At 75.5% G+C, this 115,343-nt stretch carries 71 protein-coding genes (2 of these 71 cut by a window edge); 40 read left to right on the forward strand and 31 right to left on the reverse strand.

What is annotated here, in order from left to right:
• From ACIP4P_RS04000 to ACIP4P_RS04010, 3 genes are all read left to right on the forward strand, one after another.
• On the forward strand, positions 1-1,769 hold the 3' portion of the coding sequence (locus ACIP4P_RS04000) for a BTAD domain-containing putative transcriptional regulator (protein ID WP_400914504.1). The gene continues 622 nt to the left of window position 1, outside the view; only the last 1,769 of its 2,391 coding nucleotides appear in the window; the start codon falls outside the window, past its left edge; it ends in the stop codon at positions 1,767-1,769.
• A 298-nt stretch (positions 1,770-2,067) separates the two neighbouring features.
• Positions 2,068-3,888, forward strand: a complete 1,821-nt coding sequence (locus ACIP4P_RS04005; protein WP_400914506.1) for a hypothetical protein — start codon at positions 2,068-2,070, stop codon at positions 3,886-3,888.
• A gap of 303 nt (positions 3,889-4,191) precedes the next feature.
• Positions 4,192-5,277, forward strand: coding sequence for a peptidoglycan-binding protein (locus ACIP4P_RS04010; RefSeq protein WP_400914508.1), 1,086 nt, complete (start codon positions 4,192-4,194; stop codon positions 5,275-5,277).
• An 81-nt stretch (positions 5,278-5,358) separates the two neighbouring features.
• On the opposite strand, the gene ACIP4P_RS04015 is transcribed toward ACIP4P_RS04010, so the two are convergent.
• A complete protein-coding gene (locus tag ACIP4P_RS04015; RefSeq protein ID WP_400914510.1) occupies positions 5,359-6,438 on the reverse strand; it encodes a hypothetical protein in 1,080 nt (359 codons plus the stop codon).
• Entirely contained in the window at positions 6,435-6,704 is a 270-nt protein-coding gene (locus ACIP4P_RS04020) for a hypothetical protein (protein WP_400914512.1), read from the reverse strand. Before ACIP4P_RS04020 ends, ACIP4P_RS04015 begins: the two co-directional genes overlap by 4 nt.
• A 152-nt stretch (positions 6,705-6,856) precedes the next feature.
• Here ACIP4P_RS04020 and ACIP4P_RS04025 point away from each other — a divergent pair, with 152 nt between their 5' ends.
• Positions 6,857-7,453: a hypothetical protein gene (locus ACIP4P_RS04025; protein WP_400914515.1), complete on the forward strand. Its 597-nt coding sequence runs from the start codon at positions 6,857-6,859 to the stop codon at positions 7,451-7,453.
• Between the two features lie 58 nt (positions 7,454-7,511).
• Here the strand turns inward: ACIP4P_RS04025 and ACIP4P_RS04030 are convergent, their stop codons facing one another.
• Positions 7,512-10,280, reverse strand: coding sequence for a BTAD domain-containing putative transcriptional regulator (locus tag ACIP4P_RS04030; RefSeq protein WP_400914517.1), 2,769 nt, complete (start codon positions 10,278-10,280; stop codon positions 7,512-7,514).
• A 175-nt stretch (positions 10,281-10,455) separates the two neighbouring features.
• Between ACIP4P_RS04030 and ACIP4P_RS04035 the strand changes: the two genes are divergently transcribed.
• Positions 10,456-10,818 carry a DUF1304 domain-containing protein gene (locus ACIP4P_RS04035; RefSeq protein ID WP_400914519.1) on the forward strand — a complete coding sequence of 121 codons (363 nt, stop codon included), beginning with the start codon at positions 10,456-10,458 and terminating at the stop codon, positions 10,816-10,818.
• Entirely contained in the window at positions 10,815-11,444 is a 630-nt protein-coding gene (locus tag ACIP4P_RS04040; protein WP_400914521.1) for a TetR/AcrR family transcriptional regulator, read from the forward strand. The genes ACIP4P_RS04035 and ACIP4P_RS04040 overlap by 4 nt, the downstream gene beginning before the upstream one ends.
• A 162-nt stretch (positions 11,445-11,606) precedes the next feature.
• Here the strand turns inward: ACIP4P_RS04040 and ACIP4P_RS04045 are convergent, their stop codons facing one another.
• From ACIP4P_RS04045 to ACIP4P_RS04065, 5 genes are all read right to left on the reverse strand, one after another.
• Positions 11,607-12,167 carry a thiamine pyrophosphate-dependent enzyme gene (locus ACIP4P_RS04045; protein ID WP_400914523.1) on the reverse strand — a complete coding sequence of 187 codons (561 nt, stop codon included), beginning with the start codon at positions 12,165-12,167 and terminating at the stop codon, positions 11,607-11,609.
• Positions 12,164-12,691, reverse strand: a complete 528-nt coding sequence (locus ACIP4P_RS04050) for a thiamine pyrophosphate-binding protein (protein ID WP_400914525.1) — start codon at positions 12,689-12,691, stop codon at positions 12,164-12,166. Before ACIP4P_RS04050 ends, ACIP4P_RS04045 begins: the two co-directional genes overlap by 4 nt.
• 86 nt (positions 12,692-12,777) lie before the next feature.
• On the reverse strand, positions 12,778-12,993 hold the full coding sequence (locus ACIP4P_RS04055; RefSeq protein ID WP_400914527.1) for an MbtH family protein: 216 nt from the start codon (positions 12,991-12,993) through the stop codon (positions 12,778-12,780).
• Positions 12,994-13,074: 81 nt separating this feature from the next.
• Positions 13,075-29,259 (reverse strand): amino acid adenylation domain-containing protein, encoded by a 16,185-nt coding sequence (locus ACIP4P_RS04060; protein ID WP_400914528.1) that lies wholly within the window; start codon positions 29,257-29,259, stop codon positions 13,075-13,077.
• Between the two features lie 5 nt (positions 29,260-29,264).
• Complete coding sequence (locus tag ACIP4P_RS04065; RefSeq protein ID WP_400914531.1) at positions 29,265-47,786, reverse strand: non-ribosomal peptide synthase/polyketide synthase; 18,522 nt, start codon at positions 47,784-47,786, stop codon at positions 29,265-29,267.
• 433 nt (positions 47,787-48,219) lie between these two features.
• Here ACIP4P_RS04065 and hppD point away from each other — a divergent pair, with 433 nt between their 5' ends.
• The 3 genes from hppD (at position 48,220) to ACIP4P_RS04080 (ending at position 51,794) form a co-directional block, all read left to right on the forward strand.
• The gene (gene hppD / locus ACIP4P_RS04070) at positions 48,220-49,338 is read left to right on the forward strand and encodes a 4-hydroxyphenylpyruvate dioxygenase (RefSeq protein WP_400914533.1); all 1,119 of its coding nucleotides are present in this window, start codon (positions 48,220-48,222) and stop codon (positions 49,336-49,338) included.
• A 5-nt stretch (positions 49,339-49,343) separates the two neighbouring features.
• The gene (locus ACIP4P_RS04075) at positions 49,344-50,483 is read left to right on the forward strand and encodes an alpha-hydroxy acid oxidase (protein WP_400914535.1); all 1,140 of its coding nucleotides are present in this window, start codon (positions 49,344-49,346) and stop codon (positions 50,481-50,483) included.
• Positions 50,484-50,567: 84 nt separating this feature from the next.
• Complete coding sequence (locus ACIP4P_RS04080) at positions 50,568-51,794, forward strand: PLP-dependent aminotransferase family protein (RefSeq protein WP_400915333.1); 1,227 nt, start codon at positions 50,568-50,570, stop codon at positions 51,792-51,794.
• 18 nt (positions 51,795-51,812) lie between these two features.
• Here the strand turns inward: ACIP4P_RS04080 and ACIP4P_RS04085 are convergent, their stop codons facing one another.
• The 7 genes from ACIP4P_RS04085 to ACIP4P_RS04115 form a co-directional block, all read right to left on the reverse strand.
• The gene (locus tag ACIP4P_RS04085; protein WP_400914536.1) at positions 51,813-52,661 is read right to left on the reverse strand and encodes an alpha/beta fold hydrolase; all 849 of its coding nucleotides are present in this window, start codon (positions 52,659-52,661) and stop codon (positions 51,813-51,815) included.
• Positions 52,662-52,708: 47 nt separating this feature from the next.
• Entirely contained in the window at positions 52,709-53,848 is a 1,140-nt protein-coding gene (locus ACIP4P_RS04090) for a glycosyltransferase family 1 protein (protein WP_350516679.1), read from the reverse strand.
• 68 nt (positions 53,849-53,916) lie between these two features.
• Positions 53,917-55,023, reverse strand: coding sequence for an acyl-CoA desaturase (locus tag ACIP4P_RS04095; RefSeq protein WP_400914538.1), 1,107 nt, complete (start codon positions 55,021-55,023; stop codon positions 53,917-53,919).
• Between the two features lie 238 nt (positions 55,024-55,261).
• Positions 55,262-57,913 (reverse strand): TIM-barrel domain-containing protein, encoded by a 2,652-nt coding sequence (locus tag ACIP4P_RS04100; protein ID WP_400914540.1) that lies wholly within the window; start codon positions 57,911-57,913, stop codon positions 55,262-55,264.
• Positions 57,914-57,993: 80 nt separating this feature from the next.
• Positions 57,994-58,809 (reverse strand): carbohydrate ABC transporter permease, encoded by an 816-nt coding sequence (locus tag ACIP4P_RS04105; RefSeq protein WP_400914542.1) that lies wholly within the window; start codon positions 58,807-58,809, stop codon positions 57,994-57,996.
• A 2-nt stretch (positions 58,810-58,811) separates the two neighbouring features.
• Positions 58,812-59,714 carry a carbohydrate ABC transporter permease gene (locus tag ACIP4P_RS04110; RefSeq protein ID WP_400914544.1) on the reverse strand — a complete coding sequence of 301 codons (903 nt, stop codon included), beginning with the start codon at positions 59,712-59,714 and terminating at the stop codon, positions 58,812-58,814.
• A gap of 86 nt (positions 59,715-59,800) precedes the next feature.
• Complete coding sequence (locus ACIP4P_RS04115) at positions 59,801-61,075, reverse strand: extracellular solute-binding protein (RefSeq protein WP_400914545.1); 1,275 nt, start codon at positions 61,073-61,075, stop codon at positions 59,801-59,803.
• Between the two features lie 300 nt (positions 61,076-61,375).
• Here ACIP4P_RS04115 and ACIP4P_RS04120 point away from each other — a divergent pair, with 300 nt between their 5' ends.
• The 8 genes from ACIP4P_RS04120 to ACIP4P_RS04155 all read left to right on the forward strand — a co-directional run bounded on the left by ACIP4P_RS04120 (position 61,376) and on the right by ACIP4P_RS04155 (position 73,611).
• Complete coding sequence (locus ACIP4P_RS04120) at positions 61,376-61,798, forward strand: CU044_2847 family protein (RefSeq protein ID WP_400914547.1); 423 nt, start codon at positions 61,376-61,378, stop codon at positions 61,796-61,798.
• The gene (locus ACIP4P_RS04125; protein ID WP_400914550.1) at positions 61,795-62,814 is read left to right on the forward strand and encodes a trypsin-like peptidase domain-containing protein; all 1,020 of its coding nucleotides are present in this window, start codon (positions 61,795-61,797) and stop codon (positions 62,812-62,814) included. Before ACIP4P_RS04120 ends, ACIP4P_RS04125 begins: the two co-directional genes overlap by 4 nt.
• Positions 62,815-62,818: 4 nt before the next feature.
• The gene (locus ACIP4P_RS04130) at positions 62,819-64,324 is read left to right on the forward strand and encodes a hypothetical protein (protein WP_400914551.1); all 1,506 of its coding nucleotides are present in this window, start codon (positions 62,819-62,821) and stop codon (positions 64,322-64,324) included.
• 98 nt (positions 64,325-64,422) lie between these two features.
• A complete protein-coding gene (locus ACIP4P_RS04135; protein ID WP_400914553.1) occupies positions 64,423-65,550 on the forward strand; it encodes an AAA family ATPase in 1,128 nt (375 codons plus the stop codon).
• A gap of 11 nt (positions 65,551-65,561) precedes the next feature.
• The gene (locus ACIP4P_RS04140; protein ID WP_400914554.1) at positions 65,562-71,582 is read left to right on the forward strand and encodes an SAV_2336 N-terminal domain-related protein; all 6,021 of its coding nucleotides are present in this window, start codon (positions 65,562-65,564) and stop codon (positions 71,580-71,582) included.
• A gap of 95 nt (positions 71,583-71,677) precedes the next feature.
• A complete protein-coding gene (locus ACIP4P_RS04145) occupies positions 71,678-72,778 on the forward strand; it encodes a hypothetical protein (protein WP_400914556.1) in 1,101 nt (366 codons plus the stop codon).
• 126 nt (positions 72,779-72,904) lie between these two features.
• A complete protein-coding gene (locus tag ACIP4P_RS04150) occupies positions 72,905-73,315 on the forward strand; it encodes a hypothetical protein (protein ID WP_400914558.1) in 411 nt (136 codons plus the stop codon).
• Positions 73,312-73,611: a DUF3027 domain-containing protein gene (locus ACIP4P_RS04155; RefSeq protein WP_400914561.1), complete on the forward strand. Its 300-nt coding sequence runs from the start codon at positions 73,312-73,314 to the stop codon at positions 73,609-73,611. The genes ACIP4P_RS04150 and ACIP4P_RS04155 overlap by 4 nt, the downstream gene beginning before the upstream one ends.
• 21 nt (positions 73,612-73,632) lie before the next feature.
• On the opposite strand, the gene ACIP4P_RS04160 is transcribed toward ACIP4P_RS04155, so the two are convergent.
• From ACIP4P_RS04160 to ACIP4P_RS04185, 6 genes are all read right to left on the reverse strand, one after another.
• Positions 73,633-74,463, reverse strand: coding sequence for a 2OG-Fe(II) oxygenase family protein (locus ACIP4P_RS04160; protein ID WP_400914564.1), 831 nt, complete (start codon positions 74,461-74,463; stop codon positions 73,633-73,635).
• Between the two features lie 186 nt (positions 74,464-74,649).
• Entirely contained in the window at positions 74,650-75,558 is a 909-nt protein-coding gene (locus ACIP4P_RS04165; protein ID WP_400914566.1) for an SAM-dependent methyltransferase, read from the reverse strand.
• Complete coding sequence (locus ACIP4P_RS04170) at positions 75,555-76,163, reverse strand: cysteine hydrolase family protein (protein WP_400915335.1); 609 nt, start codon at positions 76,161-76,163, stop codon at positions 75,555-75,557. The genes ACIP4P_RS04165 and ACIP4P_RS04170 overlap by 4 nt, the downstream gene beginning before the upstream one ends.
• Positions 76,164-76,564: 401 nt before the next feature.
• Positions 76,565-77,320 carry an FAD:protein FMN transferase gene (locus ACIP4P_RS04175; RefSeq protein WP_400915337.1) on the reverse strand — a complete coding sequence of 252 codons (756 nt, stop codon included), beginning with the start codon at positions 77,318-77,320 and terminating at the stop codon, positions 76,565-76,567.
• Positions 77,321-77,352: 32 nt separating this feature from the next.
• Positions 77,353-77,868: an FMN-binding protein gene (locus tag ACIP4P_RS04180; RefSeq protein WP_400914569.1), complete on the reverse strand. Its 516-nt coding sequence runs from the start codon at positions 77,866-77,868 to the stop codon at positions 77,353-77,355.
• A 57-nt stretch (positions 77,869-77,925) separates the two neighbouring features.
• Complete coding sequence (locus tag ACIP4P_RS04185; RefSeq protein WP_400914571.1) at positions 77,926-79,293, reverse strand: ferric reductase-like transmembrane domain-containing protein; 1,368 nt, start codon at positions 79,291-79,293, stop codon at positions 77,926-77,928.
• A gap of 256 nt (positions 79,294-79,549) precedes the next feature.
• On the opposite strand from ACIP4P_RS04185, the gene ACIP4P_RS04190 reads away from it, so the two are divergent.
• Entirely contained in the window at positions 79,550-80,290 is a 741-nt protein-coding gene (locus tag ACIP4P_RS04190) for a response regulator transcription factor (RefSeq protein WP_400914573.1), read from the forward strand.
• Positions 80,287-81,828, forward strand: coding sequence for a sensor histidine kinase (locus tag ACIP4P_RS04195; RefSeq protein ID WP_400914575.1), 1,542 nt, complete (start codon positions 80,287-80,289; stop codon positions 81,826-81,828). Before ACIP4P_RS04190 ends, ACIP4P_RS04195 begins: the two co-directional genes overlap by 4 nt.
• Here ACIP4P_RS04195 and ACIP4P_RS04200 read toward each other — a convergent pair.
• On the reverse strand, positions 81,731-82,816 hold the full coding sequence (locus tag ACIP4P_RS04200) for a GlxA family transcriptional regulator (RefSeq protein ID WP_400914577.1): 1,086 nt from the start codon (positions 82,814-82,816) through the stop codon (positions 81,731-81,733). The genes ACIP4P_RS04195 and ACIP4P_RS04200 overlap by 98 nt on opposite strands.
• 226 nt (positions 82,817-83,042) lie before the next feature.
• On the opposite strand from ACIP4P_RS04200, the gene ACIP4P_RS04205 reads away from it, so the two are divergent.
• The 3 genes from ACIP4P_RS04205 (at position 83,043) to ACIP4P_RS04215 (ending at position 86,136) form a co-directional block, all read left to right on the forward strand.
• Complete coding sequence (locus ACIP4P_RS04205) at positions 83,043-83,633, forward strand: isochorismatase family protein (RefSeq protein ID WP_400914580.1); 591 nt, start codon at positions 83,043-83,045, stop codon at positions 83,631-83,633.
• Between the two features lie 160 nt (positions 83,634-83,793).
• Positions 83,794-84,771, forward strand: coding sequence for a hypothetical protein (locus ACIP4P_RS04210; RefSeq protein ID WP_400914582.1), 978 nt, complete (start codon positions 83,794-83,796; stop codon positions 84,769-84,771).
• Positions 84,772-84,900: 129 nt separating this feature from the next.
• A complete protein-coding gene (locus tag ACIP4P_RS04215; protein WP_400914584.1) occupies positions 84,901-86,136 on the forward strand; it encodes a (5-formylfuran-3-yl)methyl phosphate synthase in 1,236 nt (411 codons plus the stop codon).
• Between the two features lie 25 nt (positions 86,137-86,161).
• Here the strand turns inward: ACIP4P_RS04215 and ACIP4P_RS04220 are convergent, their stop codons facing one another.
• The gene (locus ACIP4P_RS04220; RefSeq protein ID WP_400914587.1) at positions 86,162-86,869 is read right to left on the reverse strand and encodes an alpha/beta hydrolase; all 708 of its coding nucleotides are present in this window, start codon (positions 86,867-86,869) and stop codon (positions 86,162-86,164) included.
• 310 nt (positions 86,870-87,179) lie between these two features.
• Between ACIP4P_RS04220 and ACIP4P_RS04225 the strand changes: the two genes are divergently transcribed.
• Complete coding sequence (locus ACIP4P_RS04225) at positions 87,180-87,986, forward strand: hypothetical protein (RefSeq protein WP_400914590.1); 807 nt, start codon at positions 87,180-87,182, stop codon at positions 87,984-87,986.
• 43 nt (positions 87,987-88,029) lie between these two features.
• On the opposite strand, the gene ACIP4P_RS04230 is transcribed toward ACIP4P_RS04225, so the two are convergent.
• Positions 88,030-88,383: a DUF6401 family natural product biosynthesis protein gene (locus tag ACIP4P_RS04230; protein ID WP_350516663.1), complete on the reverse strand. Its 354-nt coding sequence runs from the start codon at positions 88,381-88,383 to the stop codon at positions 88,030-88,032.
• A gap of 142 nt (positions 88,384-88,525) precedes the next feature.
• On the opposite strand from ACIP4P_RS04230, the gene ACIP4P_RS04235 reads away from it, so the two are divergent.
• The 5 genes from ACIP4P_RS04235 to ACIP4P_RS04255 all read left to right on the forward strand — a co-directional run bounded on the left by ACIP4P_RS04235 (position 88,526) and on the right by ACIP4P_RS04255 (position 92,938).
• The gene (locus ACIP4P_RS04235) at positions 88,526-89,452 is read left to right on the forward strand and encodes an LLM class F420-dependent oxidoreductase (protein ID WP_400914593.1); all 927 of its coding nucleotides are present in this window, start codon (positions 88,526-88,528) and stop codon (positions 89,450-89,452) included.
• A 133-nt stretch (positions 89,453-89,585) separates the two neighbouring features.
• Positions 89,586-90,299 (forward strand): AAA family ATPase, encoded by a 714-nt coding sequence (locus ACIP4P_RS04240; RefSeq protein ID WP_400914595.1) that lies wholly within the window; start codon positions 89,586-89,588, stop codon positions 90,297-90,299.
• Between the two features lie 108 nt (positions 90,300-90,407).
• A complete protein-coding gene (locus ACIP4P_RS04245) occupies positions 90,408-91,376 on the forward strand; it encodes a zinc metalloprotease (protein WP_400914598.1) in 969 nt (322 codons plus the stop codon).
• Positions 91,377-91,544: 168 nt separating this feature from the next.
• A complete protein-coding gene (locus ACIP4P_RS04250; RefSeq protein ID WP_400914600.1) occupies positions 91,545-92,033 on the forward strand; it encodes a universal stress protein in 489 nt (162 codons plus the stop codon).
• A 50-nt stretch (positions 92,034-92,083) separates the two neighbouring features.
• The gene (locus tag ACIP4P_RS04255) at positions 92,084-92,938 is read left to right on the forward strand and encodes a DNA-formamidopyrimidine glycosylase family protein (protein WP_400914603.1); all 855 of its coding nucleotides are present in this window, start codon (positions 92,084-92,086) and stop codon (positions 92,936-92,938) included.
• On the opposite strand, the gene ACIP4P_RS04260 is transcribed toward ACIP4P_RS04255, so the two are convergent.
• From ACIP4P_RS04260 to ACIP4P_RS04275, 4 genes are all read right to left on the reverse strand, one after another.
• Positions 92,886-93,521, reverse strand: a complete 636-nt coding sequence (locus ACIP4P_RS04260) for a uridine kinase (RefSeq protein WP_400914606.1) — start codon at positions 93,519-93,521, stop codon at positions 92,886-92,888. The genes ACIP4P_RS04255 and ACIP4P_RS04260 overlap by 53 nt on opposite strands.
• Before the next feature lie 50 nt (positions 93,522-93,571).
• Positions 93,572-94,879, reverse strand: coding sequence for a PQQ-binding-like beta-propeller repeat protein (locus ACIP4P_RS04265; RefSeq protein WP_400914608.1), 1,308 nt, complete (start codon positions 94,877-94,879; stop codon positions 93,572-93,574).
• A 135-nt stretch (positions 94,880-95,014) separates the two neighbouring features.
• Entirely contained in the window at positions 95,015-96,226 is a 1,212-nt protein-coding gene (locus ACIP4P_RS04270; protein ID WP_400914610.1) for an MFS transporter, read from the reverse strand.
• Positions 96,223-97,692 (reverse strand): amidase, encoded by a 1,470-nt coding sequence (locus ACIP4P_RS04275; RefSeq protein WP_400914612.1) that lies wholly within the window; start codon positions 97,690-97,692, stop codon positions 96,223-96,225. The genes ACIP4P_RS04270 and ACIP4P_RS04275 overlap by 4 nt, the downstream gene beginning before the upstream one ends.
• Before the next feature lie 185 nt (positions 97,693-97,877).
• Between ACIP4P_RS04275 and ACIP4P_RS04280 the strand changes: the two genes are divergently transcribed.
• The 9 genes from ACIP4P_RS04280 (at position 97,878) to ACIP4P_RS04320 (ending at position 109,014) form a co-directional block, all read left to right on the forward strand.
• Positions 97,878-100,436, forward strand: coding sequence for a SpoIIE family protein phosphatase (locus ACIP4P_RS04280; RefSeq protein ID WP_400914614.1), 2,559 nt, complete (start codon positions 97,878-97,880; stop codon positions 100,434-100,436).
• A gap of 119 nt (positions 100,437-100,555) precedes the next feature.
• Positions 100,556-102,223, forward strand: a complete 1,668-nt coding sequence (locus ACIP4P_RS04285) for a sensor histidine kinase (RefSeq protein WP_400914616.1) — start codon at positions 100,556-100,558, stop codon at positions 102,221-102,223.
• 122 nt (positions 102,224-102,345) lie between these two features.
• Positions 102,346-103,014 carry a response regulator gene (locus ACIP4P_RS04290; protein ID WP_400915339.1) on the forward strand — a complete coding sequence of 223 codons (669 nt, stop codon included), beginning with the start codon at positions 102,346-102,348 and terminating at the stop codon, positions 103,012-103,014.
• 555 nt (positions 103,015-103,569) lie between these two features.
• A complete protein-coding gene (locus ACIP4P_RS04295; RefSeq protein WP_400914618.1) occupies positions 103,570-104,352 on the forward strand; it encodes a transglycosylase family protein in 783 nt (260 codons plus the stop codon).
• A 201-nt stretch (positions 104,353-104,553) separates the two neighbouring features.
• Positions 104,554-105,258 (forward strand): class I SAM-dependent methyltransferase, encoded by a 705-nt coding sequence (locus ACIP4P_RS04300; RefSeq protein WP_400914620.1) that lies wholly within the window; start codon positions 104,554-104,556, stop codon positions 105,256-105,258.
• A 167-nt stretch (positions 105,259-105,425) separates the two neighbouring features.
• Positions 105,426-106,181, forward strand: coding sequence for an SDR family NAD(P)-dependent oxidoreductase (locus ACIP4P_RS04305; protein WP_400914623.1), 756 nt, complete (start codon positions 105,426-105,428; stop codon positions 106,179-106,181).
• A 103-nt stretch (positions 106,182-106,284) separates the two neighbouring features.
• Positions 106,285-106,875: a TIGR03086 family metal-binding protein gene (locus ACIP4P_RS04310; RefSeq protein ID WP_400914625.1), complete on the forward strand. Its 591-nt coding sequence runs from the start codon at positions 106,285-106,287 to the stop codon at positions 106,873-106,875.
• Positions 106,876-106,938: 63 nt separating this feature from the next.
• A complete protein-coding gene (locus tag ACIP4P_RS04315) occupies positions 106,939-108,204 on the forward strand; it encodes an alpha/beta hydrolase family protein (protein WP_400914627.1) in 1,266 nt (421 codons plus the stop codon).
• Between the two features lie 198 nt (positions 108,205-108,402).
• Positions 108,403-109,014 carry a hypothetical protein gene (locus ACIP4P_RS04320; protein WP_400914630.1) on the forward strand — a complete coding sequence of 204 codons (612 nt, stop codon included), beginning with the start codon at positions 108,403-108,405 and terminating at the stop codon, positions 109,012-109,014.
• Positions 109,015-109,141: 127 nt separating this feature from the next.
• Here the strand turns inward: ACIP4P_RS04320 and ACIP4P_RS04325 are convergent, their stop codons facing one another.
• Positions 109,142-109,714 carry a helix-turn-helix domain-containing protein gene (locus tag ACIP4P_RS04325; RefSeq protein WP_400914633.1) on the reverse strand — a complete coding sequence of 191 codons (573 nt, stop codon included), beginning with the start codon at positions 109,712-109,714 and terminating at the stop codon, positions 109,142-109,144.
• Positions 109,715-109,979: 265 nt separating this feature from the next.
• Here ACIP4P_RS04325 and ACIP4P_RS04330 point away from each other — a divergent pair, with 265 nt between their 5' ends.
• Positions 109,980-110,378 carry a hypothetical protein gene (locus ACIP4P_RS04330; protein ID WP_400914635.1) on the forward strand — a complete coding sequence of 133 codons (399 nt, stop codon included), beginning with the start codon at positions 109,980-109,982 and terminating at the stop codon, positions 110,376-110,378.
• Between the two features lie 55 nt (positions 110,379-110,433).
• Here ACIP4P_RS04330 and ACIP4P_RS04335 read toward each other — a convergent pair whose 3' ends face one another.
• Together ACIP4P_RS04335 and ACIP4P_RS04340 are read right to left on the reverse strand one after the other, a co-directional pair.
• Entirely contained in the window at positions 110,434-110,898 is a 465-nt protein-coding gene (locus tag ACIP4P_RS04335) for a (2Fe-2S)-binding protein (RefSeq protein ID WP_400914638.1), read from the reverse strand.
• Positions 110,899-110,927: 29 nt separating this feature from the next.
• Positions 110,928-113,480 carry a molybdopterin cofactor-binding domain-containing protein gene (locus ACIP4P_RS04340; protein ID WP_400914640.1) on the reverse strand — a complete coding sequence of 851 codons (2,553 nt, stop codon included), beginning with the start codon at positions 113,478-113,480 and terminating at the stop codon, positions 110,928-110,930.
• A 243-nt stretch (positions 113,481-113,723) separates the two neighbouring features.
• On the opposite strand from ACIP4P_RS04340, the gene ACIP4P_RS04345 reads away from it, so the two are divergent.
• On the forward strand, positions 113,724-115,034 hold the full coding sequence (locus ACIP4P_RS04345) for an MFS transporter (protein WP_400914642.1): 1,311 nt from the start codon (positions 113,724-113,726) through the stop codon (positions 115,032-115,034).
• Between the two features lie 95 nt (positions 115,035-115,129).
• Positions 115,130-115,343 carry the beginning of a Mut7-C RNAse domain-containing protein gene (locus ACIP4P_RS04350; protein ID WP_400914644.1) on the forward strand. Its footprint extends 587 nt past the window's final position, so the window shows 214 of its 801 coding nt (coding positions 1-214); its start codon is at positions 115,130-115,132; its stop codon lies beyond the right edge, outside the window.

A 115,343-nucleotide genomic window follows, 5' to 3' on the forward strand; every position in this document is an offset into this window, starting at 1 on the left:
GCGCCGCCCACGACCGCGCCCAGGCCCGGCTGGCCGCCCACGGCCTGACGCCCGGCCACCTGCTGCGCCGGGCCGGCCAGGCCGCCGACCCGCCGGCGGCGTCGGGCGGGGGTGTCGTCGAGCGTCTTGAGCGCACCGACCCTTCCGACCGTTCCGACCGCACCGAGCGGGCCGACCGTTCCGAGCGGGCCGCCGGACCCGCCGACGCGCTGCCCCGGCCGGGCACCGCCCTGGTCGGGCGGGCCGCCGAACTGCGCCGCCTGGACGAGGCCGCCTGCCGCGCCGACGGGCGGCCCGTCCTGGTCACCGGGGTCGCCGGGGCCGGAAAGAGCAGCCTCGTCCTGCACTGGGCCCACGCCCGGGCCGACCGCTTCCCCGACGGCCGGATCCACCTCGACCTGCGCGGCTTCGGCGAGGAGGAACCCCTCACCGCCGGCGCCGCCCTCACCCTCCTGCTCACCCGCCTGGGCGTGCCCGCCGCCGAGGTGCCCGAGGACCCGGCCCGGGCCGGCGCCCTGTTCCGGCGGCTGACCGAAGGGCGGCAGCTGCTGCTCGTCCTGGACGGCGCCCGCTCCGCCGAGCAGGTCGAACCCCTGCTGCCCGGCGCCCCCGAACCGGTCGTCGTGGTCACCAGCCGCTCCCGGCTGACCGACCTCGTCGTCCGCGAGGCCGCCATCCCGCTGCCGGTCGGCGGCCTCTCCGAGGAGGAGGCCGTCGACCTGCTCGGCCGGATCGCCGGACCCGAACGGATCACCGCCGAGCCCGCCGCCGCCCGCCGCCTCGCCGCCCTCTGCGACCGGCTGCCGCTCGCCCTGCGGGTGGCCGGTGCCCGGCTCGCCTCCCGGCCGGCCTGGAGCCTCGGCGACCTCGTGCACGAGATGTCCGACCGGACCACCGGGCTCTCCGCCCTCGCCACCGGCGGCACCCTCGGCATCGCGGCCGCCCTCGGCCGGACCGTCCGCGCCCTGCCCGACGAGGCCCGCCGCCTCTTCACCCTCTCCGGGCTGCACCCCGGCGGGACCCTGGACAGCGCGGCCGCCGCCGCCCTGGCCGGCGTCCCCCGCGCCCGCGCCCGCGAACTCCTCGCCGAACTCGACGCGGCCCACCTGGTCCAGGAATCCTCCCCCGGCCGCTTCCGCGGCGACCGGCTGGCCGGCCTCTACGCCGCCGAGCTCGCCGCCGAACTCCCCACCCAGGAGCGGGCCGAGGCCACCCGCCGCCTGCTCGACCACGCCGTCGACGAGGCCACCGCGGCGCTGGAACGCCTCACCGCCGTCGTCCCGACCCGGTGCCTCTCGGCCCGCGCCTTCGAAACCGCCCAGCAGGCACTGGAGTTGGCCCGGAGCCTGGTCGACGGCCTGGCCCTGCAGATGGCCGGCCGGGCGGCCGCGGGGAGCGGTCCGGAAGGCCTGCTCGACCGGCTGAGCCGCACCCTCGCCGAGGCCTGCCGCGGCCCGGGCACCGGTGCGGAGGGGGCGGAGCCGCCCCACGACCACCCGCAGGAGAACGCGACGCACCGCCCGGCCCACCCGGAGCACCCGGTCCACGGGCACGCGCACGGTGAGCAGGGCCGCGGTCCCGCGGACCACGACGGGCCGGAGTGCGGGGAGGCCGATCTGATGGACCGGTTGCTCGCCGACCTGCTACGGAGCACACCCGTGGTGAGATGGGCGGAACGGCCCCCGGGGGCCCGGGCGGTGGACGCACGGGTGCCGGGCCAGCGGCTCCCGGGCCCGCGGGCGGAGGGGGCGGCTGCGCCGGGCCGGTGAGCGGGCACCGGGTGGAGCGGTCGGGCGGTGGGGTGGCGGTCCGCCCGGCCGTGTGCCGTTCCGCCGAGGAACCGTTCCGCGGAGGAACCGTTCCGTCGCTGAACCGTTCCGCTGAGGAACCGTTTCGCTCGACGGTGAACCGGGCGGGGGCGGTGGGCCGTATCCCCCGGCGAGAAATCCCCGCGGGCGGCGGTGGGTCCGGACGGACCGGGTGTCGGCCGGTGTCCGCGGGGGTGTGTCGAACCGGACCCCGAGCAGCCGGTCCCGGTCCCCGTTCCAGCTCAGGAGAGCCCCTGCCATGCCCAGACACCGGCTCAGCCGCCGCCGTCGGATCGCCGCCGCAGCCACCGCGATCGCGGCCGGCGGCGTCCTGATCGTCGCGCAGAACGACGCCCCGGCCGCCGCCACCGACCCGGTCGGCCTCAACGCCGCCTACGAGTACCTGGGTTGGGGTGACGCCCAGGATCCGGTCGCGGTGATGAAGGCGACCGGGCTCAAGCAGTTCACCCTCGCCTTCCTGCTCGCCGGGCAGGGCTGCGACCCGCTCTGGGACGGCCAGCGGCCGCTGACCGGCAAGGACGACGAGGCGAAGATCAAGGCGATCCGCGCGGCCGGCGGCGACGTGGTCGCCTCCTTCGGCGGGTGGGACGGCGCCAAGCTCGGCGAGAAGTGCGCCGACTCCACCCAACTCGCCGCCGCCTACCAGAAGGTGATCGACGCCTACCAGCTGAAGGCGATCGACATCGACATCGAGTCCACCGAGCTGGAGAGCGCCGACGCCCGGCAGCGGGTGGTCGAGGCGCTCGGCGCGGTGAAGGCGAAGAACCCGGGCCTGCGGGTCTACCTGACCTTCAGCAGCGAGCTGAACGGCCCGGACGCCTCCGGTGCCGACCTGATCGCCCGGGCGGCCAAGGCCAAGCTGGAGGTGGACGGTTGGGTGGTGATGCCGTTCGACTTCGACAGCCACCCCGGCACCATGGTCGACGCCACCGTCTCCGCCCTCACCGGCCTCCAGCAGGCCCTGGTCAAGGCCTACGGCTACGACGCGGACACCGCCTGGCGGCACACCGGCCTGTCGTCCATGAGCGGGCGCTCCGACAGCAAGGACGAGGTGGTGACCCCGGCGGACTTCGGCGCCATGCGGGACTTCGCCGCCACCCACCACCTCGCCCGCTTCACCTACTGGGCCGTCAACCGGGACCGCTCCTGCGCCGGGGCGTTCACCGCGGAGAGCTCCTCGGCCTGTGGCGGGATCCAGCAGGACCCGTACGCGTTCACCAAGATCGTGGCCGGCTACCACGTCGACTCCGCGCCCACGGGGCCGGTCGGCGGCTCCACCTGCCCGGGCCCGAAGCCCCCGACCGGCGTCACCACCACCGCGAAGCCCGCGGACGACGGCGAGTCGCCCGTGCCGGGCGCCTCGCCCTCCCCGGGGGCCACCCGCCTCCAGGCCCGGCGCGCCGCGACCAGGGTCCCGGCCACGCCCGGCGAGTCCGCCGACCCGACGGACGACGCCTCCGACGCCCCCTCGGAGAGCCCGAAGGCGGACCGGCCCAAGCACGGGGACGCCAAGCCCACCGAGGCGCACACCACCCGGACCCGTACGGCCCCCGCGCCGGACCCGGCGACGCCCGCCGCGGACTGCACCTCGCCCGCTGCCCCGGCGCCCGCCCCGTCCACGCCGAGCGGCCCGGGCACGGGCACCGGTACCGCCCAGCCGAGCCAGGCCCCGAGCCAGGCCCCGAGCCAGGCCCCGAGTCAGGTCCCGAGTCAGGTCCCGAGCCATGCCCCGACCCAGGTCCCGACCGGCGGCTGGACGCCCCCGCCCACCGGCACCGCCGACGCCCCCGAGCCGACCGACGAGACCACCACGGTGATCCCGGCCCCGGCCGACACCCAGGCGTCCGCACGAACGACCTCCGCCGCACCCGCCGTCGCCGCCGCCCCGGCGGCCACCTCCGAGGCGGCCGACACCCGTACCGGCCAGGCGCTGGCGCACACCGGCGGCGGTGACGCGACCGGCGTGCTGATGGAGGGGGCGGGCGCCCTGCTGCTGCTCGGCGGCGGCTTCGGCATGGTCGGCACCCGCCGTCGCCGGGAGGCCGAGCGGGCCCAGTGACGGCCGCGCCGTCCCAGGAGCATCCCTGGGACGGCCCGGGGACGGCCCGGGGACGGGAGGTGGTCGGCCGGGCAGGCTCAACCGGTCGGGGTCGGGGCGGAGTTCGCGGACGGGCCCCGGCCCCGGGAAGGACGGGTTCCGGCCCGACGGGGTCTCACACTCGGGCGGACGGGTGTCCCACCGTGCAGGCAGGCGCCGTGAGACGCCGTCCGGCGGCGGATGGGACGGCAGAGGTCTCCCGTCCGGGCGGTGGAGTGGGGCACAGTTCTGCCGACGAACCATCACGCCCTTGGAGATCCCGCTATGAAGACCCTCCTCCCCGCCCGGCGTCGGCTGTCGCTGGGCCTGGCCCTGGCCGCCGCGGTGACCGGCGTCGGCGCGTACACCGCCTCGACCGCCTCCGCCGCGACCGCGCCGACCCCGATACCGCTCACCTCCCCGTCCTGCCCGGCCACCATCCAGCAGGGGGAGGCCGACGGTTGCGTCACCCAGCTCCAGGCGGAGCTCAACCTGACCGGCGCGACCCTCACCGTGGACGGGCAGTTCGGTCCGGCCACCGGCACCGCCGTGCGCACCTTCCAGACCGCGCACCACCTGACCGCGGACGGCCTCGTCGGCCCGGCCACCAAGACGGCGCTCGACGCGGCGGCGGCCGCCGCCTCCGGCACGGTGGACCTGCGCACCCAGTGCGGCACCCTGCGGACCGGCGCCACCGGCCAGTGCGTCTCGACCCTGCAGACCCTGCTGAACACCTTCAACGCGGGCCGCCTCGTCGTGGACGGGCAGTTCGGTCAGGCCACCGACACCGCCGTGCGCAACTTCCAGGCCGCGCACGGCCTGACCATCGACGGCATCGTCGGAACGGGCGTCAAGACCGCCCTCTACGGCAGCACCCCGACCCCGCTGCCCAGCGGCCCGATCAACTCCACCAAGGTGCTGAACGCGGCCAAGTCCTACCTGGGCCTCCCGTACGTGTGGGGCGGCGGCCACTCGCTGCGCGGTGAAGGCCCCGGCCCGTCGCTGGGCACCTGCGACGGCTACACCGGCTCGATCCAGCCCTGCCCGGCCGACACCACCGTCGGCTTCGACTGTTCGGGCTTCGTCCGCGCGGCCTTCTGGTTCGGCGCCGGCATCGACCTCGCCAACGGCGGCGACACCACCGAGCAGACCCTGGACAAGCACCTCACCCGGATCACCGAGGCCCAGCGCCAGCCCGGCGACGTGGAGTACTTCGGCACGGACGCGCACAACACCGTGCACGTCGTCCTCTACGCCGGCACGGACTCGGTCACCGGCGCGGACATGATGTACGAGGCCAAGGAGACGGGCACCAACGTGCACTACGTCCCCCTGCGCACCGGCGGCTACTGGTACCACGTCACGGCCTGACCGTACGGACACCGGCGCGGGTGACGGCAGCGGCCGTCACCCGCGCCGGTGTCCGTGTCCGGACCTCGCGGGACAGAACACCTAGCCCTGGCAGGTGACCCGGACGGCCGCCGCGGCGAGGTGGGCGTGGGTGGGCTGGCCGGAGCCGGTCCAGTCCTGGCCCCGGTTGTGGAGGCGGACGGCGAGCGGGCCGCCCTGGGGGCGGAAGGTGCCGGCGTCCACCCAGCCGCCGCGCCGGCCGACCTGGTCGACGTCGAAGGCGCCCAGGTCGGCGCCGGACGGGCCGGCCACGGTGTAGTGGGCGGGGGCGCCGCCGACCTGCTGGACGGACGAGGAGTCCGGCACGTAGACGGCGACCGCGCAGCTCGCCGAACCGGGGCCGACGTCGAAGGTCCACAGCGCGGAGGTGCTGTTGTCGTCCTTGGCGCGGTCGCCGGACATCGGCACCGCGTCGTACTGGCCGCTGCACGAATCGCCGCCGTGGCCGCCGCTGTTGACGGTCACCCAGCCGTCCACGCCCTGGCGGAACGCGCCGATCTGCTGGTAGCGCCCGCCCGGGCCGGAGCAGCCGGGGCCGGCCACCGCCCGGAAGCCGACCGCGGGCGGCGGGGCCGGGGCGGGGGCCGGCGGGGCCGTCGCGGTGGGTGCGGCGGGGGCGGGCGGGGCCGGGGCGGCCGAGGGGGTGGCCGGGGCGGCGCTGGAGCGGGAGGGCGCCGCCGTGGGCGAGGGGGTGGTGCTCGGGCTCTCGGTCGCGGTGGCGGAGGGGCTCTCGGACGGGGTCGGGGAGGCGGAGGCGGACGCGTCGGTCGGGGAGGCGGTCGGCGGGTGCGCCCGGCCGTGGGTGCCGTAGGGCGAGCGGCCGGTGGGCGCCGCGGCGGCGGCCGGGTCGCCGGTGCCGCCGGCGTCCGGCTTCAGGAACGGCGCGATCAGCAGCAGCACGGCGCCGACGGCCATCGATCCGGCCATCGCCACCCGCCGGCCGTCCCAGCGGGACCGGTCGCCCAGGGCGCGCAGGCCTCCGGACAGCCGGGCGGTGACCACGTCGACGGCCGCGCGCAGCCGTTCGGCGGCGGTGGGGCGGGGTGGTTCCGGCTCCTCCTCGGTGACCCAGGGCAGTTGCAGGCCGGGGCCCCGGACGGGCTCCTCCGAGTACTCGGTCATCGGGGGCCTCCGGCGAGGGCGGTGACGGTGTCGGGGACGGACGGGTCGGCCAGCGGAGCCCGTACCCCCGTGCGGGTCGGCCCGGACTGCTGCCGGGCCGGGGTGTCGGCCGCGGCGGGCCCGGCGAAGGCGCCGACCGGGTGCGGCCGGGCGGGCGCGGACGGGGTCGCCGGGACGTGAACCGCCAGGAGTGCCGTCGCGGCGAGGCCGACGGCCGCCGCGCCGCAGACCAGGTGCGCCCGCCGCGGTGATTCGGTACTGGTCACGTGCTCTCTCCCCGGGTGACGGTGTTCGGCAGGTTGCACGGCTCGCGGGTGCCGCCCGGTTCAGCGCGACTCGAACCCGAAGGGGGTCGGCGTCCGTGGTACCGGTCGAGGCCGGGCGACTTTCCGGCGAGGACGGACGCGGGAGGACAGCGATGGCCTGGTACCAGGGGCCGAGCCGGATCACGGTGACGGCGGTGGAGGGCGAGTGGCCGCAGCGGGCGGTGGTGACCGTCCGGGGAGCCGCGCCGGTGGAGATCGCGGCGGAGGTCGGCGCGGTGCACCTGGTGGAGGCCGACAGCTGGCAGCTGGCGCTGGAACACCGCGTCGGCACCGAGTGGTGCCCCAACATCCGTGCCGTGCAGGGGCGTTGGCAGGAGATCCGGGGTGTGCAGACCCAGCTGGTGCACAGCCGCAACCGTGATCGGGCGGGCGACCGCCGGGACCGCAACGTGGTGCTGCGGATCGAGCGGGTGGAGCCGGACGGCGGCGGCCCCGCGGCCGCGCCCGGGCTCCCGGCCGCCCGCCGTACCGCGACGGCGGGGGCGGGGTCGGTGCCGGGGGCGTCCGGTACGGTCCGGACGGCCGGGACGTCCGGGACGGCCGGCCTGCGGACCACCACCTCGACCGCCGGCTCGGACTTCCCGCAGCCGGCCGCCCCGGCCCGTCCGGCGACCTCGGCCGGCGCGGCCGCCCCGACGGCTCCGGCGGGTGCCCGGACGGCCGCCACCAGCGGCTCCTGGCGTCCCTGACCGGCCTCACCGCCCCGCCGCCGCACGGCCGTACGGGCCGCTACGGGCCGCTACGGGCTTATGGCCCGCACTGCGCCAGCCGGGCCCGCACCCGCTCCACCTGGCAGGTCGCCCGCCCCTGCTCGGCGGCGAGTTCGAGCGCCCGCTCCCAGTGCGTGCGGGCCTCGGCCCGGCGGCCCTGCTCGTACCGCACCTGGCCCATGACGTCGGCGAAGTCGAACTCGGCGTGGGCGTTGCCCTGGGCCCGGCCGACCTCCAGGGCGCGGTGGATCTGGGCCACCGCCTCCTCGGGGCGGCCGAGCGCGTTCAGCACCTGGGCGTGGGTCTTGGTCGAGATCACCAAGTACGGGTCGGACTCCCGGTCCGCCAGCAGGGCGAGCGACTCGGTGATCGGTGCGAGCGCCTCGGCCGCCCGATCGGCCCGCAGCAGGGCGTCGGCCAGGTTGTTGAGCGCCTGGGAGAGCGACCGCCGGTCGCCGGCCTCCCGGGCCTCGGCGACGGTCTCGACGATCCCGGGCAGGGCGGCCTCGGGGTCGCCGTCGTCGTCCAGGAAGCTGGTCCGCATGCTCAGGTAGCGGTGCCGCAGGACCGGCCGGCTCTCCGGGTCGGCGACCGCGACGGCGCGCGCGGACTGCTCCAGGGCCTCCCGTCGGCGGCCCAGCCAGCCCAGCGACATGCTGTGGTTGGAGTACAGGTGCGGCCAGTCGCCCTCCGTGCCGGCGGCCTCCACGGCCTCCAGCGCGGTCCGGGCCGACTCCTCCCAGGCCCGGAACAGGCCCGCGTCCAGGTACAGGTAGCCGGCGTTCTCGACCAGCCGGCAGGCGTGTTCGGGCCGACCCCAGCGGCAGGCCAGGGTGACCAGGCCGCGGACGGCGGGCTCCTCGGCCCGGAACCAGCCGAGCGCCTCCGCCGCCGTCGCGAACTCCGGTGTGCCGCCGGTGGGTCGACCGGACGGGCAGTGGTGCCGGGCGTCCGGCCGGGCCAGCACCAGGCCGGCCGCCGTCGCGGCGAGGTAGTGGTCGGACAGCCGGGCCAGGGCGGCGCCCCGGGCCTCGGCCGGCAGCTCCTCGGCGGCCTGGCGGGCGTACAGCCGGACCAGGTCGTGGCGCTCGAACCGGCCCGGGGTGCTCTCCGCGACCAGGTGTGCCCGGTGCAGCAGCCGCAGCGCCGCGGCCGCCGCCCGCCGGTCGGTGCCCGCCAGCGCGGCCGCCGCCCCGGTGTCGATCTGCTGGCCGGGGTGGATGCCGAGCAGCCGGAACAGCCAGGCGGCCGGTCCGGGCAGGCTGCGGACCGTCAGCTCCAGCGCCGCCGCGACGCTCAGCGTGCCCTGGGTGGCCAGCGCGGCCAGCCGGGACTGCTCGTCCGCCAGTTCCTCGGCCAGGGTGGCGACCCGCCAGTGCGGCCGGGTGGCCAGCCGGGAGCCGGCGATCCGCAGCGCCAGCGGCAGCCCCTCGCACAGCTCGACCACCCGCTGCGCCGCCTCCGGTTCGGCCGTCAGCCGGGGCAGGCCGGCGACCCCGGCCAGCACGCCGAAGGCGTCCTCGGCCGGGAGCGAGGCGAGCGGCAGGGTGCGCGCGCCCTCCTCGGCGACCAGCTCGGTGAGCCGGTGCCGGCTGGTCACCAGGACCAGGCAGCCGGGCTCGTCCGGCAGCAGCGGGCGCACCTGCGCGGCGTCGCGGGCGTTCTCCAGCAGGATCAGCACCCGGCGCCCGGTGAGCAGCCGTCGGCAGGCGGCCGCCGCCTCCTCGGGGTCGGCCGGGATGGTGCCCTCCTCGGCGCCGAGCGCCCGCAGCAGTTCCGCCAACGCCTCCTCGGGGCGCAGCGGTTCGGTCTCGTCGAACCCCCGGAGGTTGACGGCGACCCGCCCGTCCGGGAAGGCCGGGCCGAGCCGGTGCGACCAGCGCAGCACCAGGGCGGTCTTGCCGACCCCGGCCGGGCCGGTGACCAGCAGCAGCCGGGTGGCCGCAGCGCTCTGAACGGCGCCGAACTGCTCGTCCAGCCAGGCCAGTTCGGCCTCCCGTCCGATGAACCGGCCGGGCGCGCGGGGCAGCCGGGCGGGGGCCGGTACGGGCTCCGGCACGGGCGCCCCGGCGGCGGTGGACCGGACCTGCGCCAGCGCCTCGCGCAGCGCCGGGCCGGGGTCGATGCCGGTCTCCTCGGCCAGCCGGTGGCGGGCCCGCTCGTACACGGCGAGGGCCTCGGCGGGGCGGCCCTCCTGGTGGAGGCAGAGCACGGTGAGGCGGATCAGCGACTCGCGCAGCGGGTGGTCGGCGAGCGCGGCGGTGAGCTCCGCGGTCACCGAGCGGCCCCGGCCGGTGCGCAGCGAGCGCTCGGCGAGCTGCTCCAGCGCCTCGGTCCGCAGGGTCTCCAGGCGCCCTGCGGCGCTCTCGCGCAGCGCCTCCGAGCCGCAGTCCGTGAGGGCCGGGCCGCGCCGGAGCGCGAGCGCCTCGCGCAGCAGCGGTACGGCGGTGTCGTCCCCGGCCCGGTCGGCGGCGGCCGCGCGGGCCCGACCGAGCAGCAGGTCGAGCCGGTGGGCGTCGATCAGCTCCGGGTCGGCGTGCAGCACGTAGCCGGGGGCGCGGGTCTCCAGCCGCAGCCCGCCGTCCAGCAGGGTGCGCAGCCGGGCGATGTGGCCCTGGAGCGCGGCCCGGGCGGTGGAGGGCGGGGCGTGGTCCCAGGCGAGGTCGAGCAGCCGCTCGACGGACACGACCCGGTTGGCCTCCAGGGCGAGCGTGGCCAGCACCGCGCGCCGCCGGGAGCCCCCGACGTGGACGGGCACGCCCTGGTCGGTGCGTAGTTCCAACGGTCCCAGCAGGAGTATCCGCACGCCGCACCCGTGTCCTCAGTCCGTCCCCGGCCCCCTGGCCTGCACCTTAGCCGGGCCGGAGGCGCGGTGGACGGCCGGGGCGGGGATCGCCGGGCGCCCGCGGGGGGACTTCCTGGACAGGTGTCCGGCTATGATGGACACCTGTCCAGGAAGTCCGGAGTCTCGGGAGCTGATGATGCGTACGGCGGCGGATCTGCTGGTCGGCCTGGTGGCCGTCCTGCACGGGTACTTCCTGGTGCTGGAGATGTTCCTGTGGGAGCGGCGGCCGGGCCGGGAGCTGTCCGGCTTCGACGCGGCGCTGGCCCGGACCACCGCGCCGCTGGCCGCCAACCAGGGCCTCTACAACGGCTTCCTGGCCGCCGGGCTGCTCTGGGGGCTGCTCGCCGGCGGCACGACCGGGCACCAGGCGCAGCTGTTCTTCCTGGTCTGCGTGGTGGTGGCCGGGCTGTACGGCGGCGCCACCGCTAACCGCCGGATCCTGGTCGCCCAGGCACTGCCCGGCGCGGCCGCCCTCGGCGCCGTCCTGCTCGCCGGATGAGCCCGTCCCAGGACCCCCGGGGGACGACGGCCCCGAGCACGGACCCGAGCACGAAACCGAGCACGGAACCGAGGACGGACCCGAGGGCGGAGCGCACCCGGGCCGCCCTGCGGCGGGCGCTGCTGGCGGAGTGCGCCGAGCGGCCGCTGGCGGAGGTCAACGTCGCCGCGCTGGTGCGCCGGGCCGGGGTGGGCCGGGCCACCTTCTACGTGCACTACCCGGACCTGGAGGCGCTCGCGGTGGACGCCTGCGCCGACCTCGTCCGCGCCGCGGTGGACGCCCTGCACGCCTGGCGGGGCGTGCCCGACCCGGACGTCCCGCCGCCCGCCCTGACGGAGTTCTTCGCCGCGCTCCTGCCGCACGCCGCGCTCCACCGCGCGCTGCTGACCCCGGGCGGCGGCGGGCCGCTCGGGGTGCGGCTCGGCCGCGAACTGCGCGAGCGCAGCCGCACCGAGCGGGCCCTGGCCGGGGCGCCGGAACCGGACCTGGTGGCGGCCGCGGTCGCCGGCGCCTTCACCGGTGTGCTCGCCGACTGGCTGCACGGACGGGTCGACACCTCCCCGGAGCGGATCGCCGACCGGGTCTGGCGCCTGCTGATCTCCCTGCACCGCACGCCGGGGCTTTAGGGCGTGTCTGACAATTCGCGTCGGATCAGCGCGCGGCGTCGGGGTGCGTGCATCGCAAGGCGGAGGAGGGAGTCCATGCGGAGCATCGGCGACCGACAACGCGGCGAGGTGCGTGCCCCGGCGTCGCGCGCCCGGCGGGAATTGTCAGACACGCCCTAACCGTCAGACGGTTGTCACGTGCCGGGTGAACGTCCGCCAGTGCTCGTCGAGTTCGAGGTCGATGCGCGGCGGCACCCGCTCGTCCGGGTCGGTCAGGACGACCTGGACCAGGGTCGGGCCCGGCCGTTCCAGCGCCTCCCGCAGCAGCGCGGCCAGCTCCTCCGGCTGCTCCGTCCGGGCGACCGAGGGGTAGCCGCAGGCGCGGGCCCAGGCGGTGAAGTCGGTGGCCGCGGCGGGGCTCCGCTGCCCGCCGGTGGAGGCGTAGGAGGCGTCGTCGAGCACCACGTGGACCAGCGGCAGCCCGGGCAGCGCGCCCGCGGTGACCAGCGTGGTCGGGTTCATCAGCAGGCTGCCGTCCCCGTCCACCGCCACCGCGGTACGGCCGGTGGCCAGGGCGATCCCGGTGGCGACGGAGGCGGCCAGGCCCATCGAGCCGGTCATGTAGAAGTGGCCGGGCCGGTCGGCCAGGTGCCTGGCGATCCGGCAGGCGTAGCCGGTGGTGAAGACGGTCGGCCGGTCGCTGGTGGCGTCGAGGACGACGCGGATCGCGGTGGTCTTGTTCACGCCTGCCATCCGAAGAGCGAGGGGGTGACGAGGAGGGCGGCCGGGCGGCGCTCCTGGGCGACCAGCCGGTGGGCCCAGCGGACCTGGTGGCCCGGGCGGTCGGGGTCGATCCGGACGGCGGGGACGCCGAGGCCGTCGAGCAGCGGCTCGGTGAGGCGGCCCATGACCAGGTTCTCCGCGGTCGGGTCCGGGTCCACCCCGCGCAGGCTGACGACCAGCAGCATCGGGACGCGGTACGGGACGGTCAGCGAGGCGAGCGCGTTGACGGACTGGCCGAGGCCGGAGTTCTGCATCAGGACGACCGGGAGCCGGCCGGCCGCCGCGGCCCCGGCGGCGATGCCGACGGCGGCGTCCTCGCGCGGCACGGTGAGCAGTCCGGCGTCGCGCTCCAGGGCGGCGTAGAAGGGTTCGAGGATGCCGCACGGGGTGCCGAAGAAGGGGCCGAAGCCCTCGGCGGTGAGGAGTCCGGCCAGTTCGGCGGCGAGGTCGGTACCGGCGGAGGCCGGGGCGGGGTGGAGCGGCATGGAGCGGGCCGTTCGGTCGAGGGAGTGGAGGAGGGGAGGGCGCGGGGCCCGGGTGTGGCGGACCGGGCCCCGCGGTCGAGGGGCGGTCAGCCGGCCTCGGCCATGGCCCGGACCAGGCCGGCCGGGCGCATGTCGGTCCAGTGGGCCTCGACGTGGTCGAGGCAGGACTGCCGGGTGTCCGGGCCGTGGACGGTGGTCCAGCCGGCCGGGACCTCGGCGAAGGCGGGCCACAGGGAGTGCTGGTTCTCGTCGTTGACCAGCACCAGGTAGGTGCCGTCCGCGTCCTCGAACGGGTTCGCCATGGGGAGGGTGTCCTTTCCGGGACTTCAGGTGTTTCCGGGACTTCCCGGACTTCCGGTACGTCCGGTGCTTCCGGGTGGGGGTCAGGCGCGCCGCAGGGCGGCGGACACCACGCGGCCGATGGCGGACAGGGCCGCGGGCCGGGTCATGTCGTGGTGGGTGCACGCGACGGCGGTGTCGACCACTCGCCCGGTGCAGTGGGCGCGCCACACCTCGGCGGTCGGCGCGGTCTCGGACCGACCATGATCGGCGGTGAAGAACAGCAGGTCACCGTCGAACGACGCCGGGGTGAACTTGTCCAGCAGGTTCGTGCTGCGGAGGAACGTGTCGACCACGGCCGCGACCTCTTCGCCGGTCGCCGGCCCGGGCGTGCCGGCCAGCGCGGCCACCTGGTCCGGGGTCAGCGGGCCGGGCGCGGCCGGGCCGTTCAGCGCGCGCAGCAGCTCGGCGAGCAGCTCCTGCCGCAGCTCGGGGGTGTCCGGCCGGGCGACCTCGGTGCCGGGGTAGCAGTCCAGGACGGCGAGCAGCTCGACCCGTTCGCCGGCCGCCTGGAGCCGGGTCGCCATGGCGTGCGCGACCGCGCCGCCGAAGGACCAGCCCAGCAGGTGGTACGGGCCGCTCGGCTGGACGGTGCGGATCCGCGCGACGTACTCGGCGGCCATCTCCTCGACGCTGTCCGGCAGGCCGTCCCGCTCCCGCAGCCCGCGGGCCTGGAGGGCGTACAGCGGGCGGTCCCCGTCCAGGTGCGCGGCCAGCCCGCGGAAGGACCAGCCGAGGCCGAAGCCCGGGTGGACGCAGAACAGCGGCGGCAGCGCGCCGCCGGTGCGCAGCGGGAGCAGCACCTCGAACGGGTCGGCGGCGCCGTCCTCGCCCAGCCTGGCGGCCAGTGCGGCGGGCGTCGGCGCCTCGAACAGGTCGCGCAGGCCCGCCCGGTGGCCGAGCGCGTGCAGCCGCCCGGCCAGCCGGGTGGCGAGCAGCGAATCGCCGCCGAGGTCGAAGAAGTCCTCCTCGACGCCGACCGAGGGCAGCCCCAGGACCTGCGCGAACAGCTCGCACAGCGCCCGCTCGACGCCGTCCTCCGGTTCGCGGCCGGCCGGGCGGTGGTCGGTCCCGGGCGCGGGCAGCGCGCGCCGGTCCACCTTGCCGTTGGGGGTCAGCGGCAGCGCGTCCAGGAGTACCAGGGTGCTCGGGACGAGGTACTCGGGCAGGTCGTCGGCGAGCTGCTTGCGCAGCACCCCGGGGTCGGGCCGTTCGTCCCCGGCGGGCACCAGGTAGCCGACCAGTCGGCGGTCGCCGGGGCGGTCCTCGCGGACCACCGCCGCCGCCCGGCCGACCGCCGGGTGGGCGGTCAACGCGGCCTCCACCTCGCCGAGTTCGATCCGGAAGCCGCGCAGCTTCACCTGGTCGTCGGCGCGGCCGGCGAACTGCAGGGTGCCCCGGGCGTCCCAGCGGGCGAGGTCGCCGGTGCGGTACATCCGGGCGCCGGGCGGACCGTACGGGTCGGCGGTGAAGCGCTCGGCGGTGAGCTCCGGGCGGGCCAGGTAGCCGCGGGCCAGGCCGGTGCCCGCCACGTACAGCTCGCCCACCGTGCCGGGCGGCACCGGGCGCAGCGCGGCGTCCAGGACGTACACCCGGGTGTTGTCCAGCGGTCGGCCGATCGGCAGCGCGGCGGCCGGGTCGGCGACCGGGCCGAGCGGGGCGCAGCTCGCGAAGGTGGTGGTCTCGGTCGGGCCGTAGCCGATCACCACCCGGGTGCCCGGGCAGGCCCGCTGGACGGCGGCCACCGCGGCCGGTGACACCACGTCACCGCCGGCCAGCACCTCGCGCACCCCGCGCAGGGCCTCCGGCCGCTCCTCGGCGATCAGGGCGAACAGGCCGGCCGTCGCCCACAGCGCGGTGACCCGGTGCGCGGCCAGTACGGCAGCCAGTTCGGCCGGGGTCCGGGCCTGCGGCGGTGCCACCACGACCGTGCCGCCGGACAGCAGCGGCACCCACAGCTCGTAGGTGGCGGCGTCGAAGGCGGGGGAGGAGTGCAGCAGCACCCGGCGGTGCGCGCCGCCCGCCCAGCGGCGGTCGGCGGCCAGCTCGGCGACGTTGCGGTGGGTGACCGCGACGCCCTTGGGGCGGCCGGTCGAGCCCGAGGTGTACATCACGTAGGCGAGGCCGTCGGGCGAGGCCGGCGGGGGCACGGCGGCGGCCGGGCCGGCCGGGTCGCCCGGCACCTCGTCCGCGAGCACCGTCGGCAGGCCGAGCAGGTCGGCCTCGGCGCCCAGGGCGCGGTCGGTGAGCACCACGGCGGCGCCGGTGTCGGCCAGGATCAGCCGGCGGTGCGCCAGCGGGTACCGGGCGTCCAGCGGCACGTAGCAGCCGCCCGCCTTGACGACGGCGAGGACGGCCACCACCAGGTCGGCCGAGCGCTCCATGAGCACGGCGACGGCGGACTCGGCGCCGACGCCCAGGGCGCGCAGCCGCGCGGCGAGCCGGTCGGCCCGCTGGTCCAGCTCCCGGTAGCTCAGCTCGGCCGTGTCGGAGACCACGGCGGCCGCGTACGGGGTGTGGGCGGCCTGGGCGGCGAACAGCTCCGGCAGGGTGCCCGCCGGGGTGGCGGCGGCGGTGTCGTTCCACTCGGTGAGGACGGTCCGGGCGGTCTCCCCGTCCAGCAGGGCCAGCCGGCCGACCGGCCGGGCCGGGTCCTCGGCGACGGCCGCGAGCACCGTGCGCAGTCCGCTGACGATGCGCTCGGCGGTGGCCCGGTCGACCAGCGCCGGCCGGTGGTCCACCCGCAGCCCGAGCCGCTCGCCGGGCAGCACGGCGACCGTGACCGGGTAGTGGGTCCCGTCCAGGCCGTCCGCACCGGTGATCCGCAGGCCCCCGCCGGGGGCGTCGGCGAGCGCCGCCGGGTCCACCGGGTAGTTCTCGAACACATAGGCGGTGTCGAAGAGTTCGCCCACGCCGGTGAGCCGCTGCAGCTCGGCGAGGCCGAGGTGCTGATGCGCCAGCAGTGCCGACTGCTCGGCCTGGAGCCGGGCCAGCAGGCCGGCCAGCGGCTCGGCCGGGTCCAGCCGGACCCGCACCGGCAGGGTGTTGATCAGCAGGCCCACCAGCCGTTCCACGCCGGGCAGTTCGGCCGGGCGGCCGGAGACCACCGAACCGAACACCACGTCGGTACGGCCGGTCAGCTGGGCCAGCACCAGGCCCCAGGCCGCCTGGACCACGGTGTTGACGGTCACGCCCAGGCGGCGCGCGGCCGCCTCGACGGCCGCGGTGAGGTCCCGCGGCAGCCGGTCGAGCAGCCGCGCGGGCTGCTCGTCCCGGGCTGCGCGCGAGTCCTTCGCCGGGTGCGAGACCTTCGCCGCGTGCGGGTCCTTCGCCGGGCGCGCTGCGGGAGCGGCCAGCCGGGTCGGCTCCGTCACCCCGGCCAGCGCCGTCCGCCAGGCGGACCGCGCGGCCTCCCGGTCTTGCCCGGCCAGCCAGCCGAGGTAGTCCCGCATCGGGGTCGGCCGGGGCAGCCGGGCCGCCGCGCCCGCCCGGTACAGCTCGGCCAGCTCGCCGATCAGCACGCCGATCGACCAGCCGTCCCAGAGCAGATGGTGGTTGGTCAGCACCAGCACGTGCCGCTCGGCGGCCAGCCGGACCAGCGCCAGCCGCAGCAGCGGCGGGGCCGCAGGGTCGAACCGGCGGGTCCGCTCCCCGGTGCGCAGCAGCTCCAGCCCGGCGGCCTGGCGGTCCGCCGGAAGGGCGCTCAAGTCGGCCTCCTGCCAGGGGAGTTCGACCTCGCGCGGGATCACCTGGAGCAGTCGGCCGTCGGCCGCCTGGCGGAAGCCCGCCCGCAGCTGGGGGTGCCGCTCCAGCAGGGTGGCGGCGGCCCGGCGCAGCGCCGCCGGATCCAGCGGGCCGGCCAGGTCGAGCGCCAGCTGCGCGGTGTAGACGTCCGGGCCGCTCTCGTCGTAGCGGGCGTGGAAGTACAGGCCCTCCTGGAGCGGTGCCGGCGGCAGCACGTCGGCCAGCGGCTCGACGGCGAGCCGGTCCAGCTCGGGCTGGGTCAGTCCGGCCAGCGGCACGTCGGACGGGGTGAGCGCGCCCGCGCCCGGCCGCGCCGCGTACGCCACCAGCTCGCGCAGCGCCTCGAACCAGAGCCCGGCCAGTTCGCGGACCCGCTGCTCGGCGAGCACCCCGCCGGCCCAGGACCAGGCGGCGACCAGGGTCGGGCCGTCCGGCCGGTCCTCGGTGCGGGCGTTGAGGGTCAGCGCCTGGGCGAGCGGTGCCTCGGGGGCGAGGCCGCCGTGCTCGGTGCCCACCGGCAGCGCGGACCAGTCGGCCGGCTCGGCGTCGCCCGATCCGCCGAAGCGGCCCAGGTAGTTGAACCCGACCTGGGGGACGGGGAGTTCGGCGAGCACCGCGGCCGTGGCGGGGTTGAGGTGACGCAGCAGGCCGTGGCCCAGTCCGTGGTCCGGGGCGGAGCGCAGCTGCTCCTTGACGGCCTTGACGGCGGCGCCGAGGTCCGCGCCGGGGTCCGCGCCGCTGCCCGGGTCGAGCCGGACGGGGTGGGAGGTGGTGAACCAGCCGACGGTCCGGGTGAGATCGGTCCCGGCGGTGAACTCCCGTCGGCCGTGGCCCTCCAGCTCCACCAGCAGGCCGCCGTCCCGCCCGCGCCAGCGCCGGACGGCGACGGCGAGGGCGGTCAGCAGGACGTCGTTGACGTCAGCGTGCAGCAGGGCGGGGGTGGTGGACAGCAGGGGGAGGGTGGCCTCGGCGGGCAGCGCGAGGTCGAACCGGCCGGCCGTCCCGAGGGTGTCCTGCGCCGGGTCGAGCGGGCGGCTGCCGAGCAGGGCGTCCGGTTCGGCCAGCACGCCTTGCCAGTAGGGGAGTTCGGTGCTGCGCCGGGTGGCCTCCTGGGTGAGGAGGTGGGCCCAGGTGCGGAAGGAGGTGCCGGTGGGCTGGAGTTCGCGGCCGTGCCAGGCGGCGGCCAAGTCGGGGAGCAGGATGCGCCAGGAGACGCCGTCCACGACCAGGTGGTGGATCATCACCAGCAGTCGGCCGGGGGCCTGCGGTCCGGCGTCGAACCAGACCGCCTGCACCATCTGGCCCGTCGCCGGGTCCAGCCGGTCCTGGGCGGCGAGCGCCTCGCGGCGGAGCAGCTCGGGCTGGTCGTCGACCCGGGCGTCGACCCAGGTGTGCCGGGGCTCGGTGGAGCCGGGCGGCGGGACGTCCAGCGTCCAGGTGCCGTCCTCGGTGGTGACCAGACGGGCGCGCAGGGCGTCGTGGTGGTCGAGCAGGGTGCGCAGGGCGGCGGTGAGCCGGTCGGGTTCGGTGTCGGACGGCAGCTGCACCAGCATGGCCTGCTGGAAGCCGTCGACCGGGCCGCCGTGCTCGCGCAGCCAGTGCATGATCGGGGTCGCGGGCAGCTCCCCGGTGCCCTCGTCCGCCGGGGTCGGCTCGGCCGACTCGGTGGCGGCCAGGGCGAGTTCGGCGACGGTCTGGCGGGTGAAGACGTCCCGGGCGGTGAGGACCAGCCCGGCGGCGCGGGCGCGGGCGACCAGCTGGATGGAGCTGATGGAGTCGCCGCCGAGCTCGAAGAAGCCGTCGTCGACGCCGACCCGCTCCAGCCCGAGCAGCTCGGCGAACAGCCCGGCGAGCAGCTCCTCGCGCCGGTTGCCGGGCGCCCGCCCGGTCACGGCGGCCGCGAAGTCCGGGGCGGGCAGGGCGCGGCGGTCCAGCTTGCCGTTCGGGGTCAGCGGGAGGGCGGCCAGGACGACCACCGCGGCCGGGACCAGGTGCTGGGGCAGCCGCTCGGCCAGCCGGGCCCGGGCGGCGGCGGGGTCGACCGGGCCGCCTGCGCAGTCTGAGCCGTCCGCGCTGTCTGCGCAGTGCGCGCGGTCCCCGGCCGGGACGACGTAGCCGATCAGCCGGTCCTCGCGGACCACCGCCGCCGCCTGGCCGACCGCCGGATGGGCGGTCAACGCGGCCTCCACCTCGCCGAGTTCGATCCGGAAGCCGCGCAGCTTCACCTGGTCGTCGGCGCGGCCCAGGAACACCAGCTCGCCGTCGGCCGTCCAGCGCACCAGGTCGCCGGTGCGGTACATCCGGGAACCGGCCGGGCCGTACGGGTCGGCGAGGAAGCGCTCGGCGGTCAGGCCGGGCCGGTCGAGGTAGCCGCGGGCCAGGCCGTCGCCGGCCAGGTACAGCTCGCCGGGCACGCCGGCCGGCACCGGCCGCAGCCGGGCGTCCAGGACGTACACCCGGGTGTTGCGGATCGGCCGGCCGATCGGCGGGGTGCCGGCGCCGGAGAGCGGCTCGCTCATGGTGGCGCAGACGGTCGCCTCGGTCGGGCCGTAGGCGTTGACCATCCGGCGGCCGGCCGACCAGCGCTCGGCGAGCGCCGCCGGGCAGGCCTCACCGGCGGTGACCAGGGTGGTCACCGAGGGGAGGTCGGCCGGGGACAGCACCGCCAGCGCGGCCGGGGGCAGCGTGACGTGGCTGATCCGCTGTTCGGCGGCCAGCTCGATGAGCGGGGCGCCGGGGGTCAGCCGCTCCTGCGGGGCGAGGACGGCGGTCGCGCCGGCGAGCAGGGCCATCGCCAGCTCGGAGACCGCCGCGTCGAAGCTGGTGGAGGCGAACTGCAGCACCCGGCTGCCCGGCTCCACCGCGAACCGCTCGATCTGGGCGCCGGCCAGGCCGGCCAGGCCGTGGTGCGGCACCACGACGCCCTTGGGGCGGCCGGTCGAGCCCGAGGTGTAGATCACGTAGGCCGGGTGGTCCGGGCGCAGCGGCGCCTGCCGCTCACCGTCGGTCAGGTCGTGCTCGGGCAGGGCGGTGAGGTCCAGGGCGTCCAGGTCGACGCTGCGGACGGTGTGCTCCGGCAGCGCGGTGGCGCCGTCGGTCAGCAGCAGCACCGGGGCCGCGTCCGCCAGCAGGTAGGAGATCCGCTCGGCCGGGTACGCCGGGTCCACCGGGACGTACGCCGCACCGGACTTGAGCACGGCGAGCAGCGCCACCGGGAAGCGCTCGGAGCGCGGCAGCGCGATGGCGACCCGCCGCTCCGGCCCGGCGCCGAGCGCGACCAGCCGCCGGGCCAGCCGGTTGGCGGCCGCGTTCAGCTCGGCGTAGGTCAGCTCGCGGCCCTCGCAGGCGAGCGCGACGGACCCGGGGGTGCGGGCGGCCTGCGCCTCGAACAGCGCCGGCAGGGTGGCCGGGGTGACCGGGACGGCGGTGGCGTTCCACTCCGTCAGCAGCCGTCCGCGCTCCGCGTCGGTCAGCAGCTCGACCGCGCCGACCGGGGCGTCCGGGGCCGCGGTGACGGTGTCCAGCAGCCGGCGGAAGCGCTCGGCGAGCAACTCCACGGTGGCCCGGTCGAACAGGTCGACGGCGTACTCGAAGCTGCCGGCCAGCCCGGCCGGGGAACCGTCCTCGGCGGTGCGCTCGCCCAGGCTGAGCGAGAGGTCGAAGCGGGCGGCCACCGCGCCGGTCGCCACCGCCTCGGCGGTCAGGCCGGGCAGGTCGAGCCGGGGTTCGGCGTTGCTCTGCCAGGCGATCATGGTCTGGGCCAGCGGGTGCCGGCCCATCGAGCGGCTCGGGTTGACCGCCTCGACCACCTGCTCGAACGGCACGTCCTGGTGGGCGTACGCGCCGAGCGTCGACTCCCGTACCCGGCCGAGGAGTTCGGTGAAGCTGGGGTCGCCGGAGAGGTCGGTGCGCAGCACCAGGGTGTTGACGAAGAAGCCGACCAGCTCGTCCAGGGCCTGGTCGGTGCGACCGGCGATCGGGGTGCCGAGCGGGACGTCGGTGCCCGCGCCGAGCCGGGAGAGCAGGGCGGCGAAGGCGGCCTGGACGACCATGAAGGCGGTCGCGCCGTGGGCGGCGGCCAGGTCGGTGACGGCGCGGTGCAGGGCGGCGTCGACGGCGAACTCGATCCGCTCGCCGCGGTGGCTCGCCACCGCAGGACGCGGCCGGTCGGCCGGCAGCTCCAGCTCCTCCGGGGCACCGGCCAGGGCCGTGCGCCAGTGGTCGAGCTGGCGTTGCGTGAGGTCGCCGTCGGAGAGCAGCTCGCGCTGCCACAGGGTGTAGTCGGCGTACTGGACGGGCAGCGGCGCCCAGGCCGGGGCCGCGCCGTCCAGCCGCGCGGCGTAGGCGGTGGACAGGTCGCGGGCCAGCGGGCCCATCGACCAGCCATCGGCCGCGATGTGGTGCACGGTCAGCAGCAGCACGTGCTGCCGGGGGTGCGGCAGGGTGAACAGGGTCGCGCGCAGCGGCAGGTCGGCGGCCAGGTCGAAGCCGCGCCCGGCCGCCTCGGCGAGCAGGGCGGGGAGGCGGTCCTCGGTGGCCTCGATCTCGATCAGCTCGGCGGTGGCCGCGCCGACCAGCTGGTACGGGGTGCCGTCGGCGGCCTGCGGGAAGACGGTGCGCAGCGACTCGTGCCGCTCCAGCACATCGCCGAGTGCCCGGCGCAGCGCGGTGCGGTCCAGCGGGCCGGTGAGGCGCACGGCCATCGGGATGTTGTAGGCCGCGCTCGCGCCTTCGAGGGCGCCGAGGAACCAGAGCCGCTGCTGGGCGGGGGAGAGCGGCATCGGCTCGGGCCGCTGCGCCGGGCGCAGCGCGGGCCGGGCCGGGCGGTGGTCGTGGGCGAGGTCGTCGGCCAGCCGGGCGGCGAGGGCGGCCACGGTGGGGGCCTCGAACAGGGCGCGGACGCCGAGGTCGGCGCCGAGCACCGCGCGGATCCGGCTGACCAGCCGGGTGGCCAGCAGGGAGTGGCCGCCGAGGGCGAAGAAGTCGCCGTCGACGCCGACCTCGTCGAGGCCCAGCACCTCGGCGAACAGGCCGCACAGCACGGTCTCCCGCTCGGTGCGCGGGGCGCGCCCGACCGGTCCGGCCGACTGCTCGGGGGCGGGCAGGGCGCGGCGGTCCAGCTTGCCGTTGCCGGTGAGCGGCAGGGCGGGCAGCGAGACCAGCGCGGCCGGGACCATGTAGCCGGGCAGCGCGGCGGCGAGGTGCTCGCGCAGGGTGGAGTCGTCGGCGCCCTCGGCCGGCACCAGGTAGCCCACCAGGCGCTTGTCACCCGGGCGGTCCTCGCGGACCACCACGGCTGCCTGGCGGACGGCCGGGTGGCCCAGCAGGGCGGCCTCGATCTCGCCGAGCTCGATCCGGAAGCCGCGGATCTTCACCTGCTCGTCGGCCCGGCCGAGGTACTCCAGGCCGCCGTCGGCGGTGCGCCGGACCACGTCGCCGGAGCGGTACATCCGGGTGCCGGGGGCGCCGAAGGGGTCGGCGAGGAAGCGCTCGGCGGTCAGGCCGGGGCGGCCGCGGTAGCCGCGGGCCAGGCCCGGGCCGGCCAGGTACAGCTCGCCGGGGACGCCGGTGGGCACCGGGCGCAGGCCGCCGTCCAGGACGTACAGGTCGAGGTCCGGCAGGGCGCGGCCGATCGCGCTGGCGGTGGCGGTGGCGTCGGCCGGGGTGAGCGGGTGGTGGGTGGCGTGCACGGTGGTCTCGGTGATGCCGTACATGTTCACCAGGCGCGGCCCGTCGGCCGGGTGCTCCCGGTACCAGGCGGCCAGCCGGCCCGGGTCGAGCGCCTCGCCGCCGAACACCACGGTGCGCAGCGCGGCGATCGCGCCGGTGGCGAACTCGGCTTCGGCGTCCAGCAGTTGGTAGAAGGCGGACGGGGTCTGGTTGAGCACCGTGACCCGCTCCCGGCGCAGCAGCGCCAGGAACTCGCCGGGCGAGCGGCTGACCAGGTGCGGCACGACCACCAGCCGGCCGCCGTACAGCAGCGGGCCCCACAGCTCCCAGACCGAGAAGTCGAAGGCGTAGGAGTGGAACAGCGCCCAGACGTCCTCCGGACCGAAGCCGAACAGGCCTTCGGTGGTGCGGAACAGGCGGACCGCGCTGCGGTGCGACACGGCGACGCCCTTGGGGCGGCCGGTCGAGCCGGAGGTGTAGATGACGTACGCCGGGTGGTCGGCGAGCAGCGGGGAGCGGCGCTCGGCGTCGGTCAGGTCGGCGCCCGACCCGGAGGTGGGGGCGTCCTCGACCAGCAGGATGGGCGCCTCGCTCCGCGGCAGCCGGGCGGCGGTGGCCCGGTCGGTGAGCAGCAGTGCCGGGGCGGCGTCGGCCAGGATGAACGCGGCGCGCTCGGCGGGCGAGTCCGGGTCGACCGGGACGTAGGCGGCGCCGGTCTTCAGCACGGCGAGGACCGCTACCACCAGCTCGACGGAGCGCGGCAGCGCCAGGGCGACGGCCCGCTCGGGGCCCGCGCCGCGGGAGACCAGCTCGCGGGCCAGCCGGTTGGCGGCGGCGTTCAGCTCGCCGTACGTCAGTTCCCGGCCCTCGCAGCCGAGCGCGACGGCGGCCGGGGTGCGGGCGGCCTGGGCCTCGAACAGCCCCGGCAGGGTGGCCGGGTCGGGTGCGGTCGCCGGGCGGGCCGGCGGGAGGGCGGCGGCGCGCTCCTCGGCCGAGAGCAGGTCGAGCCGGCCGGTCGGCAGGTCGGCGTCGGTGACGAAGGCGGTCAGGGCGCGCTCCAGCCGGGCCAGCACCTGTTCGGCGCCGGACCGGTCGAGGACGTCGGGCCGGTAGGCGAGCCGCAGGTCGAGCCGGGTGCCGGGGATCACGACCAGGGTGAGCGGGTAGTGGGTGGCGTCCTGGATGGCCCCGGAGGTGATCCGCAGGCCGTCGGCGGGGGCGGCGAGGGCGTCCGCGTCCACCGGGTAGTTCTCGAACGCCAGGGCGGTGTCGAAGAGTTCGCCGGTGCCGGCCCAGCGCTGGACCTCGGCGAGGCCGGCGTGCTGGTGCGCGAGCAGGGCGGACTGCTCGTCCTGGAGCCGGGCCGCCAGGCGGGCCAGCGGTTCGGCGGGGTGGGTGCGCACCCGGACCGGCAGGGTGTTGATCAGCAGGCCGACCATCCGCTCCACGCCGGGCAGTTCGGCCGGGCGGCCGGAGACCACGGCGCCGAAGACGACGTCCTCGCGGCCGGTCCGGTGGGCCAGTACCAGCCCCCAGGCGGCCTGGACGGCGGTGTTGACGGTGACGCCGAGGCGGCGGGCGGCGGCGGTGAGCCGCGCGGTCAGCTCCTCGGGGAGCAGACTCTGCACCCGCTCGGGCAGCAGGGCGGCGCCGCGCTTACCGGGGGCGGCCAGCAGGGTGGCCTCGTCGAGGTCGCCGAGCGCGGCCCGCCAGGCGTCCCGGGCGGCGTCGCGGTCCTGGGCGGCGGCCCAGGACAGGTAGTCGCGCAGCGCCGCGACCCGGGGGAGCGGCGCGTCGGCGCCGGCCCGGTAGAGCGCGAAGAGTTCCTGGATCAGGACGCCGACGGACCAGCCGTCCCACAGGATGTGATGGTTCGTCAGGATCAGGACGTGGCGGTCCGCGGCCAGCCGCACCAGGGTGACCCGGAGCAGCGGCGGCGCGCCGAGGTCGAAGCGGTGGGCGCGCTCCTCGGTGCGCAGCCGCTCCAGCTCGGCCTGCTGTGCGGCCTCGCCCAGATCGCTCAAGTCGAGATCGGTCCAGGGCAGTTCGACCTCGGAGGGGATCACCTGCACCGCCCGGCCGTCGGCCAGGGTGCGCATCGCGGCGCGCAGCTGCGGGTGGCGGTCGAAGAGCTCCGCGAACGCGGCGCGCAGCCGGGCGGTCTCCAGGGGCCCGTCCAGGCCGAGCGCCAGCACGGTGGTGTAGACGTCCAGACCCTCGGTGTCGTAGCGGGCGTGGAAGTACAGGCCCTCCTGGAGCGGGGTCAGCGGGAGCACGTCCGCGAGCGGCTCGACGGCCAGCAGGTCCAGGTCGGCCTGGCCGACGGCGGCGAGCGGGACGTCGGACGGGGTGAGCCCGCCCGCGCCGGGCTGCCGGGCGTGCGCGGTCAGGGCGACCAGTGCGTCGAACCAGGCCTGGCCCAGCTCGCGCACCTCGCCCTCGGTGAGCGCACCGGCCGCCCAGGTCCAGGCGGCGGTCAGCCGGGGGCCGCTGGAGCCGTCGGTGGTCCAGGCGTTGACGGCCAGGGTGTGCGCGGGCGTGCCCGACTCGGCCGGGTCGGCGGTGAGTTCGGGCGCCGGCGCCCAGTCGGTGCCGCCGGAGCGGCCCGCGGCGATCCGGCCCAGGTAGTTGAACCCGAGCTGGGGGGCGGGGAGTCCGGCGAGCGCCGGGCCGGCCTCCGGGGAGAGGTGGCGCAGCAGACCGTAGCCGAGGCCGCGGTCCGGCAGCGCTCGCAGCTGCTCCTTGACGGCCTTCAGGGCGGCGCCGGGGTCGGTGGTGCCGGGGTCGAGGCGGACCGGGAAGGCGCTGGTGAACCAGCCGACCGTGCGGGACAGGTCGACGCCGTCGGTGAACTCCTCGCGGCCGTGGCCCTCCAGCTCGATCAGCACCGCTCCGGTGCGCTCGCGGATCCGCTGGACGGCCAGCGCGAGGCCGGTCAGCAGGACGTCGTTGACCTCGGCGTGGAAGCGCGCCGGGACGGTGGTGAGCAGCGGCGCGGTCAGCTCGGCGGGCAGGGTCAGTTCGACCCGGCCGCCGGCGGCGGGCTGCGCCGGCTGCGCGAAGAGCGGCTCGGTCGGGGCCAGCACGCCCTGCCAGAAGGGGAGTTCGGCGCCACGGCGGCCGGCCTCGGCGGTCAGCAGCCGGGCCCAGCCGCGCAGCGAGGTGGCGACCGGCTGGAGCTCGCCGCCCTGCCAGGCGGCGGCCAGGTCGGGCAGCAGGACGCGCCAGGAGACGCCGTCCACCACCAGGTGGTTGGCCGTCACCAGCAGTCGGCCGGGGGCGTCCGGTCCGGCGTCGAACCAGACCACCTGGAGCATCAGTCCGGCGCGCGGGGCCAGCCGGCCCCGGGCGGCCCGGGCCTGGGCGGCGACGGCGGCCCGCAGTTCCTCGGGCCCGGCGCCGGCCGTGTCGACCCGGGTGACGCAGCCCGAGGCCTTCACCTCGCCGGGCGGCGGCACGTGCAGCGTCCAGGTGCCGTCCGCAGCGGTGACCAGGCGGGCGCGCAGGGCGTCGTGGTGGTCCAGCACGGTCTGGACGGCGGCGGTGAGCCGGTCGAGGCCGAGGCCGGCCGGGACCTGCAGCAGCATCGCCTGGTGGAATCCGTCGACCTCGCCGCCGCGCTCGCGCAGCGCGTGCACGATCGGCAGGGCGGGGACCTCGCCGAGCGCGGCCTCGCCGTCGGCGGCGACGGCGTCCTCGGTGCCGCGGGCGGCCTCGGCCAGCGCGGCGACGGTCTGCCGGGTGAAGACGTCCCGGGCGGTGAGGACGAGTCCGGCCTTGCGGGCCCGGGCGACGAGCTGGATCGAGGTGATGGAGTCGCCGCCGAGCTCGAAGAAGCCGTCGTCGATGCCGACCTCGTCGCGGCCGAGGACCTGGGCGAACAGCTCGGCGAGCAGCTCCTCGCGGGCGGTGCGCGCGGTGCGGCCGGGCTCGGTGGGGCCGAACTCCGGGGCGGGCAGGGCGCGGCGGTCGACCTTGTCGTTGGGGGTGAGCGGGAGGGTGTCGAGGAGGACGAGGGCGCTGGGGACCATGTACTCGGGCAGCGTCCCGGCGAGGTGGGCGCGCAGCTCGGCGGCGTCCACGGCGGCGCCGGGGGCGGGGACGGCGTAGCCGACGAGCTGCTTGTTGCCGGGCCGGTCCTCGCGGACCACCACGACGGCACGGGCCACCGCCGGGTGGGCGGCGAGCACGGCCTCGATGCCGGTGGGTTCGATCCGGAAGCCGCGGATCTTGACCTGTTCGTCGGCCCGGCCGACGAACGCGAGCACGCCGTCCGGGAGGCGGCGGACCAGGTCGCCGGTGCGGTACATCCGGGTGCCGGGCGGGCCGTACGGGTCGGCGGTGAAGCGTTCGGCGGTGAGGGCGGGGCGGCCGAGGTAGCCGCGGGCGGTGCCGATGCCGGCGAGGTAGAGCTCGCCGGTGACGCCGGCCGGCACGGGGCGCAGCGCCGAGTCGAGGACGTAGCCCTGGGTGTTGTCGAGCGGACGGCCGATCGGCATCGCGCCGGGTTCGGTGCCGTCGACGGTGTGGGTGGTGCCCAGCATGGTGACCTCGGTCGGTCCGTAGCCGATCACCACCGAGGTCTCCGGGCTGACGGAGCGCACCCGGGCGACGGCGGTCGGGGAGACCACGTCGCCGCCGGTGAGGATCTCGCGTACGCCGCGGAAGCACTCCGGGCGCTCCTCGCCGAGCAGCCCGAACAGGCCAGCGGTGACGAACACACCGGTGACGGCGTACTCCTGGAGCAGGCGCTCCATCTCCGCCGCGCCGAGGACGCCGTCGGGGGCGACGACCAGCCGGCCGCCGGCGAGCAGCGGGACCCACAGCTCGGCGGTGGAGGCGTCGAAGGAGTAGGGGGCGTGGAGCAGGACGCGGCGGTAGGCGTCGGAGCGGAAGCGGCGGTCGGTGGCCAGGGCGACGACGCCCTCGTGGGTGGCGGCGACGCCCTTGGGGCGGCCGGTGGAGCCGGAGGTGTACATCACGTAGGCGAGCCGGTCCCCGGCGGCGGGCACCGCGAGGTCGCCCGGGTCGCCGTCGGTGTCCGCTTCGGCGTCCGTGGCGGCGTCGGCCCGCAGGACGGGCAGCTTGCCGTGCTCGTCCAACCCGCCCGCCTCCTCGGCGAGTCCGGCGTCGGTGAGGATCACGGCGGCGGCGGTCTCGGCGAGGATGAGCCGGCGGTGGGCGAGCGGGTAGCGGGCGTCCAGCGGGACGTAGAAGCCGCCGGCCTTGACCACGGCGAGGATCGCCGTGACCAGGTCGGGGGAGCGGCGCAGCAGCAGGGCGACGCCGGTCTCCGGGCCGACGCCGTGCGCGACCAGCCGGCGGGCCAGCCGGTTGGCGCGGGCGTTCAGCTCCCCGTAGGTCAGCTCGCCGCCGTCGAACTGCAGGGCGACGGCCTGCGGGTCGGCGGCCACCCGGGCCTGGAACAGCTCGGCCAGCGTGCGGCCGGGCAGCTCGGCGGCGGTGTCGTTGCAGGCGGTCAGCTGCTGCCGGCGCTCCTCGGCGTCCAGCAGCCGCAGCCGGCCCACCGGCTGGTCCGGGTCGGCGGTGAACTGGGCCAGCAGCTCGGCGAGTCGGGCGAGCAGGCGGTGCGCGGCGGGCTCGTCGAAGAGGTCCGGGCGGTGGTCCAGGCGCAGGCTGAGCCGCGCGCCCGGGACGACCGCGAGGTTCAGCGCGTAGTGGGTGGCCTCCCGGCTGTCCGCGGCGGTGACGGTGACGGCGGAGCCGGTCATCGCGAGCGACTCGGCGTCCAGCGGGTAGTTCTCGAACACCACGTTGGTGTCGAAGAGTTCGCCCAGGCCGGACCAGCGCTGCACCTCGGCCAGGCCGACGTGCTGGTGCGGCAGCAGGGCGGACTGCTCGTCCTGGAGCCGGCGGACCAGCTCGGCGACCGGCTCGGCGGGGTGGGTGCGCACCCGCACGGGCAGGGTGTTGATGAACAGGCCGACCATCCGCTCCACGCCGGGCAGTTCGGCCGGGCGGCCGGAGACCGTCGCGCCGAAGACCACGTCGTCGCGGCCGGTCAGCTGGGCGACCAGCAGGCCCCAGCCGGCCTGCACCACGGTGTTGACGGTGACGCCGAGACGGCGGGCCAGCGCGCCCAGCCCGGCGGTCGCCTCCTCGGTCAGCTCCCGCTCGATCCGCCCGGGCAGCACGGCCGCGCGCTCGCCCTCGGTGGGCGCCACCAGGCCGGGCTCCTCCAGCCCGGCCAGCGCCTGCCGCCAGGCCGCCTCGGCAGCGGGCCGGTCCTGGGCGGCGGCCCAGGCCAGGTAGCTCTTGTACGGGGCGACCCGGGGCAGTCCGGTGGCGTCCCCGCCGCGCTGGTAGAGGGTGAACAGCTCGCCCATCAGCAGGGCGTTGGACCAGCCGTCCCACAGGATGTGGTGGTGGTTGAGAACCAGCACGTGCCGGTCCGCGCCCAGCCGCAGGAGCAGGAAGCGCAGCAGCGGGGGCTTGGCCAGGTCGAAGCGGCGCTCGCGGTCCTCGACCCGCAGCCGCTCCACCTCGGCGGCCTGTCGCTCGGCCGGCAGGTGGCTCAGGTCCACCTCCGTCCAGGGCAGCTTCACCTGGCGCGGCACGACCTGCACGGCCTTGCCCGAATCGGCCTGGCGGAAGGCCGCCTTGAGGTGGGGGTGGCGCTCCAGCAGGGCCAGGCCGGCCGTCCGGAGGGCGGCCGGGTCCAGCGGGCCGGTCAGTTGCAGGGTGAGCTGCGAGGAGTAGACGTCGACACCCTCGGTGTCGTACTGGGAGTGGAAGAACAGGCCTTCCTGGAGCCGCGAGAGCGGGAGGATGTCCTGGATACGTGCGTTGGCCATGGTGCTTACAGGTCCCAATCCGCGAACTCGTCTTCGAACAGGTCGATCTCGTCCTGGCTCAGCTCGACCAGGGAGACGTCCGAGGTGCTCAGCCCTCCGACGCCGTCTTCACCGGCGTGCCGCACCAGGGCGGTCAGCGCCTCGAACCACAACTCGCCGATCCGGCGCACCCGGTGCTCGGTGAGCACCCCGGTGGCCCAGGACCAGGCGGCGACGAAGTGGGGGCCGTCGGCGCGGTCCTCGGTTCGCGCGTTGACGGTGGCGGTGTGTGCCAGCGGGGCCGCGTCGTCGGCGCCGCCGAACATCGCGCCCAGTTCGGGCGCGGGGCCCCAGTCGGCCGGTTCGCCGGGATCCGAGGTGGCGAAGCGGCCCAGGTAGTTGAACCCGAGCTGGGGGGAGGGCAGTTCGGCCAGGGACGGGCCGGTCTCCGGGTTGAGGTGGCGCAGCAGCCCGTAGCCGAGGCCGTGGTCCCGGACGGTGCGCAGCTGGTCCTTGACCGCCTTCAGGGCACGGCCGAGGGCCGGGCCGGATTCCGCGATCGCGGCCGGGTCCGGCGTGCCCGGGTCCAGTCGGACCGGGTGGGCGACGGTGAACCAGCCGGCCGTCCGGGAGAGGTCGACGCCCTCGGTGAACTCCTCGCGGCCGTGCGCCTCCAGCTCGATCAGGACGCTGCCGGAGTCCTCGCGGGCCTGCTGGACGGCCAGGGCGAGGCCGGTCAGCAGGACGTCGTTGACCTCGGCGTGGAACTGCGCGGGGAGGCTGGTCAGCAGCGGCTCGGTCAGCTCGGGCGGGAGGGTCAGCTCCAGGTGGCCGACGGTGGCCCGGGTGTCCTGGTGCGGGTCGAGCGGGCGGGATCCGAGCAGGGGGTCGGGGCCGTCCTGGACGCCTTGCCAGTAGGGGAGTTCGTCGGTGCGTCGGGTGGCTTCCCGGGTGAGGAGGTGGGCCCAGGTGCGGAAGGAGGTGCCGGTGGGCTGGAGTTCGCGGCGGTGCCAGGCGGCGGCCAGGTCGGGGAGCAGGATGCGCCAGGAGACGCCGTCCACGACCAGGTGGTGGATCATCACCAGCAGTCGGCCGGGGGCCTGCGGGCCGGCGTCGAACCAGACCAGCTGCACCATCTCGCCCTCGGCGGGGGCCAGTCGGGCCTGCGCGGCCCGGGCCTGCTCCTCGAAGCGGGCCCGCAACTGCGTGTCGGAGAGGCCGGCGGCGTCGACCCGGGCGACCCGGGGCTCGGTGGCGCCGGGCGGCGGGACGTCCAACGTCCAGGTGCCGTCCGCGCCGGTGACCAGGCGGGCGCGCAGGGCGTCGTGGTGGTCGAGCAGGGTGCGCAGGGCGGTGGTGAGGCGGTCGAGGCCGAGCGCGGCCGGGACCTGGAGCAGCATCGCCTGGTGGAAGCCGTCGACCGGGCCGCCGCGCTCGCGCAGCCAGTGCATGATCGGGGTGGCCGGGAGTGCGCCGCTGCCCTCGTCCTCGGCGGTGGCGGTGTTCTCGGACTCCTGCGCGATCAGGGCGAGTTCGGCGACGGTCTGGCGGGTGAAGACGTCCCGGGCGGTGAACACCAGCCCGGCCGCGCGGGCCCGGGAGACCAGCTGGATGGAGCTGATGGAGTCGCCGCCCAGCTCGAAGAAGCCGTCGTCGACGCCGACCCGCTCCAGGCCGAGCAGCTCGGCGAACAGGGCGGCGAGCAGTTCCTCCCGCTCGCTGCCCGGTGCCCGCTCGGTCACCGCCGCCGTGAAGTCCGGGGCGGGCAGGGCCCGGCGGTCCAGCTTGCCGCTCGCGGTGAGCGGCAGGGCGTCCAGCTCGACCAGGGCGGACGGGACCATGTAGTCGGGCAGCGCGGCCGCCAGGTGCTTGCGGACCAGCGCCTGGTCGATCTCCCCGTTGCGGGTGACCAGGTAGCCCACGATGCGCTTGTCGCCGGGGCGGTCCTCGCGGACGATCACGGCGGCGTGGGCGACGTCCGGGTGCGCGGCCAACTGGGCCTCGATCTCACCGAGTTCGATCCGGAAGCCGCGGATCTTGACCTGGTCGTCGGCACGCCCGACGAAGACCAGGGCGCCGTCGGCCGTCCAGCGGACCACGTCCCCGGTGCGGTACATCCGGGAACCCACCGGGCCGTACGGGTCGGCGGTGAAGCGCTCGGCGGTCAGCCCGGGGCGGTTCAGGTAGCCGCGGGCCAGCTGGACGCCCGCCAGGTAGAGCTCGCCGGGCACCCCGGGGGCGACCGGCCGCAGCGAGCCGTCCAGGACGTACACCCGGGTGTTGGCCACCGGCCGTCCGATCGGCACCGCGACGCCGTCCGCGCCGGGCTCGCACCGCCACGCGGTGACCTCGACGGAGGCCTCGGTCGGGCCGTAGAGGTTGTGCAGCGGCACGCCCGGCAGGACGCCGAAGAAACGGTCCCGCAGGTCGGCGGGCAGGGCCTCGCCGGAGCAGAACACCCCGCGCAGGCCGGTGCATCCGGCGGCGCCCGGCTCCTGCACGAACGCCTGGAGCATGGACGGCACGAAGTGGGTGATCGTGATGCGCTCGCGGCGGATCAGGTCGGCCAGGTAGGCCGGGTCCTTGTGCCCGCCCGGCCTGGCGACCACCAGGGTGCCGCCGTTGAGCAGCGGCCAGAAGAACTCCCACACGGAGACGTCGAAGCCGAACGGCGTCTTCTGCAGCACCCGGTCGCCGGGGCGCATCACATGGTCGGTCTGCATCCAGTGCAGCCGGTTGACCACACCCCGGTGCGGGACGGCGACGCCCTTGGGGCGGCCGGTCGACCCGGAGGTGTAGATCACGTACGCCGGGTGGTCCGGGCGGGCCCGGGTCGCGGGGTCGGTGTCCGGGTACCCGTCGAACGCGGCCCGGTCCAGGGCGATGACCGGCACCCCGACACCGCCCGGCAGCACGCCGGCGGTCGCGGTGGTGGTGAGCACCAGGGCGGGGGCGCCGTCCTCCAGGACGTAGCCGATCCGCTCGGCCGGGTACTCCGGGTCCACCGGCAGGTAGGCGCCGCCGGACTTGAGCACGGCGAGCAGTGCGACCACCATCTCGACCGAGCGCTCCAGCACCAGCGCCACCGTCCGCTCCGGACCGGCGCCGTGCTCGACCAGCAGGTGGGCCAGCCGGTTCGCCCGGGCGTTCAGCTCGGCGTAGGTCAGCTCGACGCCCTCGAAGACCAGCGCAGGGGAATCGGGGGTGGCGGCGGCCTGCGCCTCGAACAGCGCGGACATCGTGGTGGCCGGCACCTCGGCGGCGGTGTCGTTCCAGTCGACCAGGATGCGGCGGTGCTCCGCGGCGTCCAGGACGTCGACCGCCCCGACCCGCAGCGACGGGTCGGCGACCACCGCCGCCAGCACCCGGGTGAGCCGCTCCGCCATCGCCTCGGCCGTCGACCGGTCGAACAGGTCGGTGGCGTACTCCAGTTCACCGCGCAGCCCGGCCGGGCCGCGGTCCGCCGTGAACTGCTCGGTGAGGAACAGCGAGAGGTCGAACTTGGCCGAACCACCCGCCAACGGAAGGGAGGCGGCGCTCAGCCCGGGCAGGGCGAGCTCGGCCTCGGCGTTGTTGCGCAGCGCCAGCATCACCTGGAAGAGCGGGTGCCGGGCCAGCGAGCGCACCGGGCTGAGCGCGTCCACCAGCTGCTCGAAGGGCACGTCCTGGTGGGCGTAGGCGCCGAGGTCGGACTCCCGTACCCGGTCCAGGAGTTCGGTGAAGGTCGGGTCGCCGGAGAGGTCGGTGCGCAGCACCAGGGTGTTGACGAAGAAGCCGACCAGCTCGTCCAGCGCCTGGTCCGTCCGGCCGGCGATCGGCGTCCCGAGCGGGATGTCCGTGCCCGCCCCGAGCCGGGAGAGCAGGGTGGCCAGACCGGCCTGGAGGGTCATGAAGAGGGTGACCCCGTGGGCGCGGGAGAGCTCGGCCAGGCCGCGGTGCACCTCCGCCGGGACGGTGAAGGCGACCGTGCCGCCCCGGTGGCTCGCCTCCAGCGGGCGCGGCCGGTCGAAGGGCAGCTCCAGCTCCTCCGGCAGCCCGGCCAGGGCCTGACGCCAGTAGGTGAGTTGACGATCCGTCAGATCCCCCGAGAGCAGCTCGTGCTGCCAGAGCGCGTAGTCGGCGTACTGGACCGGCAGTTCGGCCCACCGGGGCGCCTCGCCCGCGGCCCGCGCGGTGTACGCGAGGGAGACGTCCCGGGCCAGCGGGGCGAGCGACCAGCCGTCGCCCGCGATGTGGTGCAGGGTGAGCAGGATCGCGTGCTCCTCCTCGGCGAGGGTGAACAGCGCGGCGCGCAGGGGCGGTTCGGCGGCGAGGTCGAAGGGGCGGGCGGCCTCGGCGGCGAGCAGCCCGGGGAGGGTGGACTCGCTCGCGGGGGTGACGGGCAGGTGCGCCGTCACCCGGTCGAGGATCCGCTGGTACGGCAGTCCGTCCGGGCCCTCGGTGAACACCGTGCGCAGCGCCTCGTGCCGGGCGGTCACGTCACCGACGGCGGCCGTCAGTGCGGCGGTGTCCAGCGGGCCGGACAGCCGGACGGCCATCGGCAGGTGGTAGGCGGCCCCGCCGTCGCCGAGCCGGTCGAGCAGCCAGAGCCGGCGCTGGGCGTGGGAGGCGGGCAGCTCCGCGGGCCGCTCGCCCGCGATCAGGGCCGGCCGGGCGGTGGCGGCCCGGTCGAGGCGGGCGGCGAGGCCCGCGACGGTGGGCGCCTCGAAGAGGTCCCGGAGGGCGAGTTCGGCGCCGAGCAGGACGCGGACCCGGCTGACCAGGCGGGTGGCGAGCAGCGAGTGCCCGCCGAGGGCGAAGAAGTCGTCCTCGGCCGAGACCTCGGCGACCCCGAGCACCTCCTCGAAGAGCGCGCAGAGCACCTCCTCGCGGAAGGTGCGCGGCGCCCGTCCGGCGGTGGCGGCGGCCGACCAGTCCGGCGCGGGCAGCGCGCGGCGGTCGAGCTTGCCGTTGCCGGTGGTCGGCAGGGCGTCCAGCAGCACCAGGGCGGCCGGGACCAGGTACTCGGGCAGGCCGGCGGCGAGTGCGCGGCGCAGCGCCGCCGGGTCGGGCCGGGTGCCGTCGGCGGGCACCAGGTAGCCCACCAGGCGCTTGTCACCGGGCCGGTCCTCGCGGACCACGACGGCGGCCCGGCGCACCTCGGGCAGGCGGCCCAACGCGGCCTCCACCTCGCCGAGTTCGATCCGGAAGCCGCGGATCTTCACCTGGTCGTCGGAGCGGCCGAGGAAGGCCAGTTCGCCGTCGGCCGTCCAGCGGGCCAGGTCGCCGGTGCGGTACATCCTCGCGCCGGGGGCGCCGTACGGGTCGGCGGTGAAGCGCTCGGCGGTCAGGCCGGGCCGGTCGAGGTAGCCGCGGGCCAGGCCGGCGCCGGCGATGTACAGCTCGCCGGGCACGCCGGCCGGCACCGGGCGCAGCCGGCCGTCCAGCACGTACAGCCGGGCGCCCGCGATCGGACGGCCCAACGGGACCGGGCCGGGCGGGAGTTCGGTGCCGGCGGCGAGGCGCTTCTCGGTGCAGTGCACGGTCGCCTCGGTCGGGCCGTAGTGCTGCACCACCTCGGCCCGCGGGTGCCGGGCCCGCCAGGTGGCCAGCGCCTCGGCGGTGAGCGCCTCGCCGCCGAGCAGCAGCTGCCCGGTCGGGGAGAAGCCGGCCGGGAGGTCCTCCAGCATCGGCAGGTGGCTGGGGGTGCACTTCATGAAGGTGGTGGGGTGCGCGGTGGCGGCGCGCAGGGTGGCCGGGTCGTGCTCCAGTGCGGCGAGGTGCACGGTGCCGCCGGTGGTGAGCGGGGTGTAGAGGCCGACCACGGTCAGGTCGAAGGAGACCGGCGAGTGCACCAGCGCGGTGCCCTGCGCGGCGGCGTACGAAGAACCGCTCCAGCGCAGGTAGTTGACCAGCGAGCGATGCTCGACCACGACGCCCTTGGGGCGGCCGGTGGAGCCGGAGGTGTGGATGACGTACACCGGGTGGTTCGGCAGCAGCGGGGCGGTGCGGTCGGCGTCGGTGAGGTCGGCGGCGGGCAGCTCGGCCAGCTGGTCCAGGGTGGTGTCCTCGTCCAGCAGCAGGGTGGGGACGCCCGCCCCGGCCGGGGCGAGGGCGGCCGTCGCCCGGTCGGTGAGCAGCAGCACGGGCGCCGCGTCGTCCAGCAGGTAGCCGAGCCGCTCGGCCGGGTGGTTCGGGTCCAGCGGCTGGTAGGCGCCGCCGGCCTTGGCGACCGCGAGCAGCGCCGTCACCAGGTCGGGGGTGCGGGGCAGCAGCAGGGCGACGATCCGCTCCGGGCCGACGCCGTGGGCGGTGAGCAGCCGGGCCAGCCGGTTGGCGCGGGCGTTGAGCTCGGCGTAGCTCAGCTCCCGGCCGGCCGCGACCAGCGCGAGGGCGTCCGGGGTGCGGGCGGCCTGCCGCTCGAACAGTTCGGCCAGGGTCCCGCCGGGGGCGGAGGCCGGGGCGCCGGTGCTCCACTCGGTGAGGATGCGGGAGCGTTCGGCGTCGTCCAGCAGGTCGACCTCGCCGATCCGGCGGCCGGGCTCGGCGGCCACGGCGGTCAGCAGGCGCAGCCAGCGCTCGGCGAGCCGCTCGGCGGTGGTGCGGTCGAACAGGTCGACGGCGAACTCCAGTGCGCCCGTCAGGCCCTGTCCGCCGGGGCGTTCGGCCAGTCGCAGCGACAGGTCGAACTTGGCGTCCGGGGCGCCCATGGGCTCCACCGTGCCCCGCGCGCCCGGCAGTTCGAGCACCGCCTCGGTGGTGTTCTGCAGGGTCAGCATGGTCTGGAACAGCGGGTGGCGGGCGAGCGAGCGGGTCGGGTTGAGGGCGTCGACCAGCTGCTCGAAGGGGACGTCCTGGTGCTGGTGGGCGGTGAGGTCGGTGTCCCGGACGCGGTGCAGCAGCTCGCTGAAGGTGGGGTCGCCGCTGGTGTCGGTGCGCAGGACGAGGGTGTTGACGAAGAAGCCGACCAGGTCGTCCAGGGCCTCGTCGGTGCGCCCGGCGACGGGGGTGCCGAGCGGGATGTCCTCGCCGGCGCCGAGCCGGGTGAGCAGGGCGGCCAGCGCGGCCTGGAGCACCATGAACAGGGTGACGCCGTGCGAGCGGGACAGCTCGGCCAGGGCGCCGTGCAGCTCGGCCGGGACGACCAGCGGGACGGCGTCGCCCCGGTGGCCGGCCACGGCCGGGCGCGGTCGGTCGGTGGGCAGGGCCAGTTCCTCCGGCAGGCCGGCCAGGGCCTCCCGCCAGTGGGCGAGCTGGCGCTCGGCGGTGCCGTCCGCGAGCAGGGCGCGCTGCCAGAGCGCGTAGTCCGCGTACTGGACCGGGAGTTCGGGCCACTGCGGGGTGGTGCCGGCCAGCCGGGCGGTGTACGCGGCGGAGACGTCGCGGGCCAGCGGGGCCATCGACCAGCCGTCCGCCGCGATGTGGTGGACCGTCAGGAGCAGCACGTGCTCCTCCGGGGCGAGGGTGAACAGTGCGGCGCGCAGCGGGAGTTCGGCGGCCAGGTCGAATGGGCGGGCGGCCTCGGCGGCCAGCAGTCCGGGCAGGTCCGCCTCGGTCGCCGGGGCGACGGCCAGCTGGACGGCCGGCTCGGGGCGGACGAGCTGCAGCGGCTCGCCGTCCGGACCCTCGGTGAAGACGGTGCGCAGCGCCTCGTGCCGGTCGACGACGTCCCGCAGGGCCGCGTCCAGGGCGCGGGCGTCCAGCCCGCCGTGCAGGCGGACGGCCAGCGGCAGGTGGTAGGCGGTGCCCGCGGTGCCCAGCCGGTCCAGCAGCCAGAGTCGGCGCTGGGCGTAGGAGACCGGGAGGTGCTCCGGCCGCTCGCCGGCGACCAGGGCCGGCCGGGCGGTGGCGGCCCGGTCGAGGCGGGTGGCGAGGCCCGCGACGGTGGGCGCCTCGAAGAGGTCCCGGATCTCCAGCTCGGCGCCGAGCACGGCGCGGACCCGGCTGACCAGGCGGGTGGCGAGCAGGGAGTGCCCGCCGAGGGCGAAGAAGTCGTCGTCCACGGAGACCGCGGTACGGCCCAGCACCTCGGCGAACACGGCGCAGAGCAGTTCCTCGCGCTCGGTGCGCGGGGCGCGGCCGACCGGGCCGGCGCTCACGGCGGGGGCGGGCAGGGCGCGGCGGTCGAGCTTGCCGTTGGGCGTCAGCGGCATGGCGTCCAGCACCACCAGGGCGCTCGGCACCATATGGGCGGGCACCAGCCCGATCAGGTGATCGCGCAGCTCGCGCACCAGGGCGGAGCGGTCCCGGGCACCGGCCGGGACGTTGGTGAAGGAGGCGGTCGGGGCGGTCGGGGCGGACCCGGTCGGCTCGGGGCCGACGCCGGGCGCCGAGAACACCACCTCCACCGCGCCCGGGTCGACGGCCGACCACTCGACGGCGACCCGGTAGCCCAGCCGCTCGCCGAGCGGGTGGAAGTCCTCCGGGTCGGGGGCGGCGGCCGGGTCGGGGGCGGTGGCGGCGGCCGCGCGGGCCTCCGCCACGGTGCCGCCGCCGTCCAGGATCCGCAGCGCGGCCAGCTCGGCCGCGATCCGGCCGTTCGGGACGTGGGTCAGCCGCAGTCGCTCCGGCCGCTCCTCGTCCAACACCCGGACCGCCTCGGCGAGTTCGCCGGTCCAGCGGTGCCGCAGGGCGGGCCCGGCCGGGTCCTGGGCGAGCGGGCGGCGGCGCAGCACCGCGTCGTAGCGGTAGCGGCTCAGCTCGTTGTGGTGGCGGCCGCGCCGCAGCAGCACCTCGGCGCCGCCGAGCTCCGGCAGCTCACGGGCCAGGGCCGCGAACAGCGCGGGGTCGACCAGCAGCTCCTCCTCACCGGCGACGGCCTGCCCGGCCTCGCGCAGCAGGGCCGCCGGGTCGGCGTCCGCCGCCGCCCGGCCGAGCCGGATCGCGGTCTGGAAGCTCCGCTGGAGCCGCAGGTTGCGCAGGTCGCCGAGGAACACCGCGCCGCCGGGGGCGACCAGGTCCAGCGCCCGGCGGACCACGTCCACCAGGTACTCGGCGCTCGGGAAGTACTGCGCGACGGAGTTGACCACGACGGTGTCGAAGGACCCGGCGGGCAGACCGGCCAGGTCGTGCGCGGGCCGGGCCGACAGCTCGACCCGCCCGGTCAGCTCCGGCACCCCGGCGACCTTGGCGCGCAGCGCGTCGATCGCCGCGCCGGAGACGTCGGCGCCGTGGTAGGCCTCCACCCGCGGCGCGAGCTGGGCCAGCAGCAGCCCGCTGCCGACGCCCAGCTCCAGCACCCGGCGCGGGGCCAGTCCGAGGATCCGGGCGACGGTGGTGTCCCGCCACTCGGCCATCTCCTCGGCCGGGATGGCCCGGCCGTCGTAGCTGCTCTTCCACAGGTCGAAGTCGGCGCCCAGGGCGCGCTCGGCGCTCTGCCGGTACTCGGCGTCGAACACCGTCTGCCAGCCGCCGACCTGCTCGGCCTCCCGGCCGGGGTCGCGGTCGGCGGCCTCGGCGGCGGGCACCACGTAGCCGACCAGCCGGACGTCGCCGGGGTGGTCCTCCCGGGCCAGCACGGCGCTCTGGGCGACGCCGGGGTGGCGCAGCAGCGCGGCCTCGATCTCGCCGGGCTCGATCCGGTGGCCGCGGATCTTGACCTGGGCGTCGGCGCGGCCGAGGAAGACCAGCTCGCCGCCGTCGCTCCAGCGGGCGCGGTCGCCGGTGCGGTACATCCGGGCGCCGTCCGGGCCGTACGGGTCGGCGGTGAAGCGCTCGGCGGTCAGCGCCGGGCGGTCGTGGTAGCCGCGGGCCAGGCCGTCGCCGGCGAGCCACAGCTCCCCGGCGACGCCGGGCGGGACCGGCCGCAGGCGCTCGTCGAGCACGTACACCCGGGTGTTGGCGATCGGGCGTCCGATCGTCGGGGCGGCGTCCGGGGTGACGGGCGAGGTGGTGGACCAGATGGTGGTCTCGGTCGGCCCGTACAGGTTGGTGACGTCGCCGATCCGGCACAGCTCCCCGGCCAGCGGCGCGGGCAGCGCCTCGCCGCCCACCAGCACGCGCAGCGGCGGGAGTTCGGCGGCGTGCTCGGCCAGCGCCCGCCACAGCGAGGGCGTGGCCTGGACGACGGTCGCGCCGGAGTCCGCCAGCAGGGCGGCCAGCGCGCCGGGGTCGCGCACGGTGGAGCGGGGCACCAGCTCCACCCGGGCGCCGGAGACCAGCGGCAGGTACAGCTCCAGGGCGGCGATGTCGAAGGAGACGGTGGTGACGGCGGCCCAGCGGTCCTCGGCGGTGAGCGGGAAGCGCTCGGCCATGTCGGCCAGGAAGTTGGCCAGGTTGGCGTGCGAGAGCACCACGCCCTTGGGCCTTCCGGTGGAGCCGGAGGTGTAGATGACGTACGCGGGGTGCGCGGGCAGCGGCGCGGCGAGCGCGACCTCGGCGCCGGGCTCCTCCTGCGGTGCGTCCAACAAGAGTACCGGGCAGGGGAGTTCGGCCGGCAGCCGGTCGGCGGTGTCGGCGGTGGCCAGCACCAGCACCGGGGCGGAGTCCGCCAGCACGTAGGCGATCCGCTCCGCGGGGTACTCCGGGTCCACCGGGACGTACGCCGCACCGGACTTGAGCACCGCGAGCAGCGCCACCACCAGCTCGGCGGTGCGCGGCAGCGCCAGCGCGACCCGGCGCTCCGGCCCGGCGCCGCGGGCGGCCAGCAGCCGGGCCAGCCGCTCGGCGCGGGCGTCCAGCTCGGCGTACGTCAGCTCCACGCCCTCGCAGCCGAGCGCGACGGCCTGCGGGGTGCGGGCGGTCTGCGCCGCGAACAGCTCCGGCAGCAGGGCCGGCGGGATGCTCCGGGCGGTGGCGTTCCACGCGGTCAGCACGGTCGAGCGCTCGGCGTCGGTGAGCAGCGCGGCCGCGCCGATCGGCTGCTCCGGGGCCTCCACCAGGGCGGCCAGCAGCCGCACCCAGCGGGTGACCAGGGTCTCCACGGTGCCGCGCTCGTACAGGTCGGTGGCGTACTCGACGGAGCCCCGGATGCCGTCCGGCCGGCCGTCCGGGCCGGTGTGCTCGGACAGGTTGAGGAACAGGTCGAACATCGCGGTGTCGGCGGCGACCGGCTCGATCCGGCTCGCCAGGCCCGGCAGGTCCAGCACGGCCCGGGTGTTGTTCTGCAGCGCCAGCATGATCTGGAACAGCGGGTGGCGGGCCAGCGAGCGGGTCGGGTTGAGGGCGTCGACCAGCTGCTCGAACGGCACGTCCTGGTGCTGCTGGGCGGCCAGGTCGGTGTCCCGGACCCGGCGCAGCAGCTCGGCGAAGCTGGGGTCGCCGCTGGTGTCGGTGCGCAGGACGAGGGTGTTGACGAAGAAGCCGACCAGGTCGTCCAGGGCCTCGTCGGTGCGCCCGGCGACGGGGGTGCCGAGCGGGATGTCCTCGCCGGCGCCGAGCCGGGTGAGCAGGGCGGCCAGCGCGGCCTGGAGCACCATGAACACGGTCACCCCGTGCTGCCGGGCCACCTCCGCCAGGCGGGCGTGGACGGCCGCCGGGATCTCCACGGCGGCCAGCTCGCCCCGGTGGCCGGCGACGGCCGGGCGCGGTCGGTCGGTCGGCAGCGCCAGCTCCTCGGGCAGGCCCTGGAGCGCGGTGCGCCAGTGCGCCAGCTGCCGGCCGAGCAGGCTGTCGGGGTCCTCCTCGCGGCCCAGCAGCTCCCGTTGCCAGAGCGCGAAGTCGGCGTACTGCACCGGGAGTTCGTCCCACTGCGGGGCCAGTCCGGCCCGTCGGGCGGCGTACGCGGCGGAGACGTCGGCGGCCAGCGGGGCCAGCGACCACCCGTCGCCGGATATGTGGTGGAGCGTCAGCTGCAGGACGTGCTCCTCCGCGGCGAGCGCGAACAGCGCGGCGCGCAGCGGGAGTTCGGCGGCCAAGTCGAACGGCCGGGCGGCCTCGGCGCGCAGTGCGGCGGCCAGCCCGTCCTCGGTGGCCGGGCGCACCGGCAGCGGTACGGCGGCCGCGGCCCGCACCACCTGGTACGGCAGGCCGTCCGGGCCCTCGGTGAACACCGTGCGCAGGGACTCGTGCCGGGCGGAGACGTCGCCGAGCGCGGCCGCGAGCGCGGCGGTGTCCAGTGGGCCGGAGAGCCGGACGGCCAGCGGCATGTGGTAGGCGCCGCCCGCGCCGAGGCCGTTGAGGAACCAGAGCCGGCGCTGCGCCGAGGAGACCGGCACCGCCTCGGGCCGCTCGGCCCGCAGCAGCGGCCGTCGGGCCCCCTCGGCCCGCTCCAGCCGCTCGGCCAGCGCGGCGACGGTCGGCGCCTCGAACAGGTCGCGGACCGGCAGCTCCACCCCGAGCACGGTGCGGACCCGGCTGACCAGGCGGGTGGCCAGCAGGGAGTGCCCGCCGAGGGCGAAGAAGTCGTCGTCCACCGACACCTCGGGGGCGCCCAGCAGCTCGGCGAACAGCGCCACCAGCCGGGCCTCGCGCGCGGTGCGCGGCGCCCGCCCGGCCGGCTCCGCGGTCAGGGCGGGGGCGGGCAGGGCCCGGCGGTCCAGCTTGCCGTTGGCCGTGACCGGCAGGGCGGCCAGCTCCACCAGGGCGGACGGGACCATGTAGTCGGGCAGCACCGCCGCGAGGTGCCTGCGGACGCCCGCGAGGTCGACGTCCCCGGCGGCGACCAGGTAGCCGACGATGCGCTTGTCGCCGGGGCGGTCCTCGCGGACGACCACGGCGGCGTGGTCGATGTCCGGGTGGGCCGCCAACTGGGCCTCGATCTCGCCGAGTTCGATCCGGAAGCCGCGGATCTTGACCTGGTCGTCGGCGCGGCCGGCGAAGACCAGGGCGCCGTCGGCGGTCCAGCGGGCGATGTCACCGGTGCGGTACATCCGGGAACCCACCGGGCCGTACGGGTCGGCGGTGAAGCGATCGGCGGTCAGGCCGGGGCGGCCCAGGTAGCCGCGGGCCAGCTGGACGCCGGCCAGGTAGAGCTCGCCGGGCACCCCGGGGGCGACCGGCCGGAGCCGGCCGTCGAGCACGTACACCCGGGTGTTCCAGACCGGACGGCCGATCGGCACGCCGGGGCCGCTCGCGGGGGCGGCGCAGTCCCAGGCGGTGACGTCGACGGAGGCCTCCGTCGGGCCGTACAGGTTGTGCAGCGGCACGCCCGGCAGGACGCCGAGGAACCGGTCGCGCAGCTCGGCGGGCAGGGCCTCGCCGGAGCAGAGCACCGCGCGCAGGCCGGTGCACCCGGCCGCGCCCGGCTCCTGGACGAAGGCCTGAAGCATGGACGGCACGAAGTGGGTGACGGTGATCCGCTCGCGGCGGATCAACTCGGCCAGGTGGGCCGGGTCCTGGTGCCCGCCGGGCTTGGCGACCACCAGTGCGGCGCCCTCCAGCAGCGGCCAGAAGAACTCCCAGACGGAGACGTCGAAGCCGAACGGCGTCTTCTGCAGGACGCGGTCCCCGGCGCCGATCCGGTAGGCGTGCTGCATCCAGGCCAGCCGGTTGACGATGCCCCGGTGCGGGACGGCGACGCCCTTGGGGCGGCCGGTGGAGCCGGAGGTGAAGATCACGTAGGCCGGGTTCAGCGGGTGCGGGGCGGCCGGGCGCGGACCGGCCGGGTCGGCGGCGAGCCGCGCCAGGACGGCGGGGTCGTCCAGCGGCACGACCTCGGTGGCGGTGTCCGGCAGCGCGGCACGGGTGGCCGCGGTGGCGAGCACCAGGGCGGGCGCGCCGTCCGTCAGCAGCGCGCCGATCCGCTCGGCCGGCAGGTGCGGGTCGACCGGCAGGTAGGCCGCGCCGGACTTCACCACCGCCAGCAGGGCGACCACCAGCTCGACCGAGCGCTCCAGCACCACCGCGACGGTGCGCTCCGGACCGGCGCCGTGGGCGGCCAGCAGCCGGGCCAGGCGGTCGGCCCGGTCGTCGAGTTCGGCGTACGTCAGCTCGGTGCCCTCGAAGACCAGGGCGGTCGCGCCGGGGGTGCGGGCGGCCTGGGCCTCGAACAGCTCCGGCAGGGTGCGGTCGGGGACCTCGGCGGCGGTGTCGTTCCAGCGGTCGAGGACGTGCTCGCGCTCCTCCTCGGTCAGGATCTCCACCGCGCCGATCCGCCGCCCGGGGTCGGCGGTCACCGCGTCGATCAGCCGGGCCCAGCGGGCCGACAACTGCTCGACGGTCGCCCGGTCGAACACCTCCTCGGCGTACTCGACGGTGCCCTCGATGCCACCGAAACCGGCTTCGTCGGAGGTGAGTTCGGTCAGGCTCAGGGCCAGGTCGAACTTGGCCGCCGGGGCGCCGGTCGGCTCCACCCGGGCGTGCAGGCCCGGCAGGTCGAGGGCGGCCGCGGCGTTGTTCTGCAGGGTCAGCATGACCTGGAACAGCGGGTGCCGGGCGGTCGACCGGGCCGGGTTGAGCACGTCCACCAGCTGCTCGAACGGGACGTCCTGGTGGGCGAAGGCCGAGAGGTCCGACTCCCGGACCCGGCCCAGGAGTTCGCGGAAGCTCGGGTCGCCGGAGACGTCGGTGCGCAGCACCAGGGTGTTGACGAAGAAGCCGACCAGCTCCTCCAGTGCGGCGTCGGCGCGCCCGGCCACCGGGGTGCCGAGCGGGATGTCCTCGCCCGCGCCCAGGCGGCTGAGCAGGGCGGCCAGCGAGGCCTGGAGCGCCATGAAGACGGTCGCCCCCTCGGCCCGGGCCAGCTCGGCGAGCCGGCGGTGGGTGGCGGCGGACACCGTGACGGGCACGGTGGAGCCGCGGTGGCCCGCCACGGCGGGCCGGGGGCGGTCGGTCGGCAGCTCCAGCTCGGTCGGCAGACCGGCCAGGGCCTCGCGCCAGTGGTCGAGCCCGCGCTCGGCCGCCGCGCCGTCGAGCAGCTCGCGCTGCCAGAGCGCGTAGTCGGCGTACTGGACGGGCAGTTCGGTCCACCGCGGCGCGGTGCCGGCGCGGCGGGCGGTGTAGGCCGTGGAGAGGTCGCGGGCGAGCGGCGCCATCGAAGCACCGTCGGCGGCGATGTGATGGACCGTCAGCTGAAGCACGTGCTCGTCTGCGGCGATCCTGAACAGGACCGCGCGCAGCGGGAGTTCGGCGGTGAGGTCGAAGGCGGGCGCCGCATGCGCGGCCATCGCCCCGGCGAGCTGCGGCTCGGTGACGTCCACGACCGGGCAGTCGACCGCCGCTCGCGCGACCTCCAGCACCCGCTGCCGGGGGTCACCCGCGGCGTTCTCGGTGAAGACCGTGCGCAGCGCCTCGTGCCGCGCCACGACGTCGCCGAGGGCGGCCGTCAGGGCGTCGGAGTCGAGCGGGCCGGAGAGCCGGACCGCCAGCGGCAGGTGGTAGGCGGCGCCGGCGGTGCCCATCCGCTCCAGGAACCACAGGCGCTGCTGGGCGTAGGACAGCGGGAGTTCGGCGGGCCGCTCGGCGGCGGCGAGTGAAGGTCGGGCAGGGGTGACCACGCCGGCGCCGATCCGCTCGGCGAAGGCGGCGACGGTCGGGGCCTCGAACAGGTCGCGCAGCTGCGGCTCGACGTCGAGCGCGGCCCGTACCCGGCCGAGCAGCCGGGTGGCCAGCAGCGAGTGCCCGCCGAGCGCGAAGAAGTCGTCCTCGATTCCGACCGCGGGCAGGCCGAGCACCTCGGCGAAGGCGGCGCAGAGCAGTTCCTCGCGCTCGTCGCGCGGGGCGCGGGCATCGTCGGAGGCGGTGAACTCGGGTGCGGGCAGCGCGAGTCGGTCGATCTTGCCGCTCGGGGTGAGCGGCAGGGCGGGCAGCGCGACCAGGGCGCTCGGCACCATGTACTCGGGCAGGGTGCCGCGCAGGTGGCGCCGCAGCTCCTCCCGGTCGTCGGCGGGTGCGGAGGCGGCCGCGGACTCGTCGAGGACGACGTAGCCGACCAGCCGCTGGTCGCCCGGCCGGTCCTCGCGCACCACCACGACGGCCCGGCGCACCGCCGGGTGCCCGGTCAGCGCGGCCTCCACCTCGCCGGGTTCGACCCGGTTGCCGCGCACCTTGACCTGGGCGTCGGCCCGGCCGAGCAGGTCGATCGAGCCGGCCGGGTTCCAGCGCGCCAGGTCGCCGGTGCGGTACATCCGGCTGCCCGGCAGGCCGTACGGGTCCGCGAGGAAACGTTCCGCCGTCAGCCCGGCCCGGCGCAGGTAGCCGCGGACCGGGGCGGCGCCGCCCACGTACAGCTCGCCGACCGCTCCGGCCGGGACCGGCCGCAGCGCGGCGTCCAGCACGTACGCGGTGGTGTTGTCGAAGGGCAGGCCGATCGGCTGGCGCCCGGCGTCGCAGTCGCCGGAGACGGAGTCGCCGCAGATCTCGGAGGAGCCGTAGAAGTTGACCAGCCGGGCGTCCGGCAGCACGGCGGCGAAGCGGGCCGCCAGGTACGGCGGGATGCTCTCGCCGGTGGTGATCCACAGCCCGCAGAGCGCCAGTTCGGCCGGGTCGGCGGTGTCCAGCATCGCCGCCAGCAGGCTGGGGACCACGATGATCCGGCCGACCCGGTGCTCGGCGATCAGCCCGGCCAGTGCCAGCGGGTCCTTGGCCTGCTCGCCGTCGGCGAGGACCAGGCCCTCGCCGTGCAGCAGTGCGCCCAGCAGCTCGCTGGAGCCGTCCACGAAGCTCAGCGAGCTCTTGGCCAGCAGCGGGCGGCCGGGGAGGTACGGGTGGCGGCGGGCGATCGCGCCCAGGTGGTTGACCTCGGCGGCGTGCACCCCGACCACGCCCTTCGGGCGGCCGGTGGAGCCGGAGGTGTAGACGACGTAGGCCGGGTGCTCGGGCAGGAGCGGGCGCAGCCGGTCGGCGTCCGTCAGATCCGAGCCGTCGGTCAGGTCGGCGCGGTCGTGATCGGAGCCGTCGGTCAGGTCGGAGCCGTCGTGATCGGAGCCGTCCGCGTGGGTCGTCGCGGGAAGCAGCAGCACCGGGGCGTCGCAGCCCGCCAGGACGGCCGCGGTCTCCTCGGCGGCGAGCGCCAGCACCGGCCGGGCGTCGGCCAGCATGTACCCGATCCGCTCGGCGGGCCAGGTCGGGTCGACCGGCAGGTAGGCCGCGCCCGTCTTCAGCACGGCGAGCAGCGCCACCACCAGCTCGACCGAGCGCGGCAGCGCCAGCGCGACCAGGTCCTCGGCGCCGACGCCACGCTCGACCAGCGTCCGGGCGAGCCGGTTGGCCCGGGCGTTGAGCTCGGCGAAGTCCACCCGCTCGCCCCGGCAGACGACCGCGGTGGCCTCCGGCGTCCGGGCGGCGCGCCGCTGGAACAGCTCGGTCAGGGTGGTCCGTTCGACGGGCGCCGCATCGCCGGTGCCGGCCGCGAGCAGCCGCGCGTCCTCGGCGGGCTCCAGCAGGGCGATCCGGCCGACCGGCTGGTCGGCCCCGCTCGCGGCGAGGCGGTCGAGCAGCCGCAGGAAGCGCTCGGCGTGCCCGGCCAGCTCCCGCTCCTCGTACAGCGCGGGGTTGGCGTCGACGACCAGCCGCATGCCCCGGCCGGCCTGCCGGTCGTAGACCACGAAGGCGAGGTCCTCGACCGGGCCGTTGCCCAGGTTGTGGAAGGTCGCGGGGTGGCCGCCGAAGGAGAGGTCGTAGTCGAAGGACATGATGTTGACCGTCGCGCCGGCCAACTGCCCGGTGCCGCCGAGGAGTCCGAGCTCCCGGCGGAGCTCCTCGTAGCGGTAGCGCTGGTGGCGCAGCGCCTCGCGGGCGGTGGCGCTGGTGTGGCGCAGCAGCTCGCCGACCGTCCGGCCGGGGTCCGCCGACAGGCGCAGCGGCAGCACGTTGGTGAGCATGCCGGGAACGGCGCGGGCGGTGCGGCCGACCCGGGCGGTCACCGGCAGCCCGAGGACGACCTCCGGCGCGCCGGTGAGCCGGCCGGTGTACAGCGCGGCCGCCGCCAGCAGGACCACCGAGCGGCTGACCCCGAGCCGGCGGGCGCCGGCCCGCAGCGCGTCGGCGTGGGCGGGGGAGAGCTCGATGCCGTGCCGCAGGTGGGTGTGGGCGGCGGGGGCGGTGCGGCCCGCCAGGGTGGCCGGCTCGGGGCGGTCGGCCAGCCGCTCCAGCCAGTACCGGCGGTCGGCCTCGTACGTCGCCGAGGCGCGGTACTCGGCCTCCTGCTCGACCAGGTGGCGGAAGCCCGGCAGCGCCCCCTCGGCGGCGGGCTCGCGGCCCTCGGCCAGCGCCGAGTAGACCTCGGCGACCCGGGCCGCGATCAGCGGGCCGGTGAAGCCGTCGACCAGGGCGTGGTGGGCCCGCTGGTACCAGAACCAGCGGTCCTCGGCGGCCCGGAACAGCAGCTGGGTGAAGCCGCGCCCCCGCGAGGGGTCGAGCGGACGGGCCAGGTCGGCCCGCATCCGGTCGAGCGCGGCCGCCCACGGGTCGGACTCCCCGCTCACGTCCACCAGCGGCAGCGGCCAGTCCCCGTCCTCGACCACCCGCTGGACCGTCACGCCGTCGACGACGGCGAACCGCAGCCGGAACGCCTCGCACTCCCGCACGGTCCGGCGCACCGCCCGCTCGAACACCGCCGGGTCGATCGCGCCGTGGATCTCCGTGCACTCGGAGACCTGGTAGGCGGGGGAGGCGGGGTCGAGCTGCTGGGCGAACCACAGGCCGGACTGCCCGGCGAGCAGCGGCCAACTGGTGGGGGAGACGTCCGACATCGTTGAGGGCTCCGTTGGTCGGCGTGGATTCGTACGGGGTGCTGCGGTGGTGCTGCGGGGGTGCGCGGCGGCGGGCGGAGGGCCCGGCGCGGGGGCGCGGGAGGGCGACGGGGGCACGCTGAGGGGTGCCCACGGGCGTGCCGGAACCGGGTGACGGCCGGTCACGCCCCGTGGCCTCGATCAATGTAGTCGCAGGTCAGGCGGCCGTCGGTGGCTCCGAACGTCGCCCAGGTGAAGATCAGGGAAACCTTGACCGAATCACCAGCGCATCGACCTGGTTTCTGGTAAGGGCGCTACCGGCCAAGTTCATCCATGGGTACGAAAGTTGGCCGCGAAACGGTTCATCCGGAACGGAGCGGACCGTTCAGGGACCCCCGCTACTGTCCGGATCCGGCACCCCAACGGACCCTCAGAGCGAGCAGAGGACATCAGCATGAGCTCCTTGCCCACCGCCGTCTTTCCCGCGGACCTCGGCCTCGACCACGTCGAACTCCACGTCGCCGACGTGGACGCCGCCGCCGCCGACCTGTGCGGGCGCTTCGGCTTCACCGTCGTCGGCACCACCGGACCGGCCGCCGACGGCCTGCGCGGCCTGGCCCTCGCCCAGGGCCGGATCAGCCTCGCGCTGACCGCGGCCACTGCGGACGACCACCCCGCCACCGCCTACGTGCTGGCCCACGGCGACGGCGTCGCCGGCATCGCGCTGCGCACCGCCGACGCGGCCGCGGCCTTCGCCGAGGCGGTGCGCCGCGGCGGCCGCCCGATCGCCGAACCGCGCGTCCTGGACGGTGAGTTCCGTACAGTGGTGGCGACCGTCGGCGGCTTCGGCGACGTCGTCCACACCTTCGTCCAGCGCGACCCGGCCGACCCCGGCACGCTCCCGCCCGGCTTCGTCCCGGCCCCGTCCGTGGGCGAACCGGCCGCCGTAGGCGAGTCGGCCGACGCCCCCGGCCTGCTGGAGCTCGACCACTTCGCCGTCTGCGTCCCCGGCGGCGAACTGGACGCCACCATCGCGTACTACCGGGACGTCCTCGGCTTCGAGCAGACCTTCGAGGAGCGGATCGAGGTCGGCACCCAGGCGATGAACTCCCAGGTCGTGCAGAGCGCCGACCGCGGCGTCACCTTCACGGTCATAGAGCCCGACACCACCGCCGACCCCGGCCAGATCGACATGTTCCTCAAGCGGCACGGCGGCGCCGGCGTCCAGCACCTCGCCTTCGCCAGCGCCGACGCCGTCCGCTCCGTCCGCGCCCTCGCGGAGCGCGGCGTGCACTTCCTCAGCACCCCCGGCGCCTACTACGACGCGCTCGCCGACCGGGTCGCCCCGCGCACCCACACGGTGGCCGAACTGCGCGAGCTGAGCCTGCTGATCGACGAGGACCACGGCGGCCAGCTGTTCCAGATCTTCACCCGCTCCGGCCACGAACGCCGCACCCTGTTCTTCGAGGTCATCGAGCGGATCGGCGCCGAGACCTTCGGCAGCTCCAACATCAAGGCGCTGTACGAGGCCGTCGAGGTCGAGCGCCTCCGGCAGGACGGCGGGCAGGAGTGACCACCGTGGCCGAAGCGCGTACCGCCCCCGCGCCGCCCGCCCTCGCCCACCAGCTCACCGTCGCCGAGGTCGAGGCCGCCGCCGCCGGCCTGCTGCCGCCCGGCGCCCGGGACTTCATCGCCGGCGGCAGCGGCGCCGAGACCAGCCTGGCCGCCAACCGCGCCGCACTGGACGAGGTCTTCCTGGTGCCGCGGGTCCTGCGGGACGTCTCCGCCCGCACCACCGCCACCTCCCTGCTCGGCACCCTGGCCGCCGCGCCGCTCGCCGTCGCCCCCGTCGCCTACCACCGACTCGCCCACCCGGACGGCGAGTTGGCCGCCGCCCGGGCCGCCGCCGAGGCGGGCGTGCCGTTCACCGCCGCCACCCTCAGCAGCTACCCGATCGAGCGGATCACCGCGACCGGCGCCACCACCTGGTTCCAGCTGTACTGGCTGCGCGACCGCGCCCAGCGCCTCGACCTGGTCCGCCGCGCCGAGGCGGCCGGCTGCACCGCCCTGGTGCTCACCGTCGACGTGCCCTGGATGGGCCGCCGGCTGCGCGACATCCGCAACGGCTTCGCCCTCCCGCCCGAGGTCACCGCCGCCAACCTCACCGAGGCCGCCGGCTCCGCCGCCCACCGGGCCACCCCCGGCTCCGCCGTCGCCGTCCACACCTCGCTCGCCTTCGCCTCCACCCTCACCTGGGCCGACGTCGAGGAACTGCGCGGCCTCACCCGGCTGCCGCTGGTCCTCAAGGGCATCCTCGACCCCGAGGACGCCGCCCTCGCCGTCCGCTGCGGAGCGGACGCCGTGATCGTCTCCAACCACGGCGGCCGCCAGCTGGACGGCGCCGTCCCCGCCGTCCAACTGCTCGGCGAGATCCGCGCCGCCGTCGGCGACAGCGACTGCCAGGTCTTCGTCGACGGCGGCATCCGCAGCGGACTCGACGTGCTGCGCTGCCTCGCCCTCGGCGCCGACGCCGCCCTGGTCGGCCGCCCGGTCCTGTGGGGCCTGGCCGCCGCGGGCCGGGCCGGCGCGGCCCGCGTCCTCGACCTGCTGACCGACGAGTTCGAGGACGCCCTCGGCCTGGCCGGCTGCGCCGCACCCGCCGAGGCCCGTACCCTGCGCACCGTCCTCCGGCCCGGCCACACCCCCCGACCCCGCTGACAGGAGACCGCGTTGACCAGCACCACCACCCGACTGGAACTCTCCGCCCTGCACTCCTCGCTGGCCGACCCGGCCCTGGAGTCGATGAACTTCCTCAACGAGATCGCCGGCCGCTACCCCGAGGCGATCGCCCTGGCGGCCGGCCGGCCCAGCGAGGAGTTCTTCGAGATCGCCGCCGTCCACCGCTATCTGCACCGCTACGAGCGCCACCTCACCGAGGAGTTGGGGCTGACCGCCGAGCAGGCCGGCCGCGCCTTCTTCCAGTACGGCCGCACCAAGGGCGTCATCCACGAGCTGGTCGCCCGCAACCTCGCCGCCGACGAGGGCATCACTGCCGACCCGGAGTCGGTCGTGGTCACGGTCGGCTGCCAGGAGGCGATGTTCCTGGTCCTGCGCGCGCTGCGCACCGACGAGCGCGACGTCGTGCTCGCCGTCGCCCCGACCTACGTCGGTCTCACCGGCGCGGCCCGGCTGGTCGACCTGCCGGTGCGCACCGTCCGCAGCGGCCCCACCGGGATCGACCTCGACGACCTCGCCGAGGTGATCCGCCGGGCCCGCGCCGAGGGCCTGCGCCCGCGCGCCTGCTACCTGCTGCCCGACCACGCCAACCCCTCCGGCCTCAGCCTCGACCTGGCCACCCGGCACGCCCTGCTCGACCTGGCCGAACGCGAGGACCTGCTGCTCCTGGAGGACAACCCGTACGGCCTGTTCACGGCCGGCGGCGAGCGGCTGCCCACCCTCAAGGCGCTGGACACCCGCCGCCGGGTCGTCTACCTGGGCTCGTACGCCAAGACCGGCCTGCCGGGCGCCCGGATCGGCTTCGTGGTCGCCGACCAGGAGGTGGTGCACCCCGACGGCGGCACCGGCCTGTTCGCCGACGAACTCGCCAAGCTCAAGAGCATGGTGACGGTCAACACCTCGCCGATCGCCCAGGCCGTGATCGCCGGCAAGCTGCTGGAGCACGGCGGCAGTCTGGTCCGCGCCAACGAGCGGGAGACCGCCCGCTACCGGGAGAACCTCCGCTGCCTGCTCGACGCCCTCGCCGGGCACTTCCCGGCCGACGGCCCGGTGCGCTGGAACACCCCGGAGGGCGGCTTCTTCCTGGTCGTCACCCTGCCCTTCGAGGCCGACGACGACCTGCTCACCGTGTCGGCCCGGGACCACGGCGTGCTCTGGACCCCGATGCGGCACTTTCACGACGCCCCGGAGGCGGCGAACCAACTCCGACTCTCCGTCAGTGTGGTGACACAGGATCAAATCTGTGAGGGCGTCCGCCGGTTGGCCGCACTGATCGCCGACCGCCTGGCCTGACGGGGCCTCGTGAGCGGCTCAGCCCGCCTCGGCGATCAGGGCGCGGAGCGCGCCGGCGACCGGGGCGGGCCGCTCCTGCATGGCGACGTGGCCGGTGTCCGGGAGGGTGAGGAGACGGGCGTCGCGGAAGGCCGCGTAGGCGCGGGCGGCGAGCCGGAACGGGACGAGGCGGTCCTCCCGGCCGTAGACCAGCAGGGTCGGGGCGGTGATCCGGCCGGCCTGCTGCCAGGGGGAGGAGACGCCCCGGTGCAGGGAGGCGCGGACCACCGCGCGCATGCCCTCGGGCAGCATCCGCGGTGCGTGCGGGAGCGCGCTGCGGCGCAGGCGCTCGCGGGCCTCGGCCGCGCGCTGGTCGGGGCGGACCCGGCCGGGGTCGGCGTAGATCAGCCGGTAGAGGTCGTCGAGTTGGCGCTCCGGGCTGCGGCCGGCCAGCAGCCGGCCGTACAGTCGCGGGGCGCCCGGCAGGGCGAGCAGGGCCGCCCGCGCGGCCTGCGGCGGCGGAAGGGCCGGCAGGACGGGGGCGAGCAGGGTCAGCGAGGCGACCAACTCGGGCCGGTGGGCGGCGAGATGGAGTGCGGTCAGGCCGCCGAGGGAGTTGCCGACCAGGTGGACCCTGCCGGGCCCGGCGCGGTCGAGGTGGGCGGCGACGGCGGCGGCCTGGCCCTCGACGGTGACGACGCCCCCGGCCGGGGGCGCGGACCGGCCGTAGCCGGGGAGGTCCAGGGCCAGGCAGTGCACCGAGCCGCGCAGCAGGTCGATCAGGGCGGCCCAGTTGTGGGTCCAGCCGCCGAGTCCGTGCAGGAACACGGCGGTCCCGGCGCCGGGCGCGGTGCTGGGGGTGTAGTCGGCGGCGAGCGGCTGGTGCACGGGGGTGGGTCCTCAGGGGTCGTCGAGTGGTCGGAGGAGTGCGGGGCTCAGCGCCGCAGCGGTCCGGCGGTCTCCGCGATGGCGAGGCGGTAGTGCCCGATCAGCCGGTCGCCGACGGCGTCCCAGCCGCGCTCGGACACGGCGGCGCGGCCCGCCCGGCCGAGGTCCGCCCGTAGGTCGGGGTCCCGGGCGAGCCGTTCGACGGCCGTGCGGAACTCCTCCCCGGCGCCGGGCGGCACCAGGAAGCCGGTGCGCCCCGGGCGGACCAGGTCCAGCGGCCCGCCGGCCGCCGGGGCGACCACCGGCAGGCCGCTGGCCATCGCCTCCTGGACGGTCTGGCCGAAGGTCTCGTACGGCCCGGTGTGCGCGAACACGTCGAACGAGGCGTACAGCCGGGCGAGTTCGTGCCCGGTGCGGCGGCCCAGGAACACCGCGTCCGGCAGTGCGGCCTCCAGCGGGGCGCGGCACGGGCCGTCACCGACGACCACCAGCCGGACACCCGGCAGCCGGGACGCCGGCGCCAGCCGGTCGACCTGCTTCTCCGCCGCCAGCCGTCCGACGTAGCCGACCAGCACCTCCCCGCGCGGGGCGAGCCGGCGGCGCAGGGCGTCGTCCCGGTGGCGCGGGTGGAACCGCTCCCGGTCGACGCCGCGCGGCCACAGGTGCAGCCGGGGGACGCCGTGGGCGGCCAGTGCGCCCAGCGAGGCCTGGGAGGGTGCCAGCGTCCGGGCGGCCGCGGTGTGGATCCGCCGCAGGATCCGCCAGGCCGCCCGGGGGCCGGCCCCGCCGAGGAACGGCAGGTAGGTGCGGGCGTAGGCGGCCATGTCCGTCTGGAACACCGCCACGGCCGGGATCCCGGCCCGCCGGGCCGCCGCCGCGCCGGCCGCCCCGAGCGCGAACGGCCCGGCCAGGTGGACGACCTGGGGGCGGTGGCGGTCGATCGCGGCGGCCAACCGCCCGCCGGGCAGGGCGATCCGCACCTCCGGGTAGCCGGGCAGCGGCACCGACCGGACCCGGAGCACCTGGTAGCCGTCCACCTGCTCGGGTCCGCGCCGGGCGCGGGTCGCCGGGGTGACCACCAGTACGGAGTGGCCGCGGGCGGTCAGGTGCTCGGCGGTCCGCAGCACGGAGTGGGCGACGCCGTTGAGCTGCGGGGGGAAGGACTCGGTGACGATCAGGACGCGCAGTCGGCCGCCGGGCGCAGCCGGGGCCGGGCCCGCCGCGGGGCGGACCGTCGCCCCGGACAGCAGCCGGCTCACCGGGCGCTCCCGCGGTCGGCCCGCGCCCCGGGCACGGAAGGCACCGGAGGCACGCAGGGTGCGGTCGCGCCCGGGGGCGAGTCGACGGAGCGCCCGACCTCCCGCAGGTCGCGCAGGATCTCCCGGAAGGAGTCGACCAGCCCGGCCTCGCCGTACGCCAGCCCCACCTCGGCGCAGTAGCCGCGCACGATCCGCGCGGCGGGCCGCAGCGCCGCGATCGGCATGGCCGGGAAGAGGTGGTGCTCGATCTGGTACCCGAGGCCGCCGAACAGGAAGTGGGTGAACCGCCCGGCGCGCAGGTTGCGGGAGGGCAGCACCTGGCGCCGGAGGTAGTCCGCGGGCGGCTCGTCCGGGCCGGTCATCGGCATGCCCTTGTGGTTGGGCGCGAAGATGCAGCCCAGGTAGACGCCGAGCACGGCGCCGCACAGCACGGCGAAGGCCAGCGCCTGGAGCGGGGTGAGCACGACCAGCAGCAGGCCCGCCGCGAGGAGGTAGTGCAGTGCGGCGAGGCTCCGTTCCAGCACCGGGTGGCGGAGCCGGCCCCGGACCAGGGTCACGGTGGTGGCGACGACCAGGCCGAGCGCCTGGAGGGAGAGCAGCGGGAAGAACAGCTCCGCCTGGTACTTGGCGACGGTCCTGCGCAACCCCCGTGTGCGCCGGGCCTGTTCGGCGGTGCGGACGAAGAGGATGGCGTTCGCGGCCGGATCGCGGCCCTCCCGGTTGGGGTGGGCGTGGTGGCGGTTGTGGTCGCTGACCCACCAGCCGTAACTCATCCCGACCACCAGGTTGCCGAGCAGGATGCCCGCCAGATCGGTGCTCCGGCGCCCGGAGAACACCGCGTGGTGCGCGATGTCGTGCCCGAGCAGCGCCAACTGGCCCAGGACCAGGGCGAGTACGGGGGCCAGGCCGAGCTGCCACCAGGTGGCGCCGAGGGCGGTGAACCCGGTCAGGACCAGCGCGAGGGCGAGCAGCAGGGCGCCGGCCCGGCAGCCGTAGTACAGCGGGCGCCTGCGGAGCAGTCCGGCCTCGGTGACGCGTCGGCGCAGCTCGGCGAAGTCGCCGTGCCGGGTGGTGCCGGCGGTCGGGGTGTCCTGAAGGGTCATGCCACCATCCCGGTCTCGGGTCGCTCCGGCCGGTCGTGGCCGTCATGCCGTCCGGCCCAGGGCCACGTGGTGTGGTCCTGGGCCGGACGGCCTCAGCCTTTCGTGTGCGCTCGGTGGTTGTCCCGGTGCGGTCCCGTGTCGTGGTCGGATGGGCACGATCGGGCGGGTGGCGGCCCGGTTTGCTCCGTCAGGGGTACGACGGCCGATCGTGTTTGCGAGGCCCGGCGGGCCCGGACGGTCAGTGGATCAGGTGGAGGCTGAAGGCGTCGTCGGTGGAGAAGGACGGCGTCTTCACGTGCGTCACGCCGGTCGCCTCGTCGTGGTACCAGCCGGAGTCGGCGGAGTCGAGGGCGGCGGCCGAGTCCAGCTCGGGCAGCGGGCCGCCCCGGGTGACCACCAGGCGCGGGGCGGGCTCGCCGTGCACGCTGAACCGGTACGCCCGGGCGTCCGGCTTGCCGGTGTAACTTCCCTCGCTGGAACCGACCTTGACGGTGGTGACCGGGCCGTGGGCGTGGACGTCCACCTGCTGGGTGGCCGAGGCGCCGGTCGCGTACTGCCGGGTGGTGCCGTCGTCCTCGTACAGGGTGTAGGAGCTGTCGCCCTGCGGGTAGAGGTCGTAGTCCAGTTCGCCGCGGTCCCGGTTCTGCCAGGACAGGGTGCCCTGCGGCCACATCGGGACGATCGCGCCGCCCTTGACGAACACCGGCAGGGTGTCCAGCGGGGCGGAGTAGTCGTTGATGGTGGTGGGGCCCTGGTAGGTGCGGCCGGTCCAGTAGTCGGTCCAGGTGCCCTCGGGCAGGTGGATGCCGTTGCGCACCGAGGTGTCGGAGTAGACCGGGGCGACCAGGAAGTCCGGGCCGGCCAGGAACTCGTATTTGGCGTCCGGGCCGAGGGCGGCCGGGTCGTCCGGGTACTCCAGGGCGAGCGGGCGCACCGCGCCGATGCCGGTGCGGGTGGCCTCGGCGGAGAGGGTGTACATGTACGGGAGCAGCCGCTCCTTCAGCTGGAGGTACTTGCGGTTGATCGAGGTGTACGGCTCGCCGTCCAGCCAGGGCTGCTGGTCGCGCTGCTGCTTGCCGGTCATGTCCTTGGCCCAGCCGTCCATGGTCATGATGGTCGGCAGGAAGGCCTTCCACTGCAGGTCGCGGGTGTACATCTTCGGGTCGCGGCGGAAGATCGAGCCGACGTCGCCGGTGTCGTAGGCGATGCCCGACATGGTGGCGCCGGCGTAGGTGGGGATCTGCCAGCGGATGTAGTCCCAGGAGAGGCTCTGGTCGCCGCTCCAGAGCACCCCGCAGCGCTGGGCGCCGGCCCAGGAGACCGGCAGCCAGACGAAGCCGCGGGCGTCGCTGTTGTCCTCGATGCCGGCCTTGGCCTGGTCGCAGGCGTTGAGGGCGAAGTCGTAGCCGTTGCCGACCCAGGCCACGTCCAGTTTGCGCACCCGGACCCCGGCCTTGACCTCCTCGGCCTGGTTGGGCAGGCCGTTCTGGGTCCACAGGCCGAGCTGGGCGTGGTCCTTGCGCAGGCCCTCGCCGGTCTGCGGCAGGTTCTCGTAGCCGCAGCCGTAGCCGTCGTTGACCAGCATCCAGCCGAGCGGCATCCCGTTCTGCTGGTAGCCGTCGGCGACCTTGAGCGCGTCGGTGGTGTGGCGTTCGCCGCGGTTGGCGTTGTGCAGGTAGCAGTCGGAGTCGCCGGGTTCCAGGCCGTAGACCGGCGGCATGAAGGGCTTGCCGACCAGGGCGGTGTACTGGCCGATCACCGACTTGACGTCGCCGGTGAAGTAGTAGGCGTCCAGGCGCCGTTCCTGCTGTCCGGTGCGCACCGGCGAGCCGAAGTCGTAGATCCCGGGGGCGAAGGTGTTGCGGAAGACGCCGTAGCCGGCGGTGGAGACGTAGAACGGCTGGGAGTTGTTGTAGCCGCCCTCGTTCCAGTTGGTGCTGTTGGCGACGTGGACGGTCCGGTCGCGGTGCGAGAAGCTGCCGTTCTGTTCGCCGCCGCCGAAGAACTGCTCGTCGGCGCCGCGCACCAGGCTCTGCCGCAGACCGCCGGTGGACCAGCGCAGCGGGGCGTCCTCCTGCCAGATCGCGGTGCGGTTGTCGGCCTGGTAGAGGCCGAACCGCAGCGGGTGCTTGTACACCCGCAGCACGACGTGCCCGGAGCGGATGCCGTAGTAGTCGCCGGCGTCGAACGAGCCGGTGCGGGACTGGAGTTCGGGCTGCTTGCGGATGATGGTGCTGCCCGCCGGGTCGGTCAGCACGCCGTCCGGGGCGGCGCGCAGCCGCAGCTGGTCGTCGGCGAGGAAGTCGACCTTGGCCTTGAGGGGGCCGGCGGCGATGTCGTAGCTGCCCCGGCCGCCGGAGAAGGAGGTGAGGTCGCCCGCGTCGGCGGTCTTCGGCAGGTAGGCGTGCAGGGTGACGGAGGCGCCGTGCACGTCGTACGGGACGACCAGGACGTGGTAGGTGCCGGAGGCCTTGGGGATCACCGTGGCCTCGGGGTCGGCGGTGCCCGCGCTCTCGGCGACCTCCTTGCCGTTCGCGTCGTAGACGTAGAGGTCGAAGTCGTCGGTCTGGTGCGGCCATTGGACGGAGATCGGGACGCCGCCCTCGGGGTTGTCGTCCCAGTAGCCGGACGGGACGTTCACGGTGAGGTCGAAGCGGCCGCAGACCGCGCCGTCCGGGTCCTGCGCGGCGGCCGGGCAGGAGGTGGGGCCGCCCAGGGTGCCCTTGGCGTAGGTGGGGCTCTGCCAGCTGACGTCCTGGTGGGCGCCGTCCAGGACGGCGACGGCGGGGGTGGCGGCGCGGGCCGGCAGGGCCGGTCCGGCCAGTGCGGCGAGGCTGGTGAGGGCCGCCGCGAGGGCGGCCCTGCGGAGCTGGGGTCGGAGCAGGCGCACGGGGGGTTCTCCTGTCGACTCGAAGGCTCGATCTGCTGCTGTGTGCGTGTCTGCGGGGCTCGATCCGCGGGTGCGGACGGCTACTTGACCGATCCGGCGGTCAGCCCGGAGACCACGTGCCGTTCGATCAGGGCGAACAGCACCACGACCGGCACGATCGCGACGACCGAGCCGGCGAACAGGTAGTTCCACTGGACGGTGTAGTTGCCGATGAAGCTGTTGATGCCGACGGTGAGCGGCTGGCTGCCCGGGTCGGTGGACAGCGTCAGGCCCATCACGAACTCGTTCCAGGCCGAGATGAAGGTGAAGATCACCGCGGTGACCACGCCCGGCAGGGCCAGCGGCAGCACGACCCGCCGCAGCACCCCGAGCCGGCCGAGGCCGTCGAGCAGGGCGGCCTCCTCCAGCTCCACCGGGATCGAGGAGATGTACGCGGTGAGGATCCAGACCGCGAAGGCCAGGTTGAAGGCGGCGTTGCAGAGGATCAGCGTCCAGACCGAGTTGAGCATGCCCAGCTGGTAGAACTCGCGGTACAGGCCCACCAGCAGCGAGGTCGGCTGGAACATCTGGGTGACCAGGACCAGCAGCAGGAACAGCCGCCGGCCCCGGTAGCGGAACCGGGCGGTGTAGTAGGCGGCGGGCAGCGCGACCAGCAGCGCCAGCACGGTGGCGCCGCCGGCCACCAGCAGGGTGACCCGCAGGTTGGCGCCGAGGGTCGAGTCCTGCCAGACGCCGATGAGGTTGGACCAGGCGAAGTGCCGGGGCAGGTACGTCGCGTCGCGCAGCTCGTCGGCCGGGCGCAGCGCGGTGACCACCATCTCCAGGTAGGGGAACAGGAAGACCGCCGCCAGCAGCCAGGCCGCCCCCGCGAGGGCCAGGCCCCGTGTCCTGCGCATCGTCAACTCTCCTCCCCGTTCCAGCGGCTGACCTTGAGGAAGACCAGCACCATCAGCACCACGAGGGCGAAGTTGACCACCGACATCGCCGCGGACTCCCCGATGTCGGTGGCCTTCAGCTGGTACATGAACACCGTGCTGGTGGCCGTGGAGCTGTCCGGGCCGCCCCGGGTCATGCCCCAGATCACCGGGAAGGAGTTGAAGACGTTGATCAGGTTGATCACCACGCCGACCAGGAAGGCCGGGCGCAGCAGCGGCAGGGTGATCCGCCGGTAGGCCTGCCAGGCCGAGGCGCCGTCCACCCGGGCCGCCTCGTACACCTCGGCGGGCACGGTCTGCAGGCCGGCCAGCAGGGTGTAGGTGGTGAACGGGAGCGAGACGAACACCGCGACGAACACCATCCACGGCCAGGCCGTCGACGGGTCGCCGAGCCAGTCCCGCGGGCCGTCGACCAGCCCGAGGTCGGTGAGCAGGGTGTTGAGCACGCCCGCCGTCCGGTCCAGCATCCAGCGGAAGCCGATCGCGGTCATCAGGACGGAGGCCGCCCAGGGGGCGATCAGCGCCCAGCGGGCGTAGCGGCGGCCCGGGAACCGCTGGTCGAACAGCTGGGCCAGGGCGAGCGAGAGCAGCATGGTCAGGCCGACCACGGCGAGCGTCCAGACCACCGTGGCGAGCAGCACGTGCCCGAGGTCGCTCTCGCCGAACAGCTTGCGGTACTTGTCCAGCCCGGCCGAGCCGCGGACGAAGCCGCTGGTGCTGATCCGCAGGAACGAGGTGCGGACCATCTCGTACACCGGCCACAGCACCACGGCCACGATCAGCAGCACGGCCGGGGCGATCCACGGCAGCGGGCCCAGCCGGCGGGCCGGCCGACGGGCGTTGCGCACGGGGGAGTTGAGGGTCACGGCGTCGCCTTTCGCAGTCCGGTCCGGTTCCGCAGTCCGGTCAGGTGTCGCAGTCCGGTCGGGTTTCGGCAGTCCGGTCGGGCCCGTCACCTGTTCGCGACGGCGTCCTGGGCCTTCTTCTGCAGATCGCCGAGCACCTTGGCCGGGTCGCCCGACACGGCGCCGCCGATCGACTTCTTGATCTCCGCGGACACCGCGTCCCAGCTGGTGTCGCCGAGCGGGTAGAACACGGCGTGCGGCAGCAGGGCGAAGAACGGTTCGAGGTCCTTGTGCTTGCCCCCGGTGGTGAGTTCGTCCAGTACGCTCCTGGTGACCGGCATCAGGTTGTACGTCTCGTCGAAGGTCAGCTGGTTGGCCTTGGAGTACGCGAAGTCGAGGAACTTCCTGATCTGCTCCTGGTGGCCGTTCTTCTTGAACGCCATCATCCAGTCCGCCACCCCGAGGGTGGAGGTCAGCGGGCCGTTCCGGCCGGGGATCGGCGCCACCCCGTAGTCGACCTTGCCGGTCTGCGCCATCTGGATCAGCGAGGGGTGCCCGTTGAGCATCGCCGCCTTGCCGGCCGCGAAGTCGGCGAACGCGGTCTTGCGGTCGGTGCTGGCCGGGTTGGCGTAGGTGAGCCCGGGGTCGACCAGGTTCGACTTGAGCCAGCGGAAGGTGTCGATGTTCGGCTGGCTGTTCAGGGTGTAGGCGCCGTCCGGCCCGGTCGGCCCGCCGCCGTCGCCGAGCTCCCAGATCATGCTCTCGCCCTGGGCCTCCTCCGGCCCGAGCGGCAGCGCGTACGGCGTCACCCCGGGGACCTTGGCCTTGACCAGTTCGGCGTCCTTGCGCAACTCCTCCCAGCTGGCCGGGGGTTGGGAGATGCCCGCCTGCTGGAACAGGGTCTTGTTGTAGAACAGTGCCCGGGCCGAGGACACGAACGGGATGCCGTACTGCACGCCCTTGACCTGCCCGGCCTTGGCGAAGCTGTCGATCAGGTCCGCCCGGGTGGCGGGCGACAGCACGTCCTCCGCCTTGTACAGCAGGTCGTCGGCCACCTTGTCGGCGTAGCCCCCGGTCTGCAGCACGTCCGGCATGTTGCCGCTCTGGATCATCGTCTTGACCTGCTGGTCGATGTCGTTCCAGTTCACCACCTGGACGTCCACCTTGATGCCGGGGTTGGCCGCCGTGAACGCGGTGGCGACCCCGTTCCAGTAGGCCTTCGAGCTGTTGGACTCCTTGTCGCCGTAGTCGGCGGCCACCAGCTTGAGCGTCACCTTGCCATCGGCGTCCGCCCCGCCGCTGCCGCCCCCGCTACCGCAGGAGGTGAGCGCGAGCGCCCCGAGCGCGCACGCCGAGACGAGGGCCAGTACACGTTTGTCCACTGCGGTTACCGCCTTCGTGCGCGCTTGATCGGGTGATCCAAGATGCTTGAAGAGTGCTGGTTCTGAGCAGTTTCGAAAGAGCAGCTTGCTGCTTCGGGCGGTTCATGTCAATCGAAGCGGGTGATTTCCGCACACTGCCGCCCCCGGCCCGGCCCGACGGGAGGACCTCTGCGCAGAAACGCTCAACTTGGGCCCCGCCGCCCGGTTCTGCCGTCCCGATGTGTCGTACCCCGTAACGGTGGGTGGCGCGGGGGTCGCGGTATTGTGGCGCGCGGTTCGGACGTTCGGGAGGGGAGCGGCGTGGCCGGGGACGTGACGGTGGAGACGATCGACCTGGGGGACGGCACCACGGTGCGGGCCGAGGTGATCGGCGAGGTGGGCTTCGCGGTGGCCGGGGACGAGGACGGCTTCGGTGATGTCGGCCTGCGCGACCGGGCCGCCAAGGTCGGGTCGGCGGTGGCGCTGTCGCTGGACCAGGTGCGCGGCACCGTGCAGGGCATCGGGCGCTGGGCGGCGGAGACCATCGCCCAGGGCGAGTCCGGGGCGCCGGACTCCTTCGAGGTCGAGTTCGGGCTCAAACTGGCCGTCAAGTCCGGGCAGTTGCTCGGCATCATCGCGGAGGCCGGGAGCGAGGCCGGGCTGACCGTCAAGCTCTCCTGGGACCTCGCGGCGCGGCGCGAGCGCGCGAACGCCGAGGCCGCCACCCCCGCCGCAGCGGAGTGACCGGCCCGCAACTCGACCGGGCTCGCGCCGAGGCGCTGCACCGCTGCGCCGTGCGGATCGAGGCGGCGGACGGCTTCCGGGGCAGCGGCTTCCTGGTCGCCCCCGGGCTGGCCGTCACCTGCGCGCACGTCGTGCTGGACCGGCGCGGCCCGGCCGAGGGACTGGTCGTCCGGCACGGGGCGAGCGCCTACCCGGTGGTGCCCGGGGCCGTCCGCGCCGAGCCCGACACCGCGGGCGCCGGCCCGTTCGAGGCCTTTCCCGACCTCGCGCTGCTCGACCTCCCGGCCGCCGCCGGGTCGGGCCACCCGGTGGCCCCGCTGGCGGGCGTCGAGGCCGAGCCGGGCAGTTGGCTGACCGCCCTCGGCTACTCCGAGGCCACCCCGACGCCGGGGGCCAGCATCGACACGGTCGCCCTGCGCGTGGTCGGCAGCTCCGGAGAGTTCATCGGCGTCACCGGCCATGTGCAGCCCGGGTTCAGCGGCAGCATGCTGGCCGGGCCGGACGGACTGGTGCACGGCGTACTCAAGGGCAGCCGCTCGTACAAGCAGGACCTGGGCGGCTGGTACGTCCCGCTCGGGGCGCTGATCGCCTTCCTGGGGGCGGCGGTTGCCGTCACGCCGCCCGAACCTCCGCCCACCGAGGCAGAGTTGGTGGCCGCGCTGATGTCCGTCCCGTACACCGCGCGGGCCGACGGCCGGTACGACCTGCTGGAGCGGATGGGCGAACACCTCGGCCTGCCGCACTCCTTCGAGGTCGAGGAGCGCTCCGACCGCCGCGACCACCTGTCCCGGCTGGTGCGCCGCTGCCGCTACCACCGCGACCCGTCGGCCGCGTTGGGCGCGCTGTACGCGGCGCTGGCGGAACTCGCCCCGTACGACGGCGGGTTGGAGCAGCTCCGGGGGCTCGTGGAACGGGCCGTCGGCGGGCCTCTGCCCGGTGGCTCGCTGCCAGGTGGTCCGGTGGCGGGCGGTCCGGTGGCGGGTGGGTCGCTGCCCGGTGGTCCGGGGGGCAGGTAGCGGGATGGGCGGAGCGGCGTACGGCGCCCGGCCGTCGGCGGCCCCGCTCCTCACCGGGACCGCCGAGGGCCTGTTGGCCGAGATCCTGTTCGACTTCCGGGGCATCTCCCGGAAGGACTTCCGGCAGGACGTGCTGGAGACCATGGGCCGCTCCCCGTCCTCCCGGATGTTCCACCTGGACGTCAAGGAGGCCGACACCGCGCGCGAACACGTCCGGCAGATCCTGCTGGGCATCCGCCGCGCCCGCGATCCCCGGGCCGTGCTCGGCTCGCTCGGCGAGGCGCTCCGGGCCCACGACCCGTACGACGGCGCGCTGCCCTGGCTGGAGTTGACGGTGCTGGCGCTGACCGCCGAGACCGGACTGCCGACCGAACTGCTGCTGCGCATCGTCGTCCTGCTGCGCGCCGTCACCCCGCCGCCCGGCCCGCCCCGGCTGCTCGCCCACGTGCCCCTACGTGCCCCCGGCCGGCAGCGGATCGACGAGCGGACCACCCTGCCGGAGATCCTCGGCCGGCTGCTGGACCACTTCGGCGGCCCCGACGCGGGCTACGCGCTGGCCTTCCTGGACAGCCTGGCCCACGACCCGGAACTCTCCCGGCAGCACCCGCAACTCGGCGGACTCGCCACCCTGTTGAGCGGCATCGGGGTCGCCCGGCCGGCGCCCCCGGCGGAACCCGCCGGCCGGCTCATCGTGCAGATCCGGCTGGACCCGGAGACCCCCGAGCACATCGAGGCCGGCCGCTACCACCTCCGGGCGTCCTACTACCGCCAGCCGCTGGCCGGCGGCTCGATCGAGCGCCTCAACGACCTGGTCACCACCGACTCCCTCGCCAAGGAGGACCTCGTCGCCGAGGGCAGCGCCCGACTGGCCGGCTGGCAGGCGCTGTTCACCGAGATCGCCCGGAGCAAGCGCAGCCCGGTGCGGATCGAGTTCCTGCTGCCCAAGGCGCTGCTCGGGCACAGCGCCGAACTGTGGTCCCCGACCCCCGGCGGCCACCGGCTCGGACTGCTGCACCCGGTCGTGGTCCGCTCCCTGGACCGCTACGCCAACCCGTGGCTGCACACCGACGCCTGGTACCAACGCTGGGAGCACCTGTTCAGCGAGGCGATGGACTGCGAGGCCGTCGACCGGATCGGCTGGCCGCCCCTGCACCCCGAACGGGCCGCCGACCTGCCCGGCTGGCTCGACGGCCGGCCCACCCTGGCCTGCCTGGGCCTCGACACCCCGTACGACGAACTCGACCCCCGGGTGCGCACCGCCGTGCTCGACGCGATGGTCTTCGACGGCGTCCCGGCGATGCTCTGGCGCCGGGCCCCGGGCGCCCCGACCGACATGGTCGACGCCCTGCGCCGGGACCGCCCGCGCTCCCTGGCCCAGCTGCCGGAGGCCGTCCACCGGCACCGCAAGGTGACCCGGGCGGCCGAGGCGCAGGACGGCATCACACTGCTCTGGGACGATCCGAACTGCGTGGATCCGGATCAGGACGCCGGCTTTCCGGGGATGGTGTGAACCGGGGGGCGGCACCGGGGGCGGCCCCGGGCCGGAGCCGGGTGCGGGCCGAGGGGATGCTGTGAGCCGGGGGATGCCGGGGATGCTGGGGAGAAGCGATGGTTTCCGACGACCGTGGTGACGAGGAGCAGGCGGTAACGATGGCCGAGAACTGGTGGATCTACCGGGGCACCGGCGTGCCCCACGACGGCATCGCCGCGCTGCCGCCCGCCCCCGCCTGGCGGTCCTTCGGCGACTGGGTGGAGCGCGAGGAGGAACTGCCGCCGCCCCCGGCCGACGACGCCGGCGGACCGACGGCCCGCCGGCTCGGCCGCACCCGCCAGGCCACCGCCTACCAGGCCGACGACCGCGAGATCCACCTCGTCAACCTGGCCCTCCACCTGCGCCGCCCGCTGCTGATCACCGGCAAGCCCGGCGTCGGCAAGTCCACCCTGGCCTACGCCGTCGCCCACGAGCTGGGCCTCGGCCCGGTGCTGCGCTGGCCGATCAGCAGCCGCTCCACCCTGCGCGACGGCCTCTACACCTACGACGCCATCGGCCGCCTCCACGAGGCGGGCCTGCGCGCGCCGCACCACGCCCCGGGCCACCAGGACCCGAACGACCACCGGCCGGACCAGCACGCCGCCCCGGACCACCAGCCGCCCGCCATCGGCCAGTTCCTGCGCCTCGGCCCGCTCGGCACCGCGCTGCTGCCCTGGCGCACCCCCCGCGTCGTGCTGATCGACGAGATCGACAAGAGCGACATCGACCTGCCCAACGACCTCCTGAACGTCTTCGAGGAGGGCGAGTTCGAGATCCCCGAGCTCCAACGCCTCGGCCCGGTACCGCAGGAGGTCGCCACCGCCGACCCGGGCCGGCGGGCGATCGTCCGCGGCGGGCACGTGCGCTGCGCCCACTTCCCGCTGGTCGTCCTCACCAGCAACGGCGAACGGGAGTTCCCCTCGGCGCTGCTGCGCCGCTGCGTCCGGCTGGAGATCCAGCCGCCCACCGAGGAGCGGCTGGCCGCCATGGTCGCCGCCCACCTGGGCGCCGACCACTCCGCCGACGGCGCCCAACGGGCCGCGCTGATCACCGAGTTCCTCCGTCGTCAGCGCGAGGACGGCGCCGACCTGGCCAACGACCAACTGCTCAACGCCCTGCTCATGGCCGAGCGCGGGCTGTGGGGCAGCGGACCGGGGCGGGACGTCATCCAGGACGTCCTGCTGCGGCCGCTCAACGAGAGCTGAGGCGGCGGCCGGTGGACGAGTTCGGTACGGCGCCCATGGGGGACTCCGCCACGGGCCGGGAGACCCCGGCCCGGTCGGTGCTGCGCCGGGCGCTGGCCGCGCTGGTCGCCCCCGAGGGCGAGCACCCGCACCCGCAGGACCTCGCCGACGTGCTGTGGATCTCCCGGCTGGCCGGCCTAGCCCCCCTGCCCGACAGCTCCGACACCGACACCGAACCCGCCGCCGACGGCGACGGTTCGGGCCGGACGCCCGACCGGCCCGGCGCGCCCCGGCCCGACGCCCCCGACCGGACCGGCACCGAGCCGGGCCGCCAGGACCCGCCGACCGGGCCGCCCAGGCCCGACACCCCCGAACCGCCTGCCCCCAAGGTCGAACTCCACCCCCGCTGCGCCCCCGCCGACCCCACCGCGTCCGACGGGACGCAACGCCTCCCCCGCGGCGCCGAGGTCGTCCAGGTGACCCGGCCCACCGCCCTGCCCGGCGCGCTGGCGATCGCCCGCGCGCTGCGCCCGCTGCGCCACCCGCTGACCCAACGCCCCGGCGGCGTGAGGCCGTTGCACCTCGACGAGGAGGCCACCGCCGCCGCCACCGCCGAGGCCGGGGTGCTGATGCCGGTCTGGCAGCGCGACCGGCCGCGCCACTCGGTCGACCTGCTGGTCGACACCGGCGCCACCATGGCCGTCTGGCACGACCTCGCCGGGGAGCTCGCCACCCTGCTGGAACGCCACGGCGCCTTCGAGGAGGTGCGCACCTGGTCCCTCGGCACCGACGGGGAGACCCCCCACCTCACCCCCTTCCGCCGCCGCGGCAGCACCGCGCCGCCGCCCGCCGCCCCCGACCGCACCTGGTCCCGTCCGTCGGCCTGGTCCCGTCCGCTGGCCGACCCGCACGGGCGCCGCATCCTGTTCGTCCTCACCGACGGCGTCGGACCGGCCTGGTACGGCCCGGAGTTGGTGCCCTTCCTGGCCCGCACCGCCGCCACCGGACCGGCCGCCGCCCTCCAGGTGCTGCCCCGCCGCCTCTGGCACCGCACCGCCCTGCGCCCCGCCCCGGTCGAGGCCCGGCCCGCCACCCACGGCCGGCCCGTCCCGGTGCTGCGCACCGACACCGCCCTGCCCGGCATCCCGCGCGGCCACGCGGGCGCGGCCGCCCGGGCGGCGGTGGCCTGGCTGCCGCTGCTGGAGATCGACGCCGACTGGCTGGCCCCCTGGGCCGACCTCACGGCCGGCCGCACCACCGGCTGGACCCCGATGCTCGCCGCCCCGCTCAGCGGCGTACCGCGCCCGCAACGGCCGCGCGCCCGGACCACCGAGCCGCGCCCGCCCGCCGACCGGGTCGCCGCCTTCCGGGCCGGCAGCTCCCCGACCGCGTACCGGCTCGCCTGCCACCTGGCGGCGGCGCCGCTCAGCCTGCCCGTGATGCGGCTGGTCCAGCGGGCGACCGTGCCGGAGTCGGGCCAGCGCGAGCTGGCGGAGCTCTTCCTGTCCGGGCTGATCGAGGTGCGGACGAAGGACGCCGACCCGGACGAGGTGGTGTACGACTTCGTCGACGGCGTCCGGGCGGAACTGCTGGGGGAGCTGACCCGGACCGAGTCGGTGCGGGTCCTGGACCACGTGCTCGCCAAGGTCTCGGGGCGGGTCGCGGCCACCTTCGGCGGGACGCTCGACTTCCGCGCGCTGGCCGCGAGCGCGGGGGAGGGGCGGCACCGGCTGCCGGAACGCAGCCTGCCCTTCGCCGAGGTCGCGGCGGCGGTGCTGGCCGGGGCCGGCGGCCAACACGTGGCGATCGCACGGAACTTCACCGGACTGCTCAGCCGGCCGACGGTCCGCCGGGAGCTGCTGACACCCCCGCCGCCGATCGTCAGCCCGCCGGACCCGCCGCGGATGATCGGGCGGCGGAAGGAGTTCGACCGGCTCACCCTGGCCTGCGACCCGGCCTGGCTCCGCAATGCCGAACCCCCGCGGCAACTGGTCGTCGTCGACGCCTCCCTGGGCATGGGACGGCGGCGCTTCGTCCAGGAGTACGTCCAGCGCCACGGCGGGCGGCACTCCTTCGTCCACTGGATCGAGGCACGCAACGCCCGCGCCGTCGAGGACGGGTTCGGGCGGCTCCGGGCGGCCCTCAGTCGGAGCTTCCAACAGCCCGAGCACCCCGCACCGTTGACCCACCTGATCGGCCGCCACCCGGAGTGGCTGGTCGTCATCGACGGTCTGGCCTCCGGCCTGCGCTCCTCCGGCGAGGAGACCTGGCACCCGGAACTCCTCGAACTGGCCGACAGCCGGACCGGCTGCCTGATCGTCACCACCGAGTCGGGTGAGGTGATGGACCGGCTCGGTGACGACGCCACCGTCATCACCCTCGGCTTCCTCACCGAGGCCGAACTGCGCGAGGAGATCCGGCACCGGCTCGGCGACGCGTACCAACGGATCGAGCACGCACAGGAGTTCCAGCACCTGCTGGACCGGATGCCCCGACGCCCGGACGAACTCGCGACCTGGCACCTGGACGAGAAACTGGCCGTCCTGGTCGGGCCCGCCAGGTCGGGGGACTCCTACTCCAACGTCCGGAGCTTCCCGCTGCCCAGCCCGGCACTGGCGATGGCGACCGTGCCGAACGCCTACGGCCTCGGCTCCGGCTACCTCGCCGTCTACGGGGCGGACGGCCTGCTGCGCTACCTCGACGTGACGACCGGACAGCTGGAGGAGCCCTCGCTGTCCCTCGGGGCCACCGGCCCGGGGGTCGTCGCCATGGCCGAGATCAGCGACCGGCCGTCGGTCCTGTGCACGGCGGAGCCGGACGGCGGCTTCGTCTTCTGGGACGCCCGGGACGGCTCCTTCGTGTCCAGCCGGCAAGGCCGCCCCGAACCCCCAGTGGCGATGGCGCCGTTCACCCACGCCGACGGCACCCAGTACCTCTGGACGGCCGACGGCGACGGCCGGATGCACCTGTGGAACCCGTGGGGCAGCGAGGAGCCCCTCGAACTGCCGGGTCTCAGCGGCGGCCACCGGGCCTGGGCCCTCACGGCGCTGCCGGGGCCGGGCGGCCGGTCGCGGCTGGTCGGCGTCGACCCGACCGGGCGCCTGCACCGCTGGCGACCCGACGACCCGTCGACCGTCGAGTCCTTCCCCGCCGCCGTGGTCGACCCCGCCCGGGCCCGGACCATCGTCGGGATCACCGGCGACCAGGACCGCTGCGTGATCGCGTCGATCGGCGACCGGGACACCCACGTCCACATCTGGGAGTTCGAGGGCCGCTGGCGCGGTGACCAGCGGCGCGTGGTCGAACAGCCGCTGCTCGCCGACCGGTTCCGCCTCGTCCAACGGATCGCCCAGGGGCGGCAGAGCGAGATCTGGCGGGCCCGGGACGAACGGGACGGCTCGACCGTCGCGGTGAAGACCTTCGACCGCGACCGGCTCGCCACGGCCCTCGACACGGACGCCTTCCTGGCGCAGAGCGGTCGGCTCGCCGAACTCGACCACCACGGCCTGGTCGGCTGCCACACGGCCGGCATCGACGCCGAACGCCTCTACCTGGTTTTGGAGTTCATCGACAATCCGGACCTGCGGACGGTGCTCGAAGCGGGCCCGGCCGCTCCCGGCGAGGCCGCGGCGATCGCCCACGGCGTGGCCGAGGCACTGGACTACCTGCACACCCACGGCATCGCCCACGGCCGGATCGAACCGGCCAACGTCCTGCTCCGCCCGGACGGCAGCCCGGCCCTCTGCGACTTCGGGATCGACCTCGGCGGAGCCGGCGCGGCGGACCCGGCCGACGACCTCTACGCCCTCGGCAACCTCCTCCAGCAGACCGGTGTCCCGGAGCCGTTGCAAGGGCTCGCCCTCGAACTGCTGCACCCGGACCCGCGCCGACGGCCGTCCTCCGCCGCCGAGGTCGCCCGCCGGATCGCCGCCTCGGGCGCCCTGCGCGAGCCCGACCGCACGCCGTCGCCCCCGCTGACGTTCACCCTGCTCGGAGAGGTACGCGTCTGGCGAGGGGAGGAACAAGTGGCGATCGGGTCCCCGGGGCGTGCGGCGGTGCTCGCGGCGTTGCTGAAGTACCGTGGCCGCCCGGTACGGGCCGAGGTGCTGATCGAGGCGGTGCACGAGCAGCACCGGGCGTCCGGTGGCGAGTTGGAGCAGATGTGGCTCTACGTCAGCGACTTGCAGCGCGTGCTCAACTCACCCAGGGACTCCTACGAGGTGCTGGAGCAGCTGTCGGACGGCCACACCTGGGTGCTCAACGTCGCCTCCGAGCAGATCGACGCCGTGCTCTTCGAACGGGCCCTAGAACGCGCCGAGGCGGCCGTGCCCGCCGACGACCCGGACGCGGCCCGACGGCACGCCGGAGAGGCCCTGGCGCTCTGGCAGGGCACCCCGCTGGCTGACCTGCCCGGGCCGTTGGCGGAGCTGGAGCGCGACCGCCTGAGCGAACTGTACGAACGGGCGGAGGAGTTGCGCGGCCCGGTGTCGTCGACCGCGCCCGGCCCCGACGGTCTTCGGTACTCGCTGCTCGGCTCCCTGCGTATCTGGCGCGACGAGCACCAACTGCCCCTCGGCTCCCCGCAGCAGCAGGCGGTCCTCACGGCCCTCCTGTTGCACGCCCCCGAGCCGGTGCCGACCACCGGTCTGGTGAACGCCGTCTGGGGCGACCAGCAGCCGCCCCAGGCGATCGCCGAGCTGCGGACGTATATCTCCCGGATCCGGCACGTCCTGGGGGACCGTAGCGAACCCCGTGGCGCGGCCGAGGTCCTCCAGCCGGTGGGCGACGGCTACCGCCTGACGGTCGCCCCGTGGTCGGTCGACGTCGCCGTCTTGGAGGAGCGCCTCGCGGCGGCCGCGACGGCGGAGCAGGGCGGAGATCTGAGTGAGGCGCACCGGCTGCTGCGGTTCGCGCTCGACCTCTGGGACGGCCCCGCGCTGGACGGGGTGCCGGGCCCGTACGCCGCCGGGGAGCGGGCCCGGTTCACCGAGCGGCGGATGGTGGCCAGCGAAGACCTGTACGCCACCGGGCTGGCCCTCGGGCGGCACGAGGAGCTCCGGCAGGGGCTGGAAGGTCTCGTCGCCGCCACTCCGTTGCGCGAGCGGCTGTGTGCGCTGCTGATGCTCGCCCGCTACCGGTGCGGCCTGAAGGACGGGGCGGTCGAGGTCTACAGTCGGCTCCAGAGCCAGCTGCGGGAGGACTTCGCGATCGAACCTAGTCCGATGGTGACGCAGTTGTACCGGATGATCCAGCAGGACGACCCCGAACTCCGCAGCCCCGGCCGGGCGGAGGCGCTCATCGTGCCGCTGGGCGGTCCCGCCGCGCTCGCCGTCGTCGACGCCGACCGTCTGCCGCGCGGCACCGCCCGGCAGGGGGTGGCGATCGGGCTCGACATCGCCCGACAGTCCCCGGTGTTCGTCGACTTCGACGCCAACCCGCTGTTCGTGGTGTTCGGTGAGGACGGCGCCGGGCGGACCACAGTGCTCCGGCTGCTGGTCAAACAGCTCACCGAGCGCTACACCTCCGACCAAGTCGGCTTCCTGGTCGCCGACGTGCGTGGCTCCCTGCTCGACGAGGTGCCGCCCGAGTACCTCGTCCACTACGCGTCGGACCTGTCGGAACTGACCACCCTGGTGCGGATCCTGCGCGTCGCCGCCGCCAGCCGCACACCGGGGGACTGGCAACTGCACAAGAGGATCTTCCTCGTCGTGAACGACTTCCACCTGAGCGCGTCGAGGGAGCAGGACCCGCTGTCCGCCCTCACCGAACTCCTGCCGCTGGCCCCGGAGATCGGCTTGCGGGTCATCGTCGCCTGCACCACCAGGGGGGCGTCCCGGGCCGGCGCCGCCTCCCCGTTCCTCCGGACGGCCTGCGAGCTGGGGCCCCACGGCGTGGTGCTCTCCGGCAACGAGGAGGAGGGCCCCCTGCTCGGCCTGGTGACCCCCCGTCCCCTCCCCCCGGGCCGGGGAACCCACGTGACGCCCGAGAACCCCGCCGGCACCCTGATCCAGACCGGCTGGCTGCCACCTCGAAGGGGGCCGCAGCCAGCCTGAAGGATGTCCGGGAACCGCGTACTGACCGACCACCTCCTCGCGTAGCGTGTGCCGTCCACCGCGGGGAGTCGCGGTGCACCAAGGGGAGGGATCGGATGAACTCACTGGTGTCAAAGGCTCGTTGGTTAGGCGCCCTGGTCACGGCGGGGGCCCTGCTGATCGCCGGGGCCGGCACCGCCGCCGCGCGGACGGCGGACGGGGACGACGGTCCGGTGGCCGGTGTCCCGCAGACCGTCGCGCTGCACTCGAACCCGGTCTCGGTGGCGGTCAGTCCGGACGGGCGCAAGGCGTACGTCTCGGTCAAGGACAAGCAGGTGGACGGCGGTGCCAAGCTGCGGGTGGTCGACACCCGGAGCGGGGCGGTCACCGCCGATCTGACGTTGAGCTCCAGGTTCGACGCCTCGGGCGGGCCGGTGGCCATCAGCCCGGACGGCACCCGGGTCTACGTGCTGTACGCGAGTGTCCAGAAGTCGCCACCGAACATGCTGGGCGTCATCGACACGGCCACCGACACCGTGATCGCCACCGTGCCCACCCCGGTCCAGCCCGGCTCGGCGGGCAGCTACCAAGGGGCCCTCGGCTCCCTGGCGGTCACGGGGGACGGTTCACGGGTCTACGTCAGCCAGGGCGGGCCCGAGCCGCCCAACCGTCCGGTCCTGGAGGGCGCCCGCGTCCTGCGGTTCGACACGGGTCAGCTGGCGTACACCGCCACCGTGCCGGTGCCCGGCCGCTACACGGGGTCGGTCGTCGTGCGGTCGGACGGCGAGGACGCGTACGTCAGCACCGACGCGGGCGTGGTCCACCTGGACACCAGCGCGGCCACCCCGGCCGTGGTGGCCACCGTGGCCGTCGGCGGCAGCTTCAACCACCTGGCGCTGTCCGCCGACGAGAGCCGGCTGTACGGCGTGACCGCCACCGGCAGGGGCTACGCCGTGGACCTCGCCGGCGACACCGTCAGCGCGACCATGGACATCGCCCCCGGGCAGTTCCTGCGGGGCCCGTCGGTGAGTGCGGACGGTACCCGGCTGTACGTGGTCGGGACGGACTCGATCTTCTCGATCGACACCTCGACCAACACCGTCGCCCCCGGCGAGGGTGTCAAGGGCCTCAGCGCCCTGTCGGACCTGGCGATCGGTCCGGACGGCCACACCTTCTACGCCACCGCCGACGGCGGCCTGCGGATCATCAGGTTCTGAACGACCGGTTCCCGCCCCCGTCGTGGGCGCGGGAACCGGTCCGTGCCGCAGGGAATTCGGATGACGGCCGGGAAGCGGTCCGGAACACTGACCCCGACCACCCACCGGCCGAAGGGGTTGAGGACCGTGACCGGCGAGAGCCCGCTCCTGCGGATCGTTGCGATCGTGGACTGGTACGACGGCGCCCGTGAGGGCGTCGCCCAGCTGGCGACCAGCTGGGGCGACTGGTGGTATTTCCGTACGCTGGCCACGCACTACGACCCGGAGAGCGTCGACCACTGCCTCTACGCCTTCACGGCGTTCCCGGCGGAGGCCGTGCCGGTCCTGGAGGAGGAGTTCGGGGACGCCGGACGCCCACCGATCATGTGGCCCGATGCACCGGGGGAGGTCACCGCGCAGACCTTCGCAGTGGTCGAGGCCGCGGCCGCCGACCCCGCCGTCCCGTCCCTGCTCGGGCGGGTTACCGGCCGGGACCGGCGGTGCGAACTCTGGGACGTCTACCGCCCGTTCGGCTTCACCGGGTCGGTGTGGCGATGACCCCGGGGGACGAGGAGGAGGCTACGACGCACGTCGCCGGGCAGCCGGCCGAGCTGGACGCGATCCACGAGCGGTGGATCGCCCGCCGTCACCGCGGGGGGCCGGACGACGACGAGTGGTACGCCGAGCAGTGCGGCTTCTGCCGCCACTGGTTCCCGCTGGCCGGCACCATCGGCCTGGACTACGGCGCCTGCGCGAACGGGGCGTCGGCGTTCGACGGGACGGTGCGGTTCGAGCACGACGGCTGTGAGCGGTTCGAGCATGCGGGCCGCTGGTCCGTCCCGTCGGACTTCTGACGACGGTGATCCCGCCGGGCCTCAGAGGGCCGGGACCATCGGGAGGCCGAACATGCCGGGGTTGTTGCGGATCCGCTCCCGCAGGTCGACGCGGTCCGCGCCCGGCTGCTCCGTCCAGGCGTGGACCGGTTCGGCGAGGTCGGGGTTGACGAAGTACATCAGTGCGGTGCGCTCGGGCAGGCGCAGGTTGCGGACCTGGTGGTAGAGGGCGGGGATGCGGCCGCCGGTGAGGTCGGTGAGGACCGAGCCGGGCATCAGGATGACCTCGTCGGGGCCGGTGACGACCGGGCGGGGGTCGCCGTCGAGGAACAGCTCCAGCCCGGGGGCGGTCGCGTGGATGACGGTGACCATGTGACCGTCCTCGTGCTTGTCCTGGAGCAGGTCGCGGTCGGAGCCGGTGGCGGCGTAGTTGTTGAGCTGGAGGTAGGAGGCGGTCTCGAAGGTCGGGGCCTTCTGACCGCCGAGCCGGGCGGCCACCTCGCCGACGGTGTCGGCGACCAGGCCCGCCAGGTGGCCGCGCCAGGCGAGCATGGCGTCGGTGAGGTCCGGGATCTCGGCCGCGTTCGGGATCAGGTCGAGGCGGTCGTGCCAGAGGGTGAAGCAGTCGTTGAGGTCGGGGCGGTCGGCGCTGATCGAGAACTCCCGGCCGAGCGGGCGGTAGCCGAAGTTGAAGTCCGCGGTGGCGTACCGGGACTTCTCCTCCACCGTGCGCCCGAAGAACACCCGGCTCTCGCCGAGCACCCGGTGCAGGAGTCGCTCCTCGCCGTCCCGGAGCGTGATCCGGGCGTAGCCGTCACGCAGCAGGTCGCCGGCGGCCTGGACGGCAGCGGTGTGGATGGCAGCGGTGTGCATGATGCGTCTCTCCTCCGTACCTGGGCCCCCGAGCGGGTGCCGGGTCGACGGTACGCGGAGAAGATGCCGGGATTTTGAACTGTTGGCGCAACGCATATACCGGGATTGCGGCGCGATACGCATCGTTGACGCGCGCCGCGACGGGCGGCCGGAACGCCCGGCGGAACGGCTGGCGGAACGGACGGTTCAGGACCGTACGGCGAAGGCCCAGCGGTGCCCGGCGAGGGCGTCGTCCGGTACGGGGAGCGGGCCGCGGCCGTAGTGGCGGGTGAACTCGAAGGGCGTGTGGAGGGTGGTGGACCAGCCGCGCGCGGTGAGGTCGGCGGGGCTGTCGGGGCGGGGTCCGGGGTCGGGGCACGCCGTCGGGCCGAGGCCGGTCGGGTCGGGGGTGGCCCCGCCGCCCGGCCGGGTCTCGTAGGCGAGCGTGGAGCCGGGGGCGCTGAGCCGGTCGACGACGGCGAGGACGGCGCTTTCGGCCGCGCCGGGCAGCCGCAGCAGCAGGCCTTCGGCGAGCCAGGCGGTCGGCCGGTCGGGGCGGAACCCGGCGTCGGTCAGCGGCTGGGCCCAGTCGGCGCGCGGGTCCGTTCCGACGGCGCGCAGGTCGGTGCCGACGGTGCGGCGCCGGGCCGTCGGCCGGGCGTCGGTCCCGTCCAGGACGCGCTGTTTGAACGTCAGGAGTTCGGGCCGGTCGAGCTCGTAGACGGTGCAGTCGTCCGGCAGGTCCAGCCGGTACCCCCGGGTGTCCAGGCCGGCGCCGAGCAGCACGATTTGCCGGGCGCCGAGTTGGGCGGCCCGCAGCAGCTGGTCGTCGAAGGCCCGGGTCTGCAGGGCGAAGTAGCGGGCGAGTCGCCCCCACAGCGGGTCGGCCTCGCCGTCGGGGACGTCCCGGGGGTGGCGTGGCCAGGGTGCGGCGGCGGGGGCGGCGCGGACCAGCTGCTCGGCGTACGGGTCCCGGGTGAGGGCGTCGGGGCGGTGGGTCTCCAGCGCCCGGGCGGCGGCGACCAGCAGGGCGGCGGGTTCCACGCCAGCGGCCGCGCCGGGTGTGCCGGACACACCGGGGTTCTGGGTCAGTTCGACGGTCAGTTCGACGGTCATGCGCGCTCCTGGTGGTCGGGGACGGGATGTCCGGGCGGCCGGGTCCAGACGGCCGGCTGGTCGTGGGTGGTGACGCGGGCGCCGTAGACCCGCCGCATGAAGCCGAGGACCGCCTCGTCCGGCAGGTGCACTGCGGCGGTGCAGTCGGCGAGCACCGTGATGTGGAAGCCCTTCTGGAAGCCGGTGCGCGCGGTGCTGTCCACGCACACGTCGGCGAACACGCCCGCCATGGCCAGGTGGTGGACGCCGCCGTCGACCAGGTGCTGTTCGAAGCCCTCGCTCAGGAAGGCGTCGAAGCAGGCGTACTTGGTGAACACCGCCTCGCCGGCCTTCGGGGTCACGGCGTGGAACTCGGCGCCCCAGCTGCCGGTGGGGCACTTGGGGCGCTTGCGGAGGGTGGCGTCCCGGTGTCGCCAACTCGCGCCCTGGTGGGCCGGATCGCCGAGGAAGCGGACGAACACCACTTCGGTGCCGTGTGCCCGGGCGGTGTCGACGGCGCGGGCGGTGGCCGCGGCGACGGTGGCGAGCCGGGTCGGGTCGGCGGGGTAGCGGGCGGCGGCCACCGGTCCGGCGCAGAAGTCGTTCTGCAGGTCGACGACGACCAGCGCCGTGCGGCCGTCAACCGGCGGGGTGTCGCCGTCGAGGGGCGTGGCGGAGGCGTCCACCGGCGTGGTAGGGCCGTCGACCGGTGCCGCGCGGCGGTCGGACGCGGTCACGTGGCCGGCCCCGGCCGAGCGGTCACGGGCCGGGCGCCCGACCGCCGGTCGACGGCGGGCGCGGCGAGGGGCCCGGTGAGGGGTGAGGTGAGGGGTACGACGATGCGTTCGGCGAAAGCGAAAGTGGCCACGGTGCGGCGTCTCCTCGGAAGGGTGCGGTGGGGACCGGGCGGTCCGTGCCCGATCGGTCCCCACTATCGACCCAGGACGCCGGGACGGGCGGGACATGATCGTCGTGTTCACCCGATGAGGTGAACTCGGTCCGTCGGCGCCGAAGTTGGCGGGAGGCGTCAACTCGCCACGGTGGGCTGCCAGTCGGCGGGCCCGGAGGGCGGGAGGTGCCCGGGCAGCCCGGAGGTCCAGCGCTTCGACCCGTCCGGCAGTACGGCGAGCGCCTCCACCCCGGGCCGCCGGGCCACCCAGGCGAGCGCGCGGTCCGGGCCCATCGCGAAGGCGGCGGTCGCCCAGGCGTCGGTGCGGGCGATGCCGGTGCCCGGGGTGGCGACCAGGGTGAGCGAGGCGAGGCCGTGCGCGGTCCGGCCGGTGTGCGGGTCGAGGATGTGGGCGCCGCGCTCGGCGGTGCCGGAGGTGGCCACCGCGAGTCCGTACCCGGCCAGTACGGCGGAGAGCCGGTCCGGCTGTCCGGGGTGGGCGATGCCGATCCGCCAGGGTCCGCCGGCGGTCTGCACGTCGCCGCCGCCGTTGACGCAGAACTGCCGGGCGCCGGCGGCGTGCAGCAGCCGGGCCGCCTCCTGGACGGCCCAGCCCTTGACCCAGCCGCTGGGGTCGAGCCGGCCGCCGGGGCGCTCGGTGAAGTAGCCGTCCGTCTCGGCGGCGACCTGGCGGCAGGCGTCGAGCACCGTACGGACCTCGGGATCGCAGTCGGCGAGGGCGAGTTCGCCCCGGTCGAGCCGGCTGATCTCGCTGTCCGGCCGGTAGGTGGAGAACACCGCGTCGATCCGGTGCAGCCGTTCGGCGATCCGGCGCAGCGCCGCGGGGGTGTCCGGTCCTGGGTCGCGGACCGCGATCGAGAAGACGGTGCCCATCACGGGCTCGGCGTGGCGCAGCACGGCCCGGCTCAGCCCTTCGCCCGGTCGAGGGCGCTCTGCAGCGAGCGGATGTAGCCGTCGCTGGTGTAGGTGGCGCCGCTGACGGCGTCGATCTGGGCGTTCTGCGCGGAGATCGCCTCCTGGTTGAGGGCCGGCAGGGCGTCGGCGTTGATCTCGCGGTCCCGGCGGTCCTGGGTGGGGTACTTGACCACGTCGACGGCGGTGAGCCGGCTTCCGGCGAGGGTGACCTGCACCTGCACCGGGCCGTACCGGGTGTTCACGGTGTCCCCGCTGATCTTGCGGGTGGCCCCGCCCGCAGTGGATCCCGCAGTGGATCCCGCGCTGGACCCGGCGGCAGCGCCGGGGGAGGCGGACCCGGACGGCGCGGGAGTGGTGTCGGAAGCACCGGCCGCACCGGCCCCGGAGCCCGCCCCCGCCCCCGAACTGATCACCGGCGCGGACCCGGTCGCCTGGTGCGGTTTCAGGGAGAGCAGCAGCACCACCCCGGCAGCGGTGGCGGCACTGGTGACGACGGCTCGACGCATGGCGGGGCAACTCCTCCGGTACGGGGGACAGGGGAAAACGGGACGGAAGCGACGGACTCAGAAGGTGAAGGACTCGTGGTGGATGCGCCCCGGCCGCACCCCGGCCGCCCGCAGCGCGCGCACCGCCTCCTCGGTCACCGCCTCCGGCCCGCACAGGTACACCTCGTGCTCCGCCAGGCCCGGTACCAGCCGGGCGAGCGCCGCGCCGAGGTCCCCGACCCGCTCCCGCGGGCCGAGCAGCTCGTGCACCGCCGCGCCGCGCCGCCGGGCGATGTCCGCCAGCTCCGCCCGGAACAGCACGTCCTCCGCGCGCCGGGCCCGCTGCACCAGGGTGACGTCGCCCGGTAGGGTCTCGAACAGCGCCCGCAGCGGGGTGATCCCCACCCCGACCCCGAGCAGCAGCACCCGGCGCTGCCGTTGCTGCCGTCCGGTGAACGCCCCGTACGGCCCCTCGGCCCGCACCCTGGTGCCCGGCCGCAGTCCGGCCACGGCCGCGCTGTGGCCGCCGAGCTCCTTGACGGTGAACCGGAGGAAGTCCGGGCGCGGCGGGGCGGACAGCGAGTACGGGTTGGCGGCCCAGCGCAGCCCGGGGGCCTGGAACTGGAGGCGGAAGAACTGGCCTGGCTCGGCGTGCAGTTCGTCCAGCCGTCGGCCGGACAGGAACAGCGACACCACGCCCGGGCCCTCCGGCCGGACCTCGGCGACCCGCAGCCGGTGCCGCCGGTCGAGCAGCCAGGGCCGCAGCAGCCGGAACCAGCCGATCAGCGCGGCCGTGCCGAAGTAGAGCGCGTACCAGCCGGCCCGGCCCGGGCCGCCGCCGAGGTCGGCGCCGGTGGTCAGCTGGTGACCGAAGGCGAGGGCCACCGCGAGGTAGGTGGCCAGGTGCAGGTAGTACCAGGTCTCGTGGGAGAGCCGGCGGCGGGCGGCCCGGGCGGAGACCAGTCCGGTGCCGAGCATCAGCAGGGTGCCCGCGGCGCCCTTGAGCATGTCGGGGTAGTGGAAGACGATCTCCACGCCCTCACCGACGAGTCCGCGTCCGTCGGTGAGCGCGTAGCCCCAGATCACGGTCAGCAGGTGCACCGTGACCAGGGCGACCAGCCAGCGGCCGCCGTAGGCGTGCCAGCGGGCCAGCCGGTCGGCGCCGACCCCGCGCTCCACCGGCGGCAGCCGGGCCATCAGCAGGAGCAGGACCGGCGCGGCGTACCCGGCGAGCAGGCCGGTGATCCGTCCGGCGCCGGTCAGCCAGCCGGCCGCGCCGACCACCGAGGCGGTGTCCGTCCACCACAGCCCGAGCACGCCGAGGGCGCCCGCGGCGATCAGGCCGAGGGCCGCGCCCGGCGGCAGTGCGAGCGGCGGGCGCAGCGCGGCCCGGTGGCGCGGGCCGGCCGACGCCGGCCGGGACTTCGGTACGGTGGCCGTGCTCATCGCGGATCCTCCTTCGCTCCCGGCGGCGGCACCGCCCCGCCGAGGCGGTCCACGATGGCACCGCAAGCTCTGAGTCACCTCTGAGGAAGCCCGCGAACGGTCCCCGTGAGGGCATCATCACCGCAGGTCAGCAGCGATGTACCGGCATGCGAACCAGGTTCGGCGATCTCACGGGTTTCTCATCGCGGCGGGCCACAATGAACGCCGTCTACCGCCCGGAACGATCACCGTCCGCCGCCGAACCGCAGGGAGCACCATGGACGACACCGCCGACCGCCGGGATCCGGGCCCGGACGACCGCCCGGACTGGCGGGTCCTGGTCGTCGACGACGAGCCGGACCTGGTCGAGGTGGTCTGCGGCGCCGTCCGCTACGAGGGCTGGCAGGCCTGCGGCGCGACCAGCGGCCTGGCGGCCGTCGAGGCGGCGGTGACCTGGCGCCCGCACGCCGTGGTGCTCGACATGATGCTGCCCGACCTGGACGGCCTGGAGGTGCTGCGCCGGGTCCACGCCGTCCGGCCCGAGGTGCGGGTGCTGTTCCTGACCGCCCGGGACGCCGTGGAGGAGCGGATCGCGGGCATCGCGGCGGGCGGCGACGACTACGTGACCAAGCCGTTCAGCCTGGCCGAGGTGGTGGTGCGGCTGCGCGGGCTGCTGCGCCGCGCCGCCCCGCCCGCCGCCCCGACCGGTCCGCCCGCGCACGCCCTGGTGCTCGGCGACCTCGTCCTGGACGACCGGGCCCGCGAGGTGACCCGGGACGGCGAGACCATCGAGCTCAGCCCGACCGAGTACGCGCTGCTCGCCCACCTGATGCGCCACCCCCGGCAGGTGCTCAGCAAGGCGCAGATCCTGGAGGCGGTCTGGTCGTACGACTTCGGCGGGCAGGCCCACATCGTGGAGCTGTACATCAGCTACCTGCGCAAGAAGCTGGACGCCGGCCGCAGCCCGATGATCCACACCGTCCGCGGCGCGGGCTACCTGATCAAGGCCGGGCAGTGAGGCGTACGGTCGGGCTCCTCCGGAAGCTCCTGCCCCGCACCCTGCGCGCCCGGCTGATCGCCGGTCTGCTGGTGCTGCTGGTGGTCACCTGCGCCGCCGTCGGCCTCGCCACCGCCGCCGCCCTGCGCCACTTCCTGGTCGACCGGCTCGACCAGCAGCTCGCCGAGGCCGGCGGCCGCTACGCCGCCAGCCTGGAGCACGCCGGCTCCGGCGCCGGCCCGGACACCCGGGCCCAGACCCCGGGCACCGTCGGCGTGCGGCTGCTGAACGGGCGGGTCACCGCCGCCGGGGTGGTGGACGGCGACGCCGACGACGTCAACAGCCCCGACGACGAGGACGACCGGGTCACCTTCGGGCCCGACCGCCAGCGCGTGCTGGCCGCTCTGCCGGTCGGCGGCCCGGCCCGCACCCTGGACCTGGGCGGCTCGCTGGGCCGCTACCGGGTCCGGGCGGTGGCCGGGATGGACGGCGACGTCCTGGTCAGCGGGCTGCCGCTGCACCCGGCCGAGGACACCGTCGGCCGGCTGGAGACGCTCGAACTGACCGTCTTCGCGATCGCGGTCACCGCGGCCGGTGCCGCCGGGGCGGTCTGGGTCGGCTGGTCGCTGCGCCCGCTGCGCCGGGTGGTGGGGACGGCCGAGCGGGTGAGCGCGCTGCCGCTCGCCAGCGGCGAGGTGCTGCTCGCCGAGCGGGTGCCGGACGACGATCCGCGCACCGAGGTCGGCCGGGTCGGCGCCGCGCTCAACCGGATGCTCGGTCACGTCGGGGACGCCCTGGCCCGTCGGCACGCGGTGGAGGAACGGCTGCGCGGTTTCGCCGCCGACGCCAGCCACGAGCTGCGCACCCCGGTGGCGGCCGTGCGCGGCCACGCCGAACTGGCGCTGCGGCACCCGGGGGAGGTGCCCGCCGAGGTGCGGCACTCGCTGGAGCGGATCGACGCCGAGACGCTGCGGATGGGCACGATCGTCGAGGACCTGCTGCTGCTGGCCCGGCTGGACGCCGGCCGCCCGCTGGCCGAGCAGGAGGTGGACCTCACCCGGATCGCGCTCAACGCGGTGGCCGACGCCCGGGCGGCCGGTCCCGAGCACCGCTGGCGCCTGGTGCTGCCCGAGGAACCGGTGCTGGTGCCGGGGGACGAGCACCGGCTGAGCCAGGTGACGGCCAACCTGCTGGCCAACGCCCGGAGTCACACCCCGGCCGGTACGGCGGTCGAGCTGCGCCTCGAACCCGCCGGTGATCGGGTGGAGTTGAGCGTCGTCGACGAGGGGCCCGGGATCCCGCCGGAGTTGCTGGAGCGGGTCTTCGAGCGCTTCGTCCGCGGCGACCGGGCCCGCTCCCGCGCCACCGGCTCGACCGGGCTCGGGCTGGCCATCGTCCGGGCCGTGGTCCAGGCGCACGGCGGCACCGTCGAGGCGTCGAGCCGACCCGGCCGGACGGTCTTCACGGTGCGTCTGCCGCTGCACCGCCCCGCGCCGGGGACTGCGTCGGGGCCTGTGCCGGGGACTGCGTCGGAGCCGCTGCCGGGCGTGCGCCCGTGACCGTGCGGAAGCGCTGCCGGTAGTCCGTGGGCGTGGTGTCCAGCCGGCGCCGGAACGCCCGCACCAGGGTGTCGGTGGTGCCGAACCCGCAGGCGGCGGCGATGCGTTCGAGGGTGTCGTCGCCCGACTCCAGCCGGTGGCGGGCGAGTTCGACCCGGGCCGACTCGACGTAGGCGCTCGGCGTGGTGCCCAGCTCGGTCTTGAAGATCCGCACCAACTGCCGTTCGCTGACGTGCGCGTGGGCGGCCAGCTCCGGCACGGTGAGCCGGCCGGAGAGGTTGCGCAGGATGTGGTGGCGCAGCTCCTCGATCCGCCGGGTGGTCGAGACGGGTTCCAGCGGGACGCTGAACTGGCTCTGGCCGCTGGGTCGTTTGAGGTACATCACCAGCTGTCGGGCGACCCGCAGGGCGAGTTCCTCGCCGAAGTCCTCGGCGACCAGGGCGAGTGAGAGGTCCAGGCAGGCGCTGATGCCGGCCCCGGTCCAGACCTCGCCCGCGCGGATGAAGATCGGGTCGGCGTCGACCTCGATCTCCGGGTACTCGGCGGCGAGTTGGCCCGCCGTCGACCAGTGGGTGGTGGCCCGCTTGCCGTCCAGCAGTCCGGCGGCCGCCAGCAGGTGGGCGCCCACGCAGACCGAGGCGACCCGGCGGGCCCGGGCGGCCAGCGTGCGGACGTGCCCGACCACGACCGGGTCGGTCACCGCCCGGACCCGCCCGCCGCCGTCCGGCTCCACGGCCCCCGGGACCAGCAGGGTGTCGATGCCGCCCGCGGCGGCGGCCTGTTCGAAGGTGAGGTCGGGCAGGATCCGCACGCCGGCGGCGGTGGTGACCGGATCGGTGGTCCCGGCGGCCAGCACCACCCGGTAGCCGGTCGCGTCGTCGCCGCTCTCCCGCCGGACCAGCGAGAACACCTCCGGCGGTCCGGTGACGTCCAGCAGGTCGACGCCCTCGAACAGGACGATGACGATCAGCCGCTGTGCGGTCGCCATGAGTACGGTCCCTCCCCGGAGGCCGAAGGCCCGGCGCCTGATGCCTGATGCCTGATGCCTGATGCCCGGCGCCTGCTGCCTGATGCCTGATGCCTGATGTCGGATTCTGCATGTTAGGCGACATTGCCGCCGTACGGAGCCCGCCCGTAGCGTTGCCGGAGGCGGGCCGCACCAGGCGTGACCTGCCCCGATCCCCCGTTCCCCAGCCGACGAAGGCGGTTCCGCCATGCCCACCACCACCCTGCGCACCCTCAACGGCCTCGACGAGAAGCCCGCCGCGCTCGGCGCCGCGACCCTCATCCTGATCGACTACCAGAACACCTACACCCGCGACGTGATGGAGCTGACCGGCTGGCGCGAGGCCCTCGACGCGGCGGCCGCGCTCCTCGCCCGTGCCCGGGAGGCCGGCGCCACCGTCCTGCACGTCGTCAACGACGGCGGCGAGGGCACCCCGTACGACGTCCGCGCCGAGATCGGGCGGATCCACCCGGCGGTGGCCCCGGCCGACGGCGAGCGGGTCGTGGTCAAGCAGGCCCCGGACGCCTTCGTCGGCACCGACCTGGCCGCCCTGGTGGACGCGGCCGGGCACCAGGACGTGGTGGTGGCCGGCTTCATGACCCACATGTGCGTCGCCTTCACCACCGCCGGCGCCTTCCTGCGCGGCAACCGCCCGACCGTGGTCGCCGACGCCTGCGCGACCCGCCCGCTGCGCTCCGGCGACACCGAGCTCACCGCCGCCCAGATCCACCGCGGTGCGCTCGCCACCATCGGCGACCTCTACGGCGTGGTGGTGGAGACGGCGGCCGAACTCGGCTGAAGGGCCTGTGCGGGGTGCCCCGGTCCGTCACCCGGGGCACCCCGGCCGGGGTCGCCCGCCGGTCCTCCGAGTCTGCCGGGGACGCGCCCGTCGGGCGATGGATTCGGATCTCGCCGAACAGTCTTGCGGCCGGGGCGTCTCCGGGGCGACCATCACCTTCGTGCTGCGAATCTTCTTCGGAACGGACGACCTGGACCGGATCCGGGTCGCGGAGCGCCCGGACATGTCGATGGAGCTGTCCCTCAGCGTGCACGGCCTGGTCAGCGGCCGCTGCGATCCGCGCTTCCTGGAGTGGCGCAACCGGTTGCGGGCCTCCTGGAACCCGCGTACTGCGCTGCTCTTCGACCTCTACACCCCCACCGCGATCCCGGAGTTCCTGGCGGTCCGCCGCGATCCCGGCGCGACCGAGAGCGCGACCGCCGAGGCGCCCCCCGAGCCGCTCCGCGACCATCTGCGATCGGTGGGCGGGGTGCGGCAGTTGAGCGCCTTCGCGCGCGGCGTGGCGGCGGGCGACCAGCGGGCCAGGAAGCTGCTCGGCAATGTCACCGCGGACTACCAGACCCGCGCGATCGACCCGTACCGGCGGCAGATCGAGACCATCGTCACCACCGAGCACGGCCGCCGCCGCAGGATCACCGAACCGGACCAGGTGCTCGGCTCGCTGCACCCGGCGCTGTCCTGGCGCCGCCCGGTGCTCAGCTTCCCGCTGGCCGGCGGCTGCCGGCACGACATCCGGCTGGACGGCCGCGGACTGCTGCTCCAGCCCTGTGTGTTCGGCCCCCGCCGTCCCGTCATCGCCCGCTTCGAGGACCCCCGGCAGCAGCCCGTCCTCCTCTACCCGGCGAGGATCGGCGGCCCCTTGCAGCCCGAGGTCGAACCCACTCCCAGTCGCACCCTCACCGCGCTGCTCGGCCACACCCGGGCCGCCGCGCTGGAGGCCATCGCCGCCCACGGGCCCTGCTCCACCAAGGACCTGGCCGCCGTGCTGGACATCTCCACCGCCTCCGCGAGCGAACATGCCACCGTGCTGGCCGAGTCGGGCCTCACCAGCAAGGACCGGACCGGCCGCACCGTCACCCACCGCCCCACCCCGCTCGGCCGGGCCCTGCTGGCCGGCCGGGTGCCCGAGGCCGAGTAGGACGGCGGGCCGCCGCAGCGGCAGAATCGAACGCATTCACCCGAACGAGTGAGCGACCGGACCGTCCCACCCCCACCCCTCGCTAGCGTGACCGGCACGCATCGTGAACAGCCGCAGGGGTGGGGGAGCATGGAAGCCGATCGACGGTTGCTGGTCAGCGTGTTCGGGCCGCAGGAGGCCCGCGAGGCGGTGCTCGGCGGCGCCCGGATCATCGACAGCGAGGACCCGCGCAGCGCCCTCGGCACCATCAAGCCGCGCCGGATCATGGACATCGCGGACGCGGTGCTGGCCGCCCGCCGGGAGCTGCCGGTGCAGCTCAGCACCAACATCGGCGAGGACCAGCTGCTCTACCGCCGGGCCGAGAACGGCCTGGCCGTGGCCAAGTCGGCCTACGAGCAGGTCGGCAAGGCGGCCCAGGCCGCCCTGGGCGTCGCCCTCGCGATGGGCACCCGGGTGCACCCCTGCGGGATCGTCAAGGTCGGACTGGACGGCATGATGGCCGCCGAGGCCGGCGAGGTGCTGGGCGAGATCGTCGCCACCGTGCGGCGGGCCGACGGCCTCTCGGCGACCCGGGTGATGGCGGTGCTGTTCGCCCAGGACCTCGACCTGTGGGACGCCCGCAAGACCCTCCCGCAGGTCCGCCGCGCGCTGGTCGGCCTGGGCGAGTACTACCCCTGCGGCCCGGAGACCCCCGGCGCCTTCGACCTCGCCGAGCACGCGGCCGCCGCCGGCCTGCCGGACACCGCCCGCGGCACCTTCGTCGCCGTCAACGAGCCCTTCCCGCACGACCGTTACGGCCTCACCCGGGCCCGCCGGACCGACCGCACCGCGATCCGGGCCATGGTCGAGGCGAGCGCCGCGGCCGGCGCCGACGCGATCATGCTCGACACCAGCATCCTGCTCAAGGTCGCCCGGATCGGCCTGGTCTCCACGGCCGGCAGCACCGAACTGGTCGACCTCGACCGCCACGACACCGACGCCCACGGCCTGGCCCGGGCGGGCATCCTCACCCTCGACGAGATCCGGGCCTTCGTCGACCTCTGCCACGACCACGGCCTGGAGGCCAATCTGGCCGGTTCCCTGCAGAGCCACCAGGCCCAGCAGCTCTGGCGGCTGGTCCCCGCCCTCGACCAGCTGTCCGCCCGCGGCGGCGTCAGCGCCCTCGCCCACGGCGGCGCCACCCGCCACGGCCGCACCGTCCGCAGCGCGCTCGTCCGCGGCCTCGTCCCGCCCGAGCAGCGCGGCCACCTCCTGGTCCCGCCCCCGATGGCCGGCACCGAGGACCTCGCCACCCTGCTGAAGCGGCACCCCGACCTCCCCGCCTACCTCACCACCCCGCACGGCGACCTGACCCCGCTCGGCTGACCCGGTGCGCCCGGGCGCGTCCAGGTCAGGGCGCGGTGCGGGGCTGGCGGGGGAGCGGGAGGGTGAGGGCCTCGGGGGAGGCGGCCGGGAGGGCGAGGGCGGAGGCGGCCTCGGCGGGGAGGGGGTGGAGGCCGAGCAGGGCGGTGGTCAGCCGGCTGGTGGCGCGGTGCCAGTCGGGGATGCGCTGGAGCATGGCGTGGCCGCTGCCGGCGACGGTGTAGCCGCAGACCCGGGCGCCGGCGGCACGGCTGCGGGCGGCGAAGGCGCGGGTGTCGGCGGGCAGCGTGACGGTGTCGCGGTCGCCGTGCAGGAACAGCACGTCGCGGCCGGCGAGGTGGTCGCAGGGGTCCTCGGCGGGGCACCAGGGGGCGAGGGCGACCAGTCCGGTCACCGTGGGGTGGCCGCCGGCCCGGAGGGCGGCGCGGCCGCCCATCGAGTGGCCGACCAGCACGGTGGGGACCGGGCCGAGGGTCTTGGTGAGTTCGTCGAGCGCGGCGAACGCGTCCTGGGCGGCGTCGGCCCGGTCGCCGTTCCAGCCGCGGTGGCGGTAGCGGACGGTGCCGATGGCGACGCCGGCGTCCGCGGTGTCCCGGGTGAGGGCGCGGAGGAAGCCGTGCATCCGCAGCAGCGGGAGGTTGAGACGGCGGGGCCGGGCGAGGTTGTGCTCCTCGCCGCCGTGCAGGACCAGGACGGCCGCCCGGGCCGCCGCGGGGCGCACCCGCCAGTGCAGCACCCTGTGGGTGCCAGTGCCAGTGCCAGTGCCAGTGCCAGTTCCGGCGTCGGCGCCCGTCCCGGCGCCCGTGCCCGTACCTGTACCCGTACCGCTTCCGCTCACCTTCGCACCCTCCGGTTCCGTCGCCGTGACCCCCGTTCCCCCCGCGGTCCGGACCGCTACTGTACGTGGACGGTCGGCCCGGGTCTTCACCCGACGGAACCATCCCGGACATTCGGGCGCGCGCGGTCCGGCCGGGGTGCTGCTATCCACGAAGGGTGGGGGGTCGCCGGCGCCGCTCGTGGCGCCGTGTCACCGAGTGGAGGACTCCGTGGCTCAGCAGCTCGCACTCTCCGTCGACTTCGGGTCGGGTTTCACCCAGGCCTGGGGCAAGATCGCCAAAGTCATCCCGCAGTTCATCGCCTTCCTGGCGATCCTGGTCATCGGTTGGATCGTGGCCAAGGCGATCGCCCGGCTCCTGGACCGCGTGCTGCGTCGGGTCGGCTCGGAGAAGGTCGCCGAGCGGGCCGGAATGGCCCGCTACCTGAGCGGCTCGAAATACGACATGACCGGCATCATCTGCAAGATCGTCTACTACGCGATCCTGCTGATGGCGCTCCAGCTGGCGTTCGGCGTCTTCGGCCCGAACCCGATCAGCGTGATGATCCACAGCATCGTGGCCTGGCTGCCCAGGGGCATCGTCGCGGTGGCGATCGTGGTGGTCGCGATGGCCATCGCCAACGGCGTGCGCGACATCGTCGGCAACGCGCTCTCCGGCGCCTCGTACGGCCGCACCGTGTCCACCCTGACCTGGGCGTTCATCGTCGGGCTCGGGGTGATCGCGGCGCTCGGCCAGGCCGGGATCGCGACCGCGATCACCGGTCCGGTGCTGATCGCCGCGCTGGCGACGATCACCGGTGTGCTGGTGGTCGGCGTCGGAGGCGGCCTGATCACGCCGATGCGGCAGCGCTGGGACCGCTGGCTGAACAACGCCGAGCAGGAGAGCGCCCGGCTGCGCGGCACCTCCTACCAGGCGGGCCGGTCCGACGCGCTGGGCAACCAGCCGGTCCGGCCGACCACCCAGACCGGCCCGGGCAACCCGCCGACCCCGGGGATCGAGGGCGACCGGCCGAGGTAGCCGCACCTGCAGCGGCGGCGGCCCCCACCGGGGCGGCCGCCGCTCAGACCGCGAGCAGGCCCTGCTCGCGCACCAGCCAGCAGATCGCGGTCAGCCGGGTCACGGCGTAGTCGTAGCCGACCGGCTCCCGCCAGCCGATCTCGGTGAGCGCGTCCAGGAAACCCAGCGCGTAGTCCGACAGTTCCTCACGGTCCAGGGGCCGGGGCGAAAGCTCCGGCCCCTGCGCGTACAGCAGCTCGCGCAGCATCGCCGCGTGCTGGTCGACGGCGGCGACGAAGCCGGGCTCGAAGGCGAACTCGGCCAGCCGGGGCGTGAAGGCGGCCACGATGCCGGGCAGCGGGCAGCCGGCCGGGCCGTCGGGGGAGCGCCGGAAGGACTCGTCGGGGGTCGCGAACATCCGTCCACGGTAGGCGAGCGGCCGGGCGGGCAGGCCGGGGCGTGACGCTTCCGTGCTGAGACCTTGGCCACCTTCGGAACGTTCCGTGGCATGGCCGGTTCCCTGCGTTCACGATCCGGTGCTCCGTACCAGAATGGGCGCCATGGATCTCCGCATCTTCACCGAGCCCCAGCAGGGCGCGAGCTACGACACCCTCCTGAAGGTCGCCCGCACCGCCGAGGAACTCGGCGTCTTCAGCGCGTTCTTCCGATCCGACCACTACCTGAAGATGGGCGACGTGGACGGCCTGCCCGGCCCCACCGACGCCTGGATCACCCTGGCCGGCCTCGCCCGCGACACCAGCACCATCCGCCTCGGCACCCTGATGACGGCCGCCACCTTCCGGCTGCCGGGCGTCACCGCGATCCAGGTCGCCCAGGTCGACGCGATGAGCGGCGGCCGGGTCGAGTTCGGCCTCGGCGCCGGCTGGTACGAGGCCGAGCACACCGCCTACGGCATCCCCTTCCCGAAGGAGAAGTTCGGGCGGCTGGAGGAGCAGCTGGAGATCATCACCGGGCTGTGGCGCACCAAGCTCGGCGACACCTTCTCCTTCACCGGCGAGCACTACACGCTCACCGACTCGCCCGCGCTGCCCAAGCCCGTCCAGGAGCGCATCCCGGTCCTGGTCGGCGGCCTGGGCCCGAAGCGCACCCCGGCGCTGGCCGCCCGCTTCGCCGACGAGTTCAACCTGCCGTTCGCCTCGGTGGACGACACCGCCGCCCAGTTCGGCCGGGTCCGGGCCGCCGTCGAGGGGGCCGGCCGCTCGGCCGACGAGCTGGTCTACTCCAACGCCCTGGTGGTCTGCGTCGGCCGGGACGACGCCGAGGTGGCCCGCCGGGCGGCCGTGATCGGCCGGGAGGTGGCCGAGCTGAAGGAGAACGGCCTGGCGGGCACCCCGGACGAGGTGGTGGAGAAGCTCGGCCGGTACGCGGCGGTCGGCAGCCGGCGGGTGTACCTCCAGGTGCTCGACCTGGCGGACCTGGACCACCTGGAGCTGATCGCCTCCCGGGTCGCCCCGCAGCTGGGCTGACCCCCGACCCGCACCGGCGATCGCGCCCGCACCGGCGATCGCGCCTGCTCTGACCAGGGGTCTTTACTTGCCCTTGGTAATACGCGATGCTCCTTGGGAGGGAACGGGAGCGGATGCGGCGGGCGGAGGGCCGGTGACGGGCGCACGAACACCACGGGCGGCGGTGCCACGGGTGCCGCCGCCCGGCCCTGCCGGGAGCCGCCCCGACCGCGCCGCCGGGGACGGCCGGGCGCTCACCGTCCGGACCGGCGTGCACGAGCTGCGCGGCCCCGGTCCGACTGCCCTGCACTACCCGGCCGGTGACCTGCTGGTCGTCACCGGACTGCCCGGCAGCGGCAAGAGCACCCTGATGCGCCGCTGCGTCCGGGCCCCGCTGGTCGACTCCCAGCTGGTCCGCGAGGAGTACGCGGCCCGGCTGCCCGGCCGCCTCCCGTATGCGCTGTACCGCCCGCTCGCCCGGCTCGTCCACTACCGGCGGCTGCGCCGGGCGGTGCTGGACGGCGGGCCGCTCGCGGTGCACGACTGCGGCACCCTGCCGGTGGTCCGGGCCTGGCTGGTGCGCGTCGCGGCCGGGCAGGGCCGCCGGGTGCACCTGCTGCTGCTCGACGCCGACCCGGCCGAGGCCCGCTCGGGGCAGCGGCGGCGCGGGCGGTGGGTGTCGCGCTACGCCTTCGCCCGGCACCGGGCCGCGGCCGCCCGGCTGCGCCGCCTCCTGCTGGGGGCGGAAGCGGGAGATGGGGCGGGAGCGGGGGCCGGGGCGCGGCCGCCGGCCGGCTGTGCGTCGGCCGTGGTACTCGACCGGGCCGCCGCGCGCGCCCTGCGGGAGATCGACTTCACCGCGTCGTAGTCTCGGGCGGGTCCGCGCCGGGCGCCGGTCGCCGGTGGGCGGGCCCGAGGGGCGGTCGACCCCTCGTCAGCACCCCCGATCCTCCCGTTTCCCCGTACAGGAGCGCCGATGCGCCGTACTGCCCGGGTGCGTTCGCGCGCCCCCCGCCTGTTCCCCTGCGCCGCCGCGCTGGTCGCCGCGGCCGGTCTGAGCCAGTTCGCCGCGCCCGCCCCGCACCGCGCGGTGGCGGCCGTCTGCGACGGAGCCGGTGCCCCGGCGGACGCCGCCGCGCGCAAGCCGGCCGGCAGCCCGGTGGCCGGGGACCCGAACGCGGTGAGCGCCGACCGGGCCCGGGCGATGCAGGCGGACCTGGACCACCGGCTCGCCGAGCTCGGCTCCGCCCACGTCCCGCTGGCCGCCACCCCCACCACCGTGCCGGTGTACGTCCACGTGATCCACGCCGGGGACGCGGGCCGGCTGGACGGCGGTGCGGTCGCCGCCCAGCTCGACCACCTCAACGCCACCTACGGCGGCCAGGGCGAGGGCAACGCCACCACCCCGTTCCACTTCGAGCTGGCCGGTACCGACTGGACCGACGACGCCGACTGGTACAACGGCATGATCCCCGGCTCCGCCGCCGAGCAGGCGATGAAGAGCGCGCTGCGCAAGGGCGACCAGGGCACCCTCAACCTGTACACCGTCCACCCCGGCCAGTCCCTGCTCGGCTGGTCGACCTTCCCCAACGCCTACCGCTCCGCCCCGGCCGACGACGGAGTGGTGGTCCTGGACGACTCGCTGCCCGGCGGCCCCGCCACCCACTACAACGAGGGCAACACCGCCACCCACGAGACCGGCCACTGGCTCGGCCTGTTCCACACCTTCCAGGGCGGCTGCCTGGGCCCGGGCGACTACGTGGACGACACCCCGCCCGAGCGCAGCCCCGCCTACGGCTGCCCCGAGGGCCGGCACAGCTGCCCGGGCGGCGGACTCGACCCGATCCACAACTTCATGGACTACAGCTACGACTCCTGCATGCACCAGTTCACCCCGGGGCAGGTCCAGCGGATGTCCAACTCCTGGGCGGCCTACCGCAGTTGACCCATCAGTGGAGCTCCGGCCCGCGCGGCCCGAGGTCGACACGCCCGGCCCGACCCCGAGTTGAACGCGGAACGCCGGGCGCGGCGTGGCAAACAGCGGTCATTTGTCCGATTCGCTCTAAGTTTGGCGGGTCGGGACCGAGCAGGAGCAAACCGAAGGAGACACCGCATGACCGCCAATCCCCAGATCGTCGTCGGCGTGGACGGCTCGCCCGCCTCGGAGCAGGCGCTGCGCTGGGCGATCGACTACGCCAAGGCCGTCGGCGGGACGGTCGCCGCCGTCGCCGCCTGGGAGTACCCCGCCTTCTACGGCTGGGGCGGCACGGCCGCCCCCTCCGAGGAGTCCTTCAACCCGGAGGAACTCGCCGGCCGGACCCTCTCCGAGACCGTCGCCAAGGTGGCCGGCGCCGACCCCGGCGTGCGGATCGTCGAGACCGTCATGCCGGGCAACGCGGCGGGCGCCCTGCTCCAGGCCGCCAAGGGCGCCGCGCTGCTGGTCGTCGGCAGCCGCGGCCTCGGCGGCTTCTCCGGCGTGCTGCTCGGTTCGGTCAGCCGCCACGTCACCGAGCACGCCCCCTGCCCGGTGGTCGTGGTCCGCGAGGGCCAGGTCAAGGGCGGCGACGAGGATGGGGACGGCGACGGGGACGGCGCCCAGTAGCCGCCGGGGGCGGTGCCGCACCGGGCCGCCACGCGGACCAGAATGGAGTCATGCCAGAAGGTGACTCCATCTACCGCGTGGCGGCCCGGCTGCACGAGGCCCTCGCCGGCCGGCTGCTGACCAGCGCCGAGCTGCGGGTGCCCGCACACGCCACCGCCGCCCTCGCCGGGCGCCGGGTGCTGGAGGTCCGCCCGCGCGGCAAGCACCTGCTGACCCGCCTCGACGGCGGCCTCACCCTGCACACCCACCTGCGGATGGACGGCCACTGGGAGGTCTACCGCCCCGGCGAGCGGTGGACCGGCGGCCCCGCCCACCAGATCCGCGCCGTCCTCGGCACCGACCAGGGCACCGCCGTCGGCTACCGGCTGCCCGTCGTCGAACTGCTGCGCACCACCGACGAAGGCCGGGCCGTCGGCCACCTCGGCCCGGACCTGCTCGGCCCCGACTGGGACCCGGCCGAGGCCGTCCGCCGGCTCCTCGCCCGCCCCTCCCGGCCGCTCGTCGAGGCCCTGCTCGACCAGCGCAACCTGGCCGGGATCGGCAACGTCTACGCCAACGAACTGTGCTTCGTCGCGGGCGTCACCCCGTGGACCGAGGTCGGTCAAGTCCCGCACCCCGACCGGCTGGTGGAGCGCGCCCGGCAGATGCTGGAGGCCAACAAGCTGCGCCCCGGCCACATCACCACCGGCGACACCAGGCCCGGCTACCGGCACTGGGTCTACGGCCGGGCCGGGCGGCCCTGCCCGCGCTGCGTCACACCCGTGCTGACCGGACGCCAGGGCGAGGCGCCGCGCGACCGGGCGGTGTTCTGGTGCCCTTACTGCCAACGCGGACCGGCCCCGGGCGAGGCCCTCACGAACGCTCGACCAGGGCGGGGTGCCGGGGGTCGTCGACCCGGACGGTGAGGTCGGCGGCCTCGGCCGGCCCGGTCTCCGCCTCGTAGCGGCCGAAGGCGGGCAGCGTCCACTGCCGGTCGGCCGGGGTGCGGCGGGCCAGTGCGGCCGGGGTGAGCGCGAGATGGACGGTCAGCTCGAACGGCAGCCAGCGGCCCAGCAGCAGCGCACCGTCCAGCAACAGCACGCCACCGGGCGGGAGTTGGACGTACGGCGCGCGGGTCGAGCGGTCGGTGACCGGGTCCCGCAGCGAGGGCAGCACCCGGCCGCTGCCGCCCGGCTCCAGCGGGTCCAGCACCTCGCGGAGCAGGGCGCCGTCGTCCAGCCAGAGGTCGTGGAAGGCGTCGGCGTCCTGGTGGCCGTACTCCAGCCGGATCGAGGCCGGGCGCAGGAAGTCCGCGGCCGAGACCCGCAGCGTGGGGCGGCCGCGCAGCCGCAGCGGCTCCACCAGGGCGTCGGCGAGCAGCTCGGGGCGGGCGGGCCCGGCGCCGTCCACGGCGATCCGCAGCCGGCGCTCGCCGGCGCCGGGCAGCGCGGTGATCCGGTCGGCGAGCAGCTCGGCCAGCTTGTCGGGGGAGATCGGGTGTACCTGCACCAGGCCATCCTGCCGGTTGCGCGGGGTCCGTCGGAGGGGGCGGTCGGGGATCAGCCGAGCGGGAGGGCGTGCAGGACGTCGTCGTGTCCGGCGTAGAGGGAGGTCCGGTCGGTGGAGACGGTCCAGACGTCCCGGCCCGGGCCGGAGTCGCGGAAGGTCCAGACCGGTTCGCCGGTGGCGGCGTGGAGTGCGACGACCCCGCCGCTGGCCGGCCCCGGCACGTACAGCGTGTCGACGCCGTCGACGAACAGCGGGCGGCTGCGGGTGTCCAGCAGGAAGGGCAGCTTGCGGGACCAGAGCACCGCGCCGGTGGCCGTGTCGATGCAGGCCACGGTGCCGTCGTCGTGCGGGACGAACACCCGGGGGCCCGCCGCGACCGGTGGCATCGCCCGCCAGGACTCGCCCCGGGCGGGGGCGTGGGTCCAGCCCGGCCTGCCGTCGGGGCCCAGCAGGCGCACGCCGCCGGTGCCGTCCGGGACGAGGAGGTCCGGTCCGTTCGCGGTGCAGAAGGACAGGCCGTCCGCGGCGGGCGCGGTCCACAGTTCGCGTCCGGTGTCGGCGTCCCGGGCCACCAGCTCGGCGCGGTCGCCGGTCGTGCGGGAGCAGGCCAGCAGGTGGGGCGTGCTGCGGGTGGCGGCGGCGACCGGCTGATCCTGGTGGTCGGCGGTGACGGTCCACAGCAGGGCGCGGTCCGCGACGCGCAGGGCGAAGAGCCGGGTGCCCGGAACGGGGGCGTCGGCCCGGGGCAGCTGCCAGGTGGAGCCGTAGAGGACCCCGTTCTCCAGGCAGCGGAGCTGGACCTGGCCGGGCAGTTCCGCGGGCAGCGGCAGGCTCCAGTCGGCGGCGGGATCGGTGAGGTGGTGGGCGTCGAGGTGGCCCTTGGAGGCGGCGGTGAAGAACTGGTCGGGCCCGAACACGACGGTGGTGAGCGGTGGTTCGACGCCGGCCGGAAAGTCGGCGGGCCGCGGCGGGTCGAAGGCCACCAGCCGCCGGGGCTCACCGGTGGCCGGGTCGAGCACCTGCAGCCCGGCCTTGGACAGGAACACCGGGCGCTGCGGCAGGGTGACCATCCGCCCGATGGTCATCTGCTGCGGTCCCCGGTACGTCCACAGCGGTGTCGGCCCGGACAGCGCGGTCGGCTTCGGCTGCTCCGGGCCGGGCACCGTCCGGTCGTCGCCCGTCCGGCTCAGCGCCCACGCCGCCCCGCCGGCCGCCAGCACCCCGGCGCCGACCAGCAGACCGCGCCGGCTCGGCCGCCGCGGGCCGTCACCCTCGCCCCGGCCCCCGCCGAGCACGTCCGCGGACGCCTCGCCCGCGCCGTCCGCCTCCCCGTCCCACTCCCACGCGGACTCCCGCACGGGCCCCTCGGACGCCTTCACGCACTTCTCGCTTCCACCCCGGCGGCCCCGATGCCACCACCCGCCGGGAGGATATCGAACGGCGCTCGAACCATCGGGTGCCGTCGGTGTGGCGTCGGCCGGCCGGCTGTGGGGTTACCGGCCGCTGGGTGCGGCGGCTTCGGCCGGGGCCCGGGTGGGCTCCGCCTCGGTGTGGTGGTCCGGGAGGATCCGGTCGCGGAGCCGCAGGGCGCAGGCGACGGCGACGGCCAGGACGGCGAGGGCCAGGGTGAGCGCGGTGCGCAGGCCGTGGGCGTCGGCCAGTCGGCCGAGCAGGGGGGCGGCGAGGCCGCCGACCGACATGGCGAGTCCCAGGGTGAGTCCGGAGGCGGTGCCGGGCCGGGTGGGCAGGTAGTCCTGGGCGAGGGTCACCTGTGGGGCGAAGGGCAGGAACATGGCCAGTCCGAACGCCGTCGCGCCGATCACGGCGACCGTGGTGGAGGGGGCGAGGACCACGGCGGCCAGGGCGGGGACGGCCAGCAGGTAGCCGGTGCGGATCGGGGTCAGCCGTCCGCTGCGGTCGCCCAGCCAGCCGCCGAGCAGGGTGCCGGCCGCGCCGGCCAGGGTGAGCAGGGTGAGGGCGGTGGCGCCGAGCCCGGTCGAGCCGTGCAGGTCGCGCTGGATGTGCAGGGAGAGCATCGAGGTGACCGTCACATAGGGGATCGACCAGCCGATGATGGTCGCGACCAGGCGTCCGAAGGCCCGCCAGTCGTCGGGCTGCGCGCTCGTCGTGACGGTCCGGGGGACGGCCGTCGGTTGCGGATCGGGGCGCCGCTGCCGGGTCCGGAGGGCCCAGAGCACGGCCGTCACCAGGGCCGGGACGGCGAGCAGCCAGCCGCCGGCCAGGCCGTAGGAGCCGACCACCAGGGTGACCAGGGCCGGGGCGAGCGAGGCGCCCAGGGTGCCGCCGACCGAGAACAGGCTCATCGCGCGTTGGGAGCGTCCGCCGGCGGCCCGGGCCCGGTCGGTGGCGGGCGGGTGGTAGGCGGCGATGCCGATCCCGGCCAGGGCGGCGCAGAGCCAGGTGAGCGGGTAGCTGCCGGCCAGGGCCGCGCCGGTGATGCCCGCTGCGGCGGTGAGGAACCCGGCCGGGATGAGCCAGTCCCGGCGGCGGCGGTCGACCAGCAGGCCGAACAGCGGCTGGACCACGCTGGAGAGTCCGCCGGCGGCCAGCGCGATGCCGGAGACGGCGGTGTAGCTGTAGTGCCGTTCGGACATCAGGAACGGCAGCAGCGCGGGGACGGCGCCCTGGTAGAGGTCGTTGACGATGTGGGTGCCGGTCAGGAAGGCCAGCTGGCCGCGCTTCACCGGGCCACCTGCCCGGTCCGCGCCGACGCCCGGCGGGCCTGCTCCAGCAGGGCTTCCTGCCGGGCGGCGTGGTGATGCCAGGGCCGGGCCCGTTCCAGTTGGGCGCCGAGGGAGAGCAGCAGGCCCTCCTGGTGGTGCCGGGCGGTGAGCATCACGCCGATCGGCAGCCCGTCCGGTGTCCAGTGCAGCGGCAGGCTCATCGACGGTCGGCCGGTGAGGTTGGCCAGCGGGGTCCGCGGGGTCAGGGCGAGCATCCGGGTGAAGGTCCGTTCCGGGGAGTCCGGGTCGACCAGGGAGCCGACCGGCAGCGGAGGGGTGTCCGTGGTCGGGCTGAGCACCGCGTCGTAGCGGTCGTAGCGGTGGCAGACCGCACGGGCGGTGGCGGTCAGCGAGGCGGTCGCGGTGTACAGCCGGACGGCGTCGTGGGCGGAGCCGCGGGCGCGCAGCCAGCGGGTCAGCGGCAGCAGCAGTTCCTCCCGTTCGGGTGGGACCGGGACGGCGGCGGCCAGCACGCTCCACAGCACGGTGAAGTCGGGCAGGTACTCGTCCGGGTCGGTCGGCGGGGCCTCCTCGACGTGGTGGCCGAGGTCGAGGAGCAGTTCGGCGGTGCGCCGGCAGGCCAGTGCGGCCTCGGGGTGCCAGCCGTCGGCCGGCGGCAGGACGCCGATCCGCAGCGGGCCGGGTTCGCGTTCGGCGCAGGCCCGGAAGTGTCCGGCGGGGAGGGCGGGCAGGGTGCCGGCGTCGCCCGGGGTGCTGCCCGCCATCGCGTCCAGCAGCAGGGCGGCGTCCAGCACGGTCCGGGCCAGCGGGCCGGCGGTGGCCAGTCCGAAGGCGTCCGTGCCGGGGGCGGGGGTGACCCGGCCCCGGCTGGGCTTGAGGCCGACCACCCCGCAGCCGGCGGCGGGGATCCGGACCGAGCCGCCGCCGTCGCTGCCGAGGGCGCCGGCCGCCAGTCGGGCGGCGACCGAGACGGCGGCGCCGCCGCTGGAGCCGCCGGCGCCGAGGGCGGGGCCGTACGGGCTGCGGGCGGTGCCGTGCGCGGTCTCGGTGTAGGAGGAGCAGCCGAACTCGGCCGCGGTGGTGGTGCCCAGCAGGACGGCGCCGGCGGTCCGCAGGGCGCCGACCACGGTGGCGTCCGCCGGGGCGATCCGGTCGTCGAAGGCGGCGGAGCCGGCGGTGAACGGCAGGCCGCGGACCGGCCAGGTGTCCTTCACCGACAGCGGTACGCCGAGCAGCGGGGGCAGGCCGTCGCCGCCGTCGGTTCCGGTGGAGGCGAGCAGCAGGGCCTCGGCCGCCCGTGCGGTCCGGCCGGCGCCGGGGGCGTCGACCGTGCGGTAGGCCCCGAGCAGGCCGTCGAGCTCGGCGATCCGGTGCAGGTGGTGGTCGACCAGCTCGGTCGGTGAGACGGCGCGGGCGCGGACGGCTTCCGCCTGCTCGGCCAGCGTCAGGTCATGGAGGGCTGACATGGTTGTTCCGTTCTCCCAAGTCCTCAGGTCGTCAGGTTGTCTGAGGACTTCACCGTAGGGGGTGCACCGCCCGCCTGACAAGGTGAGGCTTGCCTAACTTCTCGCCCGCCGTTCGGTGCCGGAGGGGCGGGTGGGGTGCGAGGGCTCGCCTTGACACCGTTCGGGGGCGGACGTAGCAAGGGAGCATGCGCCATCCGCGGGTGACCGGCGGGGCCGCCGAGCCGGTCCGCGCGGCGGGCCCGGAAGCGGTGCCGGAGCCGAGCCCGGATCCGGGAGCGGAGACGGCCCCGGCGGCCCCGGCGGACCAAGCGGACCAGGCGGACCAGGCGGCCCGGGAGACCCAGGCGGTCCACGAGCGGGACGAGCTGCTGGCGGCGGCCGTCCGCCGGGTGCTCGGCTCCACCGGCGCGTACGCGGCGATGGTCTACCTGCGCTCCCGGGACCGGCGGTCGCTGGTGCTGCGCACCCTGGTCGGGGTGCCACTGTCGATCATCAGCCCGTTCCGCCGGGTCGCGGCCGCCGGGCCGCTGCCGGTCGCGGTCTGCTTCCGGACCGGACGGGCCGTCGCGCTCTCCGACTCCGAGGACACCATGCGGCGCTTCCCGCAGCTCGCCGTCGGACTGCCGTACGACTTCGTCTCGGTCTGCGTGCCGGTCGGCCACGGCGGGGAGCGGTACGGCGTGCTCAATGTGCTCTGGCCCGCCTCGGACGAGGGGGTGCCGGTCCGGGAGGGCGGCCGGCTGGACGCCGTTGCCGGTGAACTCGGCGCCGGGCTGGCCGAGTTGGCGGCCGACGGACGGATGGTGGAGCCGACCGGCGAGACCGCCGTGGTGGAGCTGCCGCCGCCGTCCGTGCCGACCACCCGGGTCGGGATGTTCGACTGGGACGTGGCCACCGGCGCGCTCGCCGCGGACGCCGGGTTCCGGGAGATCTTCGGCTTCGGACCCGGCGAGTTCGACGGCACGGTGGGCTGCCTGACCGGCCGGATCGCCCCCGGGGACGTCCCCGGCTTCCGCACCGCCGCCCGGACCGCCCTGGCGCACGGCGAGGTGCTGGCCGCCCGGGTGCGGGTGCTCGGGCCGGCCGGGCGCCCGTACCCGGTGGAACTGTGGGCCCGGGTCCCCGGCGCGATCTCCGACGGCCGGACCCACCTGGTCGGCGCCGTCCTGGACGTCCGGGCCGTCACCGCCGCCGCGGCCGCCGTCGAGCGGCTGCCCGAGGGCGTCCTCTCGCTCGACCCCGACGGGCTGGTCGGTTCGGTCAACCGGACCGCCGAGCAGCTCCTGCGGGCGACGGCGGCGGACCTGGTCGGCCACCACCTCTGGACGGTGCTGCCCTGGCTCGCCGACCCCTTCCACGAGAACCGCTACCGCGCCGCCCTGCTCTCCCAGCAGCCCACCGCCTTCCTGGCCGCCCGCCCGCCGGACGGCTGGCTGGCCTTCTCGCTCTACCCCGACCGGCACGGCGTCACCGCCCGGGTGATCGCCGCCGAGGCCCCGCCGGGCACCGCCGAACCGCCCGCCGCCGCGCCGCCCGCGGCCGCCACCGGCGTCGGCGGCACCCACCACCTGCTCCAGCTGGCCAGCGCGCTCACCGAGGCCGTCACCGTGCGCGACGTCTGCCGGGCGGTGGCCGAGGAGATCCTCCCGGCCTTCGGCGGCCAGGAACTCGCCATCTACGGGGTGCGCGAGCAGCGGCTGCACCTGGTCTCGCAGAGCGGCTACCCCGACGGCTTCCTGGACGGCTTCGAGGGCACCCCGCTCGACGCCCGCGTCCCCGGCGCCGAGGCGCTCAGCACCGGCACCCCGATCTTCTTCGAGTCGGTGCGCGACCTCGCCGCCGCCTACCCCGGCCTGGCCCTGGACGAGATGGGCGCCTGGGCCTTCCTGCCGCTGATCGCCTCCGGCCGACCGGTCGGCAGCTGCATCCTCGGCTTCGACCGGGCGCACCCCTTCACCGTCGAGGAGCGCGGCCTGCTCACCGGCCTCGGCGGCTTCATCGCCCAGGCGCTGGAGCGCGCCCGGCTCTACGACGCCGAGTTCGCCCTGGCCCGCGGCCTCCAGCAGGCCCTGCTGCCGCACCGGCTCCCGCAGGTGCCCGGCCTGCGCACCGCCGCCCGCTACCTGCCCGGCACCCAGGGCATGGAGATCGGCGGCGACTGGTACGACGCCATCCTCACCGGCGCCGACCTCACCCTGGTGATCGGCGACGTCGAGGGCCACAGCGTCGCCGCCGCCGCCGCGATGGGCCAACTGCGCAGCGCCGTACGGGCGTTCGCCAGCGGCGGTGAACCGCCCGACCAGGTGCTCGCCCGCACCAACCGACTGCTGCTGGACCTCGACCCCGGGCTGCTGGCCAGCTGCTGCCTGGTCCGGCTCACCCCCGCCGACGGCACCGTGCGGATCGGCCGGGCCGGGCACCTGCCGCCGGTGCTGCGCCACCCGGACGGGCGGGCCGAGGCGCTGTACGTCCCGGGCGGGCCGCTGCTGGGCGTGGACGAGGGCGCCGCGTACCCGGTCAGCGAGCTGCGGTTGCGGCCCGGCTCGCTGCTCGCCCTCTACACCGACGGGCTGGTGGAGGACCCTGCGCTGGCCATCGACCAGGGGGTGGACCGGCTGCGGGCGGCGCTGGCGCACGGCCGGGCGGGGGAGACGCTGGAGGAGCTCGCCGAGCGGCTGCTGCGCGAGGTCGGCTCGACCGGGCGGGTGGACGACGTGGCGCTGCTGCTCACCGCGTTCCGCTAGGCCCCGGAGCTCTGGCCCGGAGCCAGGGCCCAGGGACTCCTGGAGCGGCGACTTTCGTCGGCTCGGGCGGCGACGAAGGGTGACCGCGCGGGTGCGGGGCACCCGGTTAGCCTCGACGGGTGGAAGCAATCGCACAGGCCTGGTCGAAGGCGGTACGGACGGCGCTGCCGGGGCCCTGGCGGCCCCGGCGGGTGGTGGGCGAGGCGGTGCTGGCCCTGCTGATGGGCCTGTTCGCGGGCCTGCTGGAGATGGTCGCCGGGACCGGTCTGGAGGTGCCCTTCGGGCTCGCGGTCGCCGGGCTGTGGGTGCTGCGCCGCGGGTTCCCGGCCACCGTACTGCTGCTGACCGGGGTGATCGCGGGCTGGTCGATCGGGCCGCTGCCGCTGCTGGTCTGTGCGGGCTGGGTGGCCGGGGCGCGGATCAGCCGGGTCCGGCGGCTGGTCGGCGCCTTCGTGCTGAGCTTCCTGCTGTTCGGTGTGTTCGGGGCTCTGAAGGACGGATTCACCTTCTCGCCCAAGCTGATCATCGGACTCTCGCTCGGCGTCTATCTGGTCTTCGCCGTCCTGCCCGCGCTGTACGGCCGCTACCGGGCGCAGCGCCGGGCGCTGCTGGACGCGCTGCGCGAGCGCAACGACCAGCTGGTGCGCGAGCGGGCGATGGTGGTGCACCAGGCCCGGCTGCGGGAGCGGCACCGGATCGCCCAGGACATGCACGACAGCCTGGGCCACCAGCTCGCGCTGATCTCGGTGCACTCGGGTGCGCTGGAGGTGGACCGCACCCTCAGCGACCGGCAGCGGGAGGCGGTCGGGGTGCTGCGGCAGGCGGCGGTCGCGGCGATGCGCGAGCTGCGCGAGGTGGTCGGGGTGCTGCACGACGAGTCGACGGCGCTGCCGCCGGTGGTCGGCAGCCCCGGTCCGGCGCCGGCCCGCGGCGGGGTGGACGGGGTCGAGGGGCTGGTGGAGTCCTCCCGGGGGGCCGGTGCGCGGGTGGAGTTCCGCACCGAGGGCGAGCGGCGACCGCTGGCGGCGGCGGTCGACCACGCGGCGTACCGGATCGTGCAGGAGGCGCTCACCAATGCGCACAAGCACGCCCCCGGCGCGCCGATCGCGGTCGCGCTCCGGTACGAGCCGGACGCGCTGGTGGTGGAGGTGACCAATCCCCGCGCGCCGGAGCTGGTGGGCGCGCACGCCGGCGCGGGTGCGGTGGTGAGCGGCGGGCAGGGGCTGACCGGCCTGCGGGAGCGCGCCCGGCTCGTCGGCGGCATGGTGCACGCCGGGCCGACGCCCGAGCAGGGCTTCCGGCTGGCCGCCGTCCTCCCGTACGAGGGGGCGGAGGCCGAGGGCGCCGCCGCGCTGCTGGCCGAGGACGACTGGGTGCTCGGCGGCGCCTCGCCGCCCGGCGACGCGGACACCGGTCCGCGCCGCCCGGCGCTCGGCTGCGCGGCCGGGGTGGTCGCGGTGACGCTGATCGTGGCGGGCCTGGTGGCCTGGGGCGTGGTGGCCTTCGTCCGGGGCGCCAGTGACTCGATGGTGCAGCAGTCGGTCTACGACCAGATCCAGGTCGGCGAGTCGAGGTCCGAGGTGATGCACCGGCTGCCGCCCGGCAACGACTTCTTCACCTCCGACTTCCGGGACGCCGGTCCGCCGAAGCCGGAGGGCGCGTACTGCCGCTGGTACACGCTGGCGAAGGGCGGGACCGGCGACTCCTGGCCGGACGACCACGTGGCGCGGTTCTGCTTCAAGGGCGGGGTGCTGGTGGACAAGGTGGAGTACGTCGCCAAGGGCTGAGGCCGGCCCGTCCGGCGAGGTGGGGGGCTCGGCGGGAGGCGGACCGGCCGGGATGTGAGGATGGTGTCCCGGCCGTGGCGCCGTCCTGCCGCCCGCCGCACCGTTCGAGGGGAATGACCAGCGTGATCCGAGTCCTCGTCGCCGACGACGAGCCGCTCATCCGGGCCGGGATCAGGATGATCCTCGGCTCGGCCGACGACATCGAGGTGGTCGGGGAGGCCGCCGACGGTCGGGAGGCGCTGGAGCTGGCCCGGGCGCACCGGGTGGACGTCGTGCTGCTGGACATCCAGATGCCGGTGATGGACGGGCTCACGGCGCTGGGGGAGCTCGGCAGGGTCGCGCCCGGCGCGCGGGCGATCATCCTCACCACCTTCGGGGAGCGCGAGAACGTCCTGCGCGCCGTGACCGAGGGCGGCGCCGGGTTCCTGCTCAAGGACACCGCGCCGAACGAGCTGATCCAGGCCGTCCGGGCGGCGGCCGGCGGGAACGCCTTCCTCTCCCCGGCCGCCACCCGGCACATCGTCGACTCGCTGGCCGCCGGGCGCAGCGGCTCGGCGGCCGCCCGCGGCGCGGTGGCCCGGCGCCGGCTGGAGGTGCTCACCGGGCGCGAGCTGGAGGTGCTGGCACTGCTCGGGGAGGGCCTGTCCAACGCGGACGCGGGGGCCCGGATCCACATGAGCGAGGCGACGGTGAAGACCTACGTCAGCCGGATCCTGGCCAAGCTGGGCTGCGAGAACCGGGTCCAGGCGGCGCTGCTGGCGCGGGACGCGGAGCTCGGCGGCGGCAACTGAGCGCGTTTCTTCGATGACCGAACGTGTTTGGCGTGGCGGATGCCACTGAACTGCCGTCGTGAATCGGGAACTCCGGATGCGGTGGTGACGGTCCGTCATGTTCCGACTGCGGACCGTCGATGGTGTGCGGGAGTTCACGAATGGACAGATGTGAGCGCGGGCACGGGAATTGATCGTTCGATCTTTAAAATGCGGTCAAACCTGGTCGAACCGGGCAGCGTTTCTTGATCGATACCGCCGGTAACAGTCAACTGACCTGCGAAGACCAAGAATTGCTTGCTGCGCCCAGGACATGCCCCTAGCTTTCTTGGCGGCGCAACGAGCGCCACCCGGGTTCACCCCGACGCACGGCCCGCCGACTGACCCCCGGCGCGAGGGCGGTGCCCGCCGACGAGACCGGCTCGAACGAGGCCGTCGGCGAGTGGTGGTGACCGCGGCGGCACGGCACGTCCGACACGTGGCCGGCCGCCCGACGAGTGCGGTGAGCGCGACCGACCGGCCCCTGATACGGGCCTGGTTCCGCTTGCCCGCCCGGGGCTTGTCGAGAGGACATTCATGACTTCCCGTCACGAGAACGCCGCTGCCACCGACACCACCGCCACCGTCAAGCGTCACCGCCTGAGGATGGCGGTCGTCGCGGGCGCCGCCGTCGCGGCCCTGCCGGTGGCCGGCCTCGTCACGGCCACCTCGGCCTCCGCCGCACCCTCCTCGGCCTGGGACGCGGTCGCCCAGTGCGAGAGCGGCGGCAACTGGAGCATCAGCAACGGCAACGGCTTCCACGGTGGACTGCAGTTCACCCCCTCCACCTGGGCCGCGTACGGCGGAACCGCGTACGCTCCCCAGGCCAACCAGGCGACCAGGGCGCAGCAGATCGCCGTCGCCGAGAAGGTGCTCGCCTCGCAGGGGCCGGGCGCCTGGCCCGTCTGCTCCCGGAAGGCGGGCCTGAGCAAGGGCGGGGCCCCGGCCGCCGTCGACACCTCGGCGGGTTCGGGCTCCTCGGACAGCAAGCCGGCCAAGCCCGCCAAGCCGGCCCAGCGGGCGGCCAAGGCCGCTCCGAAGGCCCCGCAGGGCGCGAAGGCGGCCCCGCAGGCCGCGCCGAAGGCGAAGCCGCACGCCGCGGAGGCCCCGCAGGGCCGTCCGTCCGCCAAGCCGGCGCAGTCCGCTCCGGCGTCCGAGCAGAACACCTCGGGGGGCAGCTACACCGTCCGCAGCGGTGACACGCTGAGCGACATCGCGGCCAAGTTCGGCGTCGACACCGACGGCCTGTACGGCAAGAACGCCCGTACGATCGGCGCCGACCCGGATCTGATCTTCCCGGGCCAGACGCTGACCGTCTGACGGTCGGGCCGTCTGACGGTCGGGCCGGCCGGCGATCGGACCGGCTGGCGGTCAGACCGGTTGGCGATCAGGACATCAGGTGATCCGAACGACTGATCAGCCGCCCCCGGCGTGATCCGGCGGCCACCCCTGCGCGGGGTGGCCGCTCCGCGCGTTCGGCGGCCCTCCTCGGCCGGTCTCCCGCGCCGGTAGGGTCGCCTGATGGTCCGACTGATCAGTGACAGCGAGCTCACCGCCTCCGACGTGGTGGCCAACCGCACGATGAACCGCGAACGCGGCCTCAGCGGGGTGAACAGCTACGCCCGCGAGCTCGGCTTCGACCCGGCCGCCTGGCTGCGGGAGCACGGCGGGACCGGACCGGCCTGGTTGGACCTGTGCAGCGGGGAGGGCCGGGCACTCACCGAGGCCGCCCGACTGCTGCCGGCCGGCGCCGAACTGACCGGCGTCGACCTGGTCGGCCCGCTGGGATCCGTCCTCGGCCGGCCCCCGGGCGCGGGGGTGCAGCTGGTGACGGCGGCGCTCGCCGACTGGGCGCCCGAGCGGTCGTACCACCTGATCACCTGTGTGCACGGCCTGCACTACCTCGGCGACCAGCTCGGCGCGATCGCCCGCGCCGCCTCCTGGCTGACCCCGGACGGCCGGTTCGCCGCCCACTTCGACCCCGAGTCGGTTCGCCGCCCCGACGGCACCGGCCTGGCGCGGGCGGTGGTGGCGGCGCTGCGGGCGGCCGGGTTCGAGTACCGGTCGCGTCGCCACCTGCTGCTCCTGGACGGCGGTCGGCCGGTCGAGCTGCCCTTCGACTACGCGGGCGCCGATCCGTCGGCCGGGCCGAACTGGACCGGGCAGCCGGCGGTCGGGTCGTACTACGGAGTGCGGGAGCGCGCGGCGGGGGCGCCCGCGGGGTGATCGAAGCCGAGGAGCCGAGGTGTAGTTGAAGATTGAACGCAACGTCCGAATACCGCCGGAGTTGTCAGGCCTCCCGGACCAGGATCGACACGCACACCGAGAGCGGAACCCCGACCGGCGGACCGGCCGGGGCGCGATCGGAACACCTGGACGAGGAGACCGAGGACATGACGAAGAACGGTGCGGCGGCGCTGGACGGCAAGGTGGCCCTGGTGACCGGCGGCAGTCGGGGCATCGGGGCGGCGGTCGCGCTGCGGCTGGCCGAGGACGGCGCCCACGTGGCGCTGACCTACCGGGGCTCGGCCGAGCAGGCCGAGGAGGTGGTCGCGAAGATCACTGCGATGGGCCGGACCGGCTGGGCCGTCCGGGCCGACAGCGCCGACCCGGCGGCGGTGCAGGACACGGTGGCGGCCGTCGCCGAGCGGTTCGGACGGCTGGACATCCTGGTGAACAACGCGGGTGTGGGCGCCGTCGGACCGATCGAGGAGACCACGCCCGCGGAGATCGACCGGGTGCTGGAGGTGAACGTCCGCGCGCCGTACCTGTACGCCCGGGCCGCCGTCGGGCACCTGTCGGACGGCGGGCGGATCGTCGGCATCGGCAGCTGCGTCGCCCAGCGCGTGGCCTTCCCGGGCGCCGTGCTCTACGCGACCAGCAAGGCCGCGCTGATCGGTCTGACCAAGGCGCTGGCCCGGGAGCTCGGCCCGCGGGGGATCACCGCCAACCTGGTCCACCCGGGCCCGATCGACACCGACATGAACCCGGCCGACGGCGAGTCCGCGGACTTCCAGCGCGGCTTCGTCGCCCTCGGCCGGTACGGCACCGCGGCGGAGGTGGCGGGCGCGGTCTCCTACCTGGTGGGCGAGGACGGACGGTACGTCACCGGCGCCGAGCTGGCGGTGGACGGCGGCTTCGCCGCCTGACCCGACGGTCGGCGGGGCGGCGGTGTCGTGCCGGGCGGGCGTGGGCGGGCGCGCTTACGATCGCCCGGCACGACCCGTGCGCCCCCCGACCGAGAGGTGTGCCATGACCGCGGTGGACGACCCGATCGAGCTGCTCGCCCGGGCCCTCGCCCAGGCGGCCGGGCTGATCGACGGCACCGGCGTCGAACTGGCCGGCCACCCGACCCCCTGCCGCTCCTGGGACGTCGGCGACCTGGTCAGCCATCTCCTGGACGACCTGCGGAAGTTCACCCTCCGGGCCGAGGGCGGACAGCCGGACCGGTCGCGGCCCTTCGACCGGGTCGAGGAGGACTGGCTGCACGCCTTCGAGGCCGGCGCCGAGCGGCTGGTCGAGGCCTGGCGCGCCGCCGGAGACCTCACCGGCACGGTCGAGACCCCCGGCGGTCCCCTCCCGGCCCGCTTCCCGGTCGACCAGCAGACCACCGAATTCGCCGTCCACGCCTGGGACTTGGCACACGCCACCGGCCAGTCCACCGAGGGCCTGGACCACGAGGTCGCGCTCGCCGCCCTCGACTGGGCCCACGGCGCCCTCAAACCCGAGTACCGCGGCGAGGAGGAGCGACAGCACGCCTTCGGCCCCGAGGTCCCCGCCCCGGCGGACGCCCCGGCGTACGACCGGCTCGCCGCGTTCTTCGGGCGCCACCCGGGCTCCTGACGGTCGGGCCCCGACGGTCGGCCGCCAAGGCCTGAACTCCCGTGCCTGGTACGGTCTTCGGCCATGGAGGATGACCGGAACATAGTGTTGGAGGCGGCGCGCGCGTTCGCCGCACTGCTGCGGGCGGAGCGCTTCGCCGAGGCCGTCGAGCTGTTCGCGCCACCGCTGCGCGCCGCCGTCCCGGCCGGGACGCTCCGACTCGCCTGGAGCACCGAGGTCGACGGCCGGGGCGGCGTGACCACGGTCGGCGAGCCGGTGGCCGAGCCCGACGGCGAACCGGTGCGCGTGCGCATCGCGGTGGGCTGTGCGGACGGCGGCTTCACCGTCGTCACCTCGGTCGGCGCGGACGGCCTGCTGCACGGGCTGCGGCTCGACCCGGGCGAGGGCGGCGGATGGCAGCCGCCGCCGTACGCGGACCCGGCGCGGTTCACCGAGACCGAGGTGCTGCTCGGCGACGGACCGCTCGCCGTGCCCGGCACCCTCACCCTGCCGGTCGGGCCGGGGCCCTGGCCCGCCGTGGTGCTGCTCAGCGGCGGCGGCGCCTTCGACCGGGACGAGAGCAGCGGCCCCAACAAGCCGCTCAAGGACCTCGCCTGGGGCCTGGCCACCGGCCGGATCGCCGTCCTGCGCTTCGACAAGCCGACCTTCGTCCACCCGCAGCGGCTGCCGGCCGGCTTCACCATGGCCGACGAGTACCTGCCGCCCGCGCTGGCCGCCCTCGCGCTGCTCCGGGCCCGGCCGGAGATCGACCCGGACCGGGTCCACCTGGTCGGCCACAGCATGGGCGGCAAGGTGGCGCCCCGGATCGCCGCCGCCGCCGAACCGCCCGTCGCCGGTCTGGTGCTGCTGGCCGCCGACGCCCAGCCGATGCACGAGGCGGCGGTCCGGGTCGCCCGGTACCTGGCGGAGCTGATGCCCGGGCCGCAGACGGAGCAGCTGGCGGAGGCCACGGCCCGGCAGGCCGCGACGGTCGCGGGCCCGGGGCTGACCCCGGACACCCCGGCGGAGTCGCTGCCGTTCGGGCTCTCCGCCGCCTACTGGCTCGACCTGCGCGGCTACGACCAGGTCGCCACGGCGGCCGGGCTGTCCCTGCCGATGCTGATCCTCCAGGGCGGCCGGGACTACCAGGTGACCGTCGAGGACGATCTGACGCGTTGGCAGCACGGGCTCGGCGACCGGCCGGGGGTGACGGTCCGGATCCACCCGGAGGCCGACCACCTGTTCTTCCCGGGCAGCGGGCCCGCCACCCCGGCCGAGTACGCCCGGCCCGGGCACGTGGCGGCGGAGGTGGTGGCGGAGGTCGCGGGGTGGGTCGGCAGCGGCCGATGAGGGGAGCGGAACGTCACCGGCGCTTGACAGGGAGTAATTGAAGGCATCTCGCGAACGCTTCCGGACAAGTTTTTGATGTGCACATGATGTGAATGTTCGCCCCGGTGTTCTCTCGCTAGGGTCGCACCAGCTCCACGAACCGGCGCCGTACGGTCGTCGTGCGGTGCCGCACGGACCTGCCGATTGGACTGGTGTGACGTGATCAGAAGACCTCGGCGACTGCTGGACCGTTCGTCAACCATCCTGCCGCTGAGCAGACTTGCCGCACTCGCGGGGGTGGTCGCGCTGCTCGCCGCCGTGCTCGCCGGCACCACTGCCGGGACGGCGAGCGCCGCGCCCGCGGCCGCCGCCCGGCCCGCGTCGGCCGCGTGGATCTGCGAAGGCTCCCCGGTCACCCCCGGCTACATCCTGACCGCCTACAACAGCAGCGGTTGCAACGGGAACGGCAGCTGGCTCCAGCAGCCCGCGCAGGACGGGATGTGGGCCTGCTTCAACTCGCCGATCCCGGACGGATACGTGCTCACCGCGCACACCACCACCAGCAGCGCCTGCGGTAACCGCGGCGCCTGGTATCAGCGGGCGGTGCGGAACGGGATCGACACCTGTGAGGGTTCACCGATCCCGACCGGGTACGTCGTCACCCGGCACTCCTACGTCGGCTGCGGCGGTCTCGGCTCCTGGTTCCAGCAGCTGGCGGCGCCGGGGCTCTGGGTCTGTCCCGGCACGCCCGTTCCGGCCGGTTACCGTCTCGGTGCCTACAAGGCCTCCGCTTGCGACGGCCGCGGCGCCTGGATACTCCTCCGCAACTGACCGGTCCGCACGGCGATGGCAGCCGCGCGGCGACGGCCCGCCCACCCGGAGTCCCGGGGTGGGCGGGCCGTCGTGCTGCCGATCGCGGTGCGGCGGTCGGAGGCGGTGGCGATCCGGTGCGCGGTGGTCAGCCGGTAGGAGGAGGGCTGAAGGACGGGAAGGTCGGACCGGTCGGCGTCGAACTCCGGGGGGCGTCGGGCCGGTCGGAGGCCGGCGAACGGAGGGCGATCAGTCCGAGGGTTCCGCAGACGCCGACGGCCAGTCCGAGGAGCAGGCTGAGGGCGTGGGTCCAGAACCGGGTGCGGGGGGAACGCCCGACGATCGGCGGCGGCTCGACCGGTGGCGCCGGTGCTGCCGGTGCTGCCGGTCCGGGGGGTGCGGCCGGTGCGGTCGGGGGAGTGGTGACGGCGGGTCCGGAGGGCGGATCCCCTCGGACGACGGTGCACCAGTGGGCGTGCCACTGCGCCTCGTTGCCGCCGCAGGCCCGGACGAAGGCCCGTGTGGTGGGCCAGGAGGGGAGTCGGGTGCCGGAGGCGGCCTCGTAGAGGGTGGTGTGCGAGATCGAGCCGACGGTCCTGGCCATGGTGCGGAAGGAGGGCTGACCGGCCTCCAGCCGGAGGGTGCGGAGCCGGCCGGCGAAGGTCTCGGCGGCGGTGGGCGGTTTCCGTGCGGCCGGGTGCTCCTGCTGCTGCTCCGCCATGGCGGCCCCCTGGTGTCAGATGTCAGAGCCCTCGGTGTCGCCGTTCATTTGTCGCGTACGGATCATATCGAGGTGTGGCGACGGTACGTGCCGATCCGTGGATTCCGCGCGGGGAGGGGGCGTTCGGCGGTGTTCGGCGGACGGTGTCAGCTGTTGTCAGTTCCTGTCAGGCGGTACCGAACAGGGGCGGTGATCGGGTCAGCTGGATCCGCCGCCGAGATCGACGGGGCGGCCTCGGAGCGTTTCGACCGGACAGGGAGTCGGCGTGATCAAGAACGTCATGAAGAGGATCGGGCGGCGCGGGGCGACCGCTGCGGTGGTGCTGGCCATGGCGGCGGGCGCGGTGGGCGTCTCGGCGGGCAGCGCCTCCGCCAACGGCTGGTACGCACTCAACATCCACCCGACCGGTCACGGCGTGGGCGTCTACTCGGCCGCGGACCCCGGGGCGGCCAAGGTCGCCAACGATGTGTACTCGACCCCGGGGTCCTCGAACACCATCTACCTCGAGTGCTGGGTGAGGGGTGTGGACATCAACAACCAGGGCAACGTCTGGTACCGAATCGGTGGCACCAACTACAACTTCTTCGGCAGCTACAAGGCCTACACCTACGGTGCGTACGTCGACAACAACTGGTACTTCCACAACGGCGTGGTCGAGTGCTGACAGCCGGTTGAGCCCCTGCTGCCCCGCCCGGCCGTCCGGGCGGGGCAGCACCGCGTCAGTGCAGCTGCCCGCCGGCCGCCGCGCGCTTGATGGCCGCGCGGATCCGCGGGTAGCTGCCGCAGCGGCAGATGTTCTGGATCTGGTCGATGTCCGCGTCGGTCGGGTTCGGGGTGCGGCGCAGCAGGGCGACGGCGGTCATGATCTGGCCCGGCTGGCAGAAGCCGCACTGGGCGACGTCGCAGTCGATCCAGGCCTCCTGGACCGGGTGCAGGGTGTCGCCGTCGGCGAGGCCCTCGATGGTGGTGACGGTGCGGCCCGCGCACTCCTTGACGGAGCGGGTGCAGGGCTGGAACTCCTGGCCGTCGAGGTGGCTGGTGCAGGCCCGGCAGACGCCCACGCCGCAGCCGTACTTGGGGCCGGTGACGCCGAGCTTGTCGCGCAGGACCCAGAGCAGCGGCATGTCGTCCGGGGCCTCGACGGTGACGGGCTGCCCGTTGAGGACGAAGGTGTGGGTGGGCATGGGGAGTTGGGGTCCTTGATTCCGGGAGGTCAGAAGTTGATCGGGAAGGAGCGCGGGCTGGTGCCGGTCGCGCGGGCGTAGGCGTTGGCGACCGCGGCGGAGGCCGCCGGAACGCCCAACTCGCCCGCGCCGCCCGGGGATCCGCTCGGCGGCATGAGGTGGATCTCGACGGTCGGCGGGGTGTTGCGCTGCCGGGCGTAGTGGAAGTCGGCGTAACTCCCTTCCCGGAAGGCCCCGTTGTCGAGGTGGTTGCCGGCCTGGAGGATCACCGAGATGCCGTCGACCAGCGCGCCGGTCAACTGGGCTTCCAGTCCGGTGGGGTTGATGACCTGGCCGACGTCGGCGGCGACGACGGCCTTGGTGACCCGAGGGTTGGCCGGGTCGGTGGCGTCGAGTTCGACCAGGTAGGCGGCCAGGGCGCCGTTCTCGTCGTGGTAGCCGACGCCCTGGGCCTGGCCGGCCGGCATCGGGCGGCCCCAGTTGCCGGCCTTGGCGACGGTGTCCAGCACGGCCTGTCCGGACGCGTCGCGCAGCCGGGCCCGGCGGAAGGCGACCTCGTCCTGGCCCATCCGGCGGGCGAGTTCGTCCATCATGATCTCGTCGGCGACCCGCACCATGCCGGAGTACACCGAGCGCCAGCTGCCGGTGTGCAGCTGCAGCGGCACCTCCGCGAGCAGCTGGGTGGGGATGCCGACGTTGTACGGGTTCTTCTCGGTGAGCAGGAAGAAGGCCTGGGCGAGGCTGATCCCGGCGATCGACAGGTTGAACCCGGCTCCGGTGAGCGCCTCGCCGAGGCCGTGCGAGAGGTCGGTGCGGACGGTGGCGGCGCGGTGCTCCCAGCTGAGCACCTGGCCGAGGCCGTAGGTGGCGCGGATCCGGTGGTGGCTGGCCGGGCGCATCCGGCCGTGCCGCATGTCGTCGTTGCGGGTCCACATCAGCTTGACCGGACGCCCGGCGGCCTTGGAGATCTGGGCGGCCTCCAGGGCGGCGTCGAAGAACAGCCGGCGCCCGAAGGAGCCGCCGCCGCGCACCACGTGGACGGTGACGGCGTTCTGCGGCAGGCCGAGTTCGGCGGCGATGGTCTGCTGGGCGATGATCGGGCTCTGGGCGGCGAACCACAGCTCGGCGCGGCCCGGCCGCACGTCGGCGACGGCGGTCAGCACCTCCATCGGGGCGTGGTTGACGAAGGCGAAGTCGAACTCGCCGTCCAGGTACGGGGTGAGCAGCGGCGGCAGCAGGAACGGCGCGTGGGCGGCGCGCAGTTTCGCCTGGACGTCGGCGGTGGAGAGGTCGGCGACCGGGCCGGGGTTCCAGGTGGTGCGCAGCGCGTCGCGGGCCTTGAGCGCCTGGTCGAAGGTCTCGGCGAGGACGGCGACGCCGCTGGGGATCTGCACCACGGCGAGCACGCCGGGCATGGCGCGGGCGACCGAGGCGTCCAGGGACTTCAGGGTGCCGTTGACGGTGGTCGGGCGGGCGACCACGGTGGGCGCGGCGCCCGGGACCTGGAGGTCCCCGGCGTACTTGGTGCGCCCGGTCACTATGTCGCGGGCGTCGATGCGGCCGGTCGGCCGGCCGACCAGGCGGCGCTGCTCGGCCGGCTTGGGGGTGGCGGGGACGGCGGGCACGATCACGGCGGCGGCGTCGGCGGCGAGTTCGCCGAAGCCGAGGCGGCGGCCGTCGGGGGCGAGGACGGCGGAGCCGGCGGTGCGCAGGCCGCTCGCGGGAACGTTCCAGCGCCGGGCGGCGGCGGTGACCAGCCGGGCGCGGGCGGCGGCGGCCGCGGCCCGTACCGGGTCGTACAGCGCGCGCACCGAGTTGGAGCCGCCGGTGAGCTGGTTGAAGAGCAGTTCGGGGCGGCCGTCGGAGAGCGGCACGTCCACGTCGGTGAGTTCGGCGTCGAGCTCGTCGGCGACCAGCATGGCGATCGCGGTGGTCAGGCCCTGGCCGACCTCCAGTCGGGGGAGGTACAGCGCGGCACGCCCGGCGGGGGTGATTTCGAGCACCAGCAGGTGTGACGTCGGGAGCCCGGCGAGGATCATCGCGTCGCCGAGGTCGAGGACGTCGGGGATGCCCGGGAGGCCGAACAGCTGCGGGGGTGCGGTGGCGGCGCGGGCGGTCGCCGCGGCGGCGGCCGCGGCGGTGCGCTCGGCGGCCTGGGCGGAGGCCGGGGCGGCGGCGTCGAGCCCCAGCCGGGCGGCGACGGTCAGCGTCGGGCCGGCCAGCAGATAGGTGAGGAAGCGGCGCCGCCCGGTGTCCCCGGCGGCGGGTCCGGCCGCCTCGTCCGGGTGGCCGGAGGAGCCCGAGGGCGCGATGGAGGTGCTGATGGGAGGAACCCTTCGAGCCGGAGACGGCGCCGGATCGGGTGGGCGCGGACGGCCCCGGCCCCGGTGCCGGATCGCGAACGCCGCTGAGCATATGGAGGGTGCTACTGACGGGTCAACACGGTCAATCTTGGCCCTCCGGTCGGGTGGTGGAGGTGTCCGATCCGCTTCCGGCGGGGGAGTCGGAGCGGGTACGGACGGCGCTTCGGCCCGGCGGGCGGGGCCGGAGCGGCGCGGCCCCCGGGGTGTCCGGTGGATCAACGAGGGGCTGTCGTACGGGAGTTCATCGCTCGCCCGACGGTGCGGCGGAGGGTGGGCCGGAGGGGGCGGCGGGGCCCAGAAGTGGCCCACGCAAATGCAAGATCAATGGATCTGTCGGCCGGTCCACTTCTTCCCTAGGCTGGACACCGTCCCACCGACGGCCGCCCCGGGCGGTTGCGAACGTCCGGCCCGCGCGCCCGTCCGCCGGGGGGTCGACGGAGCGTCAGGAGAGCAGTGAGAGCAGTGAGAGAAGTCACAGCAGCGTCGAACCGCAGCCGGACGTCGGCCCACGGCGGCACCCTGCTGCCCCCGGCCGGCCCCCAACGCACCCTCGCCGCCGCCCAGTTGGCGAGCTCGGTGGGCGACGGCGCCTACTACACCTGCTCCGCGCTCTACTTCACCCGGGTCGTCGGCATGTCGCCGACCGCCCTCGGCCTCGGCCTCGCCCTCGCCTGGGCGATCGGTTCGCTGGCCGGCGTCCCGCTCGGCCACCTCGCCGACCGCCGCGGCCCGCGCCGCACCGCCGTGACCCTCGCGCTCGCCGCCGCCGTCACCGTCGCCGCGCTCCTGGTGATCCGCTCCTACGGACCGTTCCTGCTCGCCGTCTGCCTCTACGCCACCGCGCAGTCCGGCCTCACCGCCGCCCGGCAGGCGCTGGTCGCCGGCCTGGTGCCGCCCGCCGAACGCACCGGACTGCTCGCCCACCTGCAGTCGACCCTCAACGGCGGACTGGCCGTCGGCGCCGCGGTCGGCGGCGTCGCGCTGACCGTCGGCACCCGGGCCGGCTACCTCGGCGCCTTCGCCGTCACCGCACTCGGCTTCCTGATCGGCGCGCTCGTGCTCCGCCGACTGCCCGAAGTCCCGCCCGCCGCACCGGAGTCGGGCACCGGCCCGAAGCTGGCCGTGCTGCGGGACCGGCGCTACGCCGCCGTCACCCTGGTCAACACCGTCCTGCTGCTGCGGATGCCGCTGCTCAGCCTGATCCTGCCGCTGTGGATCGCCCGGCGCGCCCCCGGCCTGGGCTGGCTCGGTTCCGCGCTGTTCGTGCTCAACACCCTGGCCGTGCTGGCCTTCCAGGTCCGGGCGGCGCGCGACGTCAGCGGGCTGGACTCCGCGGTCCGGGCGGTGCGCGCCGCCGGGCTGCTGCTGCTCGCCTCCTGCGTGGTCTGCGGGCTGTCCGCGCTGGACGTCCCGGTGTGGGTGTTCGCCGTCCTGCTGACGGCCGCCGCCGTGCTGCAGGTCGCGGGCGAGATGCGGCAGTCGGCCGGCTCCTGGCAACTCGGCTTCGACCTCGCGCCGCCCGAGCGGATCGGCCAGTACCAGGGCTTCTTCGGCACCGGCGTGGCCGTCGCCCGCACCCTCGGGCCGCTGCTGCTCACCACGCTGCTGCTGGACGGCGGGCCGGTCGGCTGGCTGGTGCTGGGCGGGGTGTTCCTCGCCGCCGGGTACGCGATGGGCCCGGTGGCCCGCTGGGCGGCGGCGGGCGACCGCGGGGCCGTGCCCGCCCCGGCGCCCGGCACCCCGGCGTCGGCCGCTTCGTCGACCGTTTCGTAGGCCGCTCTGCGGGCGGCCCACCGGCCCCGGCGGAAAACACCGGCCCCGGGGGAAAGCACTGGCCCCGGCCCGCCGCCCGCTGGCATGCTGGCCGCGTGGACCGACCCCAGATCTGGCTTGACTTCGCCCCTGAGCTGCACCTCTTCGTCTCCGCGCCCCGCCGGGCCGGCCGTACCGCGCTGCGCACCGACGGCACCTCCAGCCTCGGCCACGTGGTCGAGTCGCTGGGCGTCCCGCTCACCGAGGTCGGCGGCCTGCTGGTGGACGGTCGGCCGGTGCCGGACTCGTACGTCCCGGCCGACGCCGAGC

Origin of the sequence: Kitasatospora sp. NPDC089509 (genome assembly GCF_044749365.1) — a bacterium.
Taxonomy (GTDB): Bacteria; Actinomycetota; Actinomycetes; order Streptomycetales; family Streptomycetaceae; genus Kitasatospora.

What these genes read in the sequence shown, in the direction of transcription:
- ACIP4P_RS04005 (WP_400914506.1), top strand. Translation starts at nt 2,068, where the DNA reads ATGCCCAGACACCGGCTCAGCCGCCGCCGTCGGATCGCCGCCGCAGCC.
- ACIP4P_RS04010 (WP_400914508.1), top strand. Translation starts at nt 4,192, where the DNA reads ATGAAGACCCTCCTCCCCGCCCGGCGTCGGCTGTCGCTGGGCCTGGCC.
- ACIP4P_RS04015 (WP_400914510.1), bottom strand. Translation starts at nt 6,438, where the DNA reads ATGACCGAGTACTCGGAGGAGCCCGTCCGGGGCCCCGGCCTGCAACTG.
- ACIP4P_RS04025 (WP_400914515.1), top strand. Translation starts at nt 6,857, where the DNA reads ATGGCCTGGTACCAGGGGCCGAGCCGGATCACGGTGACGGCGGTGGAG.
- ACIP4P_RS04035 (WP_400914519.1), top strand. Translation starts at nt 10,456, where the DNA reads ATGCGTACGGCGGCGGATCTGCTGGTCGGCCTGGTGGCCGTCCTGCAC.
- ACIP4P_RS04040 (WP_400914521.1), top strand. Translation starts at nt 10,815, where the DNA reads ATGAGCCCGTCCCAGGACCCCCGGGGGACGACGGCCCCGAGCACGGAC.
- ACIP4P_RS04050 (WP_400914525.1), bottom strand. Translation starts at nt 12,691, where the DNA reads ATGCCGCTCCACCCCGCCCCGGCCTCCGCCGGTACCGACCTCGCCGCC.
- ACIP4P_RS04055 (WP_400914527.1), bottom strand. Translation starts at nt 12,993, where the DNA reads ATGGCGAACCCGTTCGAGGACGCGGACGGCACCTACCTGGTGCTGGTC.
- ACIP4P_RS04060 (WP_400914528.1), bottom strand. Translation starts at nt 29,259, where the DNA reads ATGGCCAACGCACGTATCCAGGACATCCTCCCGCTCTCGCGGCTCCAG.
- ACIP4P_RS04065 (WP_400914531.1), bottom strand. Translation starts at nt 47,786, where the DNA reads ATGTCGGACGTCTCCCCCACCAGTTGGCCGCTGCTCGCCGGGCAGTCC.
- hppD (WP_400914533.1), top strand. Translation starts at nt 48,220, where the DNA reads ATGAGCTCCTTGCCCACCGCCGTCTTTCCCGCGGACCTCGGCCTCGAC.
- ACIP4P_RS04080 (WP_400915333.1), top strand. Translation starts at nt 50,568, where the DNA reads ATGAACTTCCTCAACGAGATCGCCGGCCGCTACCCCGAGGCGATCGCC.
- ACIP4P_RS04095 (WP_400914538.1), bottom strand. Translation starts at nt 55,023, where the DNA reads ATGACCCTTCAGGACACCCCGACCGCCGGCACCACCCGGCACGGCGAC.
- ACIP4P_RS04105 (WP_400914542.1), bottom strand. Translation starts at nt 58,809, where the DNA reads ATGCGCAGGACACGGGGCCTGGCCCTCGCGGGGGCGGCCTGGCTGCTG.
- ACIP4P_RS04130 (WP_400914551.1), top strand. Translation starts at nt 62,819, where the DNA reads ATGGGCGGAGCGGCGTACGGCGCCCGGCCGTCGGCGGCCCCGCTCCTC.
- ACIP4P_RS04135 (WP_400914553.1), top strand. Translation starts at nt 64,423, where the DNA reads ATGGTTTCCGACGACCGTGGTGACGAGGAGCAGGCGGTAACGATGGCC.
- ACIP4P_RS04145 (WP_400914556.1), top strand. Translation starts at nt 71,678, where the DNA reads ATGAACTCACTGGTGTCAAAGGCTCGTTGGTTAGGCGCCCTGGTCACG.
- ACIP4P_RS04155 (WP_400914561.1), top strand. Translation starts at nt 73,312, where the DNA reads ATGACCCCGGGGGACGAGGAGGAGGCTACGACGCACGTCGCCGGGCAG.
- ACIP4P_RS04160 (WP_400914564.1), bottom strand. Translation starts at nt 74,463, where the DNA reads ATGCACACCGCTGCCATCCACACCGCTGCCGTCCAGGCCGCCGGCGAC.
- ACIP4P_RS04165 (WP_400914566.1), bottom strand. Translation starts at nt 75,558, where the DNA reads ATGACCGTCGAACTGACCGTCGAACTGACCCAGAACCCCGGTGTGTCC.
- ACIP4P_RS04175 (WP_400915337.1), bottom strand. Translation starts at nt 77,320, where the DNA reads ATGGGCACCGTCTTCTCGATCGCGGTCCGCGACCCAGGACCGGACACC.
- ACIP4P_RS04180 (WP_400914569.1), bottom strand. Translation starts at nt 77,868, where the DNA reads ATGCGTCGAGCCGTCGTCACCAGTGCCGCCACCGCTGCCGGGGTGGTG.
- ACIP4P_RS04185 (WP_400914571.1), bottom strand. Translation starts at nt 79,293, where the DNA reads ATGAGCACGGCCACCGTACCGAAGTCCCGGCCGGCGTCGGCCGGCCCG.
- ACIP4P_RS04190 (WP_400914573.1), top strand. Translation starts at nt 79,550, where the DNA reads ATGGACGACACCGCCGACCGCCGGGATCCGGGCCCGGACGACCGCCCG.
- ACIP4P_RS04200 (WP_400914577.1), bottom strand. Translation starts at nt 82,816, where the DNA reads ATGGCGACCGCACAGCGGCTGATCGTCATCGTCCTGTTCGAGGGCGTC.
- ACIP4P_RS04205 (WP_400914580.1), top strand. Translation starts at nt 83,043, where the DNA reads ATGCCCACCACCACCCTGCGCACCCTCAACGGCCTCGACGAGAAGCCC.
- ACIP4P_RS04215 (WP_400914584.1), top strand. Translation starts at nt 84,901, where the DNA reads ATGGAAGCCGATCGACGGTTGCTGGTCAGCGTGTTCGGGCCGCAGGAG.
- ACIP4P_RS04230 (WP_350516663.1), bottom strand. Translation starts at nt 88,383, where the DNA reads ATGTTCGCGACCCCCGACGAGTCCTTCCGGCGCTCCCCCGACGGCCCG.
- ACIP4P_RS04235 (WP_400914593.1), top strand. Translation starts at nt 88,526, where the DNA reads ATGGATCTCCGCATCTTCACCGAGCCCCAGCAGGGCGCGAGCTACGAC.
- ACIP4P_RS04245 (WP_400914598.1), top strand. Translation starts at nt 90,408, where the DNA reads ATGCGCCGTACTGCCCGGGTGCGTTCGCGCGCCCCCCGCCTGTTCCCC.
- ACIP4P_RS04250 (WP_400914600.1), top strand. Translation starts at nt 91,545, where the DNA reads ATGACCGCCAATCCCCAGATCGTCGTCGGCGTGGACGGCTCGCCCGCC.
- ACIP4P_RS04255 (WP_400914603.1), top strand. Translation starts at nt 92,084, where the DNA reads ATGCCAGAAGGTGACTCCATCTACCGCGTGGCGGCCCGGCTGCACGAG.
- ACIP4P_RS04275 (WP_400914612.1), bottom strand. Translation starts at nt 97,692, where the DNA reads ATGTCAGCCCTCCATGACCTGACGCTGGCCGAGCAGGCGGAAGCCGTC.
- ACIP4P_RS04280 (WP_400914614.1), top strand. Translation starts at nt 97,878, where the DNA reads ATGCGCCATCCGCGGGTGACCGGCGGGGCCGCCGAGCCGGTCCGCGCG.
- ACIP4P_RS04295 (WP_400914618.1), top strand. Translation starts at nt 103,570, where the DNA reads ATGACTTCCCGTCACGAGAACGCCGCTGCCACCGACACCACCGCCACC.
- ACIP4P_RS04300 (WP_400914620.1), top strand. Translation starts at nt 104,554, where the DNA reads ATGGTCCGACTGATCAGTGACAGCGAGCTCACCGCCTCCGACGTGGTG.
- ACIP4P_RS04305 (WP_400914623.1), top strand. Translation starts at nt 105,426, where the DNA reads ATGACGAAGAACGGTGCGGCGGCGCTGGACGGCAAGGTGGCCCTGGTG.
- ACIP4P_RS04310 (WP_400914625.1), top strand. Translation starts at nt 106,285, where the DNA reads ATGACCGCGGTGGACGACCCGATCGAGCTGCTCGCCCGGGCCCTCGCC.
- ACIP4P_RS04315 (WP_400914627.1), top strand. Translation starts at nt 106,939, where the DNA reads ATGGAGGATGACCGGAACATAGTGTTGGAGGCGGCGCGCGCGTTCGCC.
- ACIP4P_RS04325 (WP_400914633.1), bottom strand. Translation starts at nt 109,714, where the DNA reads ATGGCGGAGCAGCAGCAGGAGCACCCGGCCGCACGGAAACCGCCCACC.
- ACIP4P_RS04335 (WP_400914638.1), bottom strand. Translation starts at nt 110,898, where the DNA reads ATGCCCACCCACACCTTCGTCCTCAACGGGCAGCCCGTCACCGTCGAG.